Source organism: Acinetobacter sp. CIP-A165 (assembly GCF_000367985.1).
Classification (GTDB): Bacteria; Pseudomonadota; Gammaproteobacteria; order Pseudomonadales; family Moraxellaceae; genus Acinetobacter.
This window is the reverse complement of the sequence record NZ_KB849204.1, coordinates 1-84128: the sequence shown is the minus strand read 5'-3', so window position 1 is coordinate 84128 and position 84128 is coordinate 1. Positions and strand designations below refer to the sequence as shown.

Sequence of the window (84128 nt, the reverse complement as noted above, 5' to 3'; positions counted from 1 at the left end):
CAAACTCAAGATTTAAATCTTTCAATCCAAATCCTTGTTTCTCAACAAGTTTTTATCTGCATCACCGCCGATGGATGTGCATTCTACAGCATTTCTAACTCCACACAACCCCTTTTTTTAATTTATTTATTTAAGTGGATATTTTTAGATCAATTTCACATTTCTTCTTATATTTTGTCAGTGAATTTGCTTTAATAATAGATGAGTACTTTAACTGTATTCTGCTTAATATGTTTTGTGCTAAATAGTACAATCATTTTTATGACCGTATTTCGCTCAGACCGCGATTAAGGATTAATATGCATTACTCCAATTTTATCTTGCTTGGGTTGTTAACTGCTGGAGCATGCTCATCCGTATTTGCTCAAGAGACACTTAATAAAGCAGCAACCGATAGCAATCCAACTGTAATCTCAAATGAACATAAGACATCAACAATACAAGCAATAAAAGATTTAAAACATCTCACTAAAAATGATTTAAAAGTCAATGCAAATGCCGCTCAGCCAGATGAAGTGAAAGATCCATTACAACCATTAAACCGTCAGATTTTCCTTTTTAACGATGCATTAGACCGCAACCTATTGAAACCGGTAGCAATACAGTATGTTGCTAAAGTTCCTGTAGAGGTTCGTAGCCCTTATCGTCAGTTCCGTAAAAATCTGGGCGAACCGTGGAATGCTGTGAATCAAGTGATTCAAGGTCGACCTAGCCGTGCGGCAAAAACCTTAGGTCGTTTTACTGTGAATACACTCACAACCTTAGGTTTTGCTGACCCTGCTCGTCGTTTAGGGTTATCAACAGAAGAAGAAAACTTCGGTGTGACTTTAGGCTATTACGGCGTTCCTTCTGGCCCTTATGTCATGTTGCCGTTTTTTGGCCCAAGTACGTTTCGAGATGGTTTTGGCTTAGCAGCAGATAGTTTTGGTCGTCCGCAGAAATATTTACTCGACGATCAAGATGGTATTTATTGGTCAAGCAATGTATTGCAAGCTGTAGATGCTCGTTCACAGCTTCTTGATATTGAAGAAAGCTTGAAAGGTGATAAATATTCGATGATTCGTGACTTTTATTTGCAACGTAAGGCTTTCCAAATTGCAGAGAAACGTGGTGATGCAAATGACATTTCCTTTATCAACGATGCAGATGATAATGATGAATCATTTTCAGATGAAGAATAGTTAAATTAAAATAATGTCTTACAAACTTATGTGTCGCTAGTGAATTTAAACGCTAGCAACACTAGGTTTTAAGTTATCTTTCATCTATGATGAATTAAAAAGTGATCATACAAAGGATTGGCAATACATCAATGTATTTCATTCAACCCACACGCTCCATACCTTACTTAGATCAAGCTTTAACTGAGTTACCGACCCTCCAAATCATTCAAGTGAATGATTTGGATTTGTATGATCAAACAATTATTGCGATTGCTGATGTACAAGACTTCCTAAAATATCAATGGAAACTTCCAACCATTGTGCTTGCATTTGAGCATGAAGGTGCTGCACTTGCTCAAGCTTGGGAAATGGGTGCATTAGCAGGTTGGATGTGGGATAACCTTCCCAAGAATCCAATACATGCTTTATTTAAAATTGATGCGCAATACAAGCGAAATCAAGACAGCCGCGACCTTCCCTCTGCGGCAGAGTTACAGCAACGTCTTTTACCAAATCCAATTCAATTACCAAACTATCAATTTGAATCGTTTTTCCAACCATCTGCCTATTTATCGGGAGATTGGTACGATTACTGGCGATTAAATGATGAAGAGGTCTTATTTTATCTAGCTGATGTTTCAGGGCATGGTGTCACCAGTAGTTTATTGACGTCATGGATGGCAGCTTTTCATGGTCGATCAAAAACGCCAAGTCAACTGATTCAAAAACTTAATGCCATGTTGATGCAAGAAAATATAGAAAAACATATTACGATGGTAGCAGGGATTCTAAATCTAGTAACAAACGAAGTTCGCTGGTCGAGCGCAGGACACTATCCTCCTCCTATTATTTTTGAACCAAACCAACCACCACAAATTCTATCAACCAGTAGTTTTCCCTTAGGGCTCACAGAAGAACTCGAAGTTGAAGAGCATCACTGTATACTCAATCGTCAAGCACGGTTCATTTTATGTTCTGACGGCGCGCTTGAACCTTTCGATGGTGGATTGAATGATCAGTTTAATCAATTGGTCGAACATCTACAGAATAACTCCTTCCGAGCCCCAGAACATGTCGCCGATGACATTGCCATTCTAAGTTTATGCCGAATGAATTAATCATAAAATCAATATCTTAACCAGTTCACAGTATCCAAGCCCTTGTGTCTGGAATATCACTATGGGATAATTTTATATCCTTTCTCTGAAAATGGCATTTATATGTCAACAGGTCATGTTGAATATGCAAGTTTGAACGGAACGCATATTTTCAAGCTTATTGGCGAAGTGCGTGCTCACTCTTGTATAAGTCTAGACAAACTCCTCAACCGAATTGAACAACAACAGAACGTTGTTGGTGCAATTGTTGATCTTACCCAAGCCACTTTTATTGACAGTACCGTCTTAGGAATACTGGCAAAACTAGGCTTAAAACTTAAGCAAGCGCATCACATACAAGCCGTAATGCTTTCAACCAATGCCGATATTACAACCTTAGCCAACAGCATGGGGCTAGCACAAGTGTTTGTAATTTTGGATTATTGTGGTGATCCTAATGTATGCACACTAGAGCTTACTGAAGAACATATCACGCATAGTGCTATGCTTAACACCGTGCTTGACGCGCATAAAACACTCATGCGTTTGAATGAAAACAACCAGAATATGTTTGAGCCTCTGGTTAAACAATTGCAAAAAGAACAAGATTGCTTAAGTATCGATGTACAAAAACAAAATGTTTGATCACTAAATTCTGTATCGTGACTGGCTTATGACCTTACTTTCCGTTGTACAAATGAACTCCCAAGATGACATTGAGGCTAACTTCCTTGTCATTGAATCATTGATCCAACAAAGTAAGGCACAAGCCGCAAAACTGATTGTCTTTCCTGAAAACTTTGTCTGTTTTGCTGCAGGTAAACAACGTGAAACTGCAGCTCAATTTGAAAGCATTCAAAAACGTTTAGAGCAACTCGCTCACCACTATCAAATTTGGATCGTTGCTGGCACACTCCCTTGCCCTTTTCGCCCCGATGGTTCAATCGTTCCCGACGGCCGCGTTCGGACTGTGAGTCTATGTATTAGCCCTGAAGGCACAGAAGCGCGCTACGACAAAATTCATTTATTTGATGTTCAGGTTGGAGATCGCGTCGGTGGTTATCAAGAATCAAAATTCTTTGAGCCAGGCAATCAAGTGGTTGTGGCAAAAACACCATTTGGCAATATTGGCTTAATGGTATGTTATGACTTACGCTTCCCTGAGCTTGCCTTAACTTTACGTCAGCAAGGTGCAAATATTTTAACTGCTCCCGCTGCATTTACTTACAGCACAGGTCAATTACATTGGCAGTTATTGTTGCAAGCGCGTGCAATGGATAGTCAATGTTATGTTTTGGGTGCAGCACAACAAGGTTGGCATGGTCAGCAGCGTCAAACTTGGGGGCATGCGGGTATCACCGATAGTCGTGGTCAACTGGTGCAAATGCTCAATACAGAAGGCCATGCTTTAATCAGCTCAACTTTTGATCTCGCAGAACAAGAAGCGGTACGTCTTGCAATGCCGTTGATGCAACATCGCCAACTCATCCATTATTAGAAATATATTTCCTACTTTAAATATCTAAACTTCAATTAAACCTTTATATTTTTGGCATGAGCTGACTGTGCTGATCATTTTTATTCATGTCAGCCTACTTAAATCATGATTTAATACAAATTATTGAACTCTGTCGAACAAAGCAAAATGACTTTATTGGATGAGTGAAATAATATTGTCAATTCATTCTTATTAAGCTTTTGTTCATGTTTAGATTTATTAGCATATTGTTTTTTCTAGGGGCAACGACACCACTCCATGCGACATCAGTAGAAGATATTCCTGATGTATCAACCAATACGCAAAATAATTTATCCACACCACAAAACTTGTCTCTCAATACTTTTGGTCAATGGATCATTGGCTGGGGCACAGGGGCGGAAGGTGCGAGACAACGCTTAGACTATATTCAGCCTGAAGATGTGGTGATCATTAAACAAAAAGGGACAACCTTGGAAATGATCAAAGCATGGCAGCAGTATTATGAGCAAGAAGCTCAGAAAAATATAAGTAACCCCACCGCTCGTTATAGAGCAAGATTAATGAAAAAAATTGCAGAGCTTTGGTAAACAAATCCTATAACAATAAGCGCTTAATATTCAAAATTGAACAACCTTTACTTACTTGTTTTTTCATTCATATAGCGTACGATCTAATGCTATTCAATAATATTCAGGAATAATAATCATGTCTTTAGAAAAAGTGGTTTATAGCGCAAAAGCGAAAGCAACAGGTGGTCGTGATGGCCGTGCAACGTCTTCTGATGGTGTTTTAGATGTTCAATTAGGTGTGCCAAAAGAAATGGGCGGTGCTGGTGGTGCTGTCACTAATCCAGAGCAACTTTTTGCCGCAGGTTATTCTGCATGCTTCTTGGGAGCAATGAAGTTTGTTGCGAATCGCGATAAGTTCAATATAAGTAAAGATGCTTATGTTGAAGGTGAAGTTGGGATCGGCCCTATTCCAAATGGATTTGGTATTGAAGTGACTTTAAATGTCTATCTCTTGGGAATGGAGCAAGCAGAGGCACAGCAACTGGTTGATGCTGCTCACATCGTCTGTCCATACTCGAATGCAACACGCAATAATATTGATGTGAATTTTAATATCGTCACCGCTGAATAATACTCTCGCTGATAAAAAAACAGCATGGGTTCACCATGCTGTTTTTATTCGTGCCGCTGATCGCTTATCCTTCGGCAGCTTCATTGGTGACGCGCAACACTTCTTCTAAAGTGGTTTTGCCAGCCAAGACCTTTCTTAAACCATCATCACGAATTGAGCCCGATTGTTTACGAACATAGGTTTCTAACTCATATTCAGCAGCATTGCCATGAATCAAACGACGCATGGATTCATCAACGGGTACAATTTCATAAATTGCCGTTCGTCCGCTAAACCCTACGTGTGAACAATGCTCACAACCCTGCGGCTCTGGTAACTCCATTTGATGATTGACATCGAGGTGTTTGAAAAGCTGTTGTTCGAAATCATCTGCTCTACGCCATGTCACACAATGTGGACATAAAGTACGAACCAAACGTTGTGCAATCACGCCAATCAGAGAGCTTGCAAGTAAGAAAGGCTCAATCCCCATGTCTTTTAAACGCGTGACTGCACCAATTGCAGTATTGGTGTGTAGCGTTGATAAAACCAAATGACCCGTCAAGGACGCTTGAACCGCAATTTCAGCCGTTTCAAGATCTCGGATCTCTCCGACCATGACCACATCAGGATCTTGACGCAACATCGCTTTAAGCGCACGAGCAAAGGTCATATCAACTTTGGTATTGACCTGTGTTTGACCAATCCCTTCGAGTTGATATTCAATCGGATCTTCCGCAGTCAAAATATTACGCGTGTGGTCATTCAGATCAGAGAGTGCCGCATACAATGTCGTGGTTTTACCCGAACCCGTTGGTCCAGTCACAAGGATAATGCCATGCGGACGATGTACCAATTGAGTTAAACGTGCGTAATCACCTTGCATCAAGCCTAAATGGGTCATATTTAAACGCCCAGCTTGCTTATCCAGCAAACGCATCACCACGCGTTCACCATGTGATGATGGCAATGTCGATACACGCACATCAACTTCGCGTCCAGCTAAGCGCAAGGAAATACGACCATCTTGCGGAATTCGCTTTTCTGCAATATCAAGTTTAGCCATGACTTTGATACGTGAAACCAACAACGGCGCTAACTCACGACGCGGCTGTACGATTTCACGCAGTTGACCATCAACACGCAGGCGTACCGAAAGTTTTTTCTCAAAGGCTTCAATATGAATATCAGATGCACTGACACGAATTGCTTCTGACAGTAAGGCATTGATGAGACGCACAATCGGCGCATCATCTTCCTGATCCATCAAATCTTCCGCTTCAGGAACTTGATCCGCCAAGCTCAATAGATCCGGGTGATCTTCTAAACCCGCGGCAACTTGTTGCGACTCGCCTGTATCTCCTGCATAGCTTGAACTGAGTAAAGCATGAAACTCTTGCTCGGTACAAAGTTGATCATGAGCTGACTTCCCCAAAATTCGACGTGCTTCCTGCAAAGCAATACGCGCCGTTTCCTTGCGTCGCACAATAAAAACTTGATCGCCTTCATAACGGAACAAAACGCCATGCCGTTTGGCAAAACTATATGGAATTTGTATTTGTTTAAGTATTTGCATCACACAAATAATGATAAAAGAAAGCATTGAGTGTACTCTAAGCTGGTTACAGCGTGAAGTCTCTTTAGCATCCTCACAAAGGAATTTTGCATCTTGTCTCAAAATAATCTATATGAAACGCCTCATTCAGAATCTTTGAAGTGGTGGGGCGAACAAAAATTTGAAATTCAACAAGCCAAAGCTTGGCAATTCGGTTCATTACTCTTCCGCCTCACACGCGGAATTAAAGAGTGGCGATTGGAATACCATCGTCCGCACTATCAGAACGATTATGAACAACAGTGGCGAATTCTAACGGATACTGAATTTGCAATGCCACAACCTGCAAAAATTGAACGCTACATGCTGCATAAAACCAATGAGACGTTTCATTTGATGCCACGTCTGGCTGATCGTTCAGTGGTCATTAAACCCGTAGATCCTATTTATATCCCAGCAGGTCAACGGGGAACACTTTATATCAGTACCCCTCTGTGGATTGCTGGTTTGGCTGATGGATTGGTAGAGCCTTTGTTTGACATTCCTGTGATTCAATCCAAAGACACGTGGTTCGGCAAAAATCCTCAACATGGAGAAATTTGCTACGCCACTTCGGTTGATGGTCGCACGGATTTAAACCTTTTAACACCACGTGCTTTTCGCGCAGTCACGCCCATCGAATTTCAAAACAACAGCCCACATCAACTTCGTTTTGACCGTATGAATGTCCCCGTTCCTGCCCTCCCTCTATTTTATAGCGAAGGCACTGGGCGACTATGGACCTCCAAGATCAAGGTTTATTATGATGGTGCTGAACAAGCACGAATTCGCATCGAGAATAGAACGCCAAATCAAGCAGGAGAAGTGACCTACATTCACCCTCCACGCTCACCCAATAGTACTTTTTTGAATATGTTTGACTCGTTTTTTTAAGAGGTTGCTATGCCAGATTCCAATATTCCAAAAGATGTTGCAAGCAACCTCACCAGCATATTTACCAATATTAATTTTGCACGACTCAGTGAAATTGTAGTCGCGATTATTTTGTGTTTTATTGGTTTTATCATTGCCAGATTATTATCCAATACCTTTATTCGAACCATTGGCAACCGACTCAATGCACATCAACGCCTTTTGTGGCGTAGAGGGATTTTCTATTTCATTTTCTTACTGTTCATTATGACCAGTCTAAGAGAAGCAGGATTTAAACTCAGCGTTTTTTTAGGCGCGGCAGGTATTCTCACCGTCGCACTGGGCTTTGCCTCACAAACCTCTGCATCCAATTTGATTAGTGGTTTGTTTCTCATCGGTGAAGGTTCTTTTGAAGTCGGTGATACTATTCAAATCACCTTGATTCGAGGACATACCATTGAAGGTGAAGTCATTTCGATTGACCTACTTTCGGTCAAGCTTCTCACACTAGATAATGTGTATATTCGCTTGCCAAACGAGCAATTGATTCGTGCACCGGTCATGAATTTATCTAAATATCCAATACGGCGTATTCCCATTACACTGGCGATTAACTTTCACGAAGATATTATTAAAGTCAGACAGGTGTTATTAGATGTCGCATCAAAATATCCGCTCGTGATGGATGACCCTAAACCAGCCGTCACAGTGACTGCTTTTAAAGAATCCTCAATCGAAATTTTATTTGCGGTATGGTGTCGTCAAGAAAACTATATTCAAGTTCGTGATGAAATGCAGGAACGTGTTCGTAATGGTTTCTTGGAAAATGAGATTGAAATTCCAGTACCAAAAATGGGTTTAATTGATCGACCTGCATCATTGGAAAATGACGAAATCGATCAATATACACACCAAAAAGAGCTCAAAAAAGAACAGAAAGAAAAATAATCAACGCTGTTTCTCAGGCTCGTCAATCGCAGGTGGTAAAGGTGCAAGATATGCAATCACCAACATGATAGCACCAGACCCAATAAATGAAATCACACGGGTCAATGTGCCACTTTGCGATAGATCAAGTAATAACAATTTAGCCACCACGATCCCTAACAACGCAGCACCCACAAACCAAATTTGACGAATATGACGACGACTAGAAAAAGTCATTAATACAAAAGCCAAAATCATCCACAATAAGGTCAAGCTCAGTTGCACATCACCATTTTGCCAAATTGCCCCACCCCATAATGGCGTACCCAAATAATGGTGCATAGCACGAACCACCACACTACTAAGTACCAACAAACCAATTAAAATAGTTGTGACTTTAAAGCCCCATTCAATCGATCGTTCAGCACTGAAATCGTGATGATAAATGATCCAAATCATGCCAATGAACATCAACAAAGACAGAATGTCAGTCAAATTTAACAGCGGCACACTATAATATTGCTCAGCAGAATAAGGATCTAGACTGACCAGTAGCAGCCAAAACAAGGTTAAACCCCAGACAGGGAGCTGATGCAGCAATTGGGTCTGCTTCGATGTAAACAACCAAATACTATAGATCGCTGGGATAAGTGCTAAAGCAATCACTGGCATGATCGGGAAAATAGCCAAGCCAATGCTCGCCAAGCCCAACCAAAGCAAAGTTGACCACACCAGTAGATAAGTTTTGGACACGAATGGTTTCAACGCTATGAGCATCAAAGATAGTCCGATTGAAGCAATCAAAAAGCTCACTTGACTTAAATAACTTGACCAATGCCCTAACCAATAGACATTTTCAGCCAAACTTGCGCTATAGAGTAAAAATAATAGTCCGCCCAACAAGGTGAGCTGTAGATGCTGCCATTGCAATTTTGATTTCAAATAAACTGCAACGCTAAATATCGCCAGTAAAACCACAGCAACTGCTAAATAAGGACTGAGTCCATGTTGCTGCCACTGCATCAACTCGACAACAGCGATCGAACCCGCGTACATGCCTAATGCGATAAAAATCCCACTCAACATGCGTGAACTAAAATACTTTTCGACTTGTTGATAATGTAATAAATAGAATGCCGAGATAAATTGAGCTAAGGCATAAATGACAGTACTGAGGACTGGGAAATGGTCATTGGACCAAACTTGGAACATCAGTGCAATTGAACTGAATAAAACCAATGCCACCCCAATGTAACGACTCAAACGATAACGTTCAGTCACCCCCCACACAATCAATGCCGTTCCTTGAATCACCCAACCGGTTGAGGTCCAATGTGCACCTTTGGCAAGCGGGAAGATCAGTGCGATAAAGACCACTGCAAGGATAAAAAAGCTTTTTGCTAAGATCGATAATTGGGGATGCTGACGTTTAATCCAGATATTTAAAACGATATAAACAACCGCCAATGCAACTGCACCCCAAGTCAATGCTGAGGTTGAGTTATGCATTAAATAAGCATGTAAAGAAAAACCGAGCACAGGCACACTGAAAATGAGCCCAACATCCAAAATTGGCTGTAAACGCTGTGCTTTAGGCGCTGTTTCTTCTTGCAGGTTTTGCGCACGTAACATCAATTGGCTATAACGAATACTCAGCCAGATAAATAAGGCGATATGCAACCAGAGGATAAAATCAAGGGTTGTGTATTGCTGATGTTCTGCATAAATAGCAATGACCGCTCCACCAATAAACATGGTGGCAAAAAACGCAATTTGATGCAGGATCTTCCAAGGTTGAATAAAGTTAACGGCGGCAACAGCCAAATTAATCAGAAAATAATAAGCAAATAAAAAGATGACATCAGGATGATTTTGCGGAATAAGTAATGGCGCAAGATAGGCCATGGTCAACGCAAGGATGGCCAAATATAGGGCTTGTTGTTTGAGGCTGAGATAGACGGTTGCCAATAATAAAATCACAAAAAGAATACTGGCAGTGGTCAAACTAGCAATCACTGCAAAATGATGCGAGAAAATAAGTGTTAAAAAGACAATCGCTAAACCTAAACCTTGTAAAGCCACTGCAAATAGCTGATTTTTCTTTTGTAGCAAATAACCTGCAACGGTCGTGATCCCACCTGCACAGGCGATAAAGCCGAGTTTTACACCGAGGCTTAACTGCCAATGTTCACTGGCAAACCGTAACAGCAATACCACACCAACCATTAAGATCGCCACCGCAACACGCAAAATTGGATTGCCATGGATCATCCAATCAAATGCAGGCTGCCACCATGCCGCATCTTTAGCTTCAGAAGCAGGGATTATCGGTAGCGGGTTTTGAGTATTAGTTTGTTGACTTGGACTTGATCCAGTATTGGCTTGCATCCAAGCAGGATGTTGTAGCTCAGACACTGGGAAAGCAGCGGTTGTCGTCGAAGACTGTGATGGTTCTATATCTTGAGAATAATGTGTGGATTCAATTTTCTGTGCAGCAATTGAAGACTGTTCTAAATGTAGCAATCTGGTTTGAAATGCACTGATGGTTTGAATCAAACACAGCATCAGCACCAATAAAGCACCACCTGCCAGCCACATCCACGTATTGGCATAAGCAAATAATGCAACCAATGCCGCGCTATAAATCAGTACCCGCTGTATCACTATTCCAGCGGATTGATCCGAAAAACCAGAACAGGCTTGTTCCAACTGACATAAGCGTTGATGAATTTCAGAAAGGATGTGCACAATAACAACGGTTAGTCCCACGGTGGCAGCAACAATGGTTCCCTGCCATTTAAATGCAATGGCGCAAGCCAGCAACACAGTCAAAGCAATTAAAACAATGACAATTCCCTGTTTGTCTTTTTTATACATAGACTTATATCAATAAAACAGCTTCATTGAGGCTATCTTACTTGATCACTAGATAAGCAGCTATTTTTGCATACAAAATACTGCAATTTTTTAAAGCGACGTAACTCGTCATTGCACAACACGGTGACAAGGACAGACAACACTTTTTCACGTAAAATACCTGCTAACTTATAATTAGGATTTGCGAAATGCCACCTTTTGTCTTGGTTGACGGGTCTTATTTTTTATTTCGTGCTTATCACGCGTTACCCCCGTTAACGACGTCTACTGGCTTACATACCAATGCAATACGTGGTGCAATTTCAGCAATTCAAAAATTGATGCGTCGTACACAACCAACGCATATGGCGGTGATTTTTGATACGCCTGAACCTACTTTTCGCCACGCGCTTTCACCTATTTATAAAGGTGATCGTCCAAGTATGCCCGAAGAATTGTCTCAACAAATTCCCTATTTACATGCATTAATTAAGGCACAAGGGATTCCTTTATATTATCTCGCAGGTGCAGAAGCGGATGACATTATTGGAACTTTGACCAAACAAGCGCTGAGTGAAGGTCATCATGTTTTAATCTCCACCGGCGACAAAGACATGGCTCAACTGGTCAATGAACATGTCAAACTCGAAGATAGTTTCAAAGAACGTGTGCTTGATGAAGCCGGTGTTTTTGAAAAATTTGGCGTTCATCCGCATCAAATTATTGATTATCTCACCCTCATGGGCGATGCATCAGATGGCATTATGGGGGTTCCAGGTATTGGTGCAAAAACTGCAGCTAAGCTCCTCAATGAATACGGCTCACTGAATAATATTATTGCCAATGTCGATCAGCTAAAAGGCAAAATCAGTCAAAACATTAAAGACAGCTTAGACAACATCAAAATTGATCACCAATTGGCAAGTATTGTCTGTGATCTTGAGTTAAATCTAGATTGGCATGAGCTCAAACTCAGCAATCCAAATGTCGATCAGCTACGTGATCTCTATACAGAACTCGAATTCCGTAATCAATTACAATCTTTAGACCACCCGAATAATCCAAATACCTCTGCTTATCAGCAAACCTCACAAAAAATTGTGAAAGCAGAGCAAAAAGCTGAAACGATTGTGACCGAAGATCACGCCACACTTTCAAGTCAAGATGATCAGCTCGGAACAGCCACTTATCATACAGTTCTCACACAACAAGACTGGGATACATTGTTACAACGAATGCAAAAAGCAGATCATTTTGCCATTGATACAGAAACCACGAATTTAGATTATCGTATTGCCGAACTGGTTGGTTTCTCAGTCGCATTTGATGCTAATGATGCATTCTATGTGCCTGTGGCTCATGATTATGAAGGTGCACCCGAACAACTGAATCGTGACCAAGTTTTAGCTCAAATCAAACCAATCCTTGAAAATGAGCAGGTCAAGAAAATTGGTCACCATCTAAAATATGATGCCCATATTTTTGCCAATCATGGCATTACCATTCGAGGTTGGTACTTCGATACCATGCTGGCATCGTATGTGTTGAATGCAGCAGCCACACGTCATGGTATGGATGATGTCGCACGACTTTATCTGAGCCATTTGACCACTACCTTTGAGCAAATTGCAGGTAAAGGTGCCAAACAGAAAACCTTTAATCAAATTGAACTCGAAGTTGCAGCACATTATGCAGCCGAAGATGCGCATGTCACTTATCGACTGTATGAAGTTTTATCAGGAAAATTAAAAAGCTCCCCAGAACTTGTGAATATTCTACACAATATCGAAATGCCAGTTGCGCGTGTGTTGACTGCCATGGAAGAAGATGGCATCAAGCTCGATCATCAGTTCCTTGATCAGCTCAGTGTTGAATTTTCAAAGACCATACAAACACTAGAAAATCAGGCAACTGAACTGGCAGGTGAAGCTTTTAATGTTTCTTCACCAAAACAAGTGGGTGAAGTCTTATTTGAAAAGCTGGGGATTAAAGGCGGTAAAAAAACGGCTACGGGACAGTTCAGTACCAGTGAAAGTATCTTAGAAAAAATTGAACATCCACTCGCCGAAGTCATTTTAGAACACCGCGGCTTGGCAAAACTGAGAAATACCTATACTGACCGTCTGATTGAGCAATCTCATAATACAACACATCGTGTTCACACCAGTTATCACCAAGCCTTGACCACCACAGGTCGCCTATCTTCGACAGACCCAAACCTACAAAACATTCCTATTCGTACCCCAATTGGACGACAAATCCGTAAAGCCTTTATAGCACCTGAAGGTCGCGTGCTATTGGCAGCCGATTATTCACAAATTGAACTGCGTTTGATGGCGCATTTTTCTCAAGACGATGCTTTGATCCATGCATTCCAACAAGGACAAGACGTACACCGTCGTACGGCGTCAGAAGTATTGGGCATTACGATTGAAGATGTCACCAATGACCAACGTCGCCAAGCCAAAGCCGTCAACTTCGGTCTGCTTTATGGCATGTCAGAATTTGGCTTAACCCGTCAACTGGGCTTTACTCGAGAAGAATCACGTAGCTATATCGCACGTTATTTCCAACGTTATCCAGGTGTTTTGGATTATATGGAGCGCACGCGTCAGATCGCACGTGAACAAGGTTTTGTTGAAACAATTTTAGGTCGTCGCCTCTATACACCTGATATTTTGGCAAGCAATAAAATGATCAAGCAAGCCGCTGAACGAGCTGCGATTAATGCGCCACTGCAAGGCAGTGCGGCAGATATCATCAAGTTAGCGATGATTGCCGTGGATCAAATGTTACCAAAAGAACAAGCTAAACTCTTGTTACAAGTACACGATGAATTGGTCTTTGAAGCAGACGCAGCAATTGCAGATGAACTTTCCAAGCAAATCGCCGAAGTAATGCAATCCGTCTTGAAAATCTCAGTTCCATTTGTGGTTGAAGTTGGACAAGGGCTGAATTGGGACGCTGCACACTAACCCTGATTCTGAGCAAAAAAAAAGAGATGCTAAGCATCTCTTTTTTTTTAATCAAAGCTAGACAATTGCTCTGAGCATTGTTTCAGCTACAAATAACACTAAAAATGCAAGAATCGGTGATAAATCAATCATCCCCATACTTGGCATCACTTTACGGAAAGGTGCCAAAATCGGCTCGACCAACTCCTGAATCACCTCCATATAAGGCGATCGGAATTGTGAAAGCATCATGATCCAGCTACAAATAATAAAAGCAAAAATCATATATTTAAGGAGCGTCACTAAAGACAATAGCATTTCTTTTACTGTAGAAACAATAAAATACAAGGTGCTCCCCGTACCAACGCCAGCTAAATGCTTTTCTCCCCACATTTTGAGGAAGTAAAGCAAAATAACCAAAACCAATGCGGCTAAATTAACCCGTCCTTTGCTCACCGTTGGGAAAATACGGCTGAAAACATCTACAATCTTGGTCGCTTTCGTTGTTGAAAGCACCACGGGATTGTAGGGAGTGACTGCCGCCAATTGCATTAAAAAACGGAAAAAGATCAATAAAATAGCAACATTGATCAAAACACCAAAAATTAGCGCAGAACTTGCACCCATAATTGTCTTATCCTACTTAAACTGATTTAGTCTTGTCACTCAACTCTTGCGCAAGCTCTTGGCTGCGTTTTTGAGCTGCTGCAAGCGCTGCTTGAATATTTTGTGAAATCTGTGCACGATCAAACACCTCTAAGGCTGCTTGAGTTGTGCCATTTGGTGAAGTCACATTTTTACGTAATTCTGCTGGAGAATTTGAACTGGTAATCGCCATTTGCGCCGCGCCCAGCGCAGTCTGCAAGGTTAATGCAGTAGCCACTTTTTCATCTAAGCCCAAGTTTTTACCCGCGCGAATCATACTTTCCATTAAATAGAAAAAGTAGGCAGGGCCTGAACCAGATACCGCAGTTACCGCATCAATTTGCGCTTCATTATCAACCCAAATGGTTAAACCAGTCGCCGCTAAAATTTGACTGGTTAATTCACGATCTTTAGTACCCACAGCCGCAGGTGCATAAATACCATGTGCGCCCGTTTGGACCAATGCAGGCGTATTCGGCATCACGCGTACAATACGTTCGCTACCGCCGATTAAATCTGAAAGGGTTTGAATCTCAGCACCCGCAATAATTGAAATCACGAGTTTATCTGACAACAATCCTTTTAATGGTTGTAAAACCGTTGCTAAGACCTGTGGTTTTACCGCCAATACAACAACATCAGCATCTTTGATCGCTGCAACATTATCTGTGGTGGTTTGAATCTCTTTTTCTTCTAATATTTGACGAATCTGCTCTACTGGGTCAGACACTGTAATGCGTGTAGTTGGTAAGCCACGAGAAAGTAATCCACCAATCAAGGCTTGCGCCATATTACCGCCGCCAATAAAACAGATATTTTGATTCAATGATGTCGCCATGTCCTACTCGTCATGTAATAAAGACTGATGAAAAATACAGTCAGAAATTAAACTTGGTTGCCAACCGCCCTGCTCCAGATACTCAGATTGCGCCAACCAAAAACCTTTTGGGCTAAAAACCCCAAGCATAACATTATCCACGACTAATATTTGAATTGTATGACGTAACCAAGGCAAAATCTGCGCATCTTGAATGGCTTTTTTGAGTGGCCAATGCCCAACTCGCCCATACAGATGGATTTTTTCACCGCCTTGTCGTTTCAACAATTGCAACTCTCTATCGAATAATTGAGGAGATAGGCCTAAACTTTGAGATTCGATTTTAAACTGTCCTGCTGCCACCTGAATATGCTGTCCTAACAAATAGCGCTGTGAAATAACATCAGGAAGTGTCGATAATTTTTCTGCATACAGGATGTCATGGCTTAAACGGTACAAGGTTTTTTGATAACGCACATAATAATACGGATGCACATGTAAGGTCGCTTGGGCATCTGGTTTGGCTGCAATCACTTCTTGTTGTAAACGCTGAACCATGTCGTAACTTGGTCGGTATTGTGCATTGCCTTTCATCCACGAGGAGAGCAATTGACGCTGGCGTGCATGAGATAACTTTTTGAGTTCAGTTAAATTGAGTTCATCAAATGTTGCGCATTGCTGCCAATCCGTTTGCAACACTTCATCTAAAATCTCAGCCGCATCCTGCATTAAATAACTACTACGTGCGACCGCCGCCTGCATTTTAGGAAATCGATGTTGTAATACATCCCATAAGACTTCACGACACCATGCCCGATCATAATGAGTATCTTGATTGCTTGGGTCGGTCACATACTCAAGACCGATCTGTTGTGACCATTGTTCAATCTGCGCTCGACTTAGATCTAAAAATGGCCGCCAAATGGTCAGCTCTTTACGTACGTCGATTTGTTGCATCGCCGCCAACCCATTGACACCTGCACCTGAGAATAAACGCAACAAAACCGTCTCGGCTTGATCTTGTTGATGATGCGCTAAAACTAAAATTTCATTGGCTTGTAAATGTTGGTGATAGGCTTGATAACGGGCTTGGCGAGCTTGTTGTTCTAAATTGCCGGTTTCAACTCGTACTTTCTGAATGATACAGGGAACATTGAATATCTTTGCCTGTTGTTGCACCAACTCACCCCATAGCACACTAGGCGGTTGTAATTGATGATCAACATAAATGGCACGAATTTTATTGGGAAAAAGTTCAGACATTAGAGACAGCAACAGCATGGAATCCATGCCGCCGCTACATCCAATTAAGAATTGAGTTTGCTCTGAAAAATGCTGTGCTTGCGCTAAGACGCGATGCCTAAATTGCTGCTGCCAAACTTCATTAAACGTTGATAACGTGCTTCGCATCGTGCTTGTGCATCCATCGGTTGCAATTCTTCCAAGGCTTGTTTTAACACATCTTTTAGGTCATGCATGACTTTTTCAGGTTGCAAATGCGCACCCTCACCTTCATCCACGACATATTCAACAATACCAATCGCTTTTAACTTATCCGCAGTCAATGCAAGTGCTTCACTCGCTTGCGCCGCTTTATCTGCTGTTTTCCATAAAATAGAAGCACAGCCTTCAGGTGAAATCACCGAGTAAATACTGTGTGAAAGCATGATAACACGATCAGCCACACCAATACCCAAAGCACCACCTGAACCACCTTCACCCAGTACGGTTGCGATCACAGGCACTTTCAAACTGGAAAGTTGTGCCAAGCTCGTTGCAATTGCTTCTGCCTGACCACGTTCTTCAGCACCTACACCAGGATAAGCACCCATGGTATCGACAAAAGTAAAAACAGGTAAATTGAAACGTTCAGCCATATCAAGTAAACGTTGAGACTTTCGATAACCTTCTGGGTTACACATCCCAAAGTTATGTTGCAGTTTCTCACGGGTACCACGTCCACGATGTTGACCCACCACCATCACGGGTTGGCCATCAAAACGTGCTAAACCACCAATCATCGCACCGTCATCACCATATAAACGATCGCCGTGAAGTGCATCAAATTCAGTGAAAATTTCACTCACGTAATCGAGGAATTGCGGACGTTCAGGATGACGTGCAATTTGAACCGTAGTCCAAGCCTTGGACTGAGTCGCTTTATTTTTCATAAGTCGTAAATAATCCCTAACAAGGATGCAAGGTCTGTTGACACTTTCTATAAGTTATACGCACATTGCGATTCAAGCTGAAAGATCAACAGCTCCTAGGTTAATCAACAAATTTATCTGACACGATATGCAAACCAATGTTCCAATGCTTAAATTGCACTTGCTCATCATGCAAATCTGCAACCAGTAAAGGCCATTGCTTCGCATCGCCAGAAACACTCAATTGCCATTGTTGATCATTTACCACACTGAGTTCAATGGCAGGAAGCATCTGATCACTACGACTATGATTTAGTAAAACTGCAAGACGAAGAATCATGCAAAGATAAACTAAATGATGACCACCAACTTTTAATACATCGTTTTTAGCATCTGCACGTAACTTACGACGATGATGAGAAATCAGATGCGAAAGATGATTTTGATCAATTTGTGAAAAACCAGGAATATCTGAATGTTGTAATAAATAGGCACCATGACGGTGATAACCACCATGACTAATGGCTAATCCAATTTCATGTAAATAAGCCGCACGACGCAGTAAGTCACTGTCTTCAGTCGTTAAATGTAATGATTCAGCCACACCATTAAACAAATGCTGGGCGGTATTGACCACACGTTCTGCCTGTTTTGGATCAGCATTGTAACGCCCCATCAATGCTTGAACGCTACGATCTCGAATATCTTCATGTTTGAATCGACCAAGCAAATCGTACATCACCCCTTCACGCAATGCACCATCCGAATAAGCGAGTTTATCAATGTTTAATACATCAAAAATCGCATATAAAATCGCAAGTCCAGCTGGCAAAACTGCTCGACGATCTTCACGCAAACCATCAAAATCAATTTCTGAAGTATGCTTAAATTTCAACAAACGATCTTTAAGCTTATATAGACCATCACGAGTCAGGTTTTCTTGTTCATCACTCAAGCCGAGATTTACTAAAATTTGACGACAGGCTTTAATGGTTCCGCTCGAACCTACTACCGTATCCCAACCTTCCATTTTATAGGTATTGGCAATACCTGACATTTCTTTGCGTGCAGCAACAACAGCCTTATCAAAGGCCTTGGTTGAAATCTCACCTTCAGCAAAAAAAGTCTTACTATATGCCACACAGCCCATCTGCAAAGACTCGGTATAAATAGGCTCGAACTCTTCACCAATAATAAATTCTGTTGAACCACCGCCAATATCAACAACTAAACGACGTCCGCCATTGGCCATGGTATGCGAAACACCGAGATAAATGAGGCGCGCTTCTTCACGACCTGCAATAATTTCAATGGGTTTAGGCAAAATTTCAGCGGCTTTTTGGATAAACTCGTGACCATTCTTGGCTTGTCTTAATGCATTGGTCGCAACAATTCTTAAGCGATTTGGCTGCACCGAGCTTAAACGCCCAACAAAACGCGCTAAACAGGCTAAACCACGTTGTTGAGCAGCTTCTGTTAAATTTTTATTTTCATCTAGCCCAGCAGCCAATTGTACTTTTTCTGACATTGAAGCAACTTTCTTCACTTCACCGTGATCAACACGAGCAATTGCAAGATGGAAACTGTTCGACCCCATATCTATTGCAGCAAGTAATTCTTCATCAATCAGAAAATCAGACATTATTCGTATAAACCCATGCTCAATTCACGCATTAGAGTAATTCACATGCTTACAATTTTAAAGTCATTTTAAACAATAAAACGCGTGTATTTTCGCTTATAGCCTATAAATGATTGTTTAAGTCGATGAACAGCATCGTGAGCAACCATTAGACTTTTCTCTTTCTAACTTGAATAATCAGAACAAACCCTTACATTGAATAAAGTAGCAATGTAATATTCTTTCTGATACTGAATTGATACTTTATTTCTTAAATTTGGAGCAACCCCATGTCTGCGACTATTGTTAATACAACTGATGAAAACTTCCAAGCAGATGTATTAGATGCTGAAACTCCCGTACTTGTTGATTTCTGGGCTGGCTGGTGTGCGCCTTGTAAAGCCATTGCACCAGTTCTCGAAGACTTATCAAACGAATATGCAGGAAAAGTTAAAATTGTTAAAGTTGACGTGACTGCATGCGAAGAAACAGCAGTAAAATACAACATCCGTAACATTCCAGCATTATTGATGTTTAAAAATGGTGAAGTTGTTGATCAACAAGTCGGTGCAGCACCCCGTTCTAAACTTGCAGCATTTATTGACCAAAACATCTAAATAGTTTGTTTAACTGTCAATCTGCGGAAATACGCTATTCATTGATTAGCGTATTCCTCCGTAAAAATTGACAAAGCAGTTGATTTCGTCTATATTTCTCGATCAAGAAGCTTTGAATGGAATCTACTTCATCGCGCTTCTTACACGATACAAAACATAAGATCGCCGCTCGGCAATAACAATTGTTTTCACATTTCTCTCTGAAACAATGAACCAGACTACTGGATCGTAATTGTTTAATACAATTACATCAGTATATATGCGGTCGATTTTTTCTTTCCCAACACAATCCTCCACTTATTCCATTCTGTCTGACCACTTATGAACTTAACTGAACTCAAGAAAAAACCCATTGGCGAACTCATTAAAATTGCGGAGTTTATGGGCCTTGAAGGCATGGCACGTAACCGTAAACAAGATATTATTTTTGCCATTTTAAAACGCCATGCAATGAATGGCGAAGAAATCTTTGGTGATGGCGTTTTAGAAATCCTTTCTGATGGCTTTGGTTTTTTACGCTCCGCTGCTGGTTCATATTTAGCTGGACCAGATGACATTTATGTCAGCCCATCACAAATTCGCCGTTTTAATTTACGTACGGGTGATACCATTACAGGTACGATTCGCCCACCAAAAGAAGGTGAACGTTATTTTGCTTTATTAAAAGTGAATCAAATTAACTATGACACACCAGAAAACTCACGTAACAAGATTTTATTTGAAAACTTAACTCCATTGTTCCCAACCGAACAAATGGTGATGGAGCTTGGTAATGGCACAACAGAGGATCTAACCTCTCGTGTTGTCGACCTTGTGGCACCGATTGGTAAAGGTCAGCGTTCAATTATTGTTGCACCGCCAAAAGCGGGTAAAACAATGCTTTTACAAAACATTGCTCAATCCATCGTTCGTAACAACCCAGAAGTCTTCTTGATCGTTTTACTCATTGATGAACGTCCAGAAGAAGTGACCGAGATGGAGCGTACAGTTCGTGGCGAAGTCGTGGCATCAACTTTTGATGAAGCCCCTGCTCGACATGTCCAAGTTGCGGAGATGGTCATTGAGAAAGCGAAACGTCTAGTCGAGCATAAAAAAGATGTTGTGATTCTGCTTGACTCTATTACTCGTTTAGCGCGTGCCTATAACACGGTTGTTCCATCATCAGGAAAAGTACTTACAGGTGGTTTGGATGCGCATGCGCTCGAACGCCCAAAACGTTTCTTTGGTGCTGCACGTAATATCGAAGAGGGTGGTTCATTGACCATTATCTCGACGGCATTGATCGAAACAGGCAGTAAAATGGATGATGTCATCTATGAAGAGTTTAAAGGTACAGGTAACCAAGAGATTACGCTCGATCGTCGTATCGCGGAAAAACGTGTCTTCCCTGCCATGAACATTAAGAAGTCTGGTACGCGCCGTGAAGAACGCTTAATGGGAGAGGATAACCTTCGTAAAGTTTGGATTTTACGTAAGCTACTTCACCCAATGGACGAACTTGCGGCGATGGAGTTCTTACTTGATCGCATGAAAGAAACCAAGACCAATGATGATTTCTTCGACCAAATGAAGCGTAAAGCTGCAAACTAGGTCTATCATCCAATGATCACAACAGCCACCTTTATGGTGGCTGTTGTGATTTGGTTGACATGCTTACACAACAGTTACAATTAGATTATTCTTTGATAGCAAACCATTATCCATCTGATTTATATACTTAAATACAAACAAGTTCTGCTATTTTTCTCTGGAATACCGATTCACAAATGATCCTTCATAGTTATTTTCTATCAAAAAATGACCTATTTTTGTCTATTTTTGTCGTTTTGCCAGACAGAATAGTAGTAATTCATGATTTGCTTTGATAGGATAGCATCTGACTAGTTAGGCTGCTCCCTGCGTTGTTTCCTAAAATATTTAGGAATAATAAAAGCACAAACAGACTAACTCAGGTTTTTTTTAATCTCACAATTTTATGAGAGTGATGCCATGTTATTCAAAAAATTCGCTGTTATTGCTGCTGTTGCAACTACTTTAGCTTTTGTTGGTTGCTCTAAGAAAGAAGAAGCTGCTGCTACTGACGCAACTGCTGCTGCTTCTGAAGCTGTAGCTGCTGCTTCTGAAGCGACTGTTGCTGCTTCTGAAGCGACTGTTGAAGCTGCTGCTGAAGTTGCTGCTGCTGCATCTGAAGTTGCTGCTCCTGCTTCTGTTGCTCAATAATCTAGTTTTAGATTAAAAAAAGAGAACCTTTTGGTTCTCTTTTTTTACGCCTGAAGATCTATTTAAGTCAGTTAAAATTGTTTCAGACTTAAAAAAGCAGATCAATCGATCTGCTCATTTCCAACACGTTGTCTAAATTTCTGACCCGCTCTAAAGGTCACAACTCGACGAGCAGAAATCGGAATCTCCTCACCCGTCTTTGGATTACGGCCAGGGCGCTCACGCTTATCACGTAACTCGAAATTCCCGAACCCAGAGAGTTTGACTTGTTCGCCCGCAATCAATGCTTGGCTAATTTCGTCAAAAAACAATTCGACCATTTGTTTTGCTTCACGGCGATTTAAGCTCGTGAGTTCACTTAAATGGTCCGCCATATCTGCTTTTGTTAATGCTGTCATGAGGCCCTCAATGTCGCTTGATAAGTGTTTTCCAACACTTGAATAATGTTATCCATACCAGATTTGATTTCAGCATCTTCAAGCGTACGAGTTGGGTGCTGCCATAACAATGCGAAAGCTAAAGAACGTTTGCCTTGTTCGACTCCTTGCCCCGTATACACATCGAACAACCATGTAGAGTCAAGTAACTCTCCCCCAGTCTGTTCAATCATGCGCTGAATATCTTTCACCACAATCTTATCAGAGATTAAAAGCGCAATATCACGTCTAACTGATGGAAAACGTGATAATTCTGTAAAATTAGATACATAAGATTGCAAAACTGCTTGCTGATCGAGCTCAGCAACCCAAGTCGTATCCAAATCCAAATCATTTTCCAAAGATGGATGTAAACGCCCTAAATAACCGATTGACTGCCCATCGACCAGAACTTCAGCAGACTGCCCTGGATGCAACCACGCTCGCTCGGTGCGAACAAACTCGACCTTAACACGTCCAGCCGCCAAAATTTCTTCAATTTCACCTTTAAAATCAAAGAAATCCATTGCAGTCGGCTTAGCATGCCAAGATTCAGGTACCTGTGAGCCTACTGCAATCAATGCCAATGTTGGAATCTGCTTAAGGTCATGAATATTTTGCGCATTTTGATAGTCAAAACGCAAACCCAACTCAAAGAAACGAACACGATGTTGTTGACGATTCAAGTTATATTGCACACAAGGAATCAAACTAGATAACAGTGTGCTACGCATTGCCGCCAAATCACTTGAAATTGGATTCGCAAGCATGAGCGGTTGTACATTTGGATTGAGTTGTTTTTCCAATTTCGCATCAGCAAAACTAAAGCTAATCGCTTCCTGATAACCCAAAGTTGCAACACTTTGACGTAGTTGTGCAATATCAAAACCATCTTGGTACTTTTTCAACTTCACATCAATTTGTGGCAAACTGATTTGAATATTGTCATAACCATGAATACGGGCAACCTCTTCAATCAGGTCTTGATAAATCACCATATCATAACGATGCGAAGGCGGAGTCACAGACCACTGGTCTTCAGCTAAGGTCTCAACAGCACAACCAAGGCGACTCAAAGCATCCGCAATAAAATCACCTGCAACTTGATATCCTAACAATTGATCAACTTGACTTTGTTTTAACTGAATTGTTTCACGTTTTGGCAATAATTCAGCTTGTTCAGCAACCGTAATTGGACCAAATTCCCCACCAGCAAAGGCCTGAATCAACTCAGAAGCACGATGCATTGCGATCATTGGCAACTCAAAGTCAACACCGCGTTCATAGCGCTGTGATGAATCGGTATGCAAACCAAAACGACGTGCACGACCAGCAATCGCTAAAGGTGCAAAGAACGCACTTTCAAGGAAGATATCTTGCGTATCATCCGTAACCGACGAATCTAAACCACCCATGATGCCAGCAATCGCCAATACTTTTTGATCATCAGCAATCACCATCATGTCATCTTGCAGTTCAACTTGTTGATCATTAAGCAAGGTCAGTTGTTCTTTTGGCTGAGCTTGGCGTACCTGAATCGAACCATCAATCTTCGCCAAGTCAAAGGCATGCATTGGTTGACCCAACTCAAGTAAGACATAGTTAGTGATATCGACCAAAATACTATGGCTGCGAAGACCAGAACGCGTAAGCGCTTGTTCCATCCACTCAGGCGTTGCTGCTTTTACATTTACATTTTTGATGATACGACCCAAATAGCGCGGTGTACCCTCAGTGCTAATCACTACTGATTTTTCATCTGAAATGCTTGCTGCAATGGCTTGAATTGTAGGTTCATTAACTTTGAGTTGATTAATCACGGCGATTTCACGCGCAATACCACGGATACTAAAACAGTCACCGCGGTTTGGTGTGATGCTAATATCGATTACATTGTCATCAAGCTTGAGATAGTCACGGATATTCATCCCGACAGGCGCATTAGCTGGTAACGCCAATAAACCATCAATTTTATCTTCTAAATCAATTTCAGAAGCACCGCAAAGCATACCTTGTGATTCCACACCACGTAGCTTGCCTTTTTTAATTTTAAAATCGCCAGGCAACACAGCACCAATGGTTGCTACAGGTGCTTTCATTCCTACGCAAACATTTGGCGCACCGCAAACGATCTGTAATGGCTCATCTGAACCAATATTTACTGTGGTAACACGTAAGCGATCCGCATCTGGATGTTGCTCAACCGTAACGACCTCACCCACAACAACCCCAGTAAATGGTTTGGCTACAGGCGCTAATTCATCGACCTCCAAACCAAGCATGGTGAGTTGATCAGACAGTGCTTCGCTATCAATTGAAGGGTTCACCCACGTGCGCAGCCAATTTTCACTAATTTTCATTTGTATAAACCTTTGTTAATCCTGAAATACTGTTAGGCGAATTGGCGTAAGAAACGCACGTCGTTTTGGTAGAACATACGCAAATCATTGATGCCATAACGCAACATTGCAAAACGCTCTACCCCTAAACCAAAAGCAAAGCCTTTGTATTTATCAGGATCAATACCTGCGGCACGCAGTACATTTGGATGTACCATGCCACAACCTAAAACTTCTAACCAGCGACCACGCTCGTCCATGATATCCACTTCTGCACTCGGCTCTGTGAATGGAAAATAAGAGGGACGGAAACGTACTTTTAAGTCTTTTTCAAAGAATTCATTCAGCAGGTTAATCAACAAGCCCTTTAACTCAGCAAAACTTGTATTTTCAGCAACGTATAAACCTTCGATCTGATGGAACATCGGAGAATGCGTCTGATCGGAGTCACAACGATAGACACGACCCGGACACACAATACGAATAGGCGGCTGATTTGTTTCCATGGTACGGATTTGCACACCCGATGTATGGGTACGAAGTAGATGTGTCGCATCAAAATAGAAAGTATCGTGCATCGCACGTGCTGGATGATGACCCGGAATATTTAGCGCTTCAAAGTTATGATAATCGTCTTCAACCTCAGGACCATGTGCGACTTGGAAACCCGCTTTGGTAAAGAATTGGCAAATACGCTCTTGAACTTGAGTGACAGGATGGATACTTCCCATACGTTGACCGCGACCGGGTAAAGTAATATCAATCGTTTCACTTGCTAATTTTTTTGCAAGTTCAGCTTGTTGTAAGGTCTGTTGGCGCTCAGTCAAAGCAGCATTGATTGCTTCACGAACAGCATGGATCGCAGCACCTTGTACTTTTCGCGCTTCAGGGTCCATTTTTCCAAGTGCTTTCGACTGTTCTGCAAGCTGGCTTTTCTTCCCTGTAAATTGGACTCGTACTTGATCGAGTACAGCAAGGTCTTGAGCCGCTGCAATGGCAGCAAGCGCTTCAGTGGTCAGGGCTTCCAGTGACATAGTAACTCTCAAAGCAACAAATTATAGAAATATAATAAAACGCTATAGTTTATCAGCTTTTTATCTGTTTTTTGAAGATTAAGCCGATTGAAAAAACATATACCGCAACAATTTGATAAAATCGACATTACCGCTAAAAAACCAAGAGTAAAAACAATGGCGCTCGATCAAATTTGGAAAGCACAATTGACGCTTGTCACCTATGGCAATGAGTTTTTACAGCAAGACTTAAATATGAATGATTGGGTTAACCATCCTATCTTTGCTCAACATCATTTGGTTTTTCGTGATTTAGCATCTCAACAGCTTTTGGCACAACATTTTCGAGTTTGGTTAGAGGCATTAAAACAACAAGGGGTGGATAAACTAAGCCTACATAATTCAACCATTCTCGATGAAGAAAGTAACCCCAATCCAAACGTTGAATTACTTCCCTACGCTCACTTTATTGTCAGTCATCAAGGCAAAAATAAAACGGCATGGATTTGCGGTCACGAACTTGCCGAATGGTACACTCATGATCATCCCTTTACCGCCCCTTCTGCGCAGCAAGTTAAACTCCGACAAGAGATCTTTTGGCGTTATCCACTCAATGAGAAACTAACTAAAAAAGTGACATTAGACTTAAAAGTCAATGATTGGCACGAAATAGAAAAGTACATTGCAAGTGAAATTTTTAATCATCAATGTGCTGAAGATTTCTTAGAACCAGAACAAGTCGACCTACCTTTTTATGGATATGAACTTGAACAGAGCCATTTAGATAAAACGGTCTTAGCTATTATTCCAACAACCCATCAAGCAGATGCCGCACACCATTTATTACACCGTATGTCTGCTTTGATTGACTTCTTACATTCGCGCTGCAATCACCCTTATACAACCCAAGGTGAAATTCTGAGTCCAGAGGAACAAATTAATTTACGCAATTTTGTTAAAAAAACCGACGATGTATTTGGTAGACTCATCAGCAAGATTGCCAATCATTATAAAAATATTGATTTTGACATGCCGATGGAACCTTATGATCGGACTATGGATGTCCCAACCGCATCAGGAAATCTACACAAGACCAATCACTCCAGCGTCATTAAACTGGTGCTGATCACCGTTGTAATTTGTATTTTGGCTTATTATTTTGGGCTTTAATATTCAGTGTAATCCAGCTCATCTTCGTCAATATTGATGAAGTCTGGCTCAGGGGTTTGCTCAAATCGTACCGCTAAAATCTCAGTTTGCTTAAGTAAGCTTGCTTTAGCAACACGATGCATCCCATCCATGACTCGCCCCTCAGCACACAAGATAATCGGATAACTGAGATCTGCATCCTGAACTAATTGAAAATGCTCAATGATTTGCTGTGTCGTCGGATACTGATCTGGAAACCAATAGGCTTCGTTGAGTTCCTGAATATCAACCAGTTGAACTTTCTTGGCAATACACGTTTTTGTCAGCTCAACGAGCTGATGTACATCCCAAATATGTGTATCCTCGCCAACTTGTCTAAAGTGATATTGTCTACGCACGTTTTAATCCATCATTAGTTATCGAAAATACCACTTCGCCAGAATCTGAAACCATTTCTGGTTGGCGGGCACTAACCACACCACTCATCGTCTTAGCCATACTCTTAATTATATTATATGGTTTATTTTTATTGATTCAGAGATATGAGATTGCCAAGTTTTTATTGCTTATTACCACAATTTTGTCGGTACTAATAATTATAGGAAGGAAATAAAAAAGACCGCTAAAAAGCGGTCTCTTTTGAATCTCTAAGCTTATGCAGCTAATGCACCTTTAGCTTTTTCAGCTAAAGCAGCAAATGCAACTGCATCATGCATAGCGATGTCAGCTAATACACGACGGTCGATGATTACTTGAGCTTTTTTCAAGCCATCAATCATGCGGCTATAAGACAAACCGTTAAGACGAGCACCAGCATTGATACGCGCAATCCATAAAGCACGGAATTGACGTTTCTTCTGACGACGGTCACGGTAAGCATATTGACCAGCTTTGATTACTGCTTGGAACGCTACGCGATAAACGCGTGAACGAGCACCATAGTAACCTTTAGCGCGAGCAAGAATTTTCTTGTGACGACGATGCGCCACTACACCACGTTTTACACGAGCCATTTATAATCTCCTTAGATGTATGGGCACATACGACGAACTGAAGCAACGTCACTTACGTGAACCATTACACAGCCGCGCAATTGACGAATACGCTTAGCAGATTTTTTGGTCAAAATGTGGCGTTTGAACGCTTGTTTACGCTTAATACCGTTAGCAGTCGCTTTAAAGCGTTTAGCTGCACCACGGCGAGTTTTCATCTTAGGCATAACAACCTCTTTTGAACACCTGTTCGGAACGTTTGCACCATTGCAAAAACGACCTGCAGGTAAGGGAGGCAGTATCATATAGTATTTTTGCTTAAAACTAAAGCAAAAATTATGGGTTCAAAGCTGAACATTCGAGAGCATTTACAGATTTGATAAAGTCATCAAAATTCCACTCAACAACCTTAGGGACTGAGAAATTCAGCTAAACAACCCGATATATAGCGCATACATAAATAGATAACGCCCGCCTTTGGCAATCGTCACAATCAATAAAAACCGTCCAAACCTTTCTTTCATTATGCCTGCAATCAAAGTGATGGGATCACCAATCACAGGCACCCAACTTAAAAGTAATGAATAAAAACCATATTTATGATAAATCTGCTGGGCTTGTTCTAAACGAGGTTGAGAAACTGGAAACCATTTTTTATCCTTAAAATGTTCTATTTTCAGCCCCAACCACCAATTCACACATGAACCTAGCACATTACCAATAGTTGCCACGAGAAGTAAATAAAAGGGATTTGAAAGACCTTGTATCAACAGCGTCATTAAGACAGCTTCTGACTGCAACGGGAGTAACGTTGCTGCTCCAAAAGCAGAGAGAAATAATAAAAAATAGGACATCAGTGTGTAGAAGCACTCAAACAAAGATCAAAACAATGCCTAGACCATACCATCTAAAACTATTCAATCAAAGCGAGTTTATCCCACACCTGTTGAAGTTTCTCCTGATTCATCTCAATCTGAAAAACATTTTTTATTGTTTCCTCAAAATCATTAAAAGTGGATAGAATTTTTTTATCTGACTTCTGTTTAGCATGTATTCTTAATACACGATCCTTTAACGTCATTCTGGCATCCGAATTGGCAGTGAACAACATCAAATGCTGTGTAAACATGGATTCCGGGGATGTTGATATATACCAATTCGCAATCTCAGCATCGGCTGGGGCAATCTTTTGCTCAGGATTAATGGCATAGACATTCACCCATTCATCATGCAGAAAAACTTGCAACATATATTTCATATCCGTCAGCAGTGAAGTATCGATTCCACACGCTGCAATATCAACGAATCTGAAAGGCTCTAATGGCGTTGGCTGCATTTCCCCGATGCGATCTAAAGATAGAATTGTTGTCGGTGTCATGCCACCAAACCCTGGATCATATAAAAATAATTGTTGATCAAGTCGAACCAGTGTTACCAAGTGCGTCCGGACTGGTACAGTTGTTGGGATACCTTGATAATAAACTCGACCTAATACGTTATAGGCTTCATATCCCAATTCAGTTAACGCGATTTTGGTTAAAGAACTATGCTCTAAACAATACCCTTCCCGATTTTCAATTAATAACTTCTGAACAAGTCGATCAGGTTCTAATGAAACTTCTTCTCCCAAAAAAGAAGCAATATTACCAAAAGGAATGTGCTGCACATGCAAGCTTAATAATGTCTTTAGATTATCCTGCGTCGGTTTGAAGTCCACTTCAAAACCAAGCTTATTTAAATAACGTGTTGAAATTATTTGCTTCATGACTGACTATACTTTTTTATGATTAAACTATCCTATAATGATCAAGCCAATTTTAGTTTAAAAATTACACAACTATAAAAGAGTCATTCACACCCTGATTAGAACATTCTTTTTGAAATGTCTAATTCTTCATCCGAGCTGTCTTAGATCGAAAAACATAAGTAAGGATTGAGAAAAGAAATGGGGAAATAAAAGCCATCCAGAAGGTGATATCTGAGGTTACAATTTCTTGGTACAAGGTGAGTTGAGTATCCCCATCTGAAACTGCCGCCCAGTCAATGGATACCGTATGATAAAGATAAGTGCTTAACAATAACGTCAGGCTTAAAAAGCCCACGAAAAGCCAAGTGCTATAATATGAGTTTCTAGTTTCCACCTGCAGCCAAGCAAATAACGTAGAAAATAAAAGCCCTAAAACACCAATCAAAGCAAAAACCAAGATCGCTAAATGAGTCTCTGAATATAGCTTTTGCAGCTGAGCGCAAAGGATTGCTGTGATGAAGAGCAATCCCATTGCAATTGCCCAATGCTTAAAATAGCTGTGCTTTCCCATGCCCTGATTCATCCAACTTTTATTGACAAGGCTTTTTGGATCGCAGAACGAGCGGTTAAACGCTCAATATAATCTTTCACATAAGGATAATCTTCGAGTTGAATACCTTGCCACTCATAGCGTAATGCCCAAGGTAAAATCGCCATATCCGCAATAGAGTATTCGCCCGCGACAAATTTCTGTCCAACCAACTGTTTATTCAACACCCCATAGAGACGTTTGGTTTCATTGACATAACGATCAATCGCATAGGGAATACGCTCAGCAGCAAACTTATTAAAATGATGATTCTGACCAAGCATTGGCCCGAATCCACCCATTTGCCACATCAGCCATTGCTCAACTTCGACACGCTCTTGCTCATCACTTGGGTAGAATAATCCAGTCTTACGACCTAGATATTGCAAAATTGCACCAGACTCAAATACAGAAATCGATTCGCCACGTGGTCCATTCTGATCAACAATCGCAGGAATTTTATTATTCGGAGAGATTCTTAAAAAGTCAGGCTGAAACTGATCATTCTCTAAAATATTGATAGGGAAAATTTGATATGCAAGTCCCATTTCTTCTAAAGCAATTGTTATTTTATGCCCATTGGGTGTACCCCAATAATATAAGTCAATCATTTATATTATCCTATTCATCATTATCATGACTGTTTATCGCGTTATAGCATATTTAATCAGCGCTTCGTATTATTCCAATACGAAACAAAACAATAAAATATACCTTTTCAATGGGCTGATGAAAGGAAAATTACTGGCTTGCCAAGTATGCTTTGGCTTTTTCACCTAAAAATCGTCGTCCTGCATTTTCACCATTAATCCATTCTTCCACTGTAAATAAGTCAAACAATCCAACTTTAACTAAAGTTGGAATAGCTAGTACTAATTCCTGCTCGACCTCACCACGCGCACCCGCATTATATAAACTAATGTTATGCAACATGGTTGCCACAGTTCCTGTTTGAACCTGACTACCATCTTTTAATCTGACTTGCGGCAGAACCTCTCCATCCTGTACCACTTTTTGATTTATTTCAGATAATTCATGTGTACCATTTATTGTAGACATTCGCATGTGCCCCTATAAAAATAGTTTAATATTCAAGTAAATTTAACATGATATTTAATGATGCACGCGACTGCATTTAAAAAAAATGCAAAAAAAAAGCACCGCTTATTGCGGTGCTTTTTTATCAAGAAAAATTACTTTTTCTTTTTCGGGCCTAATAACATGCCCATTTGACGGCCTTCCATTTTTGGTGCTTGTTCAATGACACCAAAATCAGCCACATCAGCTTCAATTTTTTGCAACTGAACCAAACCAAGCTGTTGATGTGCCATCTCACGACCACGGAAACGCAAGGTGATTTTCACTTTATTTCCTTCTTCAAGGAAACGTAAAATTGCACGCAATTTTATCTGATAATCACCCACATCCGTTGCAGGACGTAACTTGATTTCTTTCACTTGCACTTGATGCTGTTTCTTCTTCGCATCTTTTTGCTTTTGCTTTAGGTCAAACAAGTGCTTGTTGTAATCCATGATTTTACAAACAGGTGGTTCTGCATTAGCAACAATCTCAACAAGGTCAAGATGCGCTTCTTCAGCAGCACGCAACGCTTCAGTTAATGAAACGACCCCTTTTTGTTCACCATCAGCTGCGACAAGACGTACTTCTTTTGCACGAATCTCATCGTTAATGGCAGGACGGTTACTTTTAGCACCTTGTTGTTGGTTACGGTCAGGCTGTTTAATCTTTATTACTCCACAATGTACCGGCCACGTTCGGCGACGGCAGATTTCACTAAGTCAACAAATGCATCGATTGACATAGTACCTAAATTTTTTCCTGAGCGAGTACGCACATTTACGGTACCTTCTTCAACTTCTCGATCACCAAGAACCAAAAGATAAGGAATACGCTCTAGGGTACGCTCACGAATCTTAAATCCGATTTTTTCATTTCTCAAGTCAGAAATGGCACGAAGACCATTTTCTTTGAGTTTTGCAACCACTTGTTCGCATGCTTCAGCTTGTGAATCGGTAATATTCATTACACAAGCTTGGGTCGGTGCAAGCCAAGGTGGCATGAAACCAGCGTAGTGTTCAATTAGTATACCAATAAAACGCTCAAAACTGCCAAGAATTGCGCGATGCAACATAACAGGTTGATCACGATCGTTATCTTCTGTGACATAAGAGGCATCTAAACGAATCGGCAAGTTAAAATCACACTGGATTGTACCGCATTGCCATACACGACCTAAGCAATCTTTCATTGAAAATTCAATTTTCGGACCATAAAATGCCCCTTCACCAGGTTGCAAGTCCCAAGCCAAGCCAGCATCATCCAGTGCATCTGCCAAAGATTTCTCAGCGATGTCCCAAAGTGCATCATCACCCACACGCTTTTCTGGACGTGTTGACAATTTCATTTGCACTTCTTCAAAGCCAAAATCTTTATAAACATCTAAAGTCAGTTTAATAAAGTCAGCGACTTCCTTACCAATTTGCTCTTTGGTACAGAAAATATGTGCGTCGTCTTGCGTAAATCCACGAACACGCATAATACCGTGTAAAGAACCCGATGGCTCATTACGATGACAAGAACCAAACTCAGCCAAACGAATTGGTAAATCACGGTAAGATTTTAAGCCTTGGTTAAAGACCTGCACGTGACATGGGCAGTTCATTGGCTTCACTGCATAGTTACGACTTTCTGAGTGCGTCGTAAACATGTTTTCTGCATAGTTTGCCGCATGTCCAGATTTTTCCCACAAGCTAAAATCAACAATTTGTGGTGTCTTGATCTCTTGGTAACCGTTGTCTTGCTGAACTTTACGCATGTATTGTTCAAGCACTTGGTAAATAGTCCAGCCGTTCGGATGCCAGAACACCATACCCGGTGCTTCTTCTTGCATGTGGAACAAGTCTAGAGCTTTACCAATTTTACGATGGTCACGCTTTTCAGCTTCTTCAATACGTTTAATATATGCAGCTAACTGTTTCTTATCAGCCCAAGCTGTACCATAGATACGTTGTAGCTGTTCATTTTTCGCATCACCACGCCAGTAAGCACCAGAGATTTTAGTGAGCTTGAATGATTTTAAAAATTTAGTGTTTGGTACGTGCGGACCACGGCACATATCCAAATAATCTTGATGGTAGTACAAGCCCATTTGCGTTTCATTTGGCATGTCTGAGATCAAGCGTAATTTGTATTCTTCGCCACGTGCAGTGAACTCAGCAATCACTTCATCACGTGGCGTCATTTTCTTAATAACGTCGTAATCTTGATCGATGAGCTGTTTCATGCGCGCTTCAATCGCAGCCATATCATCCAAAGTAAAAGGACGTGGCATCCAGATATCGTAGTAAAAGCCTTCTTCAATAACAGGGCCAATTACCATTTTCGCTTCTGGGAACAATTGCTTAACCGCATGTCCAACGAGGTGTGCGCATGAATGACGAATGATTTCTAAACCATCTTCATCTTTAGGTGTAATAATTTGAACTGTTGCATCTTCTGTGATGAGATCAGAAGCATCCACCAAACGATCATTGATACGTCCCGCAACGGTATTTTTTGCAAGACCAGGCCCAATACTTTGAGCAAGTTCCATCACAGATATCGGCTGATCAAATTGTTTCTGATCACCATTTGGTAAAGTAATGATTGGCATAATAAAATCCTTAAGGAGTGATGCCCTCTACGAAGGAGCATATCACCGCGAGATTATGTATTGAGGTAAACCCCAAAAGATAAAAAACGGCGGATAAAAAGTATCGAATATTTTACACAGGTTTAGGCTAGGATGAAACCTTTGTGTCATAAAAACCCAAGTTCATTCAAGGTTTTCTCTCAGACTAAAGCCTAAATGATTTAGATTGAACTAAACACTATGTTGATCTAGTTAAAGATGACAATAACATTCACGGAGCAATACACATGGTTAGTGCATATGATGAGTTACCACAAACACCCGCAAACTTCGTAGCCCTATCACCACTACGCTATTTAGAGCGTGCCGCTTATATTTATCCTGATCAAGCTGCGATTATTCATGGTGAACGTCATATTACATGGAAACAAACCTATCAACGCTGCCGTCAATTCGCCCATCAACTCGAAAAATTAGGCATTCAGAAAAATGATACCGTCTCGGTGTTATTACCCAATATTCCGGCCATGATTGAAGCACATTTTGCTGTACCGATGGCCGGTGCGGTTATAAATACCTTAAATACTCGCCTTGATGCAAAAACCATTGCCTTTATGCTTGAACATGCTGAGGCAAAAGTCCTATTGGTCGATCCAGAATTTCGCCCAATCGCTGAAGAAGCACTTGCACTTATTGCACAAGAAATTATTGTAATTGACGTATTTGATGCCGAATTCGATGGTGAGCAAATTGCGATTGGACAATACGAATACGAATCTTGGATCGCCCAAGGTGATCCTGAGTTTGAATGGCATTTACCTCAAGATGAATGGGATGCGATCAGCCTAAATTACACCTCAGGCACAACGGGTAATCCCAAAGGTGTGGTCTATCACCATCGAGGAGCCTACCTCAATGCTGCAAGTAATATTTTAGCTTGTGGCATGAAACCACGCGCGGTGTATCTATGGACACTCCCCCTATTTCACTGCAATGGTTGGTGTTTTGCATGGTCAATTGCAGCCAGTGGTGGTACTAATATTTGCTTACGCCGTGTTGATCCAACGCTGGTCTTTAAATATATTGCAAAGCACAAAGTTGATTATTTCTGTGGTGCGCCGATTGTGTTATCCATGTTGATCAATGCACCTCAAGAACAAAAAATAGCATTTGAACACCGTGTTGAAGTCATGGTCGCTGGTGCCGCCCCTCCCGTTGCCATCATTGAAGGGATGCATCATATCGGCATCAATGTCAATCATGTGTATGGTTTAACCGAGACCTATGGCCCTTCGGCACTTTGCGCGACGCAAGCAGGCTGGAGTGATTTATCTATTCAGGAACAAGCTCAGCTTCATTCCCGTCAAGGTGTGCCATATCCGTTGCAAGATAGTATGCGTGTACTTGATCCCGAGACCATGCAACCTGTACCGAATGACGGTCAAACCATGGGAGAAATTATGTTCCGTGGCAATATCGTCATGAAAGGTTATTTGAAAAACCCTCAAGCAACGGAAGAGGCATTTAAAGGGGGCTGGTTCCATACCGGTGATTTAGCCGTCTGTCATCCTGATGGCTATGCCAAAATTACCGACCGCTCTAAAGATATTATTATTTCAGGTGGCGAAAATATTTCATCTTTAGAAGTTGAGGATGTGCTCTATCGCCACCCAGCAGTACTCACTGCAGCTGTGGTGGCAAAGCCAGATCCTCGCTGGCAAGAAGTACCATGTGCATTTATTGAATTAAAACAAGGCGCATCTACGTCAACGGAAGAGATCATTGCCCACTGTCACAAAGAGCTTGCTCGCTTTAAAGTTCCTAAAGATATCGTGATTACTGAAATTCCAAAGACATCGACAGGCAAATTACAGAAATTTATTTTACGCGAGTGGGCTAAGCAACGTGCGTCAGGTGAGTTTGGAAATTAATCCAAAAAAAAAGAAGTTTCAAATGAAACTTCTTTTTTAGTCTTTAGCCTTGTTCAGATAACAACGCCACTTGCTGTACATAATTCACCAATTTAAGCTTAGAGGCTGCTAGCTCTTCTTCACTCACTTCTCGTTTAACATCACGATGGATCCGCAATACATGCTGGCGTAAGGTATGGCGTTCAGACGCATTATACACTTTACTAAATTCATTAATAATGGGATCACCCTGATCAATCATACGATCAACCCAACGTAACAATTGTGCTTGTTTCTTCGCACCTTGCTGTGGGGTTAGATAAGATAAAATCGTTGTTTCATTTTCATTGCGCAATAATTTACCAATTCGTAGAAACTGACGACGTTTTGCTTCATATGAACTAATCGTTTGTACATCAAGCAGTGCATCAATTAAACGCTCATCGACAGGCAATTTTTGAATCTGTTTTGGATTCAATTGAGCCAGTTGTTCACCCAAAGCAGCCATGCGCTGTACTGCTTTTTTTTGCTCAGTTCTACTTGCACGCCCTTCTAATGACTCAAAATCTTCATCGGTATAACGCTGCTGGGTACGACGTGACACTATTACTCTGCCTCATAAAATTTTGCTGCGAACAGCGATTGAATTTCTTCCAGTGCCTTGTCTTCATCAGCACCTTCAATGACTAATCTTAATGTGGTGCCCTTACCAGCGCCCAACATCAACAACGACATAATATTTTTTGCATCAACCAACTTATCGCCTTTACCAATTTGGATAGAAGAACGAAACTTCGTCGTCACCTCAATAAGTTTACCAGATGCGCGCGCGTGTAAGCCGAGTTTATTAATTACATCAATCGTTGTGTCTATCATGACCAGTGCTTCATTTCTCTATGTAAGATTTGGACAGCCCATTTTGCCTCAAGGGCTTGTTTGAGTCTATCCACAATATAAACTGAACGATGCTGCCCGCCAGTACATCCCACTGAAATGGTCATATAGTGGCGATGTCCCTCTGCAAAGGCAGGCAACCATTTATCTAAGAAAGCATAAATATCTTCAAACATTTCATTGGTTTGCTGACTACTTTCTAAAAAAAGGCGTACTGGCTCATCCAAGCCAGAAAAACGACGTAATTCTAAATCCCAATGCGGGTTAGGTAAATGACGGACATCAAATACATAATCAGCATCCAGTGGAATACCGTGCTTATAACCAAAGGACTGTAAAATAACAATCAAATTGTTCGATTGCCCAAGTTTAGACAACAAAATATGCTTTAAATCATGGACACTTTTATCCGAGGTATCAATATGCACTGTAGAGCGGAATTGTATCGGAATTAACAGTTGTTTTTCTTCCTGTATACATTGCAACAGGCTATTAAAACGATTGGCCAATGGATGCGGTCTTCGTGATGCACTAAAACGCGCAATCAAATTTTGATCTTGTGTGGTTAAGTAAATAATATCCACTGAACCATGTTTTTGTAATTGGTCAAAAACTTGATCGAAGTCTCGCATATCGGCACGAGTACTTCGAACATCGACACCTAAAGCGAGTTGTTCCAGATTATTTTCACGATCCAGTTTGGCCACTATTTCAGGCAACAATGCCAAAGGTAAGTTATCTATACAATAATATCCCAGATCTTCAAGCACTTGTAATGCAGAGGATTTTCCTGAGCCAGATTGTCCTGTGACGATAAGAATACGCTTCATGGCATTTTGCCCTTTTTATTTTTCAAGTTCTAAGTTTTAAAATGTATTTGTAAATTATCAATCAACCGCGTTGAACCTAGTTTTGCAGCAATAAATAAAACCAAATCTTGGTCAAATTGTTCAATAGGTTGCAAGTTGGTTTGTCGAGCTTCCACATAATCCACAATGAACCCTGCGTGTGTCAATTGAGCAGAGACATTTGCTAACACTTGTGAAAGTGCTTGTCCCTCATGCAATTGTTGCTCAGCTTGTTTTAACGATTGATAAATTGTAGGTGCAACAGCTCGTTGTTGTTCAGACAAATATCCATTGCGTGAACTTAGCGCCAAGCCATCTTCAGCGCGCACAATCGGCACACCAATGACTTCAAGTGGCATGTTTAAGTCTTGAACCAACTGACGAATCACTGCCAACTGCTGATAGTCTTTTTCACCAAAAAAGGCATAGTCAGGTTGCACAATATTGAACAACTTAGTGACCACCACAGCGACCCCATCAAAATGGCCTGGGCGTGACTGACCGCATAAATCTTCGGTGATTTGATTCACACGAATATTGGTCAAACGAGGATGCTTGCCATACATTTGCTCAACAGAAGGTGCAAAAATAATATCGCAACCCACATCTGCCAATAACCGACTATCTTGCTCTAAAGTACGCGGATAACTATCAAAATCTTCGCCCACACCAAACTGAATGGGATTGACAAAAATACTGACCACTACTACATCACAGATCTTTTTTGCAGCACGCACTAAAGTCAAATGACCTTCGTGCAAATTTCCCATCGTCGGTACGAAACCTATCATTTTTTTTGTACTGCGTGCAGGTGCAAGCGACGCAGTTAAGCCTTGTATGGTTGTTTCTGTTTTCATGAATCAAAGCTCAACTTGGAAAGTATGTTCTTTTGCAGGGAAAGACTGATCTTGAACTGCAGCATGATACGCTTTAAATGCATCTAAAATAGCAGTTTCACCGGCCTGCTCTTTCATAAAATTACGAACAAAACGTGCAACACGTCCAAAAGTTAAGCCCAACATGTCTTGTGCAACGAGTACTTGTCCATCGGTTTCATTGCCCGCACCAATCCCAATCACAGGTGTATTTGGGAATAATTCAGCAATTTCTTTACCGAGTTGTGCAGGAACACATTCGAGTAATAAAACAGCCGCACCAGCATCCACAACCGCTTGGCAGTCAGCAATCAATTGATCTGCCGCTTCACGCGTTCTCGCTTGAAGCTTATAACCACCAAATACATGTACGGATTGTGGTGTTAAGCCCAAATGTACACAAACAGGAACGCCGTTACGGGTCAAGACTTGAACCAACTCACTCAGCCAAGCCCCGCCTTCAATCTTGATCATTTGTGCGCCAACTTGCATGACTGCTCTGGCATTTTTCAAACCATCTTCAAGGGTCGCATAGCTCATAAATGGCAAATCAGTCATGATTAAGGCATGCGAATTGCCACGACGTACCGCCGCAGTATGGTAAGCCATATCTTCCACTGTGACAGGAAGGGTTGAATCTCTTCCTTGAATCGCCATCCCTAGAGAATCACCGATTAAAATCGTATCAATTTCAGCCAATTCCATTGCTTTCGCCATACTTGCATCGTAGCAAGTTAGGCAAGAAAACTTGCGTCCTTCGGCTTTAAACTTTCTTAAGTCACTTAGACTAATCATGATGATGTCCTCTACAGGCATTTCCAGAACAAAATAATCTTAAGCGGTTGCCCAAGACTGATTTGCGATTACAATCAAGTTTGCTTGCTGTACCAGTTCTAAATCTTTTAACGGATGACCATTTAACTGTAAATCGGCATCTAAATCTAACAAAGGAATGACCACAAAATCACGCTCAAGAATCCCTGCGTGAGGTACAGTCAAACGTTCATTATGTATTTGCTCTTGACCATAGATCAGTAAGTCTAGATCAAGGGTACGCTCGCCCCAACGACGTAAACGTACACGCCCTGCTTCTTGCTCAAAGTGTTGTAATTGATCCAATAAAGCCAGAGGCGCAAGCGTGGTATCCAGTTGAACAACCGCGTTTAAGAAATTGGGTTGATCTTGAGGCCCCATCGGTGGACTTTGATAGAGCTTGGAAACCTTTACAGAACCTAAAGTCGAGAGTTTCGCAAGAGCTTCTTTTAAAATCTGTTGCGAATCGCCTAAATTACTTCCAAGACCAATAAAAGTGCGAATTGTCATTGCGTTGGTCCAAATACCACTTGGCTCAAATCACGTTGAACACGCTTACGCTTGAGAATCGGATGATCTGCATGAATCTTATGCGGATCCATCGTTGCTTTTTCAGCGAACCGACTCGCAGATTCAGGTGCTCTCACACGTTCTTTCTTCGCACGACGATTTCTTGGTTCTGGCTCATTGACTAAAGGTTCTATTTCAGTAACTTTAATGTCATCCGCATCAGCAACCTTGCGACGAGTTCTTGTGCGCTGACGATTGTACTGACGAATTGCCGCTTCTTTTTGATCAGCTGACATTTCTTGGTAGTTTTCCCACCAAACACCCATACCTTCAGTTTGGGTATCGCCAGATTTCTCACGAAGTAACAAGAAATCAAATCCAGCACGGAAGCGTGCATGCCCAGCCAAAGCTTCTATTTGCTGTGGTTTAGGATTCAATAAACGCGTTTGCATTTCCCAAACTTCACGGATAAAAGTTTCAGCAAAGCGTGGAATAATGGTACGGGTTGCTTGACGCTTCAACACATCGAGTCCAGCTTGAGCACGTGCTTCAGCAGGAACAATCCCTTTATTTAAATAAAAGTCACAGCGCTCTAAAAACGGTTTCCATAGCAATACTGCATAAAAGAATGCAGGATTGATGGTTTTCCCAATTTGAATCCGTTGATCGGTATTTCGAGCCGCACGCTCTATAAATGCGGTGATATTCGGTGGAATTTCGGCAAATAACTGCTTCCACACCCCAAAATCAATCAACATTGGTAACACACGTGTTAAGTGACCCATGGTAAAGAGCTTTTGCGATTCATCATATAAACGATGTGGCGAAACATCACGCAATAGCTGCGTCATGTCTGGATTAAATACATCGAGAATCGATTGATCAATTTGAAAATTCAGTTTTGCTGCAAAACGCAATGCTCGCAACATACGTACTGGATCTTCTTCAAAACGCTGCGCAGGTTCACCGAGGAAACGTAAGGTACGTGATTTAACATCCTCAACAGCACGGCAGAAATCCAGCACGATGCCTTGTCGAGGTTGATAATACAAAGTATTGATTGAGAAATCTCGACGCGCGAAATCCTGCTCAATCGTTCCCCAATTATTATCACGAAGAATCATACCAGATGCACTGGTGACTGCTTTTTTAGGGGGTGCACGGAACGTCGCAACTTCAATAAGCTCGCGACCAGAATAAACATGTGCTAATTCGAAACGTCGCCCAATAATACGGCAACGTCGACCAAAAACTTCTTTCACTTGAGCGGGTGTTGCATCCGTAACTGCATCAAAATCCTTCGGATTAAGACCTAACATCAAGTCACGAACACCACCGCCCACAATATATGCCTCATAACCTGCTTTAGTCAGGCTATCAATCACATCTAATATTGAGGAAGGAAGTTGAGTTGTGGATAAACCACATTTTGACGCACGCAAAGTTTGCAAAAGACACTGTCTCCTACGTCAGGACGTAAATAACAATTTGTCGCTAATCATAGCTCTAACACACACAAAGGGCAATTTATTCTGTTGAAGATTCAATAGATCGATGCGTTTAATGTGTGATTTCATAACAAAAGCGCTTTTAAAGCACCAGTCTTGCTTTATTCTTTTCAAGTAACTTTGGTCCTATTCCTTTTACATTCATCAGTTCATCCACCATTTTAAAACCACCATTCTTTTGACGATACTCAACTATGGCTTGCGCCTTTTTCTCCCCGACACCAGCTAAAGTTTGCAACTGCTGTAAGTTCGCCTGATTTAAACTAATTTTATCACCGCGAATATTTACAGAAGATGAAACTGGCTTGGTTGTTTGCTGCTGTGTAGGTCGTGATAGATAATAGTTATTGTTAGGCTGACTCGCCAATTGTTGATCACGTGTTTGCTGCTGCGCTTTCCATTTTTCATAGGATTGATCAAACTGCTGTGCATGAATACTCGGTACCAAACCCAAGCATAAAACCATGCACAAAAAAATATTATGTTTGCTGCTGAGTTGCGGCAAATTCATTGGATGTCCCCTGAAGTTTTAATTGTCGTTTTGCTTGCTCCCATAGTTCATCCATTTCTGCCAAACTCATTTCTTGCAAGTCTTTCTGTTGTCGTTGTGCCTGTTGTTCAATAAAAGCGAAACGATGTCTAAATTTATGAATCGTTGCCAACAGTGCTGTCTCACTAGACAGCCCAAGTTTACGTCCTACATTGATCAAAGAAAATAGACAGTCACCAAATTCTTCTTCTATTTCATCGGCTTTTTGATTTTTTATCGCTTGCTGTAACTCTGCCAACTCCTCATCCAATTTTTCATAGGCATCTTCTACCGTTTCAAAGTCAAAACCAAGTTGCGCCGCTTTGTGCTGGATTTCATGAGCCTGTACCAGTGCAGGTGCATGTTTGATCTCGTCTAAACGCGACTGGGCTTTGCCCTGCTTCTCTTGCTGCTTGATTTGTTTCCATAATTCGCTGACTTGTTCAGGATTCAAATTTTGATATTTTTCTGACTGAAATACATGCGGATGGCGACGAATGAGTTTACTACTGATCGCATCCACAACATCTTGAAAATCAAATGCTCCTTGTTCACTAAACATTTGTGATTGAAACACCACTTGGAGTAACAAGTCTCCGAGCTCATTACGGATTTCATCTAAATCCCCCGCTCGAATCGCAGCTTCAACCTCATAAGCCTCTTCAATGGCATAGCACGTCAAACTGCTTGGTGTTTGTTGTTGATCCCATGGACATTTTTCTCGTAACTGTTGCATGATTTCTAATAACTTTTCCATGATGATCTCCCAAACCTAATACAGCCAAATTGTTGCAGCATAAAGCAGCTTATGCGTAATATACACCCACTCAAGAAATATCAATATAAAGGAAAGCCATGCAATATAGCGTTTTTATCACTGGAGCGGCCCAAGGAATCGGTGCGGAAATCGCTCGACTTTTTCATCAAAAAGGCTTCAAAGTCGGAATCTATGATATCAATGAACAACAGGCCCAAGCTTTAGCTCAAGAACTTGGGGAAAATGCTAAAGCCGGATACCTAGATGTGAGCAATGATCAACAATGGCAAATCGCGCTACAAGAGTTTCAACACTGGGCAGGTGAACTGAATATTTTAATCAATAATGCTGGAATTTTATATTCTGGTGCATTTGAACAGACTTCAATTCAATCACATCAGCGTACGATGGATATTAATATCAAAGGGGTTTTAAACGGCTGTCATACTGCTTTTCCATATCTTAAAAATGCCCGTTTTGCTCGTGTGATTAATCTCTCTTCAGCGTCAGCAATTTATGGTCAAGCGGATTTAGCATCCTATTCTGCCAGTAAGTTTGCAGTGCGCGGTTTAACCGAAGCACTTGATGTAGAGTGGCAAAAATATAATATTCGAGTCTTGGATGTCATGCCTTTGTTTGTGCAAACCAATATGGTGAAAGACATGAATGCAGGGAGTATTCAAAATATTGGCGTGGATTTAACCCCTGCCGATGTTGCAAAACAGGTCCTGTATTTAGCACAACAAAAAGATCACTTACTGCTCCCAACACATACGCCTGTCGGAATTAAAACCAAACTTATGTATCAACTGTCTAGTATTAGTCCACAATTTCTAAATCGTCTCAGCAATTTATTATTATCTAGACAAAACAAACCATTTTAATCACATTATTAGACCTCTTTCATCATTAATTGCATCCTCCTTGTATTTCTCCATACAGGAGAAGCAAAATAGATTTATGAAGGAGGTTTATTATTTCAAATAAAATATAAAAAGGCAGAGTTTGATAATACCACCCCATATTTAGTTGAACTTTCATGTAAAATCAAAAAACACCAATAAAATCCAGAGAAAAAACAAAAAAATCATCATTAAAAAAAATAATAAACAAATCATAAAATTCAAAAAAAATAATTTAAACAATATAAATCAATTAGATAAAACAAAAAAATTTTAAAAAAGATATAATTAATAAAAACAAAATTAACTTTTATGACGTAGTAGACAGACAATTCTTTAAAAAATTATTAAAAAATCGTGACATTTAAAAATAATTTAAATAGAATCCACCCGCCATACTCATCTTGGCCATTTAACCGAAAACTTTTAAAGTGTTTATAATATGAAAAAACTATTAGTTTTAACTGCTGCTGCAACCCTTTCTTTTTCTACTTTTGCAGCAACTGAGGGTAAACCTTTCTCTACAACTGAATTAAGAGCGATGGACTGCCCAACGCTTTCTGTTGAGCAAGCTAATGCAAAACGTGAACTCGCTGCCGCAGAAAAAAATATTGCCAACATTAATGCTAACGCTCAAGCACCAGGTAAAGCAATTAGCAAATGGGCTGGTGTTGCAGGCGGTGCATTAGCTGCATTTGGCGGCAACTCTGAGAAAACAGCGAAAGCAAGTCAAATTGCAAATAATATTGCAGGTGAAGACGATACTTCTGATGTGAACAACCTTTCTGTTCAAGAAGCAGTTAAAGCCAAGGCTCAAACCAATATTGATAATATTGCCACTTATCAAAAAAGCAAAAAATGCAAAATCTAATATAAATATTATGTTCAGATAAATCTGATCATTCATATTTATTGATCGCAAATATAATAAAACCCGCCTAAGCGGGTTTTATTATGATTCAACAATATTTAACTGCCTTGAACCAAACGTCTTGCACTAATAATCCCCGGTTGTTGCTCTAAACGAGCCAACAAACGAGAGAGTTGTGCTAAACCTTTGACTTCAATTAACAACTTCATATTGGCAATACCATCGGATTCAGAAATGGTATTAACCTGACGAATATTGATTTGATCAGAAAAAATCACTTGAGTTAAATCTTTGAGCAAACCACGGCGATCATAAGCCTCAACCACGATCTGAACACTCTGACCACGGGTTGGCTGCATTTCCCAATCCGCTTCTACTGCACGCTCAGGCTCTAGCCCTGTCATCCGCATATAATCCGTACAAGCGACCTTATGGATGCTCACACCACGATTTAAAGTGATGTAGCCGCCAATCGACTCACCATGAACAGGCTGACAACATTGAGCAATGTGTAGTTCCACATTATCCAAACCATCAATCAAGATCCCATGTGCAGATAAAGTATGACTGGCACGCGGATTCAATGCTGGCTTCAACACCAACTCAGGCTCATCTTGATCCAAATGCATCTGACGATTCACTTGGTTAATCAGCGCATGCAGACTAATGTCTCCACTGACCAATGCCACCAAAATGTCATCACCAGATTTTAGATTAAAATGAGATGAATAATCTTTTAAATCAATACTTTTTGGGTGAATCGCCAGGCGTGCAAGCTCCTTGTTCAGCAGCTCTCGACCCACTTCGATATTCTTACTACGATCTTGTTGTCTAAACCAGTGACGTAGCTTGTCTCGTGCGCGCGAAGTTTTGATATAACCTAAGGAATTTACCAACCAATCACGGTTTGGCTCTCGATCTTTCTTGGTTAAAATCTCAACCTGTTCACCCGTTTTTAAGGTATAGGTTAATGGCACATAACGCTGATTTACCCGTGCGGCATAGCATTTGTTCCCCACCTCAGTATGCACATGATATGCAAAGTCGAGAACCGTTGAACCACGCGCTAACTCCTTAATATCACCATCACGACTAAACACATAAATCTTTTCAAAATTCTCAAAATCTTGAATCTGATCTATACCATTTGACTCATCATCTTCGCCATGTGGTGTGGTTTCAGTACGTTCCTGATAATGCTCAAGTACTGCACGCAATGAATGCAAACGATCATTAAAAGAATGATCGGTATTTTTTGCACCTTCTTTATAGTTAAAGTGCGAGCAAACCCCGAGTTCGGCTTCTTCGTGCATCTCAAAAGTACGAATTTGCACTTCTAGAGATTTATTCTCTGCAATGACTGCCGTATGCAAAGAGCGATAACCATTGGCTTTCGGGTTGGTGACATAGTCATCAAACTGATTTGGAATATGCCGCCATAACTGATGCACAATCCCCAAGGCATGGTAACAATCGGGTACGCTTTTCAACAATACACGCACTGCGCGTATATCATAGAGCTGATCGAAGCTGAGATTCTTGCTTTTCATTTTTCGATAGATCGAATAAATGTGCTTCACTCGCCCAGTAATTTCAGCTTGAATATCATATACATCTAGTTCAGTCTTGAGCTTGTCAATCACAAATTGAATGTACTGCTCTCGCTCCAAACGTTTTTCATTTAGTAACGACGCAATTTCTTTATAACGTTCAGGCGCTAAATAACGAAAGGCAAGGTCTTCAAGCTCCCATTTAAGTTGCGCAATCCCTAAGCGATGTGCCAACGGAGAGTAAATGGTTAAGATTTCTCGAGCGACACGTTCTTGACGCTCTTTACTTGCATTGGCTAACTCACGCAACGCATAAGTACGTTCTGCTAGCTTGATTAAAACAACACGCACATCTTCTGTCACTGAGATGAGCATCTTGTATATGCCGTTTAAATGTTCACGCTGGTTATTATTAAAATGATCTTCTAGTCGCTTATTTTTTTCAATCAACTCAGACAGTTTACCCATCGCAAGTGTACCTTTGACGAGCGCCAATACTTGCTCGCCAAACTCACGCTGAATATCTTCTAGAGTGATTAAGCCCTCACGTACACTGCGATATAATACTGCCGCTGACAACGTATCTTCATCTACATGTAAATGCGCTAGAATATCTGCCATACCAATCCCAGTACTAAAGGTGTTGGTATGATGATTAACCGTAGTTTCTAACTCTTTTGCTAAGGTAAGCTCTGCAACTTTTTGTAGTTGTTTTAGCTCATCCCTATCCAAGATATCGCACACTCGATCTAGCCAAGAAACTAGACTACTTTGCGCTTCAGCGGCATGTTCTACAGTCGCTTCCTCAGACAATTCTTGGAATCGTCCAGGTAACTGTTCACGTACTGTGACCATACCATTCTCCTCTGGATATATAACTCATTTTCTAATCGTTTATCTCTTAGATTTTATCAAACTGATTTTTTTCAAATAAGGCAATAGATTCAACATGTTCAGTATGGGTAAACATATCCATCACTGCGGCTTTCCTAAGCCGATAACCATATTGCGCCAATACACCCGCATCCCTTGCCAGTGTTGAAGGATTACATGAAACATAAACGATTCTTTTTGCTCCAAAGTTCGGTACATATTGCATTACCTCAAATGCACCCGATCTAGGTGGATCAATCAATAATGCATCAAATCCTTGTTTTGCCCAAGAATGATGCGAAAAGTCTTTTGTTAAATCTTGTGAAAAAAACATAGCATGAGCCAAATCGTTTGCTTTTGCATTCTCTGTGGCCCGTTGTACCATTTCATCACTTGCTTCAACACCTACCACTTGACCAGACTCACCAACACAACGTGCTAAAGGCAGAGAGAAGTTACCTAACCCACAGAATAGATCAAGTACCCTTTCCCCTTGCTGTAATTCTAGCAATTCACATGCCAATTGAACCATTTTAGCATTTATAGCGCCATTTACCTGTGTAAAATCCAAAGGTGAAAATGCAAAGTTGACAGCAAAATCTTCTAAACGGTAATGCAGGCGCATCGGCGCTCGTGGATCATCCACGCGATGTACACTGTCCGAACCTTTAGGTTGCAAATACAACTGCCATCGCTTGTCTAACGCAAATTGACGTAATTGGTTGACATCCGACACATTTAATTCATCTAAGTGACGAATTAACAATCCGACCTCGGTATCGCCCATCGCCAACTCAATATGACCAATCTGTGCTTTACCCGCTAAGTTTTCAAGTAGCGCTCTTAGCTCAGGTAGTGTTTCCGATAAGCTTTGTTCCAACACCGTACACTGCTGAATCGCAGTTAAATGATTACTATGATGCTCTCGAAAGCCCATCACGAGGCGATCTTGCCTTGCGATGTAGCGAACACCAATCCTAGCACGACGTCGATAGTCCGCTTTAACTGAACGAATTGGATCGAGCCACTGTTCAGGCTGTAAACCAGCAAAGTGCTGTAGATGAGACTGCAACACATTTTGCTTCAGTCGAATCTGCTCATCGGGGTGAATATGTTGTAAGCTACAGCCACCACACACCCCATAATGTGGACAAATCGGCTCTATTCGCTGTTCAGCAGCCTCACTCTCAAGGGTCAGCATTTCAGCTTCTTCTAGACGCGTGGTCTGATGGGTAATTCTTGCTTGAACAGTTTCACCGACCAAAGCATTACGAATAAAAACTTTTTTACCCTGCTTTTCTTTCGGATGGTCTGCATGCGTTCCATAATGTGCAATCCCTCGCCCCTCATGCGAAAAAGCTTCGACTTGAAAGGTATAAATGGGATTTTGGGCTGGACGCTGTTTCGCTTTATGTTTCAAAAGATGAACCTAATTTTGGGGCGCAAAAGTGTGTGCGGTGAATACAGTATATTGCGATGTTCGCTGCCATACCTGTAAAAAATCTGATTGTTGCGTTTGCGTTTGTAAATATTCAACTGTTGACTGAATCATTTGCTGATGATCCTGTTGATTTAGCTGACCTTTTAATAGTAACCAACGCAAATACACCAACCACGTATTTAAAACATCGCCTTCACAATAACTGGTCAGTTTTAACCACTGCTCTGTACGAACATACTCAGGCACATGATAGCCAGACTCACCACGCTTACCAGGAAAACCAAGAAGACACGCAATATCATCCAGCTTTTGGAAATTACGACCATTAAACATCGCCATAACATCCATCAAATCAACATGACGATGATGATAACGGTTCTGGTAATTATTAAAGCGTTTTTGGTTATCAATTTCACCTTGATCAAATAAGCTCGGTGCCGTAAGTCCGTGATACATGGCTCGGAATAAGATCACAGGTAAATCAAACTGTGAACCATTCCAACTGACCAAAGTTGGTTGTTTCTTATCAAAAATAGATAAAAACTTAGTCAACATTTCCGCTTCAGAATTTTGTTCTCGACTAAATGAAAACAATCGGAAACCTTTTTCATCAATCCATAAACCTGAGATACACACGATTTCATGTAAAGGTAAACGTTGAAAGTCTATACCAGACTCTTGACGACGGATCTTGGTCAGTGCCTGTTCCACATCGGCTTCAGGTAAATCAAGGTGATAAAGATGAGCACCAGCTTTTAAATCAGTCAGCGTTTCAATATCAAAAACTAAAATCGGTAAACGTAAGCTCATCATTCAATACAATTCATCTAGGCTTGGTCTTCATCTTGCACTGAAAACAATCCAGTCGACAAGTAACGATCACCTCGGTCGCAGATAATACAAACAATCACGGCATCTGGATTCTCTTCTGCGATTTTAAGCGACGCCCAAACTGCACCGCCCGAAGATGTACCTGCGCTAATGCCTTCTTTACGAGCCAGTTTACGCATGGTTCTTTCCGCTTCGATCTGCGGAATATCCATAATACGATCGACACGACTAGCATCGTAAATGGTAGGTAAATATTCTTGTGGCCAACGGCGAATGCCCGCAATACTCGATCCATCCGAAGGTTGTAGACCAATAATTTGAATCTCAGGATTTTGTTCTTTTAAATATTTTGAGACACCCATAATCGTGCCTGTGGTTCCCATCGAACTGACAAAATGCGTGATTTTTCCAGCAGTTTGCTTCCAGATTTCAGGACCTGTGGTGAGATAGTGTGCTTCTACATTATCAGGATTGCCAAACTGGTTGAGTACAAAGCCTTTGCCCTGTTCTTGCATTTGTAGCGCCAAGTCACGCGCACCTTCCATGCCTTGTTGCTGTGTCACTTCAATTAACTCAGCCCCATACGCCGACATGGCATCTTTTCGTTCTTGGCTCATGTTGTTCGGCATGATCAACTTCATGTTATAGCCGCGCATCGCTGCGACCATCGCTAAAGCAATCCCTGTATTTCCACTGGTTGCTTCAATTAAAGTATCACCTGGCTGAATTTGTCCGCGCTTTTCTGCTTGGATAATCATATTGTATGCAGGACGATCTTTAACTGAGCCTGCTGGGTTATTGCCTTCTAATTTGGCTAATACCGTGGCTTGAGTATGACTTGCTAACCGCTGTAAACGCACTAAAGGAGTTTTACCAACATAACGATCTAGCAAATAGTCGTCGAGTAAAAATTCATTTGCTAAAAAATCAGTTTGCATGTTCGTCATGATCGACACCGATATCAATGTGGCGACTATTGTATGAAAAAAACAGAGAAACTGCACCTTTTCCCGCTGCTTTTTATTGACCGCTAAACGCTCACGCGATGTAAAGCGTGCTAAGATATTTTGCAGAATGATAAATCTGCCCCAACTATGTCAAATTTCAATAAAGCCATCTCTAAACGTTTACGGCTCAATCATGCTTACGGACAACTGATTGCACTCATTTTCGTGCCAATCGCCATTTTGACAGCCGTGGGAATCATCTGGGTTTTATCAGAAACAACCAATGCCGCCAAACAACAACAAAATGCGGAAGCATCTGCCATTTTGGCACGTTACCATCAGACCTCAACTGAGTTATTTCATCTAATACAAGAACATCCAGATCAGTACGATCGTGCTCAAAACCTGATGCAGAAGATGTTTGATGAAAAAAACTTACAACGTGCAGTGCTGATTGACAACAAAGGACAAACCTACTTAACCGTTGGCTATCAAAATAATCGCTTTTGGCCAAACTTCCCAAAAAATGGTCATTTTTTTGGACCTATCCCACATAATGACAATAATATTTACGGGGTAAGATTAGATAACAGCAACCCCAATTCAGTCTGGTTAATGATTGAGCTAAACAACCACTCACTTGAACTCGCACGCTATAAGATTTTACTTTCATTGGTTGCCACAGGACTGCTGACACTCTTAATTTTATTATTTTGCTTAAATGTTTTTTCTCGTCGTTGGCTCGCCCCGTTATACGAGATCCGTATGCAAATGCAACGCCTCAATGCCGATACATTGGATCAGCATATTGTGGTCAACAGTACGGGGGAACTCCGTTTACTCCAACGAGACATTGCCAATGTGGTTAAGCGCTTACACTTCAGTTTCTTAGAATTAAAAGAACATACTGAGCAAACTGAGGAAGACTTACGCCGAACACTCGATACTTTAGAAGTTCAAAACATTACTTATCGTCAGGCACGTGACCAAGCCATTTCATCAAACCAATCGAAATCGGTCTTTCTTGCCAACATTAGCCATGAGTTAAGAACACCACTGAATAGTATTGATGGTTTTATTCACTTATTACTACGTCAGCAAAACTTAAGCAACGAACAGAATTTATACCTACAAACCATTCGAAAATCCTCAGCACACCTCTTAGCACTTATTAATGATGTTCTTGATTTTTCTAAAATTGATGCTGGAAAACTAGAGCTTGAAACTGCGCCATTTGACCTAGAAGAAGCCATCTTTGATGTGATGGATATGCTGTCTCCTTTGGCCGCACAAAAACATATCAATATGGCATTTTATTATGCGGATAATATCCCACAACATGTGGTCGGTGATGCATTACGCTTTAAGCAAATCCTAACCAACCTCATTTCAAATGCGATTAAATTCACACCTGATGGTGAGATCATCGTTCGTGTGCGTATGGAGGATGATGATATTGGACAATGTCTATTACATTTTAGCGTTCAAGACAGTGGTATTGGTTTAAGCGGCACAGATCGCAAGAGATTGTTTGAGTCCTTCTCGCAAGGTGATGCATCTGTCACACGTCAATTTGGTGGTACAGGGCTAGGCTTAGCCATCTCCAAACAACTGGTGCATTTGATGCGAGGTCAAATCGGCTTTGAAGACAACCAAGAACGCGCACCGACTGAAAAAGGCTCAACGTTCTGGTTTACCGCTTCATTTAAAGTAGAGGAACAAGATGCAATAATCGAACATCCTCGATTTGACCATTTACAAGTGGTGTCTTATTTAGCGCATCCAGCAACGGCAAGTGTACTCCGTTTATATCTCGAAAATTATCATGTTGATCATATCGAAACGCAGTCGATTTTAGATTTATTTAGTCGACTCAATCACCTAAATCAGCAAGAAAATACTTGGCTGATCGTCGATTATAGTGGTGATACCGAGGCATTGCTCAAAGAAATTCGTCAACGTTATCATGGCAATCTCGCTGTTTACGGCTATCAGATGAACCTCGATCCGAACATGTTAAATGAGTACCGTGCTCGACCAATCTACCAACCTTTGAGCCGTCGTGAACTGATCCAACTGTTAGGCAATCAACCTATTTTTGAGCAAGAGCCAGAGGATTTTAATGGTCAAGGCCTACATATCTTAGCGGTGGATGATCATTTACCTAACCTGATCGTACTTGAAGCCCTGTTAGGTGAACTCAATGTCACCACCACCAAAGCATTGAGTGGACAGAAAGCCATTGATATCATTCAAGAGCGTATTGAACAAAAATCGCCTCCTTTCGATCTGGTCTTTATGGATATTCAGATGCCTGTCATGTCGGGCATTGATACCACTCTTGCGATCCGCTCATTAGAGTCAACTCTAGATTCAGGTATGCAACTGCCGATCATTGCACTGACTGCACATGCGCTGGCAGATGAAAAACAAAAACTCCTCAAAGTTGGTATGAATGACTATGTCACCAAGCCGATTCAAATGGAGCAAATTATTCAAATATTGACGCAGTGGACCAAGAATAACTTTAGCGCTCAGCCTGTAACAAATGAAACCAAACGCCCAATAGAATCGCTTGACCCACAGATTTTAAATTGGCAACAAAGTATCCAATTGGCTGCCAATAAAGAAGATTTAGCTCAAGACTTATTACGTATGTTAGTCGATAGTTTTGATACCGAACTCACTGAAATGCAACAACTGATTGAGGTGGAAGACTTCCCACAACTTGAACACGTGCTCCACCGTCTTTATGGCGCAACGCGCTATGTTGGCACCCCAACCTTACAACGTGTTGCAGGTGAGTTTGAACAATTTGTTTCCACGCTACGTAAAGAACGTCGCAAAGCGGATGAAGGCTTTATTCAAGAAACAAACCATCGTTTTAATGAACTAAACTTTGCAATTGAACAAGTCAGACAATCAGCAAATTTAATCTTAAATTTGAATGACAGCTAAGGTGACTGTTGTGTCATGTTTTATCTTAAAAACTCATGCTATGCTGCCGATCATCAAACACAATAAGAGTATGACAGATGGCCGTTTTACGCGTTGAAAAGAATAATGGCATTGCAACGGTTTACCTCAACCGTCCAGACAAACGCAATGCAATGAGTTTTGCGTTGTTAAAGGAACTTGTCGCAACTGCCAAAAAAATTGAAAAAGATCGTTCGATCCGTTGTGTCATTTTAACGGGTGAAGCGCAGGTGTTTAGTGCAGGTATCGACTTATCTGATCTAAACAACCCTAAAAATACCGTGTTTGCGGCATGGGAACTGATTAAACCGGGACAAAGTCTTTTTCAAAAAGCGTTTTTAATTTGGCAAAACTTACCGATTCCCGTTATCGCGGCCATTGAAGGCTATTGCTTTGGCGCAGGTATGCAACTTGCACTCGCTGCCGACATTCGTATTGCCACGCCAGATACTCAAATGTCAATCATGGAAAGTCGTTGGGGGCTTGTGCCTGATATGGGCTTAACCCGTTCTTTAAAGGGTTTAATCGGCGTTGATTTAGCAAAAGAATTGACTCTGACAGCACGGATTTTTGATGCGCAATATGCCAAAGAAATCGGCTTGGTCACGCATTTGAACGCTGATCCGTTAACAAAGGCAAATCTCATTGCCCAAGAGATGCTACAACGTTCACCTGATGCATTAATGGCTGCCAAACGCGTATTAGATGCAATGCAACATCAGCCAGAAAAAGCACTACGCTTAGAAAAGCTGTGGCAGCTTAAACTGATTTTAGGTAAAAACAGCGCACTTGCACGCAAGAAAGATAAGAACCCTGAAGTTGAGTTCTTGCCAAGACAATATAAATAAGCTGAATTTAATCTCAAATCTATCCCATTATTTATTATCGTGGGGCGACATGGATGTCGCCTGTTGGACAGGGGTAACATCGACGTACCCTCTGTCCAACAAAGGGTTTTTGTTACTTTTCATCCGTGAAAAGTAAGGTCAACGCCAACGCAAAGACAATTCAATTCCTCGCACTTTATGAGGCTACGTGAATTTTAAAGCTTAATATGACATAGGCTACAAATGGCGTTTCCAAATATCATATTTGAGCGAAAAGTTTTAAATCAAAATCGTTAAGTTATTGAGTTTTTATATGCAAATCAATCCACAAACACCTATCGCTTTTTTAGGTATGGGCTTAATGGGTACGCGCATGACAGCCCGACTCCTTCAAGCAGGATACTCAGTTGCTGTTTGGAACCGCAGCCCACATGCTTGTGAAGCACTGATTCAACAAGGTGCAACTGCTTTAGAACTCGATCAGATTGCAGACTATCCCGTTATTTTGACCTGCTTGGCGGATGACAAAGCTGTTCAAAGTGTTTTCATGAAAATTCAGCCTTACCTACAACCACAACAAATTATCGTTGATTTCTCTAGCTTATCGGTAGCAGCAACCCAAGAATTGGCTCGATCAGCACAAAAACAACAAGTCACATGGATCGACTCTCCTGTTTCGGGTGGAACGATGGGCGCGGAACAAGGCACACTGGTTATCTTTGCAGGTGGAAATGCTCAGACAATCGAACAACTAAACCCAATCTATCAAGTCCTATCTCAACGTGTAACCCGTATGGGTGATTCAGGAACAGGACAAGCCACAAAAATCTGTAATCAACTGATTGTTGCAGCCAATAGCACATTAATTGCTGAAGCCGTTGCGCTTGCCGACCAAGCTGGTGTGGATACGACTTTACTCGCTCCTGCACTTGCAGACGGTTTTGCTGACTCTAAACCTCTACAAATACTTGCTCCCCGTATGGCAACACACACCTTTGAACCAGTGCAGTGGAAAGTCCAAACCCTCTCTAAAGATTTAAACAATGCTTTACAACTTGCACAAAGCTTTAACCTACAGATACCTGTCGCACAAAAAGCTCTACTACAGTTACAAGCACACCAACAAAATGGCTTTGCTGAGAATGATTTAGCTACTATCATTCAACATATAGAACAATAATTAATGAATCATGGAGGTTAATATGAGTCATCTTGCCGTCAATTTATCGATGATTTTTACTGAAGTACCTTTAATCGAGCGCTTTGCTTTAGCACATGCACATGGTTTTCAGCATGTTGAAATTCAATTTCCCTATGAATTAGAAATTTTTGATATCCAAACCCAACTTGACCAATACAACCTCTCTCTATGTCTCATTAATGCCCCTGCGGGAGACCTGATGCAAGGTGGTAATGGATTGGCAGGTGTTCCCGGATTAGAAACGACATTTTATCAAGCACTTGAACTTGCGATCAGCTACGCCAATGCATTGAATGTACCTCGCATAAACATACTCGCAGGCAAACAACCTTTAGATGCCGATTTACTACCTTGCTTAAACACACTGGCAAGCAATCTGAAACTCGCATGTCATATGCTGACAGAACACGATATTGAGCCTGTATTTGAAATGATCAATGGCACCGATATGCCCCGTTTTTTAATACAAAATATTGCCCAAGCGCAAGAAATGCTTGAAGCGGTGAATCATCCTGCACTTAAAATGCAATACGATTGCTATCATATGGCGATGATGGGGGAAGATGTTTTAGCCGGTTTACAAGAGAATCTTCATCATATTGGGCATATACAATTTGCTGATTGTCCGAGCCGCCATGAGCCTGATACTGGAAATATTCCTTATAAACAAATTTTTGACTGGTTGTTACAAAGTGATTATCAAGGTTTAATTGCCGCAGAATACAGACCAGAAACTCACTCAGATCAATCATTTGCATGGAAAAAGAAATATTTTTCCAATGATGTGAACACATAATCTGTTACGGCTAAAATTTGAATTTTTTTGTTAAAAACGGTATATTTGACGATGAGCAATTGTCAGGAAAATATACGCCCCATGAATTTAGAACCATCGCCCAGCGCTTCTAATTCTCACGACCTAAAAATCAAAACTTCAAGCACCGATGTACAGGCTTGTTTAAAAGTCGTACATGAAGCCCTTACTGATGTAAAAGCCAAAGATATTCTAGAACTAGATGTCAGTTCTATTAGCAATGTTGCTGATGCAATTGTTATTGCCAGCGGCACTTCAACCCGTCATGTTAAAGCCCTCGCGGACAATGTTGCTGATGAAGCACGTAAAGCAGGTTTTCGCCCAATCGGTGTCGAAGGTGAACGAGACGCCGAATGGATCTTAATTGACCTAGGTTTCGTCGTTGTACACGTCATGTTGCCTACTGCTCGTAAATTCTATGACCTTGAAAGTTTATGGCGCGCTCCTGAGTCTGTCGCATAAATATTTTAAGTAAAAAAGCGATCTTATATAGATCGCTTTTTTAATTTTTAAAGGTCAGATTTTGTTTTTATATCTTCACATTTTATTGCTCAATCGTGTCTTTTCTTCCCTCTCGAATAACTTCAAGCATTATGTCGGACATTTCTTTTCTCATTTTTTCTACCCTCCCACTTTTTAGCTCATCAATCAACTTTAGTTGCTCTTTACTTATATCTTTATAGTTGTCACCCGCCAAGTTTTTTATATCAAACGTGCCCATCAATTGCCACTCTTCTTGTCTACACTCATAAAAAGCATATTCAACAATGGCTTTTTCATCTTTATTCATTTTTATCTGGGACTCAACTTTTTGCATTAAACAATTTGCATATTTTTCACTTGCCTCTTCAAGAGGCTCTGCTAAGACCATAGAAGAAAAAGAAAAACAGATAAATGAGATCACGAAAAATATTGTTCTTTTGATCACCCAAACCTCTTAAAATAATTTAAATATGTCCGTAGAACACTACCACCCTTAATATCTAATTAAAACAAAAAACGACCTAAGGCAGCCTTCTCAAATTTTCAACGACTAACTTCGCATCACCAAAGCTAAAATCAATCAATCCTACATAAATTTATTCACATCAAAAGAAAATCGCCTCTCCTCGCTTTAAAACTGACATGCTAAATTGTCAAATTTAACGTATTATAAAAATGCTTAAACACTCAATCTATAAAAAGTCATAACTGGAGTAAACAAAGTGAAGATTCTGATTACTGGTGCAAATACGGGTATTGGTTTTTCCACCGCTGAACAATTAGTTAAACAAGGACAGCATGTCATCTTAGCCTGTCGCAACCCGCAAAAAGCCCAAGCGGCACAAGACAAACTCCGCGCACTGGATCATGGTCAAGTCGACTTAGTATCACTTGATTTAAATAGCCTCGAAAATACACGTAAAGCAGCAGATGAAATTGCCAATCGCTATGGCAGCCTAGATGTTCTAATTAACAACGCTGGACTATTTTCAAAGACCAAACAATTAACACAAAATGGTTTTGAGCAACAATTTGGTGTCAATTATCTTGGTCATTTTCTGCTGACGCACAAACTTATTCCAGTTTTACAGCAAGCTCCCAAAGCTCGAATTATCCATCTCGCTTCAATTGCACATTGGGCTGGATCAATCAAACCCAATAAGTTCCGTGCAGAAGGTTTTTACAATCCGCTGTTTTATTATGGTCAGTCTAAATTAGCGAATCTTTTATTCAGTAATGCATTAGCCGAGCAGATGGCAAGTAGTACCATTACCAACAACGCCCTACACCCAGGCGGTGTTGCTTCTGACATTTATCGCGATTTGCCGAAGCCCATTTATGAAGTGATGAAAATTGGTTTAGTACCCACTTCTGTTCCAGCCAAACTCATAACTGAAATGGCAATTGGCGGTGAATGGGAAAATCGCAATGGCGAGTATGTGAGTGCACATATGCCAGACTGGAAATCACCTCATGCTAAAAACCAACAGCTTGCACGTGATTTATATGCTCAATCTATGGATCTTGTAGAAAAGTATCTTTAATCAAAAAGTAGCAATCAAAAAAGCCACCCGAAGGTGGCTTTTACAATCTTGATTCAGGTCAGATTAGTGACCACCACCATTGATTGCTTTAGTCATGTCTTCAACCACTTTCTTCGCATCACCAAAGACCATCATGGTTTTTTCATTGTAGAACAAGTCATTATCTAGACCAGCATAACCTGTTGCCATAGAACGCTTGATCACCATAATCGTACGAGCTTTGTGTGCTTCAAGAATCGGCATACCGTAAATCGGTGAGGTCGGATCATCTTTCGCCGCAGGGTTAACTACGTCATTTGCACCGATAACAAGAACTACATCAGTTGCAGGGAAGTCTGAGTTAATCTCATCCATCTCTAAGATGTCTTCATACGCAACATCAGCTTCAGCTAACAATACGTTCATGTGACCAGGCATACGACCAGCAACTGGGTGAATCGCAAAGCGAACTTTTACACCTTGTTCTTTTAAGATTTCACACAATTCTTTAACTGCATTCTGTGCACGACCTTGCGCCATACCATAACCTGGTACGATCACAACGCTATCCGCATTTGACATCAAGAAGCCAGCATCATCAGCAGAACCAGAACGATAGTTACGTTGTACTTGCTCACCTTTGTCAACTGCAACTGCTGCACCACCCATTGCACCACCAAATAATACATTGATGATAGAACGGTTCATCGCCTTACACATGATGTAAGAAAGAATCGCACCAGAAGAACCAACAAGTGAACCTGCAACGATCAACATATTGTTTTCAAGTGTGAAACCAATACCTGCTGCCGCCCAACCAGAGAATGAGTTCAGTAACGATACCACAACTGGCATATCACCACCGCCGACTGGCGCAATCCACATCCAACCAAATGCCAAAGCAAATGCAGTCATGATGTAGAACGCAGTCAAGCTATCTGTAGCGAAGTACACACCACCGAAAACTAACATTGTGATAAACAACAAAGCTTGTAGTGGTTTTACCCATGCACCTGAAATGGTTTTCGCCCATTTCTTTGCTGCAAGTTTGCCGTAAGCAAATACAGATGCTGTAAAGGTAATCGCACCAATGAAACAGCCCACAAACAATTCAAAACGATAGGTACTGCTAAAGCCAGTAAATGCTGTATAGCCTTCAGCCAACATCGCTTCATTCACAGAAGTCAATTGTGCTGCATCAAACTGGCCAAAATGAGCCGCTTTTAATACAGTCGCAATCGCAATCAATACTGCTGCTAAACCGACCAATGAGTGCATCAATGCAACCATTTCAGGCATTTGCGTCATTGGTACTGCGCGCGCTTTGGTGATCCCGATCGCTGCACCAGCAACCATTGCCAAACCGATCATCCAAACCACTGGACCTTCAGCCACAAAGAATGTCGTTGCAACCGCGATTGCCATCGCAATCATACCGTAACGGCTACCCGCAATCGCAGTCTTAGGACCTGACAAACCACGTAAAGTTAAAATAAAGAGGACAGCACCAATCAGGTAGAACCAATCCGCATAGTCTCGAATAAATTCCATCACACGCCCTCTTTTTTCTTTTGCTTAGGTTTGAACATTTCAAGCATACGCGCCGTTACAGCGAAACCACCGAAAATGTTAATACTTGCAAGGAACACAGCGATTGCACCTAAAATGCTAATCGGGTTAATGGTCTCAAAATAAACCGAACCCTCAATCCCAATAAATGGCAAACCGACGGTTTGAATCATTGCGCCAACAACAATAATTGAAGACAATGCGTTTGTTACAGCCATCAATGGCGTATGTAACGCTGGCGTTACACCCCAAACAACGTAATAACCTACGAAGATGGCAAGGACGAAAATTGTAATCGTTTCAACCATGAGAACTCTCCTTAACCACGCTTGAGCAGTACTTGACCGCCATGTGTCACGAGTAACGCTTTTTGGATTTCATCTTCTTGATTGATCGCAAAGGCTTTGTCTTTGTCAAACAATGTCTCAAGGAAGTTAAATACGTTACGTGCATACAATGCAGATGCTTCAGTTGCAACTGTGCCCGGAATATTTGGGATACCCAAAATCTTCACGCCATTTTCAGTTGTTACTGTTTCGCCTTCTTTAGAACCTTCAACGTTTCCACCCGTTTCAACTGCCATATCTAAAATGACAGAACCCGGTTTCATTTTGGCAACGGTTTCAGCTTTAATTAAACGCGGCGCATTACGACCAGGAAGCAAAGCAGTGGTGATCACGATATCTGCATTTGATACCGCTTTATCCACAATCGCAGCTTGATCTTGAATGTATTGCTCACCCGGCATCCAACCATAACCATTCTTGGCAGCGTCGGCAGCTTTTTGCTTTTCTTCATCAGACATCGGCACGTCTAACCATTTACCACCTAAAGACTCAACTTGCTCTTTAGCGGTTGGACGTAAGTCGGTCGCTTCAACGATTGCACCCAAACGTTTTGCAGTCGCAATCGCTTGCAGACCAGCAACACCAACACCCATGATCACAACACGTGCAGGTTTTACAGTACCCGCAGCCGTCATTAACATTGGGAACATACGTTGATATTCAGCCGCAGCCAACAATACAGATTTATAACCTGCTAAGTTTGCTTGAGAAGAAAGTACATCCATATTTTGTGCACGTGAAAGTGTACGTGGAAGCAACTCTAAAGCAAAAGCAGACACTTGCTGAGCAGCAAATTGGTCTAATTCTGGATTTCGGTAAGGGTCAAACATTGCAATCACAGATGTATTCGCCGCAAGTTTTTGAATTTCGTTACCACTCGGGGCACGTACTTTCAAAATAATTTGGCTACCTGTATATGCATCATCCGTAATGGCTGCGCCAACTTGTTCATAAGCACTGTCAATATACGCAGCTTTAACACCAGCGCCACGTTCAATAACAACGCTATGACCTGCGTTAATCAACTTCTTCACTGTCTCTGGTGTTGCAGCAACACGACTTTCACCGACGACAGTTTCGGTTGGGATTCCGATCTGCATGAGCGTTCCTCAAGCTAGTTTTTCTTAAGTAAACATCGCGAATCGCAATGTTTCCCCCAGGAGTATTCTTTGTAGAGACTTAGGATTTTAATGGAACTTTTTTAAAATTCCACCCAATATTTATTTAATAAATACCTATATTTTGAACTGATGATTCATATTAATGTTTCAAACTTGTATGATTGGTATGTTTGATTTTTATAATGCAAACCTACGCTTCGATACTCGTTAAAGATGATATGCCATTATCATCCACATAAATCTGCTCATATCTACACTTTGTATCGCATGCGCGATTGAATAGCAAAGCGATATCTATTGAAATAAATCTACAGCACAGCGTTCACTATAAATAAGCCTTGTTCAAATGCGTTACATATCAATGGCACTTGCGTCGGGTATCTACAGATTGACGACCTGAATCGGCATCATAAGCATGCGACTACGCGAGTGGATTGGCTTATTTAAACTTTTATTGTTTTTTTCGGCTACTTTTTATTAGCCCTGTTATTCACTTAAATTTAACCAAGCTTGAATGAATCGAAATTTCACTCCATTCAATGTAATGTTGGCGATTAAATAATAAGCACAATTAAAAAAGAAATGTAAAAACGTAGCTTGGCATTTTCTCAAGTGATATTTGTTTATTTTTTAGCAGCAAATTTCCGCATATTGCACAATATTGGTGCGATTTTTAAGCAAATTAGCCTGTCGCATCATTTTTTTGATTGAGTAAAAATAAAATTTCCTGAAAATGAGCGCCCATTGCCTCTTTTGCTAAACAATCATCAGGATTCCGCAATGGACATTGCGCCAAAGACAGGCAGCCACAACCAATACATTGATCGAGCTGTTGACGTAATTGCAATAACATCATGATTTGCTGATCAAGTTGGCCTTGCCATTGCTGAGACATCGTTTGCCAGTCTTGTTTGCTGGCAATTTGTTGCTTAGGTAAAGAAGCAAAGGTCTCTTTAATTTGCCCCAAGCTAATCCCAACTTGTTGCGCTGCTTTAATAATTGCAATTCGCCGCAATATAGCGCGTTGATAACGGCGCTGGTTACCTGAAGTTCGTACGCTCCATATCAGTTCTTTTTCTTCATAAAAACGAATGGTTGCAACACTTACACCACTTCGCTTTGCAAGCTCACCAATCGTGAGCCAAGCCTGTAATTGTTCTTGTTCCAAAATATGCTTGACCTCTAGTTAACTTGAGCTTTGATACTAACATAACTCAGTTTTCCGAATGGTGTTTTCCAATGAATAATACAAATACGCAAGCATTTACCATAATCAATCCAAATGAGCTGTATGACCCACGTGCCAATGGGTATAGCCATGTCAGCATCGTACAACCCAATATGCGTACCATTCATATTGCAGGTCAAGGCGGTGAAAATAAAAATGGTGAACTGTCACAAGATTTTGACCAACAGGTACAACAAGTCTTTTATAATATCCAACATGCTTTAACTTCAGCTCAAGCCCAACTTCAAGATATTGCTGTTTTACGTATTCTGGTTGTCGATCACGATGCTGAGAAACTTCAAAAATTGACTCATATCATGCAGCGTTTGTGGAAAAATCATGTTTTCCCTGTTTGCACACTTATTCCTGTGCCCTGTTTAGCATTAAAAGACATGCAAATCGAAATTGAAGCAACTGCATATACCGCTTAGACCCGTTATAGAGAGAATTATGTCTGCCTCCCAAGATATTAGTCAAAATAAAGCCCTGCTCTGGTTTATGGCTGTGGCATGTGGCATGTGGTTTGTGTGCAGGTGCAAACTATTATAGTCAACCGTTGATCCATTCGATTCAGCAGTATTTTGCTGTGACGGAGGGTCAAGCTGCCCTCACCGTCACTTTTGCACAGGTTTCTTATGCCTTGGGCTTACTCTTTATTGTGCCGATGGGCGATGTGGTCAATAAAACCAAGTTCATCCCCTTATTAATGTGTTTTTGTGCGGTCGGTTTATTTATTAGTGCTTTTTCAGTGAATTTGCCGATGTTATGGCTTGGAACAGTCTTGGCTGGTTTATTCTCAGTTGCGGCACAAATCCTAATTCCACTGGCAACCATGACGGTACAACCTGAAAAAACGGGCGAAGTGGTTGGCTTCTTGATGAGTGGACTATTGGTCGGAATTTTACTATCGACCAGTTTAGCAGGGTTATTTTCCAATTTATTTCACTGGAAAATGATTTATGCGGTCAGCGGTGTATTGATGTTGATATTGGCTTATGCCCTAAAAAGCCGTTTACCGTATGTGATGCGGATGAAAATGAATTATGGGCAAGTGTTTGCATCAATGGCACAACTACTGAAACAAGAAAAACGACTCTTATTGCGTGCACTTTCGGGTGGATTTGCTTTTGCAGCCGTCAGTATCTTGTTTTCTACCATCGCTTTACTTTTGGCTTCCGCACATCAACTGTCTGATCTACTGATCGGCATGGTTGGATTGGTCGGCATCTTTGGTGCATTATCGACACAATATATCGGTAAATATGCTGATCGAGGCTATACCCAACAATTGACATGGATGGGTTGCGGATTATTTATCTTGAGTTGGATCTGCTTCTATTACGGTCAGACTTATTTATTCAGTTATATTCTCGGCTTCGCACTAATCCAATTGGCTTTAGCACTCGTTCACACCAGCAATCAAAGCATTATTTTCCGTTTACGCCCTGATGCCAAGTCACGTATCAATGCCATCTATATGACCACCTATTTTATTGGCGGCGCTTGCGGTTCTGCACTGGGAATTTTCTCATGGAATCATGGAGGCTGGAGCATGACCTGTTTGGTTGGTCTCAGTTTGGTTTTCGCTTGTATGTTCTTTAGTTTCTTGGATAAGCTGGTTTCATCCAAAACCGTTTCAGCCTAAACGATAAATGCCAAGAAGACTCATCTTCTTGGCATTTATATAAGGATAGCGTTTAAAGTCTTAAGTTATTCGGCTCGATCGCAACAATATCCTCTCGCGCCGCAATAAATTCAGGTCGGGGTTTAAGCCCACCCAATGGCTGCTGTAATTGATTGTCGATACTATTATAGACAAAGAAAATATTACTGCGTGGGAATGGAGTAATGTTACTGTTTGAACCATGCATTAAATTGCAGTCAAAGAACACAACACTACCCGCCAACCCTGTACACGAATGTATGCCACCCATATCGGCCAAATAGCGCAATAAGCTACCATCAGGTACACCATACTCTTGCTTTTTGAGCGACTTTTTATAGTGCTCATCAGGGGTCTCACCCTGACAAGAAATATAATGTTGATGTGAACCAGGGATCACCAAAAGTGGCCCGTTGTGATCATCATTATCCGTCAGTAAAATCGAGCAACTTAAAGCACGCATTCTCGGCATACCATCTTCACTATGCCATGTCTCAAAGTCGGAGTGCCAAAAAAACTCTTTGCCATGCAAACCCGGTTTATAGTTAATCCGCGACTGATGTATATAAACATCACTTCCCAGTAATGATCGAGCAATGTTTAATACTCGTTCATCAGAGACTAGATTTTGAAATACATCATTTAAACGGTGTACATTAAAAATCGAACGCACTTCTTGGCTTTCACGCTCAATAATCGCTTCAGGGCGTTGTTGCACGGCGAAATCTTGGCGCATTTGATGCAACTCATTCAGTAGATGTTGTACTTCATCTTGACTAAATAATTGATCAACTTGCAAAAAGCCATTTTTTGCATAATCCTGCTTTTGCTGTTCGGTTGCACCTTGAACGACATCTTGCTGATAAACCACTGGATCTGCGCGCGAAATGATTGCCGCAGCATCACTTCTTCGAGTCAGGTAAGGGTTACTCATTTGCACGATTACACCTCCTCCTCAGTTTGTTTGATCATTTGTTCTGGTGTTGCATACACGCCGTCTTTGTCATGTACTTCATTGCCTACCAAGGCAGGATTGAAAGTACAGACCAAAACCAAATCAGTGGTCGCACGTAGATAATGATTGTCATGCTTGTCTAAGGCATAGAGTGTTCCTGGCGTGATTTTAAAGACTTCTCCAGACGGAATCAGCTCAATCTCGCCCTCACCTTTGACGCAATACACCGCTTCTAAATGGTTCTTATACCAAATATGCGTTTCTGTACCTGCAAAAATGGTGGTTTCATGCATCGAAAAGCCCATACCATCTTCACGTAATAATAAACGGCGACTTGCCCACGTTTCTGTCTGCACATCACGATCAGTATTTAGAATATCTTGTAATTGACGTACGATCATGAAACAACTCCGTGTACTTTAACTGTCGATTTTATTTTCGCTTGAGGTAAATTGGCTTGAGTATAGACCTGAACCACATGTTCAATTGCCTGCTCTAACAGCTCAATCCCTTGTTCTAAGATTTCAGGTTCAATCGTCAATGGCGGTAGTAATTTCACCACCTCACCACGACTGCCAGAAGTCTCAATCACCAAACCAAGTTGGAAGGCTTGTGTTGTGACTTCATCTGCCCAGTCTGGGTTTTTAAATGCGATACCTTGCATCAAGCCACGACCACGATGGGTTAACTCTGCCGCTGGGAATTTCTTCACCATCTCTTGTAGTCGATGACTGACCAATTCTGATTTCTGCGCCAACGCTGTCTGGAAGCTTTGATCCGCCCAAAAGTGTTGAATCGCTTTAGTCGCCGTAACAAAAGCTAAATTATTGCCACGGAATGTGCCATTGTGTTGACCCGGACGCCAAATATCTAATTCTGGTTTAAACAAAACCAAAGACATAGGCAAACCAAAGCCCGACAAAGATTTAGACAAGGTCACGATATCGGGGGTAATCTCCGCTGTTTCAAAGCTAAAGAAGTGACCTGAACGCCCACAGCCTGCTTGAATATCATCGACAATCAATAGAATCTTGTGCTGTTTACACAAGGCCGAAAGTCGCTTCAGCCAATCAATACTAGCCGAATTTAAACCGCCTTCGCCTTGCACACACTCAACAATGATTGCGGCTGGTAGATCAATGCCACTGCTACGATCAGTTAAAAGCTTATTTAGCATCGCAATGGTATCGACATCTTCACCAAAATAGCCTGCATAGGCTGCATGATGAACATTGCCCAAAGCCACACCCGCAGCTTCACGAAACTTTTGATTTCCTGTTAATGAAAGTGCGCCTAAGCTCACCCCATGAAAACCGTTGGTAAATGCAATTATATTGTGGCGCTTGGTGACATTACGCGCCAACTTGATCGCCGCTTCTACGGCATTGGTTCCTGTTGGACCGGTAAACTGCAACTTATAATTTAAAGTACGTGGCTTTAAAATATATTGCTCAAAGGTTTCTATAAAAGCCTTTTTCGCAGAGGTTGCCATATCCAAGCCATGCACAATGCCATCTTGCATCAGATAATCAATTGCAGCCTGTTTCAGCACGGGATGATTGTGCCCATAATTCAATGTGCCCGCACCCGCGAGAAAATCAATATAAGATCGATCGTTCTCATCCACCAAAACTGCATTTTTTGCAGTTTTGAATATGGTTGGAAAAGAATGGATATAACCTCGTACTTCAGACTCCAATCGACTGAAAATATTCATGAATAACTCCAAGTTAATTTTAAAAGGAATAAATCTCTTAAATACTGCTCAATTCCAATCCCAAAGACCGATGGTGTATAAGTCTTCTGGCTCATGCTGAGTATCGAATGGTTCGGGTTGTAAAGGTTGCAGCGCTTGCTTGGATAAAAACGGACTGACTTTACAAGGGACATCAAAGCGAGAGGCAAAACTGCGGAAAAGATTTTGAGAGGCTTTATTGCTTGGAGAAATTGTTGTTTTTAAGAATTTTAATTGGCGGTTTTCTAAACATTGTTCTTTTACGTTATCAAGGAGTAAGGAACCGATCCCATTTCCTTGCTCACTGGGCGAGACCGCGATTTGCCAGAGGAAGTACGTATCTGGATCTTCTGGACAAATATAGCCTGTCACCACACCCGAGATTTCACCTTTGTGGTTATAAGCCACAAAACAGGTATCGGTATGATGTTCAGCAAGTAATGCATATGCATAGAGTGAGTTGAGGTCCAAAGATGGACAGGACTGAATCAGCGCATGTACTTCACGTACATCTTTCGGTTTAAAATTACGAACGCTGCATTGATTCAGTTGATGAATCACTGATTGTTTAGTCAAGCGAATTGACTGTCTTGATAAAGCTTCCACGCTATCTCCTTTTGTATTTCCATAATCGGCATACTCAAGTTATAAGTGTGGTATCAGGATAGTGTCTACGCATGTCATTGAATAACAATCACATTGATAATCTGTATTGCCCTATTTTCAACTGAATTTAATTTGGAACTTTTGCCTCAAGTAACTGGGCAAACCGCTCTAATGACACAATCAGATGCTGTCGCTCATCATTGGTCAAAGCTTGTAAAGCCAGTGAAAAACCTTCAGGTAACGCAGACGGTGATTGATCTAATAATTGTTCGCCTTTCGCGGTTAGGCTGACATGTACATGTCGACGGTCCTGTGTATCCCTCACACGCAAGACCAAACCTTTTTCCTCGAGACGATCAATAATTCCAACAACGGTACTCGGACTCACAAAAATTGCTTTGCCAATGACAGACATACTGCATGGGCCTATTTTTGCAACGGTCATCAGCGCAACGAGTTGCGGTGTCGTGATTTGGTGAAGTTGAGACAATCGTTTGGAATAAAGCTCCACACACTGCTCAATCCGCCGAACACTTTGTAAAACACGAACAGCATCATCCATCTCAATCACGCACAAAAAAAGCTAAACACACTATTGTAGTACGTTGTACATGATGTTGTCTGTATTTTAATAAAACATCACCGCGTTATTTCTTTACGCTTGACCCTAACGCCAAGTACATCTATTTCCCGATACCTTGAGTAGAAATCATTATAGGTAGTGAATATTTTTTCTTCAAATCAATTCATATCAAATAGTTTCAATAAGAATGATTTTACTATGAATCATTTTTAAAAATATATATAAATCAAAGTATTATAAATTGTGTAATTTTGTGTAATCTATCAAATTCATGTAAAGCCAAAACAATGCATAAAAAACAACCATTCAAGATTCATGCCATGATCAATATTTTACGGTTTTTGTTGTTTTATCACGATGTATGATTCAGAGGAAATTGCTGAAGTTTCTCAACAAAATCTGCGGATTCAACTTCTAAAAAAATGACGATCTGAAATGTGATAGCTGATGACAACAAACACATTTTTAGATCGTCACTAAGATTTGAAATTTTACTGATTACGTTGATTGACACGCTTTGAAAGTTCTTCAGCGGACTCTTTGCGTTCAGAATAACGGTCGGTTAAATACTGACTTTGTCCACGCGTCAGCAATGTGAACTTATAAAGCTCCTCCATCACATCTACGATACGATCATAGTAAGATGAGGCTTTCATACGTCCATCTTCTTCAAACTCCAAAAATGCTTTAGGAATTGAAGACTGATTTGGAATCGTGATCATCCGCATCCAACGGCCCAAGATACGCATTTGATTGACACTATTAAATGACTGCGATCCGCCACTGACCTGCATCAAGGCCAAAGTTTTGCCCTGCGTTGCACGAATCGCACCACCAGCCAGTGGAATCCAGTCAATTTGTGATTTAAAGATCGAACTCATCGAACCATGACGCTCAGGCGAGCACCACACCATTCCCTCAGACCATGCCAACAGTTCATGTAACTCTTTGACTTTTGGATGCTCCATATCTGCATCTTCGGGTAAAGGCAGTCCTTTAGGATGAAAGATTTTCACCTCAGCCCCTAAATACTGCAAAATACGACCCGCTTCCATCACCGCCAATCGACTATAAGAGCGTTCCCGATTTGAGCCATATAGCAATAAAATGCGCGGGGGATGATCTAGCTTTAGCGCTTGAGCCTGTTGAAATTCAGGCTTTGGCAGTAATTCAGGATCAATCTTCGCTACATTTGAATCAGATTTATTCATTTGGAAAACACTTCTTCTTTAACCACAGTGATACGCTCACTAGCGCAATCAATACAGGCACTTCCACCAATGGACCAATGACCGTAGTAAATGCTACTGGAGAAGCTAAACCAAAGGTCGCAATCGCCACAGCCAAAGCTAACTCAAAGTTATTTCCAGCCGCCGTAAACGAAATCGCGGTTGTACGCGGGTAATTGTTCCCCATCCACTTACTCATAAAGAAGCTAATAAAGAACATCAGTACAAAATAAATCGTCAATGGAATCGCAATACGAATCACGTCCAAAGGCAAACTCACCACATCACTGCCTTTTAAGCTAAACATCGCCACAATCGTGAACAATAATGCCAACAAGCTTAGGGGACTAATTTTGGGTAAGAATTTATCTTGATACCAATCCAAACCTCTAGACTTGACCAAAATCAATCGTGTCATAAAACCAAGGAAGAATGGAATACCTAAATAAACCAACACAGCATGGGTAATCGTCCAGAAATCGACATCAATCACCTGTCCAGCCACGCCAAAATATGGCGGCAGCACCGTTAAGAATAACCACGCATAGGTACTAAAAAATAAGATTTGGAAAATACTATTGAATGCGACCAAGGCTGCGACGTATTGGTTATCACCACAAGCTAAACCATTCCAGACCAAGACCATCGCAATACAGCGCGCCAGTCCAATCAGAATTAAACCGGTCATGTATTCTGGATAGCTATGTAAAAAGATAATCGCCAATGCAAACATCAATATCGGTGCAATCAACCAGTTCTGTACCAATGACAAGATTAGCGTTTTCTTGTCTTTGAACACTTCAGGTAAAGTTGCATAGTCGACTTTTGCCAACGGCGGATACATCATCAAAATCAAACCGATCGCAATCGGGATATTGACTGAGTCAAAACTCATTCGCTCTAAAGCAACCGACGCTTGCGGGAAAAATACACCGATCGCAACACCCAACCCCATCGCCATGAAAATCCATAGCGTGAGGTTACGATCTAAAAAGGATAATCCTGATTTAGCCATGTTCTACCCAATTAATCGATATGTGAGATTTGATTGATTGCTGCAATCATTTCTGGACGCGTCATATTGGCAGCATCGAGTGCAAACAAAGCATCAAGACGACGATTGATATGATCGACAGTGACTTGGAAAGCTTTGAGCTTTTCCTCTTTAGGCAGTTCTAAATGCGAAGGATCAGTTAAACCCCAATGTGCTTTGATCGCGCCACCAAGATAAAGCGGACATGCTTCTTGTGCCGCCGAATCACACACCGTAATCACCACATCAGCTTGGTACTGTTCACAGTCATCAATGGTTTTGCTCCACAATCCCTCAGTAGAAAGGTTTAAAGCTTGTAAGGTTTCAATCGTTAATGGATGGACTTGTCCAGACGGCTTACTGCCTGCGCTATATGCCTTCCAACCCGCTGGTGCACGATCATTGAAAAGGACTTCTGATAAAATACTGCGACAACTATTTCCAGTGCACAAAAAAAGAAATTTCATGATGTTTTACTCGCAATAGCTCTGTGTTGTTAGAGCTGCTAATGGTGGGATATTACTGGGTTGCTGTGTGGTCAATACATTTAAAATGTCATGGCACCAATTCGGTAATTGCGGATTTATGCTGTAATAAACCCATTGGCTTTGGCGTCTGTCTTGTAATAATCCAGATGAACGCAATAAAGCGAGATGTCTTGAAATCTTGGGTTGACTGAGTTGTAACTTTTCAGTGAGATCACAAACACATAACTCTTTATTCTCTACAACTAAAGTGACGATATTGAGACGGGTTTCATCTGATAAGCATTTAAAAAAATTAACTTGATCCATATTCACACCTTATTTGTTTATTTGAATATGCAGATAATCACATATCTGAACTAAATTTTTTAATTTATCCGTTGTCCATTTTCACCGATCACTTGTTCACCATCTTCTTTAGTGAAAGCACCCTTTTGCGGCAATGGCAAAATATCTAACACGATTTCAGAAGGGCGGCTAAGGCGAGTACCCAAATCAGTCACAACAAAAGGACGGTTGATCAAAATCGGATGTTCAAGCATAAAATTGATGAGTTGTTCATCCGTCCAATCCTCACGCTCCAGTGCCAAATCACGATATGGATCGACATTTTTACGGATCGCTTCCCTAACTGTTAAACCAGCATCATGAATGAGCTGAATCAGTTCCTCACGGGTGGGTGGTGTCACTAGATACTCAATCACAGTCGGTTCAATCCCTGTATTGCGGATTAAAGCCAAGGTATTTCTTGAAGTTCCACAAGCTGGGTTGTGAAAAATCTTCACGTCTAATGAAGTTGTCATTTGAATGAACTCTAGTTTATATATGCTTATATCTTTATATACGAATTAGCATATATACTCAATATACATCTCGCTCTTTTTTCCTTTCTAAACAGCATAAGCTCTGAATCAAAAACAATATATCAAATAAAATTAATCGCTTAAAAAAAGAAACCACAACAATAAAGTTGTGGTTTTCTCTATATCACTATTACTTATTCGATATGATCACGCCATTTTACGGATTACGAATACAGTTGCTCATTACCCATTTAAATTGATTCAACGATGTCTACGTAGCGATAAATGCAGCCATCTTTTGGGTTTTCAAAAAGCAAATCAATGTTAGGTAAAAGAATATCGCCGTCCACTTCAATTTGCTCTATATATTTGAACATAGGAACTTCTCGATCATTTAATTCTTTAATTTTAGCAATAACGATCTTTTCAGAGTCAAATTGATTCTTAACTTTGATTTTTATATTTTTCATTAGAAACTCCAGTTCTACAGATTTAAAATACACAAATAAATAAAATTAAAATGATGTAATTGCAGAAAAAGCCAAAGGCATAGCAAAGACAGTTAAAATACATGATGCACTACGTTGTAAATTACGCTGATTCAACCAAGTAATTTTGTTTGAAATTAAGACTGATCCAAAAGCAATCCATAAAAATGCGATTGGTGTAATCAGTGCTAAAAAAGTTCCCATATGAATTATATATTGATGGAGGTTCAACCAAACCGTATGCGGGAAAATAGCTGAAGCAAACAACACAGCTTTAGGGTTAAGTAAAGTTGCGACAAATAAAGCCTTTGAGGTAATTAATGGCTGGTTTAAATCCATCTTTTTGGTAGAAGTTATCCATAGTTTAATTGCTAAATAAATGATAAAAGCGGCGCTAAACAACTTTATGAGAGGTGGTAACCAAGGCATATAGTGAGAAACGGACTCAAGTAAAAACCCCCATGCAGTAATTGCAATAAAATAACCGAGTACCTCCGATGGGATTAATTTAAGTGAGCGTTTGATACCTACTTGGATTCCTGATGAAGCCAATAATGTATTCGTTGGACCTGGTGTAAGTAAGATCGTAATAATCAAACCAAAGAATAAAAATGTCACCATAGACAAATCCCTTTGATAAATTGTGCAAGCGAAATATGGCAAAACAGATAAAGGTTTGTCGACAAAATGGTTGTAACCAAAAATAATTAAAACCAAACTTTATATATAAATCAATATCTTAAATCAAAGAACACTTTAATTCAGCACAAATCAAATGTGTGACCAATATCACTTTTCATCGGGTCTTTTAGAGAATACAACTGTCTTTGAATCACACAAGATTCTGATTATTCAGAAGAATTTATTGTTGAAATTGAATAAAGCGTTGGAAAAAGCCCACACACCTTTCAAGGAGTTTAGACATGATTCATAAGCAAATGTACTACTTTTAGTTTTATGCTAATATTGCGCGCAAATTGCCGATTTGATCATTCAGCAAGATCAAATATAGGCTTCAGTTTTCGATCTCTTCTCCAGTCCAATGTATTGTATTCAATATTCAGCCTACAAATGTGCCATGTATTCCCTTTGCTTGATTGCAATCCTGTCGGCTATTTAACATTGAAACAAAGGTATGATTTTTAATGACGCCGAACCAAACCATTTGAATAGCCACATCCAAAGATGCAGCTAAAATAAGGTTGTTCTCATTCCGCTTAGGCTAATTTAAGCTACCATTCTAAGCGCCTGTTCAAGACCTCGTTGTTTAAGCCCTGCACCAAACCTTGCAGAGTCCAGACGATGATCGGTACTCATTGCACTGCGTTCATGATCTACAAACTCAGTGATTGAGCAAAGAAATCATAGACAGTATCTTCCTTCAAATGAGCCTAGATTTAGGCTATTTAGATTTCTTCTAATACCAAGGATTCCATCATCTGATCCTCTACGACGCGGCCACCCTTAATAGCTACAATTCTATCAACAGATGCAATTGTTTCTGGACGATGAGCAATAATAACTCTCGTCATGTTCAGTGATTTAATCATTGAATTAATTTCTTGTTCTTTCAAAACATCTAAATGGCTCGTAGCTTCATCTAAAAATAAAATTTTAGGTTTTCTATACAATGCTCTGGCTAATAAAACTCTCTGTTTCTGTCCACCTGACAGGATACTCCCCATATCTCCAACCAAAGTCTGATAACCCATCGGCATAGCTATGATTTCATCATGTATAGCAGCCATTTTTGCACACTGCTCTACCCACTCTTGATTAATACTATGATCAAAAAAGCTAATATTTTCAATAATTGATCCAGCAAACAGAACATCATCTTGAGCGACTGAAGCGGTTAAGTGTTTTAAGTTACTCTTCCCAAAGTTTTTGATACTTTTCCCGCCTATTTTTATATCACCATATTCCAACTTCAAATTGCCTAAAAATAGATTCATCAAGGTTGTTTTTCCACAACCTGTAGCTCCTACAATAGCAACAGACTGCCCAGCTGGTATAATTAGGTTGACATGGTGAATGATCCAAGGCTCTTCTTCTGAATATCTAAATTTCAATGAATTAACTTCGATTTCTGTACTAATTTCTTGATCACATGTTTCTGGATCAAATAAATAATCATCGGCTTGATCTTGATCTGTCAAAACGATATCTGCCAGTCGTTCTCCGTGCAGACTTAGCATTTTAACTTCAACATATTTATCAATTAAAGAACTGATCCTACTACCAAACTGACTCTTATAGGCTATAAATGCCATTAAAATGCCGACAGTGAATTCACCTTCAATAACCAAACTTGCTCCTAACCAAAGAATAATTATATTCTGTAATCCAAATAGTAGAGTGTTAACAAACCCAAACATTAATTGTAGCTTTTGAGATACTAAGCCCGCATTAATTTGATCAACAAATAAAGTTAACCATGTAGCCTGTCTAAGCTCCTGTTTATCAAATTGTTTAATTGTTTTTATACCACGCATTGTTTCCATAAAATGCGTGTTCTGTTTTGCTGCATATACGATTTGATCTTCTGTCGCACGCCTTAATGGCGCATACCAAGCCCAACGAATAAGGGAATATAAAAAGATTGTAATAACAGCTATCCAAGCCAATTGGGCACTATAGAAGAACATTAGAACCAGTGTAAACACGGTCATTAATCCATCAAGAATAGCTGTCAAGAATGATGTAGTTAATGTTCTCTGAATTGCATCAATCGATGAAAATCTAGAGATAATATCTCCCAAATGGCGCTTTTGGAAAAAGTTGGTTGGCAAATTAACAAGATGATGAAAAATGTTAGCTTTCCACTGTACATTCAGAGTTGTAGCCATATGCATAACGATCCAGGACTGCATAAGACCAATAATGCTACTGAGTAGCATCAACAAACCAAAGCCAATAGCTAAAGTTGTTAAAAGATTTAAATCCGCGGATACAATGGCATGGAGACTGTAAATAAAACTGTGTAAACGCTTAAACTATCCCTCAACGCTGTTGGGGGGCAACACAGGTGTTTACCATGAAAGATGAAGCAATGCTGGCATTGGCAAAAGAATTTGCTAAGAACTTAAAAACAGAAGCTGACCTGAATAATTTCAGTAAAGCTTTAAAGAAACTCACCGTTGAAACTGCACTCAATGCTGAACTGACTGAACATTTAGGCTATGAGAAGAATAGTCCTCGTATAGGCAAAAATACACGTAATGGCTATACAACCAAACGGCTATTTACTGATGATGGTGAATTTGAACTAGACACGCCTAGAGATCGTGATGGCACTTTTGAGCCCCAGCTGATCAAGAAGAGTCAAACCCGTATCACACAAATGGATAGCCAAATCCTATCCCTATACGCCAAAGGCATGACGACACGAGATATCGTTGCCACATTCAAGGAAATGTACGATGCGGACGTCTCCCCAACGCTTATTTCCAAAGTGACGGATGCAGTTAAAGAACAAGTAATAGAATGGCAAAATCGACCATTGGATGCCCTTTATCCTATTGTCTATATGGATTGTATCGTCGTGAAAGTGCGTCAAGATAGTACGATTATTAACAAAGCGGTGTATCTGGCATTAGGTGTCAATACAGACGGACAGAAAGACTTATTAGGTATGTGGATGTCAGAAAACGAAGGTTCTAAATTTTGGCTCTCAGTCCTTACAGAACTGAAAAATCGTGGGTTAAAGGATATTCTGATTGCCTGCGTAGATGGACTGAAGGGCTTTCCTGATGCAATCAATACAATTTACCCTGATACGCATATTCAGTTGTGTATCATCCACATGGTACGCAACAACCTTAAATATGTGAGTTGGAAAGACTACAAAGCTGTCACAGCCGATTTAAAAAAGATATATCAAGCTGTTACAGAAGACGCAGCCTTACAGGCTTTAGATGAATTTGGACAAAAATGGGATGAGAAGTATCCTCAAATCAGCAAGTCATGGCTTGCCAACTGGTCGAATCTAAACACGTTTTTCGCTTATTCTATGGATATTCGCAAAGCGATTTACACGACGAATGCGATTGAATCATTGAACAGCGTTATCCGCCATGCAACCAAGAAAAGAAAAATCTTCCCAACTGATGATTCCGTGAAAAAGGTGGTATATTTAGCAATTATGGCAGCAAGCAAAAAATGGACGATGCCTATTCAGAATTGGAAAGCTGCCATGAATCGCTTTAGTATCATGTTTGAAGAGCGTGTAACCAAGTATTTTTAAAACTGTATTTACACAGAATTATTTACACCCTCATGGCATGATCTATTACCCATTGCATAAAGAATGGGCTTATTAGTGAAAAGGCTTCTAAAGCCAATGCTAAAATAAGAATTTGGCTTAGAGATTTCCATAATCCTCTAATTTCACCAAATAATTTGAAAATCTGAATACTTGTTTTATCTTTCTTTTCTTCGAAATCAGAATCAGGCCACAGTTCTAAAGCAATGCCTGTGAAGCTTAAAGACGCCTGTTTGTAACTTAAGACTCTCTCACCAAATGCAGGATCAATAATAGTAATTTTTGTTGCCGACACTTTTTTTAGCACAACAAAATGATTAAGTTCCCAGTGCAAAATACAAGGTAATCGAAGTTTATTTAACTCATTTAGTTCTAGCTTAAGCGGACGTGTTGTTAAATGTAGTTTGTTAGCAATTTTAATTAAGATTGCTAGTGTCGCTCCTTTTTGAGATATAGAATATCTTTGTCTTAAAGTTAATAAATCAGAATCATATCCATAATAACCTGCTACTATTGCCAAGCAGGCGAGTCCACATTCGGAAGATTCTGTTTGTAAAATAACAGGAGTTTTTCTACCTACCCCTAAAGATAGATATTCAAGATGACGCATAAATTAAAATTTTCCTGTAATACTAAATAATGGTTCTAATACCCATTCATATAGCTTTCGTGTTTCATGCATAATATCGCCATCAAGGGTCATACCTGCTTGTAATGGCATATCTTTTCCATATGCTTTTACGACTTGTTTATCTAGCTTTGCTCGTACTAAATACACTGGTTCATTATTCATTTGTTCTTGTGGCGAGATGACACCTATTGTTTTCATATCTTGTCCAGCTGAAGCTGTTTTGGAAATAGACAAAACATGTGCTTTAGCATGTCCAAATTTTTGATAAGGATACGCTTGATAACGCAATAGAACTTGATCTCCTTCTTTTACAAACCCTATTGCTCGGCTAGGTACATATAACTGAGCAATAAGAGATGTATTTTCCGGCAATATTGTTAATAAAGGTTTTGTTAAATCAACAAATTCTCCAACCTCTGCATTGATAGTGCTTACGATTCCGTCTGCATTCGCTTGAACTGCTAGGCTCTGTTGAGCTTGCATTTCAATAAGTTCTTGAGCATTACTAGATAGAAGACGTTCGTATTGCTCTACCTCATTACTTTGCTTATTCTGTAAACCATCTAAAACTATTTTCTGTTCATTAAACTGTTTTTCTAAAGTTACTTTGTCTCTTTGTAAAGATTCATACTGAGAAACTTGATCAAAATATTCAATTTTCTTAGCTTCAACCTCCTCATGAGATGCTGCATTTTGCTGTAAAGCTATTTCATAACGTTTTTGGTTATTTTTAGCTAAGTTCACACGATTTCTTTGATTAAGGAGTAAATTATTTACTCTTATTAAGCTTTCATTTAATAAACTTATTTGATTCAAAACAGTTTGTTTTTCATTTTGATGAATAAGGTGTAATCGCATAATTTCATTTCGAAGAGATTGCTCCTTTAGTTGTGTTTGTTTTGCTAAAGCTGCGGCAATATCACCATGCTCTGTATAATTTGTTGTAGAAATAACATACAGAATGTCACCCTTTTGAACTTTTTGACCTTCATAGATATTTTTCTTCATTATAGTACCCTGTTGAGTAGCGTACACCTGTATCAAACCAGATAAAGGTGTTAACTGTCCTTTAACTGTGCTTCGTTTGGTGTAGCTCCCCCAGATGGTGAAAGTGATGATCACTAATGTGATACATAAAGAAAAATATGTAAAAAAAGTAAAACTAAATGGACGTGAAAGAATAATATTTCCAGTCCATCTAGTTTGTTTTGCATCAAAAGCTTCTTTACGAAATAGATGATTATTCATTTAGAATTCTATATTCACAAGCTCAATAACATCCTGTATCGCAAGCTGAAAAAGAAGGCTGTTAATTTTTTCTACAGGATGATCTGCAAACTCTCTTGAAACTTGATCAACAGAAGAATATGGATTTTCATATAAATGCTGAATAAGCTTTAAACTCAACTCATCAACATTAACTTTATTACCATTAATGATGACAAATCCTTTATCAAAGAAATAAAGCAAATTAACATTCAAACGAATCTTTTGACCCATCTGTAATTTATCAACTTTACCATTACCTAAGATGTCTAATGAAAACATAGATGGAACATGATGATGTCCCAATTGATGCATCATAAAGCTTTCATAATAATCTTTATCTTTTAAAATTTCGGCAATCTCATGACTAATATTAACAATCATTTCTTTATCACAAACGAAATTAGTAAAGTTTTGTCTACAAGCTAAAATATTTGGTGCAATTTGCTCAAGCCATTGAACATATTCAAAACCAGTTGGAGCAAAAGAAGCTACTGCTAAATGAAAAGTTTCACCATCTAAAGGCAAAGGATCATGCCACCAACCACGTGGAATGAGACTGTAAATAAAACTGTGTAAACGCTTAAACTATCCCTCAACGCTGTTGGGGGGCAACACAGGTGTTTACCATGAAAGATGAAGCAATGCTGGCATTGGCAAAAGAATTTGCTAAGAACTTAAAAACAGAAGCTGACCTGAATAATTTCAGTAAAGCTTTAAAGAAACTCACCGTTGAAACTGCACTCAATGCTGAACTGACTGAACATTTAGGCTATGAGAAGAATAGTCCTCGTATAGGCAAAAATACACGTAATGGCTATACAACCAAACGGCTATTTACTGATGATGGTGAATTTGAACTAGACACGCCTAGAGATCGTGATGGCACTTTTGAGCCCCAGCTGATCAAGAAGAGTCAAACCCGTATCACACAAATGGATAGCCAAATCCTATCCCTATACGCCAAAGGCATGACGACACGAGATATCGTTGCCACATTCAAGGAAATGTACGATGCGGACGTCTCCCCAACGCTTATTTCCAAAGTGACGGATGCAGTTAAAGAACAAGTAATAGAATGGCAAAATCGACCATTGGATGCCCTTTATCCTATTGTCTATATGGATTGTATCGTCGTGAAAGTGCGTCAAGATAGTACGATTATTAACAAAGCGGTGTATCTGGCATTAGGTGTCAATACAGACGGACAGAAAGACTTATTAGGTATGTGGATGTCAGAAAACGAAGGTTCTAAATTTTGGCTCTCAGTCCTTACAGAACTGAAAAATCGTGGGTTAAAGGATATTCTGATTGCCTGCGTAGATGGACTGAAGGGCTTTCCTGATGCAATCAATACAATTTACCCTGATACGCATATTCAGTTGTGTATCATCCACATGGTACGCAACAACCTTAAATATGTGAGTTGGAAAGACTACAAAGCTGTCACAGCCGATTTAAAAAAGATATATCAAGCTGTTACAGAAGACGCAGCCTTACAGGCTTTAGATGAATTTGGACAAAAATGGGATGAGAAGTATCCTCAAATCAGCAAGTCATGGCTTGCCAACTGGTCGAATCTAAACACGTTTTTCGCTTATTCTATGGATATTCGCAAAGCGATTTACACGACGAATGCGATTGAATCATTGAACAGCGTTATCCGCCATGCAACCAAGAAAAGAAAAATCTTCCCAACTGATGATTCCGTGAAAAAGGTGGTATATTTAGCAATTATGGCAGCAAGCAAAAAATGGACGATGCCTATTCAGAATTGGAAAGCTGCCATGAATCGCTTTAGTATCATGTTTGAAGAGCGTGTAACCAAGTATTTTTAAAACTGTATTTACACAGAATTATTTACACCCTCCGTGGAATATACAAAATGTCACCAGCTTCTAGCGTCACATCCATATAAACCTCTTCAGGCTCTTGAATATTTGGAAAATATTTTGTTTGCTGCATGTACAGTGGCAAATCAAAATTAGGTTTTTTTAAAATCCAACGTTTTTTGCCGAGTAATTGAACAGCATAAACATCTCTTGTATCCCAATGACTTTTATAAGAGGATTTTGAACTAAAAGCTGCATAACCACTTGTAATCGTATGAGCTTCTGCAAAGTTAGCTATCTGTTTACTAATATGATCTACAAATGGTTCATTCTTAATCCGATTGTAAACGAGCGTAGCTCCATTCCTTAAATACTCATATAAGATTGATTTGATGCATCTATATTCTGTCGCACCCAAATTGTCATACGCCTCGACATATTCATCCTTATCGACTTCATACCCATTCATCAGTTTAAAGTCACGATGTGAGATATCACCTCGACTATATAATTCATTAAGATTATTCCATGTAAAACCATCTGAATTTACGGCATTTTTAAAAAGATAAGGTTCTCTGTACATGAAATCTTTTTTGAAAGTTTCTTTATTAATATCAAAATCTAACAACATAACTACCTAACATGAAAAAGCTTAATACATTAAAAAAAATTTGTTTTCTATTGATAAGTTCGACTAGTAATTTCCCCCATCTTTGGGCCCACCTTTCCCGTAATTAGTACCGTCATTACAATAATTATTTCCTGATTTATCATCTTTCCCAGTGGCACCACCAATAGCATTACCTATTGCACCACCAACCACACCACCAACCACTTTTCCAGCACTACCACCAACTTTTCCACCAACAACTACACCAAGAGCAGCTCCAGGTGGTCCCCCAACGGCTCCTCCTATTGCCCCTCCTGCAGCTGCTCCACCAATTTTCCCTCCAACCTCTCCAACTTTTGCACCAATAACAGCACCAGTACCAGCAGCTCCTCCTTGAATAAGATCTCCTTTAACATCACCACCCGATACTAATTCAAGCTCTTGAATTGATAACTCTCTCATAACTTTTACTCTCAAATATTCGTTAACTTATAAACTAAGATTTCTTAGTTATTGAAAAATAATACAAAAATATTGATATAATCATAAAGCTTAGTCCTAACGAATATACTGTATAGACATAAGCTGATTTATTACCAAAATAAAAAACGAGAAAGACACCCAATAAAAAAATAAATAAAATAAATAAATAACCTATTATTTTTCCAATAAAACTTTGCTTCTCAAATTTTACTTCTTGATTAAATTCAGATAATTTATTTCTAAGATTGAAAACTTTCTTAAAAATTAAAAAGATAAAAATAAAGTTTAATACAGCAAATGTTGCATCAAAAAAGGTACCTATATTACTCTTCGTGTAAACACCATAATTCATAAATAGCAGGAGTATCGAAAGGCCAAGAACCCATCCATAAAATGTGAACACCTTAGTTTCATCACCGTCCAAATAACTTAGTAATAACTTATTTCTATTAATACCCATAAAAACCCTAATTTTAAATTTATGAATTAATCTATATTGTCTACTTTAAGCATGAATAGAGCTAAATTTAAAAAACTACGCTTTAATACATACATTAAAAATTATGTGAAATTTACCTTAAAAATTAAAAAAGTCAACAAGAATTATTCTCATTCGTTAATAATTTTAATTTTCAAATGACAATAAAATCCGATGCAAAAAGTTACAGCGTATAATTATTTATAAAAAATATCTTATTTATCAGTATTTTAAATTGTAAAAATATTTTATAACACCATTCCCCTCACTTACGCTTTTGACCTCAGTCAACGACTATTATCCTCATTTAAGTAATGCTGAAGCATTGAAAAAGGCAAACAACTGTGAGTTCCCTTTCTCTGTGTTCAAAATAGATAAAAGTAAGCGTGCACCATTTCTGGTGTACCTTAATGACTTTGCTGATGTTTTAAATAAACAGTATTCACAAGCTTCCAAAGACTTTGTTACGTTTCATCAATGAGGCGTAGCACCTCTTCCAACTGCATAATGTTCCTTCTAGCCTTTACGAAAACATAACGCTGCAAACTGCTCCAAGAATCATGCAAACTTACTTTTTGTATTTCAGGAATCGTAAAGCTTTGTTCTGTAAGTCTAGTACATCCTTCATGCCTTAAATCGTGAAAATGCAAATCCTCGATCCCTAACATATTACAAGCCTCACGAAACTCTTTGCCTAAACTCTTAGGATTCAAAGGTAAAAGTAAATTTTCATTGTGGCCTAACTTAAGCATTCTGCTACGAACCTCATGATCTATTAAACGTTCAATCATCGTTTTGCAGGGTTCTAAGACATCAAATGTCTTGTGGTTTCCTTTCGAGCCATTAGGATTTTTCAAATCATGAACTTTCCAATTTGACATGTTTTTCTCAGTTGTGCGGTAGCTTTATCAAAACTATATAAATCAATATCTATATCCCACATCACAGAGGCATGAGCCAAGAAATGAAGCAGCTCATGTTGCTGGGTACTTGTTGCAAGTGGGTCTAAATCCAAGTGAGGAATCCCAGCTTTTCTTAATGCGACGTGATCAGCCAAATGTACTGATTTTTTTTTGTGATAATATTGCGCGCTATCGGAAATTTCTTAATTAAGAGTAGAGAATAGCGTTTCGTCCTTCCGTACTCGCTCCTAACCTCTTCTAAATATTTATCAATGGCATCTGCCAAGGTTAGGTCAATGAGTTGTTCTTTGCCTAATAGAATATCTGGATTTTCAACTTCTCTTTTCTTAATCCAGTTTTCCGCCATTTTCTTTGAATGGAAGGTTTTGCTTTCAGAATAGACTGGATATCCTTTTCGATTGACTCGGATAGCTACGCGGTAACTCAAACTACCATCAGCACCTTTTCTAGCTGTAACTGAACCCATAATTTACACCACAAACCTTTTCTTGGATTATGGTGTAAATGCAAACAGCAAAACCCACATTCATCGGTGTTACCATGCGTTTACGCAGATTCAAATACTAGATTTAAAGGCATGATTTTAAATGACTATTAGTAAAAACCTTAAAAACATTAGTAATCCAAGAATCAGTGTCGCCCCGATGATGGACGGGATAACACTTTAAATTAAACAATAATTTTCAATAATTTATTTAATAACAAAAATAACAAAGTGCAAATAAGGTGCAAAAAATCCAATATAAAAAACCTCAAAATGAGGTTTTTTATAAGTTTTAATATCTATTAAACAAATTTTTAGACCACAATTACATCAGATCTTAAAAGCTCAAACCACTCTTTCACACAAGTCTTTTATAGCAGGTATATTTATATCTATTATTTCACAATGTCCAAAATTTTTAGGCAACCATAGAAACCTATATTCTTCTTGCCAAGAATATTTCTGTCTTTTAACAAAACCAATCTTACCAGGTGGTAATTCATCATCTTTATAATTTTGATCCCGATAAATTACTTTTTTATGCGATCCACAGTACAAATCACATTGTTTACGGATCTCGTCAGTGATAAGTCGATAAAATAAATCCGCATCTTTTATTTTGACACAGAATCTTCCAAAGTCTTTGGAAAATTTATCATCATCTCTTCTTGCGGTTGTACATAGTAGAAAACCATCTGGTAACTTCTTCGTACTTGAACAATTTGTAAATGTACAATATCCAGAAAATTCTCCAATTGATAAACCTGCTTTTTTCGCTTTATAACGCCAATTTGGATCATTATCTGTCATGTGAGTTATAGAATAAGTTTCTTGACCTTCTTGAATATCTCCTTTTTCTTGATTTTCATAATTTCTACATGTTTCTAATGTAGAGAGTCTGATCTTCCCTTCACAAAACATATCTAAATATATTTCATCATCCATATAGCGATATATCACTACTTTTTCATATTGAGTTTTGGAAATCTGTTTCCGTAATAAATTATTAAAATACACTCTTTGCATAGCCCACCAACAAAATAAAAAAATTATTTGAATCCTTTGAAGTATTAAAACATATCAGATTTAAGTAAATATCCCATGAAAATTAATCAAAGTTTGAAAAAGGCTTTTTTAATGTGATTTTTATGTTTTTGAAAATTTCAGGTGAGAAAAAAAAGAGGTTAGAAAAGTTAGGAAATTATAAAACAGTATTCAAATATATGATTTATAAAGATTAATTACAATTTTAGAAAGGTTAGAAAATGGTTAGATTATGGTTAGTTCTAACCTCTAATTTTGGTTAGAAGTTCTAACCTTTTATATTATTGTTTTATATACATATTTTGACTTTTATAACTTTTTTCTAACCGCTTCTAACCTTTATATGGTTAGAAAT

General features: G+C 40.1%; 79 protein-coding genes and 6 pseudogenes. 27 read left to right on the top strand and 58 right to left on the bottom strand.

Annotation, left to right across the window (positions count from 1 at the left end):
- Positions 1–299 precede the first annotated feature (299 nt).
- The 6 genes from F991_RS13795 (at position 300) to F991_RS13770 (ending at position 4880) form a co-directional block, all read left to right on the top strand.
- Positions 300–1181: an MlaA family lipoprotein gene (locus tag F991_RS13795; protein ID WP_004672566.1), complete on the top strand. Its 882-nt coding sequence runs from the start codon at positions 300–302 to the stop codon at positions 1179–1181.
- A gap of 131 nt (positions 1182–1312) precedes the next feature.
- The gene (gene gigA / locus F991_RS13790) at positions 1313–2281 is read left to right on the top strand and encodes an RsbU family protein phosphatase GigA (RefSeq protein ID WP_004672565.1); all 969 of its coding nucleotides are present in this window, start codon (positions 1313–1315) and stop codon (positions 2279–2281) included.
- A 102-nt stretch (positions 2282–2383) separates the two neighbouring features.
- Positions 2384–2905: an anti-anti-sigma factor GigB gene (gene gigB, locus F991_RS13785; protein WP_004672564.1), complete on the top strand. Its 522-nt coding sequence runs from the start codon at positions 2384–2386 to the stop codon at positions 2903–2905.
- A 28-nt stretch (positions 2906–2933) separates the two neighbouring features.
- The gene (locus F991_RS13780; RefSeq protein WP_004672563.1) at positions 2934–3758 is read left to right on the top strand and encodes a carbon-nitrogen hydrolase family protein; all 825 of its coding nucleotides are present in this window, start codon (positions 2934–2936) and stop codon (positions 3756–3758) included.
- A gap of 206 nt (positions 3759–3964) precedes the next feature.
- Positions 3965–4327, top strand: a complete 363-nt coding sequence (locus F991_RS13775) for a DUF4951 domain-containing protein (RefSeq protein WP_004672562.1) — start codon at positions 3965–3967, stop codon at positions 4325–4327.
- Positions 4328–4445: 118 nt separating this feature from the next.
- Positions 4446–4880, top strand: a complete 435-nt coding sequence (locus tag F991_RS13770) for an organic hydroperoxide resistance protein (RefSeq protein WP_004672561.1) — start codon at positions 4446–4448, stop codon at positions 4878–4880.
- Positions 4881–4944: 64 nt separating this feature from the next.
- On the opposite strand, the gene gspE is transcribed toward F991_RS13770, so the two are convergent.
- Positions 4945–6435 carry a type II secretion system ATPase GspE gene (gene gspE, locus F991_RS13765; RefSeq protein WP_034595181.1) on the bottom strand — a complete coding sequence of 497 codons (1491 nt, stop codon included), beginning with the start codon at positions 6433–6435 and terminating at the stop codon, positions 4945–4947.
- 93 nt (positions 6436–6528) lie between these two features.
- Between gspE and F991_RS13760 the strand changes: the two genes are divergently transcribed.
- Both F991_RS13760 and F991_RS13755 read left to right on the top strand, forming a co-directional pair.
- Positions 6529–7347 carry a hypothetical protein gene (locus tag F991_RS13760; RefSeq protein WP_004672557.1) on the top strand — a complete coding sequence of 273 codons (819 nt, stop codon included), beginning with the start codon at positions 6529–6531 and terminating at the stop codon, positions 7345–7347.
- 9 nt (positions 7348–7356) lie between these two features.
- Complete coding sequence (locus F991_RS13755) at positions 7357–8274, top strand: mechanosensitive ion channel family protein (protein WP_004672555.1); 918 nt, start codon at positions 7357–7359, stop codon at positions 8272–8274.
- Here F991_RS13755 and F991_RS13750 read toward each other — a convergent pair whose 3' ends face one another.
- Complete coding sequence (locus F991_RS13750) at positions 8275–11130, bottom strand: DUF2339 domain-containing protein (protein ID WP_004672553.1); 2856 nt, start codon at positions 11128–11130, stop codon at positions 8275–8277.
- 188 nt (positions 11131–11318) lie between these two features.
- Here F991_RS13750 and polA point away from each other — a divergent pair, with 188 nt between their 5' ends.
- Complete coding sequence (gene polA, locus F991_RS13745) at positions 11319–14084, top strand: DNA polymerase I (RefSeq protein WP_004672551.1); 2766 nt, start codon at positions 11319–11321, stop codon at positions 14082–14084.
- A 57-nt stretch (positions 14085–14141) separates the two neighbouring features.
- Here the strand turns inward: polA and F991_RS13740 are convergent, their stop codons facing one another.
- From F991_RS13740 to ppx, 5 genes are all read right to left on the bottom strand, one after another.
- Positions 14142–14690 (bottom strand): YggT family protein, encoded by a 549-nt coding sequence (locus tag F991_RS13740; RefSeq protein WP_004672550.1) that lies wholly within the window; start codon positions 14688–14690, stop codon positions 14142–14144.
- Positions 14691–14706: 16 nt separating this feature from the next.
- On the bottom strand, positions 14707–15546 hold the full coding sequence (gene proC / locus F991_RS13735; protein ID WP_004672549.1) for a pyrroline-5-carboxylate reductase: 840 nt from the start codon (positions 15544–15546) through the stop codon (positions 14707–14709).
- Between the two features lie 3 nt (positions 15547–15549).
- Complete coding sequence (gene tilS, locus F991_RS13730) at positions 15550–16935, bottom strand: tRNA lysidine(34) synthetase TilS (RefSeq protein ID WP_081398968.1); 1386 nt, start codon at positions 16933–16935, stop codon at positions 15550–15552.
- Positions 16872–17696, bottom strand: a complete 825-nt coding sequence (locus F991_RS13725; RefSeq protein WP_004672544.1) for an acetyl-CoA carboxylase carboxyltransferase subunit alpha — start codon at positions 17694–17696, stop codon at positions 16872–16874. Before F991_RS13725 ends, tilS begins: the two co-directional genes overlap by 64 nt.
- Positions 17697–17796: 100 nt before the next feature.
- Complete coding sequence (gene ppx, locus F991_RS13720) at positions 17797–19317, bottom strand: exopolyphosphatase (RefSeq protein WP_004672542.1); 1521 nt, start codon at positions 19315–19317, stop codon at positions 17797–17799.
- Positions 19318–19586: 269 nt separating this feature from the next.
- Here ppx and trxA point away from each other — a divergent pair, with 269 nt between their 5' ends.
- From trxA to F991_RS13705, 3 genes are all read left to right on the top strand, one after another.
- The gene (gene trxA / locus F991_RS13715; RefSeq protein WP_004672540.1) at positions 19587–19913 is read left to right on the top strand and encodes a thioredoxin; all 327 of its coding nucleotides are present in this window, start codon (positions 19587–19589) and stop codon (positions 19911–19913) included.
- 321 nt (positions 19914–20234) lie between these two features.
- Positions 20235–21503 (top strand): transcription termination factor Rho, encoded by a 1269-nt coding sequence (gene rho, locus F991_RS13710; RefSeq protein ID WP_004672538.1) that lies wholly within the window; start codon positions 20235–20237, stop codon positions 21501–21503.
- 399 nt (positions 21504–21902) lie between these two features.
- Positions 21903–22133, top strand: coding sequence for a hypothetical protein (locus F991_RS13705; protein ID WP_004672536.1), 231 nt, complete (start codon positions 21903–21905; stop codon positions 22131–22133).
- 101 nt (positions 22134–22234) lie between these two features.
- Here the strand turns inward: F991_RS13705 and F991_RS13700 are convergent, their stop codons facing one another.
- The 3 genes from F991_RS13700 to pheS are packed head-to-tail and all read right to left on the bottom strand — an operon-like array spanning position 22235 to position 25922.
- Positions 22235–22531, bottom strand: coding sequence for an integration host factor subunit alpha (locus F991_RS13700; RefSeq protein ID WP_000126166.1), 297 nt, complete (start codon positions 22529–22531; stop codon positions 22235–22237).
- On the bottom strand, positions 22528–24909 hold the full coding sequence (gene pheT, locus F991_RS13695) for a phenylalanine--tRNA ligase subunit beta (protein ID WP_004672534.1): 2382 nt from the start codon (positions 24907–24909) through the stop codon (positions 22528–22530). Before pheT ends, F991_RS13700 begins: the two co-directional genes overlap by 4 nt.
- Positions 24910–24941: 32 nt before the next feature.
- The gene (pheS, locus tag F991_RS13690; protein ID WP_004672532.1) at positions 24942–25922 is read right to left on the bottom strand and encodes a phenylalanine--tRNA ligase subunit alpha; all 981 of its coding nucleotides are present in this window, start codon (positions 25920–25922) and stop codon (positions 24942–24944) included.
- 156 nt (positions 25923–26078) lie between these two features.
- On the opposite strand from pheS, the gene F991_RS13685 reads away from it, so the two are divergent.
- Complete coding sequence (locus tag F991_RS13685; protein ID WP_004672530.1) at positions 26079–27071, top strand: hypothetical protein; 993 nt, start codon at positions 26079–26081, stop codon at positions 27069–27071.
- On the opposite strand, the gene F991_RS13680 is transcribed toward F991_RS13685, so the two are convergent.
- The 10 genes from F991_RS13680 to thrS all read right to left on the bottom strand — a co-directional run bounded on the left by F991_RS13680 (position 27068) and on the right by thrS (position 34051).
- Entirely contained in the window at positions 27068–27448 is a 381-nt protein-coding gene (locus tag F991_RS13680) for a hypothetical protein (RefSeq protein ID WP_004672528.1), read from the bottom strand. The two genes, F991_RS13685 and F991_RS13680, sit on opposite strands and share 4 nt — an antisense overlap.
- A 255-nt stretch (positions 27449–27703) precedes the next feature.
- Complete coding sequence (gene rplT / locus F991_RS13675; RefSeq protein ID WP_004664213.1) at positions 27704–28063, bottom strand: 50S ribosomal protein L20; 360 nt, start codon at positions 28061–28063, stop codon at positions 27704–27706.
- An 11-nt stretch (positions 28064–28074) separates the two neighbouring features.
- A complete protein-coding gene (gene rpmI, locus F991_RS13670; protein ID WP_004672526.1) occupies positions 28075–28269 on the bottom strand; it encodes a 50S ribosomal protein L35 in 195 nt (64 codons plus the stop codon).
- 198 nt (positions 28270–28467) lie between these two features.
- Positions 28468–28896 carry a YqaA family protein gene (locus tag F991_RS13665; RefSeq protein WP_004672524.1) on the bottom strand — a complete coding sequence of 143 codons (429 nt, stop codon included), beginning with the start codon at positions 28894–28896 and terminating at the stop codon, positions 28468–28470.
- Positions 28897–28955: 59 nt separating this feature from the next.
- On the bottom strand, positions 28956–29807 hold the full coding sequence (locus F991_RS13660) for an arylamine N-acetyltransferase family protein (protein WP_004672522.1): 852 nt from the start codon (positions 29805–29807) through the stop codon (positions 28956–28958).
- A gap of 121 nt (positions 29808–29928) precedes the next feature.
- Complete coding sequence (locus F991_RS13655; RefSeq protein ID WP_171063496.1) at positions 29929–30372, bottom strand: hypothetical protein; 444 nt, start codon at positions 30370–30372, stop codon at positions 29929–29931.
- Positions 30369–30989, bottom strand: a complete 621-nt coding sequence (locus tag F991_RS13650) for a glutathione S-transferase N-terminal domain-containing protein (protein ID WP_004672518.1) — start codon at positions 30987–30989, stop codon at positions 30369–30371. Before F991_RS13650 ends, F991_RS13655 begins: the two co-directional genes overlap by 4 nt.
- 130 nt (positions 30990–31119) lie before the next feature.
- Positions 31120–31437, bottom strand: coding sequence for a DUF7709 family protein (locus F991_RS13645; protein WP_171063495.1), 318 nt, complete (start codon positions 31435–31437; stop codon positions 31120–31122).
- A 134-nt stretch (positions 31438–31571) separates the two neighbouring features.
- On the bottom strand, positions 31572–32123 hold the full coding sequence (infC, locus tag F991_RS13640) for a translation initiation factor IF-3 (RefSeq protein WP_081398967.1): 552 nt from the start codon (positions 32121–32123) through the stop codon (positions 31572–31574).
- A 5-nt stretch (positions 32124–32128) separates the two neighbouring features.
- Positions 32129–34051, bottom strand: a complete 1923-nt coding sequence (gene thrS, locus F991_RS13635; RefSeq protein ID WP_004672512.1) for a threonine--tRNA ligase — start codon at positions 34049–34051, stop codon at positions 32129–32131.
- Between the two features lie 266 nt (positions 34052–34317).
- Between thrS and F991_RS13630 the strand changes: the two genes are divergently transcribed.
- Complete coding sequence (locus F991_RS13630) at positions 34318–35961, top strand: acyl-CoA synthetase (protein WP_004672510.1); 1644 nt, start codon at positions 34318–34320, stop codon at positions 35959–35961.
- 43 nt (positions 35962–36004) lie between these two features.
- On the opposite strand, the gene yjgA is transcribed toward F991_RS13630, so the two are convergent.
- The 9 genes from yjgA to mazG form a co-directional block, all read right to left on the bottom strand.
- On the bottom strand, positions 36005–36544 hold the full coding sequence (yjgA, locus tag F991_RS13625; RefSeq protein WP_004672508.1) for a ribosome biogenesis factor YjgA: 540 nt from the start codon (positions 36542–36544) through the stop codon (positions 36005–36007).
- 2 nt (positions 36545–36546) lie between these two features.
- Positions 36547–36816 (bottom strand): HPr family phosphocarrier protein, encoded by a 270-nt coding sequence (locus F991_RS13620; RefSeq protein WP_004672506.1) that lies wholly within the window; start codon positions 36814–36816, stop codon positions 36547–36549.
- Complete coding sequence (rapZ, locus tag F991_RS13615; RefSeq protein WP_004672505.1) at positions 36813–37664, bottom strand: RNase adapter RapZ; 852 nt, start codon at positions 37662–37664, stop codon at positions 36813–36815. The genes F991_RS13620 and rapZ overlap by 4 nt, the downstream gene beginning before the upstream one ends.
- A gap of 29 nt (positions 37665–37693) precedes the next feature.
- The gene (panC, locus tag F991_RS13610; protein ID WP_004672504.1) at positions 37694–38539 is read right to left on the bottom strand and encodes a pantoate--beta-alanine ligase; all 846 of its coding nucleotides are present in this window, start codon (positions 38537–38539) and stop codon (positions 37694–37696) included.
- Between the two features lie 3 nt (positions 38540–38542).
- The gene (gene panB, locus F991_RS13605; RefSeq protein ID WP_004672503.1) at positions 38543–39352 is read right to left on the bottom strand and encodes a 3-methyl-2-oxobutanoate hydroxymethyltransferase; all 810 of its coding nucleotides are present in this window, start codon (positions 39350–39352) and stop codon (positions 38543–38545) included.
- A 39-nt stretch (positions 39353–39391) separates the two neighbouring features.
- Complete coding sequence (folK, locus tag F991_RS13600) at positions 39392–39880, bottom strand: 2-amino-4-hydroxy-6-hydroxymethyldihydropteridine diphosphokinase (RefSeq protein WP_004672502.1); 489 nt, start codon at positions 39878–39880, stop codon at positions 39392–39394.
- Positions 39877–41331 (bottom strand): polynucleotide adenylyltransferase PcnB, encoded by a 1455-nt coding sequence (gene pcnB / locus F991_RS13595; RefSeq protein ID WP_004672501.1) that lies wholly within the window; start codon positions 41329–41331, stop codon positions 39877–39879. The genes folK and pcnB overlap by 4 nt, the downstream gene beginning before the upstream one ends.
- Before the next feature lie 139 nt (positions 41332–41470).
- Positions 41471–41899 (bottom strand): ComEA family DNA-binding protein, encoded by a 429-nt coding sequence (locus tag F991_RS13590; RefSeq protein ID WP_004672500.1) that lies wholly within the window; start codon positions 41897–41899, stop codon positions 41471–41473.
- Positions 41868–42674: a nucleoside triphosphate pyrophosphohydrolase gene (mazG, locus tag F991_RS13585; RefSeq protein ID WP_004672498.1), complete on the bottom strand. Its 807-nt coding sequence runs from the start codon at positions 42672–42674 to the stop codon at positions 41868–41870. Before mazG ends, F991_RS13590 begins: the two co-directional genes overlap by 32 nt.
- A gap of 98 nt (positions 42675–42772) precedes the next feature.
- Between mazG and F991_RS13580 the strand changes: the two genes are divergently transcribed.
- Positions 42773–43558 carry an SDR family oxidoreductase gene (locus F991_RS13580; protein WP_004672496.1) on the top strand — a complete coding sequence of 262 codons (786 nt, stop codon included), beginning with the start codon at positions 42773–42775 and terminating at the stop codon, positions 43556–43558.
- Between the two features lie 460 nt (positions 43559–44018).
- Positions 44019–44447 carry a hypothetical protein gene (locus F991_RS13575; protein ID WP_004672494.1) on the top strand — a complete coding sequence of 143 codons (429 nt, stop codon included), beginning with the start codon at positions 44019–44021 and terminating at the stop codon, positions 44445–44447.
- A 98-nt stretch (positions 44448–44545) separates the two neighbouring features.
- On the opposite strand, the gene F991_RS13570 is transcribed toward F991_RS13575, so the two are convergent.
- From F991_RS13570 to cysM, 4 genes are read right to left on the bottom strand one after another with little or no spacing between them, the layout of a single operon-like run.
- Positions 44546–46852 carry a RelA/SpoT family protein gene (locus tag F991_RS13570; RefSeq protein ID WP_004672492.1) on the bottom strand — a complete coding sequence of 769 codons (2307 nt, stop codon included), beginning with the start codon at positions 46850–46852 and terminating at the stop codon, positions 44546–44548.
- 46 nt (positions 46853–46898) lie between these two features.
- Positions 46899–48290 carry a 23S rRNA (uracil(1939)-C(5))-methyltransferase RlmD gene (gene rlmD, locus F991_RS13565; protein ID WP_004672490.1) on the bottom strand — a complete coding sequence of 464 codons (1392 nt, stop codon included), beginning with the start codon at positions 48288–48290 and terminating at the stop codon, positions 46899–46901.
- 9 nt (positions 48291–48299) lie between these two features.
- The gene (locus F991_RS13560; RefSeq protein ID WP_034595183.1) at positions 48300–49121 is read right to left on the bottom strand and encodes a 3'-5' exonuclease; all 822 of its coding nucleotides are present in this window, start codon (positions 49119–49121) and stop codon (positions 48300–48302) included.
- 17 nt (positions 49122–49138) lie between these two features.
- Positions 49139–50089, bottom strand: a complete 951-nt coding sequence (cysM, locus tag F991_RS13555; RefSeq protein ID WP_004672486.1) for a cysteine synthase CysM — start codon at positions 50087–50089, stop codon at positions 49139–49141.
- Between the two features lie 147 nt (positions 50090–50236).
- Here cysM and F991_RS13550 point away from each other — a divergent pair, with 147 nt between their 5' ends.
- The 5 genes from F991_RS13550 to rsfS all read left to right on the top strand — a co-directional run bounded on the left by F991_RS13550 (position 50237) and on the right by rsfS (position 56369).
- Positions 50237–53047, top strand: a complete 2811-nt coding sequence (locus F991_RS13550) for a GacS-like sensor histidine kinase (RefSeq protein ID WP_004672485.1) — start codon at positions 50237–50239, stop codon at positions 53045–53047.
- 77 nt (positions 53048–53124) lie between these two features.
- Complete coding sequence (locus F991_RS13545) at positions 53125–53913, top strand: crotonase/enoyl-CoA hydratase family protein (protein ID WP_004672483.1); 789 nt, start codon at positions 53125–53127, stop codon at positions 53911–53913.
- 292 nt (positions 53914–54205) lie between these two features.
- On the top strand, positions 54206–55072 hold the full coding sequence (locus F991_RS13540; RefSeq protein WP_004672482.1) for an NAD(P)-dependent oxidoreductase: 867 nt from the start codon (positions 54206–54208) through the stop codon (positions 55070–55072).
- A gap of 22 nt (positions 55073–55094) precedes the next feature.
- Complete coding sequence (locus tag F991_RS13535; protein ID WP_004672481.1) at positions 55095–55889, top strand: hydroxypyruvate isomerase family protein; 795 nt, start codon at positions 55095–55097, stop codon at positions 55887–55889.
- A gap of 81 nt (positions 55890–55970) precedes the next feature.
- On the top strand, positions 55971–56369 hold the full coding sequence (gene rsfS, locus F991_RS13530) for a ribosome silencing factor (RefSeq protein ID WP_004672480.1): 399 nt from the start codon (positions 55971–55973) through the stop codon (positions 56367–56369).
- An 82-nt stretch (positions 56370–56451) separates the two neighbouring features.
- On the opposite strand, the gene F991_RS13525 is transcribed toward rsfS, so the two are convergent.
- On the bottom strand, positions 56452–56835 hold the full coding sequence (locus tag F991_RS13525; protein ID WP_034595698.1) for a hypothetical protein: 384 nt from the start codon (positions 56833–56835) through the stop codon (positions 56452–56454).
- Between the two features lie 277 nt (positions 56836–57112).
- Between F991_RS13525 and F991_RS13520 the strand changes: the two genes are divergently transcribed.
- On the top strand, positions 57113–57934 hold the full coding sequence (locus F991_RS13520; RefSeq protein WP_004672477.1) for an SDR family NAD(P)-dependent oxidoreductase: 822 nt from the start codon (positions 57113–57115) through the stop codon (positions 57932–57934).
- A 63-nt stretch (positions 57935–57997) separates the two neighbouring features.
- On the opposite strand, the gene F991_RS13515 is transcribed toward F991_RS13520, so the two are convergent.
- From F991_RS13515 to soxR, 4 genes are all read right to left on the bottom strand, one after another.
- On the bottom strand, positions 57998–59464 hold the full coding sequence (locus F991_RS13515; RefSeq protein WP_004672475.1) for an NAD(P)(+) transhydrogenase (Re/Si-specific) subunit beta: 1467 nt from the start codon (positions 59462–59464) through the stop codon (positions 57998–58000).
- Positions 59464–59790, bottom strand: coding sequence for a proton-translocating transhydrogenase family protein (locus tag F991_RS13510; protein WP_004672473.1), 327 nt, complete (start codon positions 59788–59790; stop codon positions 59464–59466). Before F991_RS13510 ends, F991_RS13515 begins: the two co-directional genes overlap by 1 nt.
- Positions 59791–59801: 11 nt before the next feature.
- Complete coding sequence (locus tag F991_RS13505) at positions 59802–60929, bottom strand: Re/Si-specific NAD(P)(+) transhydrogenase subunit alpha (protein ID WP_004672471.1); 1128 nt, start codon at positions 60927–60929, stop codon at positions 59802–59804.
- 703 nt (positions 60930–61632) lie between these two features.
- A complete protein-coding gene (gene soxR / locus F991_RS13500) occupies positions 61633–62118 on the bottom strand; it encodes a redox-sensitive transcriptional activator SoxR (protein WP_004672469.1) in 486 nt (161 codons plus the stop codon).
- A 71-nt stretch (positions 62119–62189) separates the two neighbouring features.
- On the opposite strand from soxR, the gene F991_RS13495 reads away from it, so the two are divergent.
- Both F991_RS13495 and F991_RS13490 read left to right on the top strand, forming a co-directional pair.
- Positions 62190–62609, top strand: coding sequence for a RidA family protein (locus F991_RS13495; RefSeq protein ID WP_004672467.1), 420 nt, complete (start codon positions 62190–62192; stop codon positions 62607–62609).
- Positions 62610–62628: 19 nt separating this feature from the next.
- A pseudogene (locus tag F991_RS13490) lies at positions 62629–63823 on the top strand (MFS transporter).
- Positions 63824–63875: 52 nt separating this feature from the next.
- On the opposite strand, the gene thpD reads toward F991_RS13490, so the two are convergent.
- The 13 genes and pseudogenes from thpD to F991_RS13425 all read right to left on the bottom strand — a co-directional run.
- Positions 63876–64781 carry an ectoine hydroxylase gene (thpD, locus tag F991_RS13485; RefSeq protein WP_004672465.1) on the bottom strand — a complete coding sequence of 302 codons (906 nt, stop codon included), beginning with the start codon at positions 64779–64781 and terminating at the stop codon, positions 63876–63878.
- A 2-nt stretch (positions 64782–64783) separates the two neighbouring features.
- A complete protein-coding gene (locus F991_RS13480) occupies positions 64784–65197 on the bottom strand; it encodes an ectoine synthase (protein ID WP_004672464.1) in 414 nt (137 codons plus the stop codon).
- Positions 65194–66513, bottom strand: a complete 1320-nt coding sequence (gene ectB / locus F991_RS13475; RefSeq protein WP_004672463.1) for a diaminobutyrate--2-oxoglutarate transaminase — start codon at positions 66511–66513, stop codon at positions 65194–65196. The genes F991_RS13480 and ectB overlap by 4 nt, the downstream gene beginning before the upstream one ends.
- Before the next feature lie 48 nt (positions 66514–66561).
- Complete coding sequence (gene ectA / locus F991_RS13470) at positions 66562–67137, bottom strand: diaminobutyrate acetyltransferase (protein ID WP_004672462.1); 576 nt, start codon at positions 67135–67137, stop codon at positions 66562–66564.
- Positions 67138–67264: 127 nt separating this feature from the next.
- On the bottom strand, positions 67265–67699 hold the full coding sequence (locus tag F991_RS13465) for a MarR family winged helix-turn-helix transcriptional regulator (RefSeq protein ID WP_004672461.1): 435 nt from the start codon (positions 67697–67699) through the stop codon (positions 67265–67267).
- Positions 67700–68211: 512 nt separating this feature from the next.
- Complete coding sequence (gene arsH / locus F991_RS13460) at positions 68212–68931, bottom strand: arsenical resistance protein ArsH (RefSeq protein ID WP_004672460.1); 720 nt, start codon at positions 68929–68931, stop codon at positions 68212–68214.
- Positions 68924–69964 (bottom strand): ACR3 family arsenite efflux transporter, encoded by a 1041-nt coding sequence (gene arsB / locus F991_RS13455; protein ID WP_034595100.1) that lies wholly within the window; start codon positions 69962–69964, stop codon positions 68924–68926. The genes arsH and arsB overlap by 8 nt, the downstream gene beginning before the upstream one ends.
- A gap of 11 nt (positions 69965–69975) precedes the next feature.
- Positions 69976–70449, bottom strand: coding sequence for an arsenate reductase ArsC (locus F991_RS13450; protein ID WP_004672456.1), 474 nt, complete (start codon positions 70447–70449; stop codon positions 69976–69978).
- A 6-nt stretch (positions 70450–70455) separates the two neighbouring features.
- Positions 70456–70776 (bottom strand): metalloregulator ArsR/SmtB family transcription factor, encoded by a 321-nt coding sequence (locus tag F991_RS13445; RefSeq protein ID WP_004672454.1) that lies wholly within the window; start codon positions 70774–70776, stop codon positions 70456–70458.
- A gap of 59 nt (positions 70777–70835) precedes the next feature.
- Entirely contained in the window at positions 70836–71270 is a 435-nt protein-coding gene (arsC, locus tag F991_RS13440) for an arsenate reductase (glutaredoxin) (protein WP_004672452.1), read from the bottom strand.
- 251 nt (positions 71271–71521) lie between these two features.
- A complete protein-coding gene (locus tag F991_RS13435) occupies positions 71522–71740 on the bottom strand; it encodes a hypothetical protein (protein ID WP_004672450.1) in 219 nt (72 codons plus the stop codon).
- Positions 71741–71785: 45 nt separating this feature from the next.
- Positions 71786–72379 (bottom strand): LysE family translocator, encoded by a 594-nt coding sequence (locus F991_RS13430; RefSeq protein WP_004672449.1) that lies wholly within the window; start codon positions 72377–72379, stop codon positions 71786–71788.
- Between the two features lie 785 nt (positions 72380–73164).
- Positions 73165–74721 (bottom strand): annotated as a pseudogene (locus F991_RS13425) (peptidase domain-containing ABC transporter); the annotation flags it as partial.
- A 74-nt stretch (positions 74722–74795) separates the two neighbouring features.
- Here F991_RS13425 and F991_RS13420 point away from each other — a divergent pair.
- Positions 74796–76004, top strand: a complete 1209-nt coding sequence (locus F991_RS13420; protein ID WP_004672268.1) for an IS256 family transposase — start codon at positions 74796–74798, stop codon at positions 76002–76004.
- Positions 76005–76035: 31 nt separating this feature from the next.
- Here the strand turns inward: F991_RS13420 and F991_RS13415 are convergent.
- The 3 genes and pseudogenes from F991_RS13415 to F991_RS13405 all read right to left on the bottom strand — a co-directional run.
- Positions 76036–76632: pseudogene (locus tag F991_RS13415) on the bottom strand (cysteine peptidase family C39 domain-containing protein); the annotation flags it as partial.
- Between the two features lie 3 nt (positions 76633–76635).
- A complete protein-coding gene (locus tag F991_RS13410; protein ID WP_004672446.1) occupies positions 76636–77901 on the bottom strand; it encodes an HlyD family secretion protein in 1266 nt (421 codons plus the stop codon).
- Positions 77902–78474, bottom strand: a pseudogene (locus F991_RS13405) (cupin domain-containing protein); the annotation flags it as partial.
- Positions 78475–78548: 74 nt separating this feature from the next.
- Between F991_RS13405 and F991_RS13400 the strand changes: the two are divergent.
- Entirely contained in the window at positions 78549–79757 is a 1209-nt protein-coding gene (locus F991_RS13400; RefSeq protein ID WP_004672268.1) for an IS256 family transposase, read from the top strand.
- A gap of 31 nt (positions 79758–79788) precedes the next feature.
- Here F991_RS13400 and F991_RS13395 read toward each other — a convergent pair.
- Positions 79789–80382: pseudogene (locus F991_RS13395) on the bottom strand (JmjC domain-containing protein); the annotation flags it as partial.
- 63 nt (positions 80383–80445) lie between these two features.
- A complete protein-coding gene (locus F991_RS13390) occupies positions 80446–80823 on the bottom strand; it encodes a hypothetical protein (protein WP_004672443.1) in 378 nt (125 codons plus the stop codon).
- A 749-nt stretch (positions 80824–81572) separates the two neighbouring features.
- Between F991_RS13390 and F991_RS17275 the strand changes: the two genes are divergently transcribed.
- Positions 81573–81803: a pyocin activator PrtN family protein gene (locus tag F991_RS17275; RefSeq protein WP_081398965.1), complete on the top strand. Its 231-nt coding sequence runs from the start codon at positions 81573–81575 to the stop codon at positions 81801–81803.
- On the opposite strand, the pseudogene F991_RS13380 reads toward F991_RS17275, so the two are convergent.
- Together F991_RS13380 and F991_RS13375 are read right to left on the bottom strand one after the other, a co-directional pair.
- Positions 81787–82711: pseudogene (locus F991_RS13380) on the bottom strand (tyrosine-type recombinase/integrase). The gene F991_RS17275 and the pseudogene F991_RS13380 sit on opposite strands and share 17 nt — an antisense overlap.
- A gap of 363 nt (positions 82712–83074) precedes the next feature.
- A complete protein-coding gene (locus F991_RS13375) occupies positions 83075–83755 on the bottom strand; it encodes a hypothetical protein (protein WP_004672437.1) in 681 nt (226 codons plus the stop codon).
- Between the last annotated feature and the right edge of the window lie 373 nt (positions 83756–84128).

Bases quoted from the DNA above. Each gene is read 5' to 3' on its own strand.
- F991_RS13505 (WP_004672471.1), bottom strand. From the start codon at position 60,929: ATGCAGATCGGAATCCCAACCGAAACTGTCGTCGGTGAAAGTCGTGTT.
- F991_RS13540 (WP_004672482.1), top strand. From the start codon at position 54,206: ATGCAAATCAATCCACAAACACCTATCGCTTTTTTAGGTATGGGCTTA.
- F991_RS13430 (WP_004672449.1), bottom strand. From the start codon at position 72,379: ATGGTGACATTTTTATTCTTTGGTTTGATTATTACGATCTTACTTACA.
- F991_RS13660 (WP_004672522.1), bottom strand. From the start codon at position 29,807: ATGAAGCAAATAATTTCAACACGTTATTTAAATAAGCTTGGTTTTGAA.
- F991_RS13480 (WP_004672464.1), bottom strand. From the start codon at position 65,197: ATGATCGTACGTCAATTACAAGATATTCTAAATACTGATCGTGATGTG.
- F991_RS13665 (WP_004672524.1), bottom strand. From the start codon at position 28,896: ATGTCCTATTTTTTATTATTTCTCTCTGCTTTTGGAGCAGCAACGTTA.
- rplT (WP_004664213.1), bottom strand. From the start codon at position 28,063: ATGGCTCGTGTAAAACGTGGTGTAGTGGCGCATCGTCGTCACAAGAAA.
- F991_RS13560 (WP_034595183.1), bottom strand. From the start codon at position 49,121: ATGAGCTTACGTTTACCGATTTTAGTTTTTGATATTGAAACGCTGACT.
- F991_RS13410 (WP_004672446.1), bottom strand. From the start codon at position 77,901: ATGAATAATCATCTATTTCGTAAAGAAGCTTTTGATGCAAAACAAACT.
- F991_RS13550 (WP_004672485.1), top strand. From the start codon at position 50,237: ATGTCAAATTTCAATAAAGCCATCTCTAAACGTTTACGGCTCAATCAT.
- F991_RS13510 (WP_004672473.1), bottom strand. From the start codon at position 59,790: ATGGTTGAAACGATTACAATTTTCGTCCTTGCCATCTTCGTAGGTTAT.
- thrS (WP_004672512.1), bottom strand. From the start codon at position 34,051: ATGCCAATCATTACTTTACCAAATGGTGATCAGAAACAATTTGATCAG.
- F991_RS13545 (WP_004672483.1), top strand. From the start codon at position 53,125: ATGGCCGTTTTACGCGTTGAAAAGAATAATGGCATTGCAACGGTTTAC.
- F991_RS13655 (WP_171063496.1), bottom strand. From the start codon at position 30,372: ATGAATCAGGGCATGGGAAAGCACAGCTATTTTAAGCATTGGGCAATT.
- arsC (WP_004672452.1), bottom strand. From the start codon at position 71,270: ATGACAACTTCATTAGACGTGAAGATTTTTCACAACCCAGCTTGTGGA.
- F991_RS13620 (WP_004672506.1), bottom strand. From the start codon at position 36,816: ATGATAGACACAACGATTGATGTAATTAATAAACTCGGCTTACACGCG.
- F991_RS13705 (WP_004672536.1), top strand. From the start codon at position 21,903: ATGTTATTCAAAAAATTCGCTGTTATTGCTGCTGTTGCAACTACTTTA.
- F991_RS13685 (WP_004672530.1), top strand. From the start codon at position 26,079: ATGGCGCTCGATCAAATTTGGAAAGCACAATTGACGCTTGTCACCTAT.
- gspE (WP_034595181.1), bottom strand. From the start codon at position 6,435: ATGCAAATACTTAAACAAATACAAATTCCATATAGTTTTGCCAAACGG.
- ectB (WP_004672463.1), bottom strand. From the start codon at position 66,513: ATGAATATTTTCAGTCGATTGGAGTCTGAAGTACGAGGTTATATCCAT.
- rsfS (WP_004672480.1), top strand. From the start codon at position 55,971: ATGAATTTAGAACCATCGCCCAGCGCTTCTAATTCTCACGACCTAAAA.
- F991_RS13770 (WP_004672561.1), top strand. From the start codon at position 4,446: ATGTCTTTAGAAAAAGTGGTTTATAGCGCAAAAGCGAAAGCAACAGGT.
- F991_RS13400 (WP_004672268.1), top strand. From the start codon at position 78,549: ATGAAAGATGAAGCAATGCTGGCATTGGCAAAAGAATTTGCTAAGAAC.
- tilS (WP_081398968.1), bottom strand. From the start codon at position 16,935: ATGCGAAGCACGTTATCAACGTTTAATGAAGTTTGGCAGCAGCAATTT.
- rho (WP_004672538.1), top strand. From the start codon at position 20,235: ATGAACTTAACTGAACTCAAGAAAAAACCCATTGGCGAACTCATTAAA.
- F991_RS13375 (WP_004672437.1), bottom strand. From the start codon at position 83,755: ATGCAAAGAGTGTATTTTAATAATTTATTACGGAAACAGATTTCCAAA.
- F991_RS13580 (WP_004672496.1), top strand. From the start codon at position 42,773: ATGCAATATAGCGTTTTTATCACTGGAGCGGCCCAAGGAATCGGTGCG.
- F991_RS13650 (WP_004672518.1), bottom strand. From the start codon at position 30,989: ATGATTGACTTATATTATTGGGGTACACCCAATGGGCATAAAATAACA.
- polA (WP_004672551.1), top strand. From the start codon at position 11,319: ATGCCACCTTTTGTCTTGGTTGACGGGTCTTATTTTTTATTTCGTGCT.
- F991_RS13570 (WP_004672492.1), bottom strand. From the start codon at position 46,852: ATGGTCACAGTACGTGAACAGTTACCTGGACGATTCCAAGAATTGTCT.
- gigA (WP_004672565.1), top strand. From the start codon at position 1,313: ATGTATTTCATTCAACCCACACGCTCCATACCTTACTTAGATCAAGCT.
- trxA (WP_004672540.1), top strand. From the start codon at position 19,587: ATGTCTGCGACTATTGTTAATACAACTGATGAAAACTTCCAAGCAGAT.
- F991_RS13740 (WP_004672550.1), bottom strand. From the start codon at position 14,690: ATGGGTGCAAGTTCTGCGCTAATTTTTGGTGTTTTGATCAATGTTGCT.
- proC (WP_004672549.1), bottom strand. From the start codon at position 15,546: ATGGCGACATCATTGAATCAAAATATCTGTTTTATTGGCGGCGGTAAT.
- cysM (WP_004672486.1), bottom strand. From the start codon at position 50,089: ATGACGAACATGCAAACTGATTTTTTAGCAAATGAATTTTTACTCGAC.
- F991_RS13750 (WP_004672553.1), bottom strand. From the start codon at position 11,130: ATGTATAAAAAAGACAAACAGGGAATTGTCATTGTTTTAATTGCTTTG.
- F991_RS13575 (WP_004672494.1), top strand. From the start codon at position 44,019: ATGAAAAAACTATTAGTTTTAACTGCTGCTGCAACCCTTTCTTTTTCT.
- pheS (WP_004672532.1), bottom strand. From the start codon at position 25,922: ATGTCACTGGAAGCCCTGACCACTGAAGCGCTTGCTGCCATTGCAGCG.
- F991_RS13645 (WP_171063495.1), bottom strand. From the start codon at position 31,437: ATGTCTACAATAAATGGTACACATGAATTATCTGAAATAAATCAAAAA.
- ppx (WP_004672542.1), bottom strand. From the start codon at position 19,317: ATGTCTGATTTTCTGATTGATGAAGAATTACTTGCTGCAATAGATATG.
- F991_RS13775 (WP_004672562.1), top strand. From the start codon at position 3,965: ATGTTTAGATTTATTAGCATATTGTTTTTTCTAGGGGCAACGACACCA.
- F991_RS13435 (WP_004672450.1), bottom strand. From the start codon at position 71,740: ATGAAAAATATAAAAATCAAAGTTAAGAATCAATTTGACTCTGAAAAG.
- F991_RS13420 (WP_004672268.1), top strand. From the start codon at position 74,796: ATGAAAGATGAAGCAATGCTGGCATTGGCAAAAGAATTTGCTAAGAAC.
- panB (WP_004672503.1), bottom strand. From the start codon at position 39,352: ATGATTAGTCTAAGTGACTTAAGAAAGTTTAAAGCCGAAGGACGCAAG.
- F991_RS13495 (WP_004672467.1), top strand. From the start codon at position 62,190: ATGAATAATACAAATACGCAAGCATTTACCATAATCAATCCAAATGAG.
- F991_RS13465 (WP_004672461.1), bottom strand. From the start codon at position 67,699: ATGGATGATGCTGTTCGTGTTTTACAAAGTGTTCGGCGGATTGAGCAG.
- rapZ (WP_004672505.1), bottom strand. From the start codon at position 37,664: ATGAAGCGTATTCTTATCGTCACAGGACAATCTGGCTCAGGAAAATCC.
- panC (WP_004672504.1), bottom strand. From the start codon at position 38,539: ATGAAAACAGAAACAACCATACAAGGCTTAACTGCGTCGCTTGCACCT.
- F991_RS13590 (WP_004672500.1), bottom strand. From the start codon at position 41,899: ATGAATTTGCCGCAACTCAGCAGCAAACATAATATTTTTTTGTGCATG.
- F991_RS13535 (WP_004672481.1), top strand. From the start codon at position 55,095: ATGAGTCATCTTGCCGTCAATTTATCGATGATTTTTACTGAAGTACCT.
- F991_RS13700 (WP_000126166.1), bottom strand. From the start codon at position 22,531: ATGACAGCATTAACAAAAGCAGATATGGCGGACCATTTAAGTGAACTC.
- F991_RS13390 (WP_004672443.1), bottom strand. From the start codon at position 80,823: ATGAGAGAGTTATCAATTCAAGAGCTTGAATTAGTATCGGGTGGTGAT.
- mazG (WP_004672498.1), bottom strand. From the start codon at position 42,674: ATGGAAAAGTTATTAGAAATCATGCAACAGTTACGAGAAAAATGTCCA.
- F991_RS13755 (WP_004672555.1), top strand. From the start codon at position 7,357: ATGCCAGATTCCAATATTCCAAAAGATGTTGCAAGCAACCTCACCAGC.
- F991_RS13630 (WP_004672510.1), top strand. From the start codon at position 34,318: ATGGTTAGTGCATATGATGAGTTACCACAAACACCCGCAAACTTCGTA.
- F991_RS13795 (WP_004672566.1), top strand. From the start codon at position 300: ATGCATTACTCCAATTTTATCTTGCTTGGGTTGTTAACTGCTGGAGCA.
- F991_RS13450 (WP_004672456.1), bottom strand. From the start codon at position 70,449: ATGAAATTTCTTTTTTTGTGCACTGGAAATAGTTGTCGCAGTATTTTA.
- folK (WP_004672502.1), bottom strand. From the start codon at position 39,880: ATGACAATTCGCACTTTTATTGGTCTTGGAAGTAATTTAGGCGATTCG.
- pheT (WP_004672534.1), bottom strand. From the start codon at position 24,909: ATGAAAATTAGTGAAAATTGGCTGCGCACGTGGGTGAACCCTTCAATT.
- F991_RS13515 (WP_004672475.1), bottom strand. From the start codon at position 59,464: ATGGAATTTATTCGAGACTATGCGGATTGGTTCTACCTGATTGGTGCT.
- arsB (WP_034595100.1), bottom strand. From the start codon at position 69,964: ATGGCTAAATCAGGATTATCCTTTTTAGATCGTAACCTCACGCTATGG.
- F991_RS13780 (WP_004672563.1), top strand. From the start codon at position 2,934: ATGACCTTACTTTCCGTTGTACAAATGAACTCCCAAGATGACATTGAG.
- gigB (WP_004672564.1), top strand. From the start codon at position 2,384: ATGTCAACAGGTCATGTTGAATATGCAAGTTTGAACGGAACGCATATT.
- rpmI (WP_004672526.1), bottom strand. From the start codon at position 28,269: ATGCCTAAGATGAAAACTCGCCGTGGTGCAGCTAAACGCTTTAAAGCG.
- F991_RS13725 (WP_004672544.1), bottom strand. From the start codon at position 17,696: ATGAAAAATAAAGCGACTCAGTCCAAGGCTTGGACTACGGTTCAAATT.
- F991_RS13445 (WP_004672454.1), bottom strand. From the start codon at position 70,776: ATGGATCAAGTTAATTTTTTTAAATGCTTATCAGATGAAACCCGTCTC.
- arsH (WP_004672460.1), bottom strand. From the start codon at position 68,931: ATGAATAAATCTGATTCAAATGTAGCGAAGATTGATCCTGAATTACTG.